Origin of the sequence: Arthrobacter sp. YD2 (assembly GCF_030410475.1) — a bacterium.
Classification (GTDB): Bacteria; Actinomycetota; Actinomycetes; order Actinomycetales; family Micrococcaceae; genus Arthrobacter_B; species Arthrobacter_B zhangbolii.
Genome location: NZ_JAUHHB010000002.1, coordinates 214,976 through 327,204 on the forward strand (window position 1 = coordinate 214,976; position 112,229 = coordinate 327,204).

The 112,229-nt window shown below is 66.3% G+C and carries 113 protein-coding genes and 1 pseudogene (2 of these 114 running past the window's edge); 77 read left to right on the forward strand and 37 right to left on the reverse strand.

Annotated elements, in window-relative coordinates; translation table 11 throughout:
* The 3 genes and pseudogenes from QWJ37_RS07585 to QWJ37_RS07595 form a co-directional block, all read left to right on the forward strand.
* A protein-coding gene (locus tag QWJ37_RS07585; RefSeq protein ID WP_290244948.1) for a hypothetical protein crosses the window boundary here: on the forward strand, positions 1-72 show its final stretch. 369 nt of this gene lie to the left of the window's left edge; 72 of the gene's 441 nt are visible here — the last part of the coding sequence; its start codon lies beyond the left edge, outside the window; its stop codon occupies positions 70-72.
* Between the two features lie 279 nt (positions 73-351).
* Positions 352-501: pseudogene (locus QWJ37_RS07590) on the forward strand (DivIVA domain-containing protein); the annotation flags it as partial.
* A 42-nt stretch (positions 502-543) separates the two neighbouring features.
* A complete protein-coding gene (locus QWJ37_RS07595; protein WP_227928074.1) occupies positions 544-714 on the forward strand; it encodes a DivIVA domain-containing protein in 171 nt (56 codons plus the stop codon).
* An 8-nt stretch (positions 715-722) separates the two neighbouring features.
* Here QWJ37_RS07595 and QWJ37_RS07600 read toward each other — a convergent pair whose 3' ends face one another.
* From QWJ37_RS07600 to QWJ37_RS07615, 4 genes are read right to left on the reverse strand one after another with little or no spacing between them, the layout of a single operon-like run.
* Positions 723-911 carry a hypothetical protein gene (locus QWJ37_RS07600; RefSeq protein ID WP_290244949.1) on the reverse strand — a complete coding sequence of 63 codons (189 nt, stop codon included), beginning with the start codon at positions 909-911 and terminating at the stop codon, positions 723-725.
* 27 nt (positions 912-938) lie between these two features.
* A complete protein-coding gene (locus QWJ37_RS07605) occupies positions 939-1,094 on the reverse strand; it encodes a hypothetical protein (protein ID WP_290244950.1) in 156 nt (51 codons plus the stop codon).
* A gap of 23 nt (positions 1,095-1,117) precedes the next feature.
* Positions 1,118-1,687, reverse strand: a complete 570-nt coding sequence (locus tag QWJ37_RS07610; protein WP_290244951.1) for a DUF1697 domain-containing protein — start codon at positions 1,685-1,687, stop codon at positions 1,118-1,120.
* Positions 1,688-1,717: 30 nt separating this feature from the next.
* On the reverse strand, positions 1,718-2,551 hold the full coding sequence (locus QWJ37_RS07615) for an SDR family oxidoreductase (RefSeq protein WP_227901630.1): 834 nt from the start codon (positions 2,549-2,551) through the stop codon (positions 1,718-1,720).
* A gap of 107 nt (positions 2,552-2,658) precedes the next feature.
* Between QWJ37_RS07615 and QWJ37_RS07620 the strand changes: the two genes are divergently transcribed.
* Entirely contained in the window at positions 2,659-4,032 is a 1,374-nt protein-coding gene (locus QWJ37_RS07620; protein ID WP_290244952.1) for a CoA transferase, read from the forward strand.
* Positions 4,033-4,034: 2 nt separating this feature from the next.
* Here the strand turns inward: QWJ37_RS07620 and arfB are convergent, their stop codons facing one another.
* From arfB to umuD, 4 genes are all read right to left on the reverse strand, one after another.
* Positions 4,035-4,457, reverse strand: coding sequence for an alternative ribosome rescue aminoacyl-tRNA hydrolase ArfB (gene arfB, locus QWJ37_RS07625; RefSeq protein ID WP_227927695.1), 423 nt, complete (start codon positions 4,455-4,457; stop codon positions 4,035-4,037).
* 71 nt (positions 4,458-4,528) lie between these two features.
* Positions 4,529-4,975 (reverse strand): hypothetical protein, encoded by a 447-nt coding sequence (locus QWJ37_RS07630; protein ID WP_290244953.1) that lies wholly within the window; start codon positions 4,973-4,975, stop codon positions 4,529-4,531.
* Between the two features lie 153 nt (positions 4,976-5,128).
* Positions 5,129-6,433, reverse strand: coding sequence for a Y-family DNA polymerase (locus QWJ37_RS07635; RefSeq protein ID WP_290244954.1), 1,305 nt, complete (start codon positions 6,431-6,433; stop codon positions 5,129-5,131).
* A complete protein-coding gene (gene umuD, locus QWJ37_RS07640) occupies positions 6,426-6,845 on the reverse strand; it encodes a translesion error-prone DNA polymerase V autoproteolytic subunit (RefSeq protein WP_227901638.1) in 420 nt (139 codons plus the stop codon). The genes QWJ37_RS07635 and umuD overlap by 8 nt, the downstream gene beginning before the upstream one ends.
* 229 nt (positions 6,846-7,074) lie before the next feature.
* Between umuD and QWJ37_RS07645 the strand changes: the two genes are divergently transcribed.
* Positions 7,075-7,221, forward strand: a complete 147-nt coding sequence (locus QWJ37_RS07645) for a hypothetical protein (protein WP_227901639.1) — start codon at positions 7,075-7,077, stop codon at positions 7,219-7,221.
* Positions 7,222-7,260: 39 nt separating this feature from the next.
* Here QWJ37_RS07645 and QWJ37_RS07650 read toward each other — a convergent pair whose 3' ends face one another.
* Positions 7,261-7,893 carry a TM2 domain-containing protein gene (locus QWJ37_RS07650; RefSeq protein WP_227901641.1) on the reverse strand — a complete coding sequence of 211 codons (633 nt, stop codon included), beginning with the start codon at positions 7,891-7,893 and terminating at the stop codon, positions 7,261-7,263.
* A 41-nt stretch (positions 7,894-7,934) separates the two neighbouring features.
* Positions 7,935-8,972, reverse strand: a complete 1,038-nt coding sequence (locus tag QWJ37_RS07655; protein WP_290244955.1) for an NAD-dependent epimerase/dehydratase family protein — start codon at positions 8,970-8,972, stop codon at positions 7,935-7,937.
* A 151-nt stretch (positions 8,973-9,123) separates the two neighbouring features.
* On the opposite strand from QWJ37_RS07655, the gene QWJ37_RS07660 reads away from it, so the two are divergent.
* Both QWJ37_RS07660 and QWJ37_RS07665 read left to right on the forward strand, forming a co-directional pair.
* Positions 9,124-9,969: an aldo/keto reductase gene (locus QWJ37_RS07660; RefSeq protein ID WP_227901644.1), complete on the forward strand. Its 846-nt coding sequence runs from the start codon at positions 9,124-9,126 to the stop codon at positions 9,967-9,969.
* A 221-nt stretch (positions 9,970-10,190) separates the two neighbouring features.
* On the forward strand, positions 10,191-10,709 hold the full coding sequence (locus QWJ37_RS07665) for a hypothetical protein (protein ID WP_290244956.1): 519 nt from the start codon (positions 10,191-10,193) through the stop codon (positions 10,707-10,709).
* 58 nt (positions 10,710-10,767) lie between these two features.
* On the opposite strand, the gene QWJ37_RS07670 is transcribed toward QWJ37_RS07665, so the two are convergent.
* Positions 10,768-11,103: a hypothetical protein gene (locus QWJ37_RS07670; protein ID WP_290244957.1), complete on the reverse strand. Its 336-nt coding sequence runs from the start codon at positions 11,101-11,103 to the stop codon at positions 10,768-10,770.
* A 103-nt stretch (positions 11,104-11,206) separates the two neighbouring features.
* Here QWJ37_RS07670 and QWJ37_RS07675 point away from each other — a divergent pair, with 103 nt between their 5' ends.
* Complete coding sequence (locus QWJ37_RS07675) at positions 11,207-11,911, forward strand: SOS response-associated peptidase (protein WP_290244958.1); 705 nt, start codon at positions 11,207-11,209, stop codon at positions 11,909-11,911.
* Between the two features lie 37 nt (positions 11,912-11,948).
* Here QWJ37_RS07675 and QWJ37_RS07680 read toward each other — a convergent pair whose 3' ends face one another.
* Entirely contained in the window at positions 11,949-12,920 is a 972-nt protein-coding gene (locus tag QWJ37_RS07680) for an aldo/keto reductase (protein ID WP_290244959.1), read from the reverse strand.
* Between the two features lie 98 nt (positions 12,921-13,018).
* On the opposite strand from QWJ37_RS07680, the gene QWJ37_RS07685 reads away from it, so the two are divergent.
* From QWJ37_RS07685 to QWJ37_RS07695, 3 genes are all read left to right on the forward strand, one after another.
* Positions 13,019-13,804: a thioesterase family protein gene (locus tag QWJ37_RS07685; protein ID WP_290244960.1), complete on the forward strand. Its 786-nt coding sequence runs from the start codon at positions 13,019-13,021 to the stop codon at positions 13,802-13,804.
* Between the two features lie 3 nt (positions 13,805-13,807).
* The gene (locus tag QWJ37_RS07690; RefSeq protein WP_290244961.1) at positions 13,808-14,539 is read left to right on the forward strand and encodes a lipoate--protein ligase family protein; all 732 of its coding nucleotides are present in this window, start codon (positions 13,808-13,810) and stop codon (positions 14,537-14,539) included.
* Between the two features lie 100 nt (positions 14,540-14,639).
* On the forward strand, positions 14,640-15,422 hold the full coding sequence (locus QWJ37_RS07695) for a winged helix-turn-helix domain-containing protein (protein ID WP_290244962.1): 783 nt from the start codon (positions 14,640-14,642) through the stop codon (positions 15,420-15,422).
* Here QWJ37_RS07695 and QWJ37_RS07700 read toward each other — a convergent pair.
* On the reverse strand, positions 15,397-16,848 hold the full coding sequence (locus QWJ37_RS07700) for a lipase maturation factor family protein (protein WP_290244963.1): 1,452 nt from the start codon (positions 16,846-16,848) through the stop codon (positions 15,397-15,399). The two genes, QWJ37_RS07695 and QWJ37_RS07700, sit on opposite strands and share 26 nt — an antisense overlap.
* Before the next feature lie 125 nt (positions 16,849-16,973).
* Here QWJ37_RS07700 and QWJ37_RS07705 point away from each other — a divergent pair, with 125 nt between their 5' ends.
* Positions 16,974-17,780 carry a PIG-L family deacetylase gene (locus QWJ37_RS07705; RefSeq protein WP_227927708.1) on the forward strand — a complete coding sequence of 269 codons (807 nt, stop codon included), beginning with the start codon at positions 16,974-16,976 and terminating at the stop codon, positions 17,778-17,780.
* 126 nt (positions 17,781-17,906) lie between these two features.
* Positions 17,907-18,296, forward strand: coding sequence for a VOC family protein (locus QWJ37_RS07710; protein ID WP_290244964.1), 390 nt, complete (start codon positions 17,907-17,909; stop codon positions 18,294-18,296).
* Positions 18,297-18,539: 243 nt separating this feature from the next.
* Here QWJ37_RS07710 and QWJ37_RS07715 read toward each other — a convergent pair whose 3' ends face one another.
* From QWJ37_RS07715 to QWJ37_RS07735, 5 genes are all read right to left on the reverse strand, one after another.
* The gene (locus QWJ37_RS07715) at positions 18,540-19,337 is read right to left on the reverse strand and encodes a hypothetical protein (RefSeq protein WP_227927710.1); all 798 of its coding nucleotides are present in this window, start codon (positions 19,335-19,337) and stop codon (positions 18,540-18,542) included.
* A gap of 1,084 nt (positions 19,338-20,421) precedes the next feature.
* Positions 20,422-21,240: a DUF427 domain-containing protein gene (locus tag QWJ37_RS07720; protein ID WP_290244965.1), complete on the reverse strand. Its 819-nt coding sequence runs from the start codon at positions 21,238-21,240 to the stop codon at positions 20,422-20,424.
* Between the two features lie 136 nt (positions 21,241-21,376).
* The gene (locus QWJ37_RS07725; RefSeq protein ID WP_290244966.1) at positions 21,377-21,550 is read right to left on the reverse strand and encodes a hypothetical protein; all 174 of its coding nucleotides are present in this window, start codon (positions 21,548-21,550) and stop codon (positions 21,377-21,379) included.
* A 107-nt stretch (positions 21,551-21,657) separates the two neighbouring features.
* On the reverse strand, positions 21,658-22,299 hold the full coding sequence (locus tag QWJ37_RS07730) for an MBL fold metallo-hydrolase (protein ID WP_290244967.1): 642 nt from the start codon (positions 22,297-22,299) through the stop codon (positions 21,658-21,660).
* The gene (locus tag QWJ37_RS07735) at positions 22,299-23,384 is read right to left on the reverse strand and encodes an S-(hydroxymethyl)mycothiol dehydrogenase (RefSeq protein WP_290244968.1); all 1,086 of its coding nucleotides are present in this window, start codon (positions 23,382-23,384) and stop codon (positions 22,299-22,301) included. Before QWJ37_RS07735 ends, QWJ37_RS07730 begins: the two co-directional genes overlap by 1 nt.
* A gap of 236 nt (positions 23,385-23,620) precedes the next feature.
* Here QWJ37_RS07735 and QWJ37_RS07740 point away from each other — a divergent pair, with 236 nt between their 5' ends.
* Complete coding sequence (locus tag QWJ37_RS07740) at positions 23,621-25,849, forward strand: efflux RND transporter permease subunit (protein WP_290244969.1); 2,229 nt, start codon at positions 23,621-23,623, stop codon at positions 25,847-25,849.
* On the opposite strand, the gene QWJ37_RS07745 is transcribed toward QWJ37_RS07740, so the two are convergent.
* The gene (locus tag QWJ37_RS07745; protein WP_146361879.1) at positions 25,846-26,070 is read right to left on the reverse strand and encodes a mycoredoxin; all 225 of its coding nucleotides are present in this window, start codon (positions 26,068-26,070) and stop codon (positions 25,846-25,848) included. The two genes, QWJ37_RS07740 and QWJ37_RS07745, sit on opposite strands and share 4 nt — an antisense overlap.
* Before the next feature lie 137 nt (positions 26,071-26,207).
* Here QWJ37_RS07745 and QWJ37_RS07750 point away from each other — a divergent pair, with 137 nt between their 5' ends.
* On the forward strand, positions 26,208-26,978 hold the full coding sequence (locus tag QWJ37_RS07750) for an SOS response-associated peptidase (RefSeq protein ID WP_290244970.1): 771 nt from the start codon (positions 26,208-26,210) through the stop codon (positions 26,976-26,978).
* On the opposite strand, the gene QWJ37_RS07755 is transcribed toward QWJ37_RS07750, so the two are convergent.
* Entirely contained in the window at positions 26,975-27,424 is a 450-nt protein-coding gene (locus QWJ37_RS07755) for a VOC family protein (RefSeq protein ID WP_227927717.1), read from the reverse strand. The two genes, QWJ37_RS07750 and QWJ37_RS07755, sit on opposite strands and share 4 nt — an antisense overlap.
* 119 nt (positions 27,425-27,543) lie before the next feature.
* Between QWJ37_RS07755 and QWJ37_RS07760 the strand changes: the two genes are divergently transcribed.
* Positions 27,544-27,882, forward strand: coding sequence for a chorismate mutase (locus QWJ37_RS07760; RefSeq protein ID WP_227901687.1), 339 nt, complete (start codon positions 27,544-27,546; stop codon positions 27,880-27,882).
* 39 nt (positions 27,883-27,921) lie between these two features.
* Complete coding sequence (locus QWJ37_RS07765) at positions 27,922-28,497, forward strand: DUF2087 domain-containing protein (protein ID WP_290244971.1); 576 nt, start codon at positions 27,922-27,924, stop codon at positions 28,495-28,497.
* A gap of 59 nt (positions 28,498-28,556) precedes the next feature.
* Here the strand turns inward: QWJ37_RS07765 and QWJ37_RS07770 are convergent, their stop codons facing one another.
* Positions 28,557-29,597, reverse strand: coding sequence for a DUF2776 family protein (locus tag QWJ37_RS07770; protein ID WP_290244972.1), 1,041 nt, complete (start codon positions 29,595-29,597; stop codon positions 28,557-28,559).
* 249 nt (positions 29,598-29,846) lie between these two features.
* Between QWJ37_RS07770 and QWJ37_RS07775 the strand changes: the two genes are divergently transcribed.
* Positions 29,847-31,565: an MDR family MFS transporter gene (locus QWJ37_RS07775; protein WP_290244973.1), complete on the forward strand. Its 1,719-nt coding sequence runs from the start codon at positions 29,847-29,849 to the stop codon at positions 31,563-31,565.
* A 31-nt stretch (positions 31,566-31,596) separates the two neighbouring features.
* Positions 31,597-33,201, forward strand: a complete 1,605-nt coding sequence (locus tag QWJ37_RS07780; protein ID WP_290244974.1) for an MDR family MFS transporter — start codon at positions 31,597-31,599, stop codon at positions 33,199-33,201.
* Here the strand turns inward: QWJ37_RS07780 and QWJ37_RS07785 are convergent.
* A complete protein-coding gene (locus QWJ37_RS07785; RefSeq protein ID WP_290244975.1) occupies positions 33,198-33,644 on the reverse strand; it encodes a hypothetical protein in 447 nt (148 codons plus the stop codon). The genes QWJ37_RS07780 and QWJ37_RS07785 overlap by 4 nt on opposite strands.
* A 276-nt stretch (positions 33,645-33,920) precedes the next feature.
* Between QWJ37_RS07785 and QWJ37_RS07790 the strand changes: the two genes are divergently transcribed.
* From QWJ37_RS07790 to pdxS, 6 genes are all read left to right on the forward strand, one after another.
* Positions 33,921-34,232: a DUF6504 family protein gene (locus QWJ37_RS07790; RefSeq protein WP_227901694.1), complete on the forward strand. Its 312-nt coding sequence runs from the start codon at positions 33,921-33,923 to the stop codon at positions 34,230-34,232.
* 72 nt (positions 34,233-34,304) lie between these two features.
* Positions 34,305-37,748 carry a DNA polymerase III subunit alpha gene (gene dnaE, locus QWJ37_RS07795; RefSeq protein ID WP_290245287.1) on the forward strand — a complete coding sequence of 1,148 codons (3,444 nt, stop codon included), beginning with the start codon at positions 34,305-34,307 and terminating at the stop codon, positions 37,746-37,748.
* A gap of 80 nt (positions 37,749-37,828) precedes the next feature.
* Entirely contained in the window at positions 37,829-39,841 is a 2,013-nt protein-coding gene (gene thrS / locus QWJ37_RS07800; RefSeq protein ID WP_227901695.1) for a threonine--tRNA ligase, read from the forward strand.
* 15 nt (positions 39,842-39,856) lie between these two features.
* Entirely contained in the window at positions 39,857-40,435 is a 579-nt protein-coding gene (locus QWJ37_RS07805) for an HIT domain-containing protein (protein ID WP_227901697.1), read from the forward strand.
* 3 nt (positions 40,436-40,438) lie between these two features.
* Positions 40,439-41,056: a phosphatidylinositol phosphate synthase gene (pgsA, locus tag QWJ37_RS07810; RefSeq protein WP_227901699.1), complete on the forward strand. Its 618-nt coding sequence runs from the start codon at positions 40,439-40,441 to the stop codon at positions 41,054-41,056.
* A gap of 226 nt (positions 41,057-41,282) precedes the next feature.
* The gene (gene pdxS, locus QWJ37_RS07815) at positions 41,283-42,197 is read left to right on the forward strand and encodes a pyridoxal 5'-phosphate synthase lyase subunit PdxS (RefSeq protein WP_290244976.1); all 915 of its coding nucleotides are present in this window, start codon (positions 41,283-41,285) and stop codon (positions 42,195-42,197) included.
* 89 nt (positions 42,198-42,286) lie between these two features.
* On the opposite strand, the gene QWJ37_RS07820 is transcribed toward pdxS, so the two are convergent.
* Entirely contained in the window at positions 42,287-44,311 is a 2,025-nt protein-coding gene (locus tag QWJ37_RS07820; RefSeq protein ID WP_290244977.1) for a M3 family metallopeptidase, read from the reverse strand.
* A gap of 167 nt (positions 44,312-44,478) precedes the next feature.
* On the opposite strand from QWJ37_RS07820, the gene QWJ37_RS07825 reads away from it, so the two are divergent.
* The 8 genes from QWJ37_RS07825 to QWJ37_RS07860 all read left to right on the forward strand — a co-directional run bounded on the left by QWJ37_RS07825 (position 44,479) and on the right by QWJ37_RS07860 (position 50,931).
* The gene (locus QWJ37_RS07825; RefSeq protein WP_290244978.1) at positions 44,479-45,684 is read left to right on the forward strand and encodes a CapA family protein; all 1,206 of its coding nucleotides are present in this window, start codon (positions 44,479-44,481) and stop codon (positions 45,682-45,684) included.
* Positions 45,685-46,149: 465 nt separating this feature from the next.
* Positions 46,150-47,547: an HNH endonuclease signature motif containing protein gene (locus QWJ37_RS07830; RefSeq protein WP_290244979.1), complete on the forward strand. Its 1,398-nt coding sequence runs from the start codon at positions 46,150-46,152 to the stop codon at positions 47,545-47,547.
* A gap of 100 nt (positions 47,548-47,647) precedes the next feature.
* Positions 47,648-48,196, forward strand: coding sequence for an NUDIX domain-containing protein (locus tag QWJ37_RS07835; RefSeq protein WP_290244980.1), 549 nt, complete (start codon positions 47,648-47,650; stop codon positions 48,194-48,196).
* A 51-nt stretch (positions 48,197-48,247) separates the two neighbouring features.
* A complete protein-coding gene (locus tag QWJ37_RS07840) occupies positions 48,248-48,997 on the forward strand; it encodes a phosphotransferase (RefSeq protein ID WP_227901709.1) in 750 nt (249 codons plus the stop codon).
* Positions 48,998-49,073: 76 nt separating this feature from the next.
* Entirely contained in the window at positions 49,074-49,361 is a 288-nt protein-coding gene (locus tag QWJ37_RS07845; RefSeq protein WP_227927727.1) for a DUF1905 domain-containing protein, read from the forward strand.
* A 41-nt stretch (positions 49,362-49,402) separates the two neighbouring features.
* Positions 49,403-50,005, forward strand: a complete 603-nt coding sequence (locus QWJ37_RS07850; protein WP_290244981.1) for a class I SAM-dependent methyltransferase — start codon at positions 49,403-49,405, stop codon at positions 50,003-50,005.
* Between the two features lie 182 nt (positions 50,006-50,187).
* On the forward strand, positions 50,188-50,586 hold the full coding sequence (locus QWJ37_RS07855; RefSeq protein ID WP_290244982.1) for a hypothetical protein: 399 nt from the start codon (positions 50,188-50,190) through the stop codon (positions 50,584-50,586).
* A gap of 135 nt (positions 50,587-50,721) precedes the next feature.
* On the forward strand, positions 50,722-50,931 hold the full coding sequence (locus QWJ37_RS07860) for a hypothetical protein (RefSeq protein WP_227927730.1): 210 nt from the start codon (positions 50,722-50,724) through the stop codon (positions 50,929-50,931).
* Positions 50,932-51,035: 104 nt separating this feature from the next.
* Here QWJ37_RS07860 and QWJ37_RS07865 read toward each other — a convergent pair whose 3' ends face one another.
* Together QWJ37_RS07865 and QWJ37_RS07870 are read right to left on the reverse strand one after the other, a co-directional pair.
* Positions 51,036-51,782: a glutamine amidotransferase gene (locus tag QWJ37_RS07865; protein WP_227901718.1), complete on the reverse strand. Its 747-nt coding sequence runs from the start codon at positions 51,780-51,782 to the stop codon at positions 51,036-51,038.
* Positions 51,779-53,050 carry a Mur ligase family protein gene (locus tag QWJ37_RS07870; protein ID WP_227927732.1) on the reverse strand — a complete coding sequence of 424 codons (1,272 nt, stop codon included), beginning with the start codon at positions 53,048-53,050 and terminating at the stop codon, positions 51,779-51,781. Before QWJ37_RS07870 ends, QWJ37_RS07865 begins: the two co-directional genes overlap by 4 nt.
* Before the next feature lie 109 nt (positions 53,051-53,159).
* On the opposite strand from QWJ37_RS07870, the gene pdxT reads away from it, so the two are divergent.
* From pdxT to QWJ37_RS07915, 9 genes are all read left to right on the forward strand, one after another.
* Positions 53,160-53,906 (forward strand): pyridoxal 5'-phosphate synthase glutaminase subunit PdxT, encoded by a 747-nt coding sequence (pdxT, locus tag QWJ37_RS07875; RefSeq protein WP_290244983.1) that lies wholly within the window; start codon positions 53,160-53,162, stop codon positions 53,904-53,906.
* A gap of 3 nt (positions 53,907-53,909) precedes the next feature.
* Positions 53,910-54,668, forward strand: coding sequence for a YebC/PmpR family DNA-binding transcriptional regulator (locus QWJ37_RS07880; RefSeq protein WP_227901724.1), 759 nt, complete (start codon positions 53,910-53,912; stop codon positions 54,666-54,668).
* Between the two features lie 12 nt (positions 54,669-54,680).
* Complete coding sequence (ruvC, locus tag QWJ37_RS07885) at positions 54,681-55,280, forward strand: crossover junction endodeoxyribonuclease RuvC (RefSeq protein ID WP_290244984.1); 600 nt, start codon at positions 54,681-54,683, stop codon at positions 55,278-55,280.
* A 73-nt stretch (positions 55,281-55,353) separates the two neighbouring features.
* Positions 55,354-55,980: a Holliday junction branch migration protein RuvA gene (ruvA, locus tag QWJ37_RS07890; RefSeq protein ID WP_227927735.1), complete on the forward strand. Its 627-nt coding sequence runs from the start codon at positions 55,354-55,356 to the stop codon at positions 55,978-55,980.
* 1 nt (position 55,981) lies between these two features.
* The gene (gene ruvB / locus QWJ37_RS07895) at positions 55,982-57,076 is read left to right on the forward strand and encodes a Holliday junction branch migration DNA helicase RuvB (RefSeq protein ID WP_227901727.1); all 1,095 of its coding nucleotides are present in this window, start codon (positions 55,982-55,984) and stop codon (positions 57,074-57,076) included.
* 103 nt (positions 57,077-57,179) lie between these two features.
* Positions 57,180-57,617: a preprotein translocase subunit YajC gene (locus QWJ37_RS07900; RefSeq protein ID WP_341482008.1), complete on the forward strand. Its 438-nt coding sequence runs from the start codon at positions 57,180-57,182 to the stop codon at positions 57,615-57,617.
* 93 nt (positions 57,618-57,710) lie between these two features.
* The gene (secD, locus tag QWJ37_RS07905) at positions 57,711-59,438 is read left to right on the forward strand and encodes a protein translocase subunit SecD (RefSeq protein ID WP_227901730.1); all 1,728 of its coding nucleotides are present in this window, start codon (positions 57,711-57,713) and stop codon (positions 59,436-59,438) included.
* Entirely contained in the window at positions 59,438-60,451 is a 1,014-nt protein-coding gene (gene secF, locus QWJ37_RS07910) for a protein translocase subunit SecF (protein WP_290244985.1), read from the forward strand. The genes secD and secF overlap by 1 nt, the downstream gene beginning before the upstream one ends.
* Positions 60,452-60,601: 150 nt before the next feature.
* The gene (locus QWJ37_RS07915; protein WP_269436284.1) at positions 60,602-62,980 is read left to right on the forward strand and encodes a bifunctional (p)ppGpp synthetase/guanosine-3',5'-bis(diphosphate) 3'-pyrophosphohydrolase; all 2,379 of its coding nucleotides are present in this window, start codon (positions 60,602-60,604) and stop codon (positions 62,978-62,980) included.
* A gap of 21 nt (positions 62,981-63,001) precedes the next feature.
* Here QWJ37_RS07915 and QWJ37_RS07920 read toward each other — a convergent pair whose 3' ends face one another.
* From QWJ37_RS07920 to QWJ37_RS07930, 3 genes are all read right to left on the reverse strand, one after another.
* Positions 63,002-63,619, reverse strand: a complete 618-nt coding sequence (locus QWJ37_RS07920; RefSeq protein ID WP_290244986.1) for a type IV toxin-antitoxin system AbiEi family antitoxin — start codon at positions 63,617-63,619, stop codon at positions 63,002-63,004.
* Between the two features lie 95 nt (positions 63,620-63,714).
* Positions 63,715-65,145: a DUF349 domain-containing protein gene (locus QWJ37_RS07925; protein WP_227927737.1), complete on the reverse strand. Its 1,431-nt coding sequence runs from the start codon at positions 65,143-65,145 to the stop codon at positions 63,715-63,717.
* 53 nt (positions 65,146-65,198) lie between these two features.
* Positions 65,199-65,957 (reverse strand): peptidylprolyl isomerase, encoded by a 759-nt coding sequence (locus QWJ37_RS07930; protein ID WP_227927738.1) that lies wholly within the window; start codon positions 65,955-65,957, stop codon positions 65,199-65,201.
* A 177-nt stretch (positions 65,958-66,134) separates the two neighbouring features.
* Here QWJ37_RS07930 and hisS point away from each other — a divergent pair, with 177 nt between their 5' ends.
* Together hisS and QWJ37_RS07940 are read left to right on the forward strand one after the other, a co-directional pair.
* Positions 66,135-67,475, forward strand: coding sequence for a histidine--tRNA ligase (gene hisS / locus QWJ37_RS07935; RefSeq protein ID WP_227927739.1), 1,341 nt, complete (start codon positions 66,135-66,137; stop codon positions 67,473-67,475).
* Positions 67,476-67,634: 159 nt separating this feature from the next.
* Positions 67,635-68,651, forward strand: coding sequence for an adenosine deaminase (locus tag QWJ37_RS07940; RefSeq protein ID WP_290244987.1), 1,017 nt, complete (start codon positions 67,635-67,637; stop codon positions 68,649-68,651).
* Here the strand turns inward: QWJ37_RS07940 and QWJ37_RS07945 are convergent.
* Positions 68,648-69,946 carry an APC family permease gene (locus QWJ37_RS07945; RefSeq protein WP_290244988.1) on the reverse strand — a complete coding sequence of 433 codons (1,299 nt, stop codon included), beginning with the start codon at positions 69,944-69,946 and terminating at the stop codon, positions 68,648-68,650. The two genes, QWJ37_RS07940 and QWJ37_RS07945, sit on opposite strands and share 4 nt — an antisense overlap.
* A gap of 124 nt (positions 69,947-70,070) precedes the next feature.
* Here QWJ37_RS07945 and aspS point away from each other — a divergent pair, with 124 nt between their 5' ends.
* The 3 genes from aspS to QWJ37_RS07960 all read left to right on the forward strand — a co-directional run bounded on the left by aspS (position 70,071) and on the right by QWJ37_RS07960 (position 74,094).
* Positions 70,071-71,882 (forward strand): aspartate--tRNA ligase, encoded by a 1,812-nt coding sequence (gene aspS / locus QWJ37_RS07950; protein WP_227927742.1) that lies wholly within the window; start codon positions 70,071-70,073, stop codon positions 71,880-71,882.
* A 156-nt stretch (positions 71,883-72,038) separates the two neighbouring features.
* Positions 72,039-72,875: a PhzF family phenazine biosynthesis protein gene (locus QWJ37_RS07955; protein ID WP_290244989.1), complete on the forward strand. Its 837-nt coding sequence runs from the start codon at positions 72,039-72,041 to the stop codon at positions 72,873-72,875.
* Positions 72,876-72,882: 7 nt separating this feature from the next.
* On the forward strand, positions 72,883-74,094 hold the full coding sequence (locus QWJ37_RS07960; RefSeq protein ID WP_290244990.1) for a nitronate monooxygenase: 1,212 nt from the start codon (positions 72,883-72,885) through the stop codon (positions 74,092-74,094).
* A gap of 16 nt (positions 74,095-74,110) precedes the next feature.
* On the opposite strand, the gene QWJ37_RS07965 is transcribed toward QWJ37_RS07960, so the two are convergent.
* Positions 74,111-74,698: a Vms1/Ankzf1 family peptidyl-tRNA hydrolase gene (locus tag QWJ37_RS07965; protein WP_290244991.1), complete on the reverse strand. Its 588-nt coding sequence runs from the start codon at positions 74,696-74,698 to the stop codon at positions 74,111-74,113.
* Between the two features lie 66 nt (positions 74,699-74,764).
* Here QWJ37_RS07965 and QWJ37_RS07970 point away from each other — a divergent pair, with 66 nt between their 5' ends.
* The 13 genes from QWJ37_RS07970 (at position 74,765) to nusB (ending at position 87,291) form a co-directional block, all read left to right on the forward strand.
* Positions 74,765-76,177 carry a replication-associated recombination protein A gene (locus tag QWJ37_RS07970; RefSeq protein WP_290244992.1) on the forward strand — a complete coding sequence of 471 codons (1,413 nt, stop codon included), beginning with the start codon at positions 74,765-74,767 and terminating at the stop codon, positions 76,175-76,177.
* Positions 76,178-76,412: 235 nt separating this feature from the next.
* Positions 76,413-77,039 carry a 30S ribosomal protein S4 gene (gene rpsD, locus QWJ37_RS07975; RefSeq protein WP_146361840.1) on the forward strand — a complete coding sequence of 209 codons (627 nt, stop codon included), beginning with the start codon at positions 76,413-76,415 and terminating at the stop codon, positions 77,037-77,039.
* Between the two features lie 188 nt (positions 77,040-77,227).
* The gene (locus QWJ37_RS07980; RefSeq protein ID WP_227901752.1) at positions 77,228-77,602 is read left to right on the forward strand and encodes a DUF948 domain-containing protein; all 375 of its coding nucleotides are present in this window, start codon (positions 77,228-77,230) and stop codon (positions 77,600-77,602) included.
* Between the two features lie 35 nt (positions 77,603-77,637).
* A complete protein-coding gene (locus QWJ37_RS07985) occupies positions 77,638-77,892 on the forward strand; it encodes a hypothetical protein (protein ID WP_290244993.1) in 255 nt (84 codons plus the stop codon).
* A 77-nt stretch (positions 77,893-77,969) separates the two neighbouring features.
* On the forward strand, positions 77,970-80,663 hold the full coding sequence (gene alaS, locus QWJ37_RS07990) for an alanine--tRNA ligase (protein WP_290244994.1): 2,694 nt from the start codon (positions 77,970-77,972) through the stop codon (positions 80,661-80,663).
* A 34-nt stretch (positions 80,664-80,697) separates the two neighbouring features.
* Entirely contained in the window at positions 80,698-81,246 is a 549-nt protein-coding gene (gene ruvX, locus QWJ37_RS07995) for a Holliday junction resolvase RuvX (protein ID WP_231709660.1), read from the forward strand.
* A complete protein-coding gene (mltG, locus tag QWJ37_RS08000; protein ID WP_290244995.1) occupies positions 81,243-82,457 on the forward strand; it encodes an endolytic transglycosylase MltG in 1,215 nt (404 codons plus the stop codon). The genes ruvX and mltG overlap by 4 nt, the downstream gene beginning before the upstream one ends.
* Positions 82,458-83,327, forward strand: coding sequence for a shikimate dehydrogenase (locus tag QWJ37_RS08005; RefSeq protein WP_290244996.1), 870 nt, complete (start codon positions 82,458-82,460; stop codon positions 83,325-83,327).
* A 32-nt stretch (positions 83,328-83,359) separates the two neighbouring features.
* Entirely contained in the window at positions 83,360-84,574 is a 1,215-nt protein-coding gene (gene aroC / locus QWJ37_RS08010; RefSeq protein ID WP_227927748.1) for a chorismate synthase, read from the forward strand.
* Entirely contained in the window at positions 84,558-85,112 is a 555-nt protein-coding gene (locus tag QWJ37_RS08015) for a shikimate kinase (RefSeq protein WP_290244997.1), read from the forward strand. Before aroC ends, QWJ37_RS08015 begins: the two co-directional genes overlap by 17 nt.
* Positions 85,113-86,234: a 3-dehydroquinate synthase gene (gene aroB, locus QWJ37_RS08020; protein ID WP_227901760.1), complete on the forward strand. Its 1,122-nt coding sequence runs from the start codon at positions 85,113-85,115 to the stop codon at positions 86,232-86,234.
* Between the two features lie 86 nt (positions 86,235-86,320).
* On the forward strand, positions 86,321-86,884 hold the full coding sequence (gene efp / locus QWJ37_RS08025) for an elongation factor P (RefSeq protein WP_227901761.1): 564 nt from the start codon (positions 86,321-86,323) through the stop codon (positions 86,882-86,884).
* Positions 86,881-87,291, forward strand: a complete 411-nt coding sequence (gene nusB, locus QWJ37_RS08030) for a transcription antitermination factor NusB (RefSeq protein WP_227901762.1) — start codon at positions 86,881-86,883, stop codon at positions 87,289-87,291. The genes efp and nusB overlap by 4 nt, the downstream gene beginning before the upstream one ends.
* Before the next feature lie 63 nt (positions 87,292-87,354).
* Here nusB and QWJ37_RS08035 read toward each other — a convergent pair whose 3' ends face one another.
* Entirely contained in the window at positions 87,355-88,608 is a 1,254-nt protein-coding gene (locus QWJ37_RS08035; RefSeq protein WP_290244998.1) for a PrsW family intramembrane metalloprotease, read from the reverse strand.
* Positions 88,609-88,738: 130 nt separating this feature from the next.
* On the opposite strand from QWJ37_RS08035, the gene pyrR reads away from it, so the two are divergent.
* From pyrR to QWJ37_RS08100, 13 genes are all read left to right on the forward strand, one after another.
* On the forward strand, positions 88,739-89,314 hold the full coding sequence (gene pyrR / locus QWJ37_RS08040) for a bifunctional pyr operon transcriptional regulator/uracil phosphoribosyltransferase PyrR (RefSeq protein ID WP_290244999.1): 576 nt from the start codon (positions 88,739-88,741) through the stop codon (positions 89,312-89,314).
* A complete protein-coding gene (locus QWJ37_RS08045) occupies positions 89,311-90,306 on the forward strand; it encodes an aspartate carbamoyltransferase catalytic subunit (protein WP_290245000.1) in 996 nt (331 codons plus the stop codon). Before pyrR ends, QWJ37_RS08045 begins: the two co-directional genes overlap by 4 nt.
* On the forward strand, positions 90,303-91,655 hold the full coding sequence (locus QWJ37_RS08050) for a dihydroorotase (RefSeq protein ID WP_290245001.1): 1,353 nt from the start codon (positions 90,303-90,305) through the stop codon (positions 91,653-91,655). The genes QWJ37_RS08045 and QWJ37_RS08050 overlap by 4 nt, the downstream gene beginning before the upstream one ends.
* Positions 91,655-92,170 (forward strand): hypothetical protein, encoded by a 516-nt coding sequence (locus QWJ37_RS08055; protein WP_227901767.1) that lies wholly within the window; start codon positions 91,655-91,657, stop codon positions 92,168-92,170. The genes QWJ37_RS08050 and QWJ37_RS08055 overlap by 1 nt, the downstream gene beginning before the upstream one ends.
* Before the next feature lie 38 nt (positions 92,171-92,208).
* A complete protein-coding gene (carA, locus tag QWJ37_RS08060; protein ID WP_290245288.1) occupies positions 92,209-93,345 on the forward strand; it encodes a glutamine-hydrolyzing carbamoyl-phosphate synthase small subunit in 1,137 nt (378 codons plus the stop codon).
* A complete protein-coding gene (gene carB / locus QWJ37_RS08065) occupies positions 93,345-96,641 on the forward strand; it encodes a carbamoyl-phosphate synthase large subunit (RefSeq protein ID WP_227901768.1) in 3,297 nt (1,098 codons plus the stop codon). Before carA ends, carB begins: the two co-directional genes overlap by 1 nt.
* Positions 96,634-97,503 (forward strand): orotidine-5'-phosphate decarboxylase, encoded by an 870-nt coding sequence (gene pyrF, locus QWJ37_RS08070; RefSeq protein ID WP_290245002.1) that lies wholly within the window; start codon positions 96,634-96,636, stop codon positions 97,501-97,503. Before carB ends, pyrF begins: the two co-directional genes overlap by 8 nt.
* A 122-nt stretch (positions 97,504-97,625) precedes the next feature.
* On the forward strand, positions 97,626-97,943 hold the full coding sequence (mihF, locus tag QWJ37_RS08075; RefSeq protein WP_227901770.1) for an integration host factor, actinobacterial type: 318 nt from the start codon (positions 97,626-97,628) through the stop codon (positions 97,941-97,943).
* 28 nt (positions 97,944-97,971) lie between these two features.
* Positions 97,972-98,556 (forward strand): guanylate kinase, encoded by a 585-nt coding sequence (gene gmk / locus QWJ37_RS08080; protein ID WP_227927755.1) that lies wholly within the window; start codon positions 97,972-97,974, stop codon positions 98,554-98,556.
* A 26-nt stretch (positions 98,557-98,582) separates the two neighbouring features.
* Entirely contained in the window at positions 98,583-98,846 is a 264-nt protein-coding gene (rpoZ, locus tag QWJ37_RS08085; protein ID WP_186764241.1) for a DNA-directed RNA polymerase subunit omega, read from the forward strand.
* Positions 98,847-98,878: 32 nt separating this feature from the next.
* Positions 98,879-100,126, forward strand: a complete 1,248-nt coding sequence (gene coaBC / locus QWJ37_RS08090) for a bifunctional phosphopantothenoylcysteine decarboxylase/phosphopantothenate--cysteine ligase CoaBC (protein ID WP_290245003.1) — start codon at positions 98,879-98,881, stop codon at positions 100,124-100,126.
* 63 nt (positions 100,127-100,189) lie between these two features.
* Entirely contained in the window at positions 100,190-101,413 is a 1,224-nt protein-coding gene (gene metK, locus QWJ37_RS08095; RefSeq protein ID WP_227901774.1) for a methionine adenosyltransferase, read from the forward strand.
* A gap of 7 nt (positions 101,414-101,420) precedes the next feature.
* Positions 101,421-103,565 (forward strand): primosomal protein N', encoded by a 2,145-nt coding sequence (locus tag QWJ37_RS08100; RefSeq protein ID WP_290245004.1) that lies wholly within the window; start codon positions 101,421-101,423, stop codon positions 103,563-103,565.
* Between the two features lie 13 nt (positions 103,566-103,578).
* Here QWJ37_RS08100 and QWJ37_RS08105 read toward each other — a convergent pair whose 3' ends face one another.
* From QWJ37_RS08105 to QWJ37_RS08115, 3 genes are all read right to left on the reverse strand, one after another.
* Positions 103,579-103,722 (reverse strand): hypothetical protein, encoded by a 144-nt coding sequence (locus tag QWJ37_RS08105; RefSeq protein ID WP_290245005.1) that lies wholly within the window; start codon positions 103,720-103,722, stop codon positions 103,579-103,581.
* 207 nt (positions 103,723-103,929) lie between these two features.
* Entirely contained in the window at positions 103,930-104,376 is a 447-nt protein-coding gene (locus QWJ37_RS08110) for an Hsp20/alpha crystallin family protein (RefSeq protein ID WP_227901777.1), read from the reverse strand.
* Between the two features lie 118 nt (positions 104,377-104,494).
* Entirely contained in the window at positions 104,495-105,475 is a 981-nt protein-coding gene (locus QWJ37_RS08115; protein ID WP_290245006.1) for an aminoglycoside phosphotransferase family protein, read from the reverse strand.
* A gap of 141 nt (positions 105,476-105,616) precedes the next feature.
* Here QWJ37_RS08115 and QWJ37_RS08120 point away from each other — a divergent pair, with 141 nt between their 5' ends.
* Together QWJ37_RS08120 and QWJ37_RS08125 are read left to right on the forward strand one after the other, a co-directional pair.
* The gene (locus QWJ37_RS08120) at positions 105,617-106,072 is read left to right on the forward strand and encodes a MarR family transcriptional regulator (protein WP_227901779.1); all 456 of its coding nucleotides are present in this window, start codon (positions 105,617-105,619) and stop codon (positions 106,070-106,072) included.
* Positions 106,073-106,112: 40 nt separating this feature from the next.
* Positions 106,113-107,129, forward strand: a complete 1,017-nt coding sequence (locus tag QWJ37_RS08125) for an NADP-dependent oxidoreductase (RefSeq protein ID WP_290245007.1) — start codon at positions 106,113-106,115, stop codon at positions 107,127-107,129.
* A 37-nt stretch (positions 107,130-107,166) separates the two neighbouring features.
* Here QWJ37_RS08125 and QWJ37_RS08130 read toward each other — a convergent pair whose 3' ends face one another.
* The 3 genes from QWJ37_RS08130 to QWJ37_RS08140 are packed head-to-tail and all read right to left on the reverse strand — an operon-like array spanning position 107,167 to position 110,041.
* Positions 107,167-108,258: a glycosyltransferase family 1 protein gene (locus tag QWJ37_RS08130; protein ID WP_290245289.1), complete on the reverse strand. Its 1,092-nt coding sequence runs from the start codon at positions 108,256-108,258 to the stop codon at positions 107,167-107,169.
* Positions 108,259-108,260: 2 nt separating this feature from the next.
* Entirely contained in the window at positions 108,261-109,205 is a 945-nt protein-coding gene (locus QWJ37_RS08135; protein ID WP_290245008.1) for an alpha/beta hydrolase, read from the reverse strand.
* Positions 109,205-110,041: an aldo/keto reductase gene (locus QWJ37_RS08140; protein ID WP_290245009.1), complete on the reverse strand. Its 837-nt coding sequence runs from the start codon at positions 110,039-110,041 to the stop codon at positions 109,205-109,207. Before QWJ37_RS08140 ends, QWJ37_RS08135 begins: the two co-directional genes overlap by 1 nt.
* Before the next feature lie 198 nt (positions 110,042-110,239).
* On the opposite strand from QWJ37_RS08140, the gene QWJ37_RS08145 reads away from it, so the two are divergent.
* Together QWJ37_RS08145 and glpK are read left to right on the forward strand one after the other, a co-directional pair.
* A complete protein-coding gene (locus tag QWJ37_RS08145; protein ID WP_290245010.1) occupies positions 110,240-110,986 on the forward strand; it encodes an MIP/aquaporin family protein in 747 nt (248 codons plus the stop codon).
* A gap of 56 nt (positions 110,987-111,042) precedes the next feature.
* Positions 111,043-112,229: the 5' portion of a glycerol kinase GlpK gene (gene glpK, locus QWJ37_RS08150; RefSeq protein ID WP_290245011.1), read on the forward strand. It continues 337 nt past the right edge of the window; only the first 1,187 of its 1,524 coding nucleotides appear in the window; its start codon is at positions 111,043-111,045; the stop codon falls past the right edge of the window.

Below are 112,229 nucleotides of genomic sequence, written 5' to 3' on the forward strand. Positions count from 1 at the left end.
GGCAGCAACGAAGTCTCCGAACTTGCTGACGCGATGGGCGGCAGGTTCGTCACTAACGGCGGCACGGAATAGCTAAAATAAAACCTGTGGGATTGCTGAAAGGAATCCGGTATTGCCGGTAGAATTCAGGGCGAATTGTTTTGGCAGACCGAGGAGAGGCAGCACATCATGTTCCTGGCGAATATTGCGGCAATGGCCCAGGAAAGCAGCGACGACGGCGGCTCCGTAATCCTTTGGTGGGCTCTGGGAATTGCCCTGCTGATTTACTTCGTGTTTTCACTGGTCAAAAAGTCCAAGACAGCGGCGGATAAGCAGCCGGGCGGGCAAAAAGCGGCGCAGGGCAACTCGGCAATGACGGCCGAGGACGTGGTGGCGCAGCGGTTCCAGCCGACCAAATTCAGGGAAGGATATGACCAGGATGAAGTGGACAGGTTCCTGGACACGATTGTCGGGGAACTGCGCCGGCTCCAGGAAGAAAATGAGCTGCTTCAACGGCACATCATCAATCCGCTCAGCCAGCCGGTGTTCACCGCGAACCCGGGCATGAGCGCAGATCAGGTCATTAACCAGAAGTTCTCGCCCACAAAATTCCGGGAGGGTTATGACCAGGACGAAGTGGACGACTTCCTGCAGAAGATTATCGCGGGGCTTCGACAGTGGGATGCGGAAAATGAGCAGCTTCGCGCCCGGATCTCCGGCAACGTGATCCCGTAAAAACGGTCCTAGCGCCCGGCCTGATGCAGCCGGTCGGTTGGGAGCAGGAGGACCGTGGCGGCAGTCATATCGACTGCCTTCGCAATGGCGCCTTCCGCTGTGGGCGCCACCGTGATCCGGTCCCGGTGGACTTCCTGGATCAGCACGGGGAGCCGTTGTCCGCCGTCGACGTCCAGCCACCAGTCCTCGGTGAACATCTGCAGCCCCAGATCATCGAGCAGGGTTTAGGCAGCATCCAGATCCCCGGGGCCGGTACGCATGCGGTGCAGGAGGTCGAAGGGCACGAACCTTCCGTCCTCGGTGACATGGATGTACCCGACGTGTTCGCCGTGCCAGCTGCGCCTGTGGTCAAAAGTATTCTCGGTCGGCATCGGATCCATGCATGGACCCTAACACTGAGCGGTTAGAACAGGTCCCTGAGCTTCATGGTGGTGTTCCAGCTGCGGATGGTCATGGACTTGTACAGCGGGGATGCAACAATCGCGCTCAGCCGGCTCTTCGTACGCTCGGCGCTGAGCCGTTGGGAGTAGATCACGCCGTCGCCGGGCCAGACCGTGTCCACGCCCTCCCGGGGGCGGAAGGCACCCATGGCGGTTCCGGCGTCGATATCCATGAGGAAAACCGCATCGGAGTGGTACAGGTCCGGACGTTCGCCGAAGTTCTCCGGCTTCCGGTCCACCACCGCCTGCAGCTGATCCCGGGTCAGGACAAGGACCCTGATCAGTTCATCGTCAAGGTCGAAGTGCCGGGTCAGCGCTGCCTCGATGCCCCGCCCCACCGTGGCAACGTCCTGATCCGAGGAGAGCAGGACGTTGCCGCTGGCAATGTAGGTGGAAACGTCCCGGTAGCCCAGGTCCTCGAGGTGTCCCTTCAGGGCCTTCATGGGCACCTTGTTGCGGCCGCCAACGTTGATGCCGCGCAGCAGGGCCAGATACGGGGTGTGCTCCGCATCCGGTCCCTGCTGCTCAGTCATGGAGCCGCCTTCCTGGCCGCCTCAGTACACCTAGCCGGCCAGCCTGCTGCGCCCGCCGGTTTCAACGGCGGCCACAACGCCGCCGTCAACCAGCAGGTCGGTGCCGGTGATGAAGCTGGAGTCGCGGCTGAGCAGGAAGGCAGCCGCATTGGCGATGTCTGCCGGGGTGCCTACCCGCTTGGTGCCGGACCCCTCGATCATGGCGCGCATCTGTGCGCCGGATTCTCCGGCAAGTTCCTGCTGGCCCATCGGGGTGGCAATGACCCCGGGGCTGATGCTGTTCACCCGTGCCCCGCGGGCACCCCAGCGCGGGCTGGCGGCCTGGACCCGGACCTGGTTGGCCCGCTTGGCCACGCTGTAGGCATATCCCGGGTTATCGATGCCGGCAACCAGCGGAAGCTGCAGGAGATCATCGGCGGGCTTGGCCGCGAGGCTGGCCAGATCCTCTGCGGAAAGCCCGCCGCCGCCCAGGTATCCGGCCATACTCGAAATCACGACGCCGGAACCTCCCGGAGCGATCACTTTCTCGAATTCCTCCAGCACCACGGCCACACCGAACAGGTCCACCTTCCAGATGGCCTCCACCGGGGCCTGGACGGGGGAGAGCCCGGCCGTGTGCACCACGCCCGTCACGGTGCCCAGCTCGCGCGCAGTGGCGGCAAGGGACGCCACCGAGTCGCGGGAGGAGACATCCACCTGGGCGGAGACGACGTCGAACCCCTCGCCGAGCGCTGCGGCATGCACCACTTCGAGCAGGTCCTCGTTGAAATCGGCCAGGAGGACCTTCCGGCCGGCCCCGGACCGGCGCAGCACGGCCAGTCCCATGCCGCCCACGCCAATGATTACCAGTACATCCGCTGCCATGATGCTCCTTTGTCCGGGAATGCCTTTTCGAGGGTCGGGAACCGCCCCGATGTGCCAAGCCTAAACCCGGTGGTTTCCGGAAGCTGCGCCGGGTGCATAATCCTTTCATGAGCCTGCCCGGGAGAGTACCGCCGCTGCTGCACAGCCTGGCCCGCCTGCTGCCGGAGCAGGCCGGGGACGCCGTGTCCTGGTCCGGGCGGCGCTGGTGGTGGGCGGGCCGGCTGGACGTTGAAGGGCTCGCGCTGGGTTCCCTGCAGATGCTGGCTGCCGCCGTCGCCGCCTACGCGTCGTCTACTGGTCGCGGGACGCGGATCAGTTTTACGTCCGACGGCGCTGCTGCCGCCTTCGCTTCCTACGCGCACGTGCGGATCAACAACAGGCAGGCCCAGGGGTTCGCTCCGCTCTCCGGGTTCCGCCCCACGGCCGACGGCTGGGTGCGGCTGCATGCGAACTATCCACACCATGAACGGGCCCTGTTCACGGCACTCGGGGCGGAGCACCCCGGGGAGGTGGACGCCGCGGTCCGGGGCCGTACCTCGGCGGAGGTGGAAGCGGTGGTAACGGCGCACGGCGGGCTGGCAGCCGAGGTGCGGACACCGCAGGCATGGGCGGACTCGGAGCAGGGGCGTGTCCTGCAGGCCGAACCCTGGCTGCGGCTGGAGCTCGACGCAGTGGATCCTGCTCTGCCGCCCCGCCCCGGAAACGCCGGGCCCCTGGACGGGCTGCGCGTGCTGGACCTGACCCGGGTCATCGCCGGCCCTTCGGGGAGCCGCCTTCTGGGCGCACTCGGCGCCGATGTGCTGCGCGTGGATCCGCCGGCCATTCCGGAACTGGAGGACCAGTACGTGGACACCGGATTCGCCAAGCGCAGCGCCGTTGCGGACCTCGCCGGTGCGGAGGCCCGCCGCCGGCTGCGTGCCCTGCTGGCGCAGGCCGACGTCGTCCTGACCGCCTACCGCGGCGGATCGATGGCCCGGCTGGGCCTGGACCCGGCCTCGCTGCGGGCAGAGTACCCGCAGCTGGCCGTGGTGTCCCTGGACGCCTGGGGCGACCGGGGGCCGTGGGCGGAGCGGCGGGGTTTTGACAGTATTGTGCAGGCTGCCACCGGTATCTCGTACCTGTACGGCGGTGCCGGGGAAGACGGCGGCTGGCGGCCCGGCGCGCTCCCCGTGCAGGCCCTGGACTACGCGACCGGGCTGGGAATGTCCGCTGCCGCGCTCGCCCTGGTGGCGGCGCGCCGGCAGGGGGTCGCGGGTTCAACGCACCTCTCGCTGGCCCGGACGGCGCAGGAACTGCTGGCGCTGCCCGGTCCGCCGCCGGGGACAGAGCCTGCGGCGCTGCCCGGTCCGGCGCTGCGCAGCGGGTTTGGAGACTATGGGTCGCTGACCTACGTACCGCCGCCGCTGCAGATCAACGGTCACCAGCTTGAGTATCCCTGGCTTCCGCCGCGCTATGGCAGCGCGGACCTGGCCTGGCGGTGATGCTAATCCCGTGGGGGACGCCGCCGTTGCTGCTTGGTCGCTGAGCGCTGTTTCTTGGCATCCAACCGCCGGTAGTTCGAGCCCCGGGTGGGTTTGGTCCTGCGCCGCTTCGGCGGTGCGGGGGCGAGCCCGTCTGCGACCAGGGCTGCGAGCCTGGCCAGGGCGGTCTCGCGGTTGCGCAGCTGCGAGCGCTGTTCCGACGCCGTCACGGTGAGTACGCCGGCAACCAGCCGGTTCTGCAGGCGCCCGAGCAGCATCCCGCGCTGTTCCTCCGTAAGCACCGCCGACCCGGCAACATTCCACAACAGCTCAACCCGGCTGTCGGAGGTGTTCACGTGCTGGCCGCCCGGACCCGAGGAGCGGGAGAAGCGCCAGGTGAGCTCCGCTGCCGGGATTGTGAGCGCAGGCGATACCACCAGATCCATGGTTACAGCCTCGCATGGAACCGGCCGTACCCGGATATCAGCCGTCCCGGGATATCAAGCGGCCGGCAGCATCATTGGCGCAGGAACAGCACCCCGGCGAGGAGGATGCAGGCCATCCCGGAGAGGACCAGTGCCCACAGCAGTGCCCTTACGGGTTTGCGTCCTTTCCGGGTCAGCACATACACCATGGCGGACGCGCCAAAGCCGATGCCCGCAGCCGCGAGAAGGAAAAAGCCCGGGGGAGGGGCCGGGGCCGCCGGACTGTCCGTCGCCAGGACTCCGGTGACCGAGAGGACAAAGAACACTGCGCCCAGCGCCATGCCGCCCAGCAGGGGAGCCGTGAGCCTGCCCGGCCGTGCCGCGGGTTCGCCCATGATGCGGTTGGCCCGCTGCGTTCCGTGGAGGGCTTCCTGCCCCGCAAAGAAACCCCGGGCCAGCGCCTCGCGTTTCCTGAAGCCGATGAAGCAGAGCAGCATAACTACCGGGCCGATGACGGCGCCGGGCCAGAATACTTCCATGTGAACCCCCGGGACGGCTGCGAGACAGGAGCCGGCGGGCGGATGGAGTCCGCCCTGCTCCTGAGTCGGCAGGCTACCCCGCCGGGCCATGGGCTGTCAGCGGCACTCAGTCAGGAAGACTACCTATGCGGCTGGGAGGGCGCAGGTATCCGCTCAGTTCGCCTTCACTACCGGCAGCTCGCTCCACTCGGTGGTGTAGCGCGGGGAGGAGTATTTGCGGGACATGGTCCATTCGGGTTTGGCGGTTGCCATCCCGGCGATGCCCAGGCCGATGCTCGCCGCCCCGTATTTGTCCGTGACCCGGCCCAGCAGCTCGCCCAGGTTCCGGCGTTCCTGGGCGGAGACGAATTCCTCGAAGAGCGGCTGCGCTCCGGCGGCCTCCAACCCGCTGAGCATCACCCCGGCCTTGGTGTACGGCACGCCTTCGACCACCTGGGCGTCCAGAGCGTTGACCGCGGCCCGGCTGAGCAGGACCGGGTCCGACGTCGGGGCGGCCAGCCGGACGGTGGCGGACGGGAAGGACGCAGCGGAGGTGCTGAAGTGCGAGGTTCCCGCATAGGCGGTCAGAACGGAGGCCTGCTGGCCTTCCCGCTCCAGCCGCGCTGCGGCCTGCTGCGCGTAGATACTCATTACCTGGCGCATATCCGCCAGGGTGGTCACGGGCGTGGAAAAGCTGCGGGAGAAGATGAGCTGCTTGCGGTCCGCGCGTTCGTCGAGCGGGATGCAGGAGATCCCGTTGAGTTCGAGCACCGTGCGCTGCAGGATCACCGAGAATTTGCGCCGGATCATTGCCGGGTCTGCCGCCCGCAGGTCCGCCACGGACTCGATTCCCAGTGCCGCGAGCCGGACCCCCAGCCGGGAGCCCACACCCCACAGGCCGGTCACCGGTACCCGGGACATGATGGTGTCCACGACGGCGGGGTCCATGGTGTCCAGGTTGCACACGCCCTGCAGGTGCCGGTTCTGTTTGGCGATCCGGTTGGCGAACTTGGCCAGGGTTTTGGTGCTGCCGATGCCCACGCAGACGGGCAGGCCGGTGTGCCGGGCGACGGCGGCGCGGATGGTCGCACCCTGGGCGTCCAGTTCGGCGGGGGTGCCGGCCAGGCCAAGGAAGGACTCGTCAATGGAGTAGACCTCCTGCCAGAGGGCATAACGGCCCAGCAGTTCCATCACCCGCGAGCTCAGGTCGCCATAGAGCTCGTAATTGCTGGAGCGCTGGATCAGGCCCGCCTGCGGGGCGGATTCGGCGAGCTGGAACCAGGGGGTCCCGGTCTTGATGCCCAGGGCCTTGGCTTCATCCGAGCGGGCCACCACGCAGCCGTCATTGTTGGAGAGCACCACCACGGGCACGCCGGCAAGCTTCGGGTCGAAGGCGCGCTCGCAGGAGACGTAGAAACTGTTCACGTCCACCAAGGCAATCCGTTCGCCGGAAGCGGCCGTCCCGGGCGCGTCAGACATGGTGCAGGCAGCGCGTCACAACGCCCCATACCGAGAGTTCGGACGGTTCCGCCACCTCGATGTCCGCATACCCCGGGCTGTCCGCCCGCAGCAGGATCCGGCCGCCGTCCAGCAGCAGCCGGCGTACCGCCAGCTCACCGTTCACCACGGCAACCACGACGGCGCCGTCCCGCGGAGTGAGTGAGCGGTCCACGATCAGTTCATCTCCGCTGCAGATACCGGTGCCCGCCATTGAATCGCCGTCCACCCGCACCACGTAGGTGGAAGTGGGGTCGCGAATGAGGTGCCGGTTGAGGTCTATCCGGCCGTCGAAATAGTCGCGGGCGGGGCTGGGGAAGCCGGCTGCCGTTGCGGCGTCGGACTCCGCCGGCGGTGTTGTCCTGCGGGAACGGTCTGCTGAAAACACCGCCATGTATCCGCCTTCCCGCCGGGCTGCACTAGAACAAACGTTCGAATGTCCAGACTAGCACCGCCGACGTCGGGGCGGGGGCAGCGGTGGCGGTCCGGCAGCCGGGCGGGTCCGTCTTCGGGTATCCGTGCCGCTGATTGGCAGGCTTACCCGGCCGGAGCACACTGCCGGGTGACGCAGCTGACGGACGTTCCGTCAGGAAGGGGCCAATGGCGGCTATACGATTTAAGCCATGATCATTGAGGTACAGATCCCGCCGAAGCTGGGACGGGAACTGGAGGAACTGGCCGAGGAACAGGGGGTGCCGGTCGAAACGCTGGTGGTCAACGGAGCCCGCCTGCTGCTGGAGCACCGCTACCGCCGTAACATGCAGGGCTGACTGTCCCGCCGTCGTCGGACGGGACAGTCCTGCGTCGCGTTATCCCTTGAGCGGGATGCCGCGTGCATCCGTGCGGAAGGGCTGGGCGTTGCAGAGGATCATGATGCCTTCCACAAATCCCCAGACGCCGGCAAAGCCGCCGGTGAACACGGTCGCCACCACCTGGGCTGCGCCGATGCCGGAGTTGCCCAGGTAAAAGCGGTGCACCCCGAAGGCGCCGAGGAATACGCCCAGCAGACCGGCAACCACCCGGGACTTCTGGGACGGGTAACCCTGTGCATAGGGTCCCTGCCCGTACGGGGCGGGACCGAACTGGTTCTGGCCGTATCCGGGCTGCGGGTGGTGCTGCCCGGGGCCGGGGTAGTTCTGGACCTGGTTCGGGTAGGCCTGCGGGGGCTGGCCGCCGGGATAGCCGGGGTATTGCGGCGGCGTCTGGTGCTGGCCGGGGTAGGCATGGCCCTGCTGCTGGCCCGGGTACTGCTGGGCCGGATACTGGCCCTGCTGCTGGTTCGGGTACTGCTGATACGGTGCCTGCTGCGGGGCCGGGGACTCCGGAGGCCGCGGTGCCGGCCGCGGTTCGTTGGACTGCGGGTAGGCGTACTGGTCGCCGTCGGGACCGGAATTGGAACGTGCTCCGTCACCCAGTCCCGCAAACGGGTTTTTATCCGACATGCTGTTGCCTTTCATTTGGCCTCTTGCAGGCACTCTAACAGTCAAACACCGGTTGCCGGCGACTTCTTCCGCCGCTTGCCGTCGGCCGCGCCGGCGCCGGCCCACGCAGCCAGGCGGTCGCTGACATCCATCCAGCCCGCGTCCGGAACCTGCGCCTGCGGATGGGCGTCATACCAGCCCAGGATTTCGCGGGCGCCGGCAGCAAAGGGAATGGCCGCACAGTACTGGGGAACCAGGGCCTTGATCTTGGTGTTGTCGAAGACGGAGGAATGGCTTTTGTCTCCCAGCAGTCCCGGGCCGCGCCCCGGATCATGGGCCGCGATGGTCTCGGACGCCACGTGCACCAGCTGCGGTTCCGGCACCCCCGCCGCTGAGGCCAGGGTGCGGTAGACGGCATCCCACGGCAGGAACTCATCGGAGGTGATGGTGAAGCTCTCCCCGACGGCGGCAGGCCGGCCCAACAGTCCGACGAACCCCGTGGCAAAGTCCCGGCTGTGCGTCAGCGTCCACAGGGACGTGCCGTCACCGTGCACCAGAACCGGCAGCCCCGCCCGCATCCGGTGGATATCGGCCCAGCCGCCGATCAGCGGCACCTTGGTCGCGTCATAGGTATGTGAAGGGCGCACGATGGTTCCCGGGAACCCCTCCGCACGGTAAGCCTCCACCAGGACATCCTCACCGGCGATCTTGTCCCGGGAGTACTGCCAGAACGGATTACGCAGCGGGGTGGACTCCCGGACAGGCAACTGCGACGGCGGCTTCTGGTACGCCGAGGCGGAACTGATGTAGACGTACTGCCCGGTACGCCCGCGGTACAGCTCCACGGCAGCGGCCACATGGCCGGCAGTGTAGGACACGAAGTCCGCCACGGCGTCGAACTCCCGGTTCCCCACGGCGGCGCGGACGGCGGCGGGATCCCGCACATCGGCGCTGAGATGCTCGACGCCGGCCGGTGCCGGGCGCGCCCCGGAGACGCCCCGGTTCAGTACGGCCACGCGGTGCCCCAGGCTGCGGGCGCGGGCGACGGCGGCGGAACTGATCACGCCGGTCCCGCCGATGAAGAGCAGATTCAATGCCACGCGATGCCTTACTCGAGAGGTCCATGACCGAAGTTCCTCCGGCCCGCTCCTTGACGGGGTCGGGAAGCCGGGCTTAGGTGGAGGTTCCCGGCACCCAACTGCACCCAGCCTAAGCCACAGGCCGGGGCGGACTCCCAGGAAGGGCGACGCAATGACCGACAGCCCAGGCATCCCTGTCCCGGATCTGACACTGGGCAATTCAGTGCCCATTCCGCAGCTTGGGTTCGGTGTCTTCCAGGTTCCGCCGGAGCGGACGCAGGAAGTGGTCGAGGACGCGCTCGCCGCCGGATACCGGCACATCGATACCGCGGCAGCCTACGGCAATGAAGCCGGAGTGGGGGCGGCCATCGCGGCGTCGGGCATTCCGCGCTCGGAGATCTTTGTGACCACCAAACTGCGCAACGGGGACCAGGGCCGGGCCCGGTCGGCGTTCCTGGAGAGCCGGCATACTCTGAACCTCGACGTCGTGGACCTCTACCTGATCCACTGGCCGGTCCCGTCGCAGGGCCGCTTCGTCCAGGCCTGGAAGGAACTTGAGGGCCTCTATCAGGACGGGTTCATGCGGGCCATCGGCGTCTCCAATTTCCTGGTGGAGCATCTTGACGCCCTGGCCGAGCAGAGCCGGATACTGCCGGCCGTGAACCAGATTGAACTTCATCCCGGTTTCCGCCAGGCAGCGCTCGCCGCCGAGACCGCGGCGCGGGGGATAGCGGTGCAGGCGTACTCGCCGCTGGGGCAGGGCACCGGCCTCGACGCGCCCGAAGTTACCGCGCTCGCGGATAAATACGCTGCCACACCGGCCCAGGTGGTGCTGGCCTGGCATCTGGGGTCGGGCAGGATCGTCATTCCCAAATCAGCGGATTCAGCGCGGATGCGGGAAAACCTGGCCGCCGCACAGCTGGACCTGGCCCAGGAGGACCTGGACGTTCTGGACGGCCTGGACGAGGGCAGCCGGCTGGGTGCGGACCCGGCGACGGCCGATTTCAGCCAATACTGAGGGGCGGCGCCCGGCATACGTGTCCGGGGTCGGGAATCTGCCACCGCTGATGAAGGAGGATCGTGGGACCAGGTGATGCCCGTGGAGCCGGGGCTTCAGGACTAGACGGGGCTTCCGCAACAGCCGGGGCCGCGGGACCAGTCGGGGTTGGGGCGGAGCCTTCGTCCAGGCTCTTCCGGGCTTCAGTTATTTTGCTCGTGCTCGCCCCACTGTGCAGTGTTATGGGCTGGGCCGGATTTCTGTTCGTCCTTGGTCAGCAGGCGGTGCCCGGGTGGGCCGTCGGCGGTGTTCTCTTCCTGACCGCCATGGTGTTGCTGAAAGTGGATTCGTCCAGACGGCGATCATCAATTACCTTCAGGGGCCGGAACCGGCGCAACCGGTGGCCTTGGTTCGTGACCCTGCCGGCGGTTGTCTCGGTCCTCTTCAGCGGGCTGGGCGCACTGGATGATGTTTCCAGCGCCAAGTATCACGTCCTCTCACCGGCCAACAGCGATGGTTGCCGTGTGGCAGTGCGCGAAGTCTCGTTCCTGTTTGCCGGCAGCGGTACGGTCTACGTCGTCAACGCCGCCGGCATCGGCTGGAAAGTCAGTTCCTGGACAGCCGATGACGGGTACGAGCCGGTTAGCAGTGGAAATTATGAGCTCAAGTGGCACTCCGACGGCGGTTCGCTCCTCCTTCACAGCAACGGCGATCCAGTCTGGCCGGGTTTGCATGAAATCAATTGCCGGGCGGCACCTTAGCGGTTTGCGTCCTTCACCGCTGGATCGTTCAGCACTGCGTTCTTCAGCCCTGCGTCCTTCAGCCCTGAGTCCGGTCCCGGACCGTCCTGTCGCCCAGCGCCTGTTTGCGGCTGTTGTTTTCCCGCCGGGTCACGGCAGAGGCCCACACCCAGGTGGCCCGCCGCAGGCCGGCGTCCTCCCACAGCACCTGCACTGCCCGGGAGGACCAGCTGCAGGCCTCACCCTTTACCCGTTCGGCCGCTCCGGGAAACCTGATCCAGGCCCAGACCGGCACGCCGGGCACCGACGTGGTGACCGGATTGTGCTCGAAGTCCAGCTCCTCCGGCGTCAGGCCGATGGGCTCTGCCCGCCGGACCAAGCGGGAAGCGAGCCGCTCGGCAGCGTTTTGGTTCATGCTTTAAAAATAGAACATATGTTCGAAAGAAAGTAACCGTTCCTGCCGTGCGGGGGAGGGTTGCCGCTCCTGGCCGGGCGGACCATGGTGCACAATGGGTGCCATGTGCGGACGCTATGTCATGGCCAGGGCGACGTCGGACCTCGTGTCAGCGTTCGCCGTCGAACAGTCGGTGGGCCCGGATGTGCTGCCGTCCTGGAATGTGGCGCCCACGGATGACGTGCGGATTGTCACTGAACGGTTCCGGCAGGAGGAGCCGGTCCGCCGGCTGGCGACGGCGAAATGGGGCCTGGTGCCGGTCTGGGCCAAGGATCCCAAAATCGGAGCACGGATGATTAACGCCCGGCGGGAAACCATCCTGGAGAAACCCGCCTTCCGCAAAGCCGCCGTTAAGCGCCGGGCCCTGGTGCCCGCGGACGGCTACTACGAGTGGGAGAAAACCGCCGACGGGAAGATCCCCACGTACCTGTACTCGGAGAAACAGGATCCGCTGGCCTTTGCCGGTCTCTACGAGTTCTGGCCCGACCCGGCACTGCCCGAAGACCACGAGCACAAGTGGCTGCTGAGCGTCACCATCATCACCACGCAGGCCACCGACGCCCTGGGCCACATCCACGACCGGACGCCGCTGATCATCCCGCCGGACCTCTACGCGGACTGGCTCGACCCGAAGCTGACCGGGGGCAGCGACGTTGCGCAGCTGCTCGACGCCGTGCCCGAACCCGTCCTGACCCCGCGGGTGGTCTCCAGCCAGGTGAACTCCGTGCGGAACAACGGCCCGGAACTGATTGAGCCTGCGAGCGCGTGAGGGTGAGCGCGTGCCCGCGAGCGCCTGAGCCGGCCGGCTACCAGGCGTAGTCCTCCGGTGCTGTGCGGTGGCCGGGGAAGATTTCGTCCAGCCGGTCCAGGGTCTTTTGGTCCAGGGTCACGTCCAGGGCCAGGAGCGCCTCATCCAGTTGTTCCTGGGTGCGCGGTCCCACCAGCGGAGCCGTGACCGCAGGCTGATGCAGCAGCCAGGCCAGGGCCAGGACCCCCGGACGGATCTCCAGTTCGGCGGCCAGGTCCTCGTACTCCCGGATCTGCCCCCGGTGCTTCTCCAGCAGGTCACGTACCCTGCCCTCGGCCCGGCGCCCGCCGGCGTCGGCCTCCTTCTGCAGGATCCCGCCCAGCAGCCCGCCCTGCAGCGGTGACCAGGGCAGCAGGCCCAGCCCGTACTGACGGGCGGCGGGAATGACTTCCAGCTCCACGGTCCGGTTGATCAGGTTGTAGATACTTTGTTCGCTGACCAGGCCGGCAAAGTTCCGCCGCCCGGCGTTCTCCTGTGCCCGGGCAATGTGCCAGCCGGCGAAATTGCTGCTGCCGTTGTAGATGATCTTGCCCTGGGTCACGGCCACTTCCATGGCCTGCCAGATCTCGTCCCAGGGAGTGTTTCGGTCGATGTGATGGAACTGGTAGAGGTCTATGTAGTCCGTCTGCAGACGCTTCAGGCTGGCGTCCAGGGCGCGGCGGATGTTCAGGGCGGACAGGAACGTGTCATTGGGGCGCTCGCTCATGGAGCCGTAGAGCTTGGTGGCAATAACGGTGTCCTCGCGGCGGCCGCCGCCCTTGGCGAACCAGCGGCCGACAATCTCCTCCGTCCAGCCCTTGCGCTCCCAGCCGTAGACGTTGGCGGTGTCGAAAAAATTGATGCCGGTGTCCCGGGCGGAATCCATGATGGCGTGCGCGTCCGCCTCGTCGGTTTTGGGGCCGAAGTTCATGGTGCCCAGGCAGAAACGGGAAACGGACAGGCCGGAGCGGCCAAGATGGGTGTATTCCATCGGGCCATTGTGACCCGCACCGCAACCCCAGGCCAGACCGGTCACTGTGCTGGGGTAGCCTGAAAGCCAATTCCGAACGGCAGGGAGAAGCAAAGCACGTGGCTGAATCGTATTACCGCTCACTGGGCAACGGCGTCTATGAAGCAACCATCCACACCCAGGGTGCCTGGAACCCGCAGGAGCAGCACATGGCGCCCATTTCGGGTCTGCTGGCGCACTGCCTGGAGCAGTTCCAGCCGCGGCCGGACCTGCGGATGGCCCGCATCAGCTATGACATCCTGGGTTTGATTCCGCGCAGCACGTTCGAGGTGAAGACCTCGCTCCTGCGCCCCGGCCGCACCATCGAACTGCTGCAGGCCGAAATGGTCGCGGACGGCCGCACCGCGGTCCGGGCCACCGCATGGCGGCTGGCCCGGGGCACGACGTCGGAGGTGGCCGCGGTGGAGGACGGGACCATGCCCGGCCCCGCCGAGGCGGGCACCCGCGAGGGCCTGACCGCATGGCCGGGCGCCTTCATCGAATCGGTGGAGATGCGTGCCCTGCCCGGGCTCCGCCCCGGCCGCGGACGGGCCTGGCTCCGGACCCCGCACGAGATGGTGGACGGTATGCCCACCTCCGACCTGGTCCGGCTGATCGGCATGGCGGACACCGCCAACGGCATCTCCACCCGTGTGCCGCCGGGCGGGGACAGTTACATGTTCCCCAACGTGGACCTGCAGCTGCACCTGCACCGCGATCCGGTGGGGGAGTGGCTGGGCCTGGACACGCAGGTTACCTTCGGCACGGACGGCATCGGGCTGACCTCGGCGATCCTGCATGACGAGCACGGCCCGTTCGGCCGCAGCGAGCAGATCCTCACCGTCCGGCCGCTCGGCGGAGCCTAGACAGTGTCCGGCGCCCTGACGGTGGTCCGCCAGCAGAAATCGCTGGGCGCCGCCGCGGATTTGGACTTCGCGCTGGCGATGCTCGATGCCGCCCGCCGTGGGGCGCTGGAACCCACCCTGCGGATCTATCGGCCCCGCCCCACGGTGGCGCTGGGGCAGCGGGACGCGAAACTTCCCGGTTTCGCCGCCGCCCAGGCTGCCTGCCGGCGGCACGGCTTTGAGCCCCTGGTCCGCAAAGCCGGAGGGCGGGCCGCCGCCTACCACTCCGACTGTCTGGTCCTGGACCATGTGGAACCCGACGCCGACGCCCTCACCGGCTCGCGCGGCCGGTTTGCGGACTTCGGCGTCCTGCTGGCCGGGGCACTGGAGAAGGCCGGGCTGAAGACCGGCGTCGGCGAAATCCCCGGTGAGTATTGTCCGGGCGAGTTCACCGTGTACGGCGAGGGCCCGGCGGGGGAGCGTATTAAGCTCGCCGGCACCGCCCAGCGGGTGGTGGCCGGCGCCTGGCTGTTCTCCACGGTGCTGGTGGTAGGCAACGGGACCCCGCTGCGCAGGGTGCTGACCGACTGCTACGCCGAACTGGGACTGGGCTGGGATCCGCGGACCGCCGGCGCCGCCCGGGACCTGGTGCCCGGCCTGTCGGTGGCGGACGTGGAAGACGCGGTCCTGCAGGCCTACGGCGGGTACGCCCGCCTGGCGGGCGGGGATTTCGAGGCGCTGCGGCAGGTGATGTGACGCAACACCGGCCCGGCGGTGCTTCCCGCCTGGAAGTGCCCGGACTAGGGTAGGAAACTGACAGCAGGCTGATCAGTACACACGTCACAAAGGATTTCCATTGGGTTCAGACACCGTTGAAAACACAGCACTGCGGCTTCGGGCGGTCCTCGAGATCCTCGCTGCAGAGGACCCGTCCGGCAAGGTCAGCCGGGGAACGGTCATCTCCGCCGCCCTGCACCGCGTCCCGCTGACCGGGCGGGAAGCCGAAGAACTGGCCAGCGGCACCACCCGCGGGGAACGCGCCCTGGTCAACGCCACCACCAAGCTCGTCAAAGCCGGCTGGATCCTCAAGGAAGGCCGGTCCGGCTGGAGCATCACCAGCGGAGGACGCCAGGCACTGGTGGACTTCCCCGAACCCACCCGGCTCGCCGCAGCCCTGCAGGGCAACGGTGCCGCCCCGTCGGCAGCACGGAAGACCCCGCCCGCAGCGGAAGTGCTGGAGGACGTGGTGCGGGACGCAGTTTCCGTTCCCACCGTGCCCGCTGAGCCAAACGGTTCACACCGGGACAGCGGCGACGGCTACGAACCGTCCTTCCCGCAGCCCGAATCCGTTGCCCTTGCCGGCAGCTTCGGCAGCGCCCTGGGTATCAGCGACTGGGATCCGGCCGGAGCAACGTTCAGCTTTGACCGTCATGACGAACTGTGGAAGCTGACCCTGGACCTGCCTGCCGGCAGCTACGAGTACAAGGTGGCGTTGAACGGTTCCTGGGCGGAAAACTACGGATTCGGAGCACACCGCGACGGCGGGAACATCCAGATTGAGCATGCCGGCGGTCCGCTGAGCTTCCTCTACGACCACGCCACGCACACGGTTCTTACCAAGCCGGAGGTCGGCGCCTGACCGGCCCCGGCCCCTCGATCGGATCCACCAGGATCCCGTCCGGTTCGCGCACCCACCAGACACCCTCGCTGCGGCGTTCAGCGGCAGTGGAGTAACGGTAGCGGTACATCTGCGCCCGGATCCAGCGGGGCGGTTCGCCGTTGAACGGGTCCCTGCGCAACAGGCGCAGGGTCCGTGCGTCCCCGGCGAGCAGCTTCCGGAGAAGTTCGGGAAACCAGGCGCCGTAGGAACCCAGGGCCAGGAACCACATCATCCAGTCCAGGCGCAGGTGATAGGGCGCGAACTGGCGGGGCAGCCGGCGCGGATCCCCGGGCTTGCCCCGGAATTCATACTCGCGCCAGCGGGCGCCGGGTCCCGGCGGGTCATTGGTGCCCTCAATGACCACCTCGTTGCGGTGCCGGGTGATGCTGCCGAAGGCACCATAGGCATTGGAAAGGTGCCAGCGGTTGAAACTGGCATTCATCAGCTGGTTGCGGCTGAAGAGATTCTTCAGCGGTGCCCAGGCCCAGTAGAGCACCGCTGCAGTGGCGGCGAGCACCACGACGACGAACACCGCCGGTGTGGCTGCGGGGTCCGGTGAACCGAACTGCGCCCACGGCAGCAGTGCCTGGACGGCGGAATCGCTGACCGCCGTACAGGCCAGCAGGATGGTCAGCACGTTCAGCCACGCGAAGTTGCCGGATGCCACCAGCCACAGCTGGGTGAGGATGATGACGGCAGCGGCAACCGAGGCCACCGGCTGCGGGAAGAACAGGAAGAAGGGCACCACCAGCTGGGCGAAGTGATTGCCGAGCACCTCGATCCGATGCAGGGGCCTGGGCAGGTGGTGGAAGAACCAGCTGGCCGGGTTCGGCATGGGCTGGGTCTCGTGGTGGTAGTACAGGGCGGTAAGGTCCCGCCAGACCCTATCGCCGCGCAGTTTGATCAGCCCGGCGCCGAATTCCAGCCGGAAGACGAGCCAGCGGAACAGCCAGAGCACCGTCACCGGTGCTGCGACGTCGTTTGACCCAAGGAACGCAGCCAGGAATCCCGCCTCCAGCAGCAGTGATTCCCAGCCGAAGCCGTAAAAGGTCTGGCCGATGTTCACAATGGACAGGTAGAGCCCCCAGATCAGCAGGAAAGCCGCCATCGGCAGCCACCACGGCCCGGACTGTGGCACTCCGGCCACCAGCAGGGTCGAGACGGCGGCACCGGTCCAGGTCACAGTGAGCAGGAGACGGTCCGAGTAGCGCCAATGGAAAAGTGTGGGAATACCGCGGCCCCTGATCCGGTCCAGGTACAGGGGAGCGGGCAGCAGGCCGCGTTCCCCCAGCAGGGCCGGAAACTGGAAGGCCGCGTTCAGGAACCCGATCAGGAAGACGGCGGCGATTCCGCGCTGCAGCACCTGCCGCGCGAATTCATAGCCTCCGGCGCTGAACCACTCCATGGCAGCCCAGCCTAGCTCCCGACGCAACGGAATACCCGAACCGGTTTCGGGAAACCCCTGCCGGACCGCAGAGGAAGTCCTAGGCTGGAACGGTGGCGGAACCGCGGACTGCAGGAGGTGCCGGCATGGGTGGTTCCCATGTTCTTGCCCTCGTCGTCGCCCATCCCGACGATGACGCGTACGGACTCGCTGGAACGGTGGCGCTGCATGAACGCGATCCGGGTTTCCGGTTTGTCCTCATCCACGCGACCGACGGCGGTGCAGGAGGAGTAGACCCTGCCTATCCTCCCCTGAATGAGCCGCTTGGCCAGGTCCGGCGCCGGGAAATGGAGGCCGCGTGGACCGCGCACGGCCGCCCTCCGGACCGCCACGAATGGCTGGATTACGACGACGGGACGCTCAGCGATGTCCCGCGCACCGAGCTGGTGGAACGCATCGGCGGGATCCTGGCGCAGGAACGGCCCGACGTCGTGGCTACCTTTGGTCCGGATGGGATCACCGGTCATCCCGATCACATTGCCGTCGGCGCTGCCACCGACGCAGCCTTCGAGCTGTTGCGTACCGACGGCGGACCGGGGCTGCGGCGGTTGCTGCACGGCGCCATGCGGCGCTCCACTTGGGAACGCTGGAACCGCGGCCGTATCCGGCACGGCCTGGAGCCCTGGAACGAGGCCCGCGTGTATGACCTGCGTCCGGTCCCGGACGAGCTGATCGGGATCGAGGTGGACGTCCGAAGCGTCGCGGGGCGGGTGGTGGCAGGGCTGATGGAACACCGCACCCAACGCTACGCGGTGTCCCCGGGTGTGCCTTCGGACGCGCAGGAGGACGCGGGGTGGTCGCGGACGTCGGGGGCAGAGCCGCTGGTCATCGCATGGCCGCCGCGGCCACCGGGGGCGCCGGTGCTCGGTGATGTTTTCGAGGGGCTGGACTAAGCTGCGCCGAACTATATTACCTGCCTTCCACCCTCCCGCCTTCGCGTGTGAAGCCGGATACTGGCCGTGCACACCCGGATCCGCCGGCCAGCCGGCCCCGAAAACCCGAACAGGCAGGGAACATACATGAGGATTGTAGTGACCAGCATTTTTGTAGACGACCAGGACAGGGCATTGGATTTTTACACCCGTGTGCTGGGCTTCGAACCGCGGCAGGACGTGCCGGCGGGCGGGGCGCGCTGGCTGACCGTGGGGGTGCCGGGGGAGGACGGCGGGGTGGAACTGCTGCTCGAGCCGGCCGGGCATCCCGCCGTCGCGCCGTTCATGGAGGCCCTCGCAGCGGACGGGATCCCGTTCACGTCGTTCGCCGTGGACAGCGTGGAGGATGAATATCAGCGGCTGTCGGACCTGGGCGTGGCTTTCACGCAGCCGCCCACCCGGATGGGACCGGTCACGACGGCGGTTTTCTCCGACACCGTGGGCAACCTTATCCAGATTGCCGGCAGCGACGGCTGACCTTCCTCCGCGGCTGATAGCGGCCATGCCGCTATGGGCCCGCGCGTGTGGAGGCAGCAAGACCCATGCGGCTGTAGGGCTGTAGCGTTTTAGCTGCCCTCAGCGGGCGCTATTGTGGGCGAGTCTTACTGGAATCCATGCGGCCGATTTGGCGAGTTTCAGGCGTTGGTGGGTGCTCTGGAACCGTAGGGGTGGTGGATCTTGTAGAGAGATGGACTGCGCGGTTGTAAAGCTGGTCCTTACTCACGAGGGCAACAGTCTCGCCTGACCGGCCCGTCGCATGTAAAGGTCGAGGGCCTCCTCGACCGCCGACGCAACGTGAAGCAAGTTTTGGAGGAAGTCACCTATTATCTCGGTGCCAGGATCTTCATCGACAACTGCAGCGAACTGGTCCTGCCAAGTAAAACCGTGCACAGTGCCGCTAAATGCATGCCACATAAGCATGTATCTACCGACTAGTTCGTCGGCATCGGGGAGATCAGACTGAAGTGAGACTTGCTCAGCAAGCGCTTTAATCATGCGGGTATCGCCCTTCGGCTTCTCACCTTCCAGCCTTGCCGACAACTTCTTTATCCGTATGTCCAAGTCCGCGATGAGTTCGCCCGGCGGCGTCTCTAACATCCGGCTTACGCTTGGCAACGTGTTGAACTCGACAAGTGCTTGACGTTCACTGGTCGCCTCCTTAAGCGCCTCCCCGAATGCTCGTTTACGACGTTCCCCAGGATCGTCCGGCAGAAGAATCCAGAGAGCCCTCGTTACGCTGACCAACGCAGTACGCATCAGCGGATAGAAAGCAGTAGGGATGTACTTACCGCGGGTCCAAATCATTTCCGTGATGGCATGCAGACTGTCCGTGGCGCTATTGATAGTCCACAGAACCAGGTGTGCCGGAGAACAATCGGGTGCACAGGCTGCTTCGTCCGCTTCCATTTCGCTGCCGGGCCATACCTCCATGGGCTGCTGTTTGTCGTCCGTCCAGCGCCGAACCTGATTAACGATAGACACCAGAAGTTGCAGGTCAGCCTGTGTGGCGTGGGGCATGTAAACCATGCTGCACATCATCTCGCATTGTGCGAACTTAGTCGGACTACCTCCTGAATGCACCCCATATATGTTCGTAGCGGCTGGTGTTCGAAGTTATATAAACCGCTGTCGTCCTTGGTCGCCTGAGTGGCGGTGAATTGGCGGTGGTCCAGCCGGTCGGCGTGGGTCCGTTGAACGATGAGCGTACGAGACTGGTCGGCCACAAACAGCTACAGGAACTATGCCGTTTACCGCTGCGGTTCACTCCACGTGGTTGATCAGCTGAAGTTAGGCTTCGGGTATGCCCGATACCGTCGAAGAGTCTATTCAAGCTGCGGAGTTGGCTATATTCCAGCGTAAATCGCTATCGCTGGCTGCAGCCGCGGCCGCAGGACTGGTGGGTAGATTCGAATCATTTTTACATGGTGGACTGCGGGCGAGCATGGCCACCGGGGACCAATATGGGTTCCTTAACACTGTCGAGGGTCTGGACGATCAGTCTGTTCTGGCTCTGCCTGACGTCCTCGGACAGTTCCCGGCCCCGCATCAACCAACCCTCATCGCGACAACGCCATCGCTAAGCCTCACCGACCGACTGCTAGAGGACGGATACACGCCGGCACCTACCCGGCCGATTGCCTACGTATGCCCGAGCTCAAACAACCGGTTGGACGGCACCGCTAGTGACGAGTGGCAAATCCACCAGGTCTCCACAAAGAGGGATACGAGCCTCTTTCTGGACCTTCTTGACGCCGGGTACGCCGCGTCAAGGGAGATCGGGGAGTTGATCCGGGCGGAGCACGCCCACCCGATGGTCCGTGGTTTCATCGCCTCCCGCAACGACGAGCCCCTCGCCGCAGCTGCCATGTCAGTGCACCCCACGGGGGCGGTATTTGGCGGTGCTTCCACCCTTTCAGCTGCTCGAGGTGCTGGTGCCCAAGCCGCCCTCCTGGCACACCGCCTTCGACAGGCAAGAGCTCTCGGTATCCCCTTGGCGACTGCTACCGCAGCTCCTGGAGCGCCAAGTATTCGAAACCTTGCCAGGCTGGGATTCACCATCGTTGAACGAACAGCCTGGCTGATACCGGAGCAGTAGCGCGGCTCAGAAGCGGAACAGGGAATTGATGTCCTGTTTGGCGTCGTCCACGTACACGTCGGTCCGTTCGTCGAAGAACGAGACCCGGTCCTTGAGCTGCGCCGAATCCGGTAACACGGTCTCATAGGACCAGGCGAGGTCGGTGCCCTTCGGCTGCCCGGCCACGGACCAGTAGGTCGCAGTTCCCTTGTAGGGACAGACCGACTGCTTGAGTGACGGTTGCAGGGCATCCCAGTCCACGTCGCTCCGTGGAAAGTAGGTGCGCACCGGCAGCATCGTTTCGTACACGAAGACCGGTTCGCGGGTTTCCGCCAGCAGCTGTCCGCCCAGGTGCACCCGCACGTTCCGCGAGGACTGCCGGGCGTCCACCCGGTGGAAGGGATCGCGGGGGTGGCCCTTGATTTCCTCGTCCTCTTCCAGCCAGCGGTCGAACGCGTCGAAGTCCAGCAGCACGTAGCCGGCAAGATCCAGGTCATCCGGACGGAAGCCTGCGCCCGGCAGGTCATGGGATCCGGCACGCAGATCCAGTCGCTTGCCGGGCGCGGTATGTGCGGCGAAGGGATAGCGCGGATCCATCAATGCCGCAGGCGGGACAGCATCCAGCGGGTCCCGGTCCGGGGGATCGGCGGCGATCAGCTCAGCGGCAATGTCCCGGGCAGGGACAGCATAGAGCGGCGTGACGCGCCGCGGCTCGTACGCCAGTACCGCACTGGTGGAATCCACTACGGTGTTGTTCCCGAGTTGTGCACGGATGCGCCGCGGCGTGGGCTCGAAACGCAGCTCGGGGAGGAAGTTCCAGAATGCGGGGCTGATCTGCAGTGCCATGAAACCAGTCTCTTGCGGGGTGAAAGCGGATACAAGGGGTTGCGGATTTGATCAAGTCCCGGACACGGCCGGGACATGCCGAAGGCCCGTGCGGTGTGCACGGGCCTTCGGTGTGCATCCACTCCGGATCCGGTATTTACGGGTCCCGGTGCTGCTTCGGTGTGATGAGGCGTGCAGCGACTGCCCAGGCGGCAAGGATGATCAGAGCGGTAAGGAGCAGCTGTGCGAGGCTGACGGGGCCGCCCAGGATCACCGCATAAATGAAAACTGCGGCAAGGAACAATACCGGCGGGCCTATCCGATTAATCACTTTGCGATCCATCGCTTTGCCTCGATTCTGCTCGCGGGTCAGGTTGTCCGGTTGCCCAAGCCTAACTCCGGGCCGTCAGCAGCGGTGCAACAGGCGCGACACCGGTCCTAGTGGCCCCGGTCGATCCATTCCTGCAGGTGCGGACCCTCGGCGGCGATCGACGTCGCGTCGCCGTGCCCGGTGAGCACCTTGGTTTCCGCCGGGAGCGTCAGCAGGCGTTCCCTGATGGACTCGATGATGGTGGGGAAGTCGCTGTAGGAGCGTCCGGTGGCGCCGGGTCCTCCGTTAAACAGCGTGTCACCGCTGAACACCACCGGCTCCGGGACATCCTCGCCTGCGGCCAGCGAGAAGCAGACCGATCCGGGGGAGTGCCCCGGGGTGTGCAGGGCGCGCAGGGTGTGCCCGGCGACCTCAAAGGTGTCGCCGTCCTCAATCACGTCATCCGGGCCCTCGTCCGGGAACACCGCGTCCCAGAGCATCCGGTCCGCGGCATGCAGGAACACCGGGGCGCTGAAGCGGTCCCGGGCCTGCTCGACGGCCCGGATGTGGTCATCGTGTCCGTGCGTGAGCAGAATGGCCATGACCTCACGGTCGCCAACGGCGTCGGCAATCGCGTCAACGTTGTGGGCGGGATCGATGACGATCACCTCGGCGTCGTCACCGACAATCCAGACGTTGTTATCCACGTCCCAGGTCCCGCCGTCGAGCGAGAAGGTCCCGGAGGTGACTACGTTGTCGATGCGGAACATTAGAGTTCCACCACCGAACGCAGGACCTTGCCGTCGTGCATCTTGGCGAAGGCTTCCTCAATGTCGCCCAGGCCGATGCGCTCGGTGACAAAGGCATCCAGGTCCAGCCGGCCGAGCTTGTACTGCTCCACCAGCATGGGGAAGTCCCGCGACGGCAGGCAGTCGCCGTACCAGGAGGACTTCAGCGAGCCGCCGCGGCCGAAGACGTCCGCCAGCGGCAGTTCGATCTTCATGTCCGGGTTCGGCACACCCACCAGCACCACGCGGCCGGCGAGGTCACGGGCATAGAAGGCCTGCTTGTAGGTTTCCGGACGGCCGACAGCGTCAATGACGACGTCGGCGCCGAAACCGCCGGTGAGCGCGCGGATGGCTTCGACCGGGTCCTCTTCCTTGGAATTGATCCCGTGCGTGGCGCCCTGCGCCTTGGCCATCTCCACCTTGGCGGGGTCGATATCCACCGCGATGATGGTGGTGGCTCCGGCCAGCTTGGCGCCGGCGACGGCGGCAATGCCCACACCGCCGCAGCCGATGACGGCCACGGATTCGCCGCGCTGTACCTGGCCGGTGTTGATGGCTGCGCCGATGCCGGCCATCACACCGCAGCCGAGCAGGCCCACGGCGGCGGGATCGACGTCGTCGTCCACCTTGGTGCACTGGCCGGCGGCCACGAGGGTCTTTTCAGCGAACGCGCCGATGCCCAGGGCCGGCGTCAGCTCGGTGCCGTCCTCCAGGGTCATCTTCTGGGTGGCATTGGCGGTGTTGAAGCAGTACTGCGGCTCGCCCTTGCGGCAGGCGCGGCACTCGCCACAGACGGCTCGCCAGTTCAGCACCACGCGGTCCCCGGGGGCCACCTCGGTGACATCGGGGCCGACGGCGGAAACCACGCCGGTGGCCTCGTGGCCAAGCAGGAAGGGGTAGTCGTCATTGATAGCGCCCTGCTTGTAGTGCAGATCGGTATGGCAGACACCGCAGGTGAGGATGTCCACGAGCGCTTCCCCGGGGCCGGGATCCGGCACCAGGATGGTCTCCAGCGAGACGGGGGCGTTCTTTTCCTTGACGACTACGGCCTGAACCTTATGGACCATGGGGTGCTGCCTCCTGCGATGTTCGGCGGGGCGCCGACGTCCGGCGTCCCGGTTTCCATCCTATGAAGCGATGCGGCCGGAGCGAAGCCGGGAATTACGCTTCCGCTTCCGGCGCAACCGTGCAGGGACTGCCGCCGTCGACGGCGCAGTCCTACGATGGAAGGCGGAAAAGGGTCTGCAGCGTGTACATGCCGCGGCTGATATTCCCGGAGTGCCACCTAGCCCTAGGACGGCCCATGAACGCCTCAGCATCCGGCAGCAGCATGCCTACAGCGTCCGGCAGCACCCGCCACTCTCCCGGAAGCAGGCCGCGCACCGGCTGGCGCGTCTTCTTGCTGCCGGTGCTGCTGGTGCTGGCCTGGCTGGCGGTCGGCGGCGTCGGAGGCCCGTACTTCGGCAAGATCAGTGAAGTGGCGGATAACAACCAGACCTCCTACCTGCCGGCCAGCTCCGAATCCACGCAGGTGGCGGAGCTGCAGGAGAAGTTCACGGACAGCAACGCCATCCCCGCCGTGGTGGTGTACGTCAACGACGGCGGCCTGAACGAAGCGGACCGGACGTTCGTCACCGGCCGGGCATCCGCCCTGGCGGAGGTTGACGGCGTCGCAGGCAAGGTCTCCCCGCCGCAGTTCTCTGAGGACGGCAAGGCAGCAGAACTCTTTGTGCCCGTGGAGGATAACGACGGCGCTGCGGCCACCGTGGAGAACCTGAACAGTGTGGTGAAGGACGGCATTCCGCCCGGCCTGGACGGCTACGTGACCGGGCCGGCCGGGCAGCTGGCGGACATCACCGAAGCCTTCGGCGGCATCGACACCTCACTGGTGCTGGTGGCAGCGCTGGCGGTGCTGGTGATCCTGGTGGTGGTCTACCGTTCCCCGCTGCTGCCGTTCCTGGTCCTGCTGACCTCGATCCTGGCCCTCTCGGCAGCCATCCTGGTGGTGTTTTACCTGGCCAAGGCCGGGGCGCTGACCCTGAACGGGCAGGTACAGGGGATTCTGTTCATCCTGGGCATCGGCGCCGCAACGGACTATTCACTGCTTTATGTCTCCCGGTACCGGGAATCCCTGCGCGACCATGAGGGGCGCTGGGATGCTACCAAGGCGGCCCTGAAGGGAACCTTTGAGCCGGTACTCGCCTCCGCCGCCACCGTAGTGGCCGGCCTGCTGTGCCTGCTGCTCAGCGACCTCAACTCCAACAAGGCGCTCGGACCGGTGGCAGCCATCGGCATCGGCTTCGCGTTCCTGGCCGCCATGACGCTGCTGCCGGCACTGCTGATGCTGACCGGCCGGGCGGCGTTCTGGCCGCGGCGGCCGGCGTTCGGTTCGGAACACCCGGACCGGGACGGCAACTCGGCCAAGGGGTTCTGGCCACGGGTGGCCCGCACGGTCAAGGGCCATCCGCGCCGGGTCTGGGTGGTGCCTACCCTGGTGCTGCTGATTGCGGCAGGCGGCCTGCTGCAGCTGCGTGCCTCCGGGGTGCCGCAGAGCGACTTTGTGTTGGGCGAGACCGCGGCCAAGGAAGGCCAGCAGGTCCTGGGTGAGCACTTTCCCTCCGGCTCCGGCAGCCCCGCGCTGATTGTCGCCCCGGAAGGTGAACTGGACGCCGTTGCCCGGACCGTCCTGTCGGTGCCCGGCGTCGATGCACTGGCGGTGAACGCCACGGGTACTCCGGCCGGAACGCTGCCGGTGACGGCCGACGGCGTGCAGGCCTCGCCCGTGCCCGGTACCTCAGGCGCGCCGAAGGTGGTGGAGGGGAAGGTCCTGCTGGAGGCGACACTGACCGAATCGGCGGAATCGGACTCCGCCGAGCAGACGGTGACCGAGATGCGGGACAAAACGGCCGGCATCGGGGATGTGCTGATCGGCGGGGTCACGGCGACCACTATCGATACCAATGCCGCGGCCGCCCATGACCGGAACCTGATCATCCCGGTGGTCCTGGTGGTGATCCTGTTCCTGCTGATGCTGCTGCTGCGGTCGCTGCTGGCACCGTTCCTGCTGATCCTGACGGTGCTGCTGTCCTTCGGGGCGACCATGGGTGTTTCCGCCGTGGTGTTCAACCACGTCTTCCACTTCCCGGGGGCGGATCCGGCGGTGCCCCTGTACGGCTTCATCTTCCTGGTGGCCCTGGGCGTTGACTACAACATCTTTCTGATGACCCGGGTGCGGGAGGAAAGCATTGGCCACGGCACCCGGGAAGGGGTGATCCGCGGGCTGATGATCACCGGCAGCGTGATTACCAGCGCCGGTATTGTGCTGGCGGCAACCTTCGCGGCGCTGGGCGTGATCCCGGTACTGTTCCTGGCGCAGCTGGCGTTTATCGTCGCCTTTGGCGTGCTGCTGGACACCTTGGTGGTGCGCTCGCTGCTGGTGCCGGCCCTGTCCTATGACATCGGGCAGCGGATCTGGTGGCCCTCGCGGCTGGCCCGGCGCGGGACCGGGCCAAACGCGGCGGCGGAGCGCTAGAGGCCCAGGCGGGACTTGACCTCGGAGGCGGAGGGGTTGGTGGCGGAGGAGCCGTCCGGGAAGATGACGGTCGGGACCGTCTGGTTGCCGCCGTTCAGTGCTTCGACCAGATCTGCGGTTCCCTCGACGTCCTCGATGTTCACCTCTGTGTAGCCGATGCCCTGGCTGTCCAGCTGGGACTTCAGGCGGCGGCAGTATCCGCACCAGGAGGTGGAGAACATGGTGATGGTTCCGGCGGCGGGGGTGAAGGCTTCGGCTGTGGCGGCCACGGGGGTGCTCCTTTTGACGGTTGAAATGATCGGGTTGCCTACTCCAACAGTATTCGGGGCGGCTCCATTCCCGGTGGCAGACTGGTGGCATGTGCGGACGATACGTGATGGCCCGGGCTTCAGCGGACCTGGTCGCCGAGGCGGAGGCCGAAGCCGATGCGAACCTTGAGCTGCGTGCCTCCTGGAACGTTGCACCGACGTCGGACGTGCCCGTGGTGCTCGAACGCTTCGTGGACGGCCGGCGGGTCCGTCAGGTGCACGTGGCGAAGTGGGGTCTGGTGCCGGGCTGGGCCAGGGACGCATCGGTGGGGGTGCGGGCCTTCAATGCGAGGACCGAGACAGTGCTGGAGAAACCGACCTTCCGCGACGCCGTCGCCGCCCGCCGCTGCGCTGTCCCGGTGGACGGATACTACGAATGGAAAACCGGGCCCGGTAAAACCCGCCGCCCGTTTTATGTCTCGCGGCCGGACGGGCGGCCCATCTTCTTTGCCGGACTCTATGAATGGTGGCGCGATCCGGCCAGGGGACAGGCCGATCCCCAGCGGTGGCTGCTCTCCACGTCCATCCTGACCGTTGCCTCGCCCCCGGCGGAGCACACCGAACCGGTGCTTCGGGACCTGGCGGACCTGCATGACCGGCTGCCGCTGCCGCTCTCGCCGGCCGCGATGGCCGCCTGGCTGGATCCCTCCCGCCGGGATGCCCCGGAGCTGGTGGGCGCGGTTGTGTCACAGGCGTATGCGGCGGCGTCGGACTGGGCCCTGCACCCGGCCCACCCCGCCGTCGGCAACGTCCGCAACGACGGGGAATACCTGCTGCACCCCGGGGAACCGGCCGGCACGGTGGAAGAGGTGCTCTTCTAGCCGCTCATATCCGGCCCGAGGACTGCCAGGGTGACCTGCCCGGAGGTGCCCACGGTCAGCCCGGGGTTACAACAGACCTCCCAGCGCACGCCGTCCGGATCGGTGAAGTAGCCGGAGTACCCGCCCCAGCTCATCTGGCTTCCCGGCGCGGTGATCTGCCCGCCGGCGCCGGCGGCCTTGGCCAGCACGGCGTCCACATCGGCCGGAGACTCCACATTGTGGCCCAGGGTGAAGGGGGCGTCGCGGATATCGCCCAACGGCCCGGCTTCCGCTGCCAGATGGTCGGCGCGGAAGAAGGACAGCACCAGGCCGTGGTTCACCTGGAAAAACAGCACTTCCTCCGGAACGTACTGCAGCGGCGTCCAACCCAGCCGGGCAGCATAGAACGCGTAAGTTACTTCGAGGTCCCGTACGCCTACGGTCACCACGGATACATGGGGGTTCACGTTTTGATCCTGCCATTGAACGCGGTGGAATGCGCATTGTGGCGCGGAAAACGGGTAAGCCCCGCCGCGGGGCGGCAATTGCGCCCAAGGTGCCGGCGGGTACTGGATACTCTTAAACCATGGAAACAGCTGAGCAGAAATCCGTTTCGGGACAGCTAGATGATGTCCGGACAGCAATTGACGAAATCGATGAGGAAATCGTTGCGCTGATCTGGCGGCGGGAACGGCTGGTCCGTCTCGCCGGGGGGCTCAAGGAAAACGACGACGCCGTACGGTCACCCAAGCGCATGGAGGAAGTGATTGCCCACGTCCGGCAGGCTGCCGAGGATCAGGACAGCGACTGCAACGTGGTTGAACGCACGTACAAGGCCATGATCGAGGCCTTCGTGGACTACGAACTCAAGGTACGCCAGCAGATGGAAACCCAGCGCAAGCTGGACGCCTTCAGCCGCAGCTAGGAGCTCCGGCCGGGGCGGCTGAGCCGCGTGCGGTATGTTGTGGCGCATGAACCAGACCACCCCGGCCGCGGAAACGCCTGGCGTCCCGTTGCCGCGGCGCTCGCGGACCCGCGCCGGCTGCACCTGTACGCCCGCGCCGTGCTGGCGGCCGACGACGGCGCCCCGCTGGACCCGGCACACCTCACCTCCGCCGAAGCCAAGTCGCTGGCGGTGCTGCAAAAAGCGGGACTGCTGACCGTGCGGGAGAACCGGGTGGAGCCCTCGCCGTCCCTCTTCCGCGACCTGCTCGCCGCCGGCGTCCAGCCGCCGGACTCTTCCGCCCGCCGGTTCCTGGTGAACGGCAGGATCGAGGCGTACCCGCGCAAACGCTCCGACCGGCTCGAACTGCTGCATCTGGTGGCCGGGGAGGTTTTTGAACACGCTGTACCGCCGGAGCCGGGCCTTCGGCCGGTGCTGTCCGAAAAGGACCTGACGGCCCGGCTGGCCGGGTACACCGCCGATCCCGCGGCCATCCGCCGCTATCTGGTGGACGAGGGCATTGTGGCCCGCGATCCGGCCGGCACCCGGTACTGGCTCACCCGCCCCCGCCCGGCGGAAGGAATGGACTTTGCCTGACCGCCTCTTCTCTGCCGGACCCGAGGCAGCGGGCCCGGCCGCCGGACGAACAGCCGCCGCTACTCCGTTCCCGCCTCGAGGATCGAGACGATGGAGAACAGCGTAAAACAGACGGCTCCGAGTCCCACCAGCACGTGCGCGGGGACAAAGAACGCCGGGTCCGTGCCGGCGGCTTCAAAAAGGAATGCCGCGAAAAACAGGCAGGTGAGCGCTGTTCCGATGGGCATCAGCGGGATGCGGTTGGCCAGGGCAAACGAGCGGCGCCAGACGAGGGCCAGCAGCAGCACTTTGGACAGGATACTGAAGCAGATCAGCCCTAGGCCGATCAGCACACATCCCGGGGCCAGCCTGGCGGGTTCACCTGAGCTGAACAGCACGAAGAATCCGAGCAGCAGGTTGACGGCTCCCGCGGCAGCCACAAGCCAGGGCCAGGCCAAACGCTCGCTGTCGTTGAAGGCATTGCGTATCTGGCGCACGATGCTCGCCACCAGGGCGATGAGTGCGGTGCAGATTACTGACAGTCCGATCATGACGTGGCCGGCCACGAATCCGGGAATGTCTCCGCGCATCAGCAGGCCGGCAGCCAGGGAAAAACCGGTGATGGCGGCGGCAGCCGGAACCGCGATCAGTGCGGCGCCGGCGGCACGGGAGTGGGCACCTTCCGGCGGTCCGCCCAGCGGATCGAGCAACTGTGCAGATTGGATCAGGGTGAATTTCGTGGATGCAGCCGCGACGGTGCTGACGCATGCGGCGACGAAGCCGACACCGATTACTACGAAGCCCGCCGTCAGGTGCGCTGCGGTGTTCTCCCGGTTGGCAAGGATGATGCCCCAGATAAGGGCGGCGGCAGCAGCCATATAGCCGGAGAGCGGCAGAATGATCCCCCACACGCGCCCGTAACGGTTGATGAGCTGCCGGATGATGGTGGCGGCCGTCGTGAACAGTGCATAGCAGATGGCGGTCAGCCCGACGTTGACGTGTCCGGCGACAAAATGGCTGGCATCGTCGGGCCCGGCCAGAATGTAGAGGCCATAGGACAGGCAGACAGCGCCCATCAGAAGCGGTATCGCGCGAAAAACAATACTGATGGTGCGGTTCATGGCGTACCCCGAAAGACATCGTGGATCGTGCGGGCTTCGGCATCATGACGGTCCGTATTGAGGCCCAGTGTGCACTTGCTGTGCGCGCGGAACAAGGCTGTCAGCGGGGAGCCGCTCCGTCTCCGTGCGGCTTCGTTTTCCGCAGCGGTGACGCCGCCGCGGACCGTTGACTTGGCGGCACCGCGGGCGTCGAATGGAAAGGGCAACCCGGACTGCCACCTTCCGGCGGAAATTTCCTAGGAGATGCGTATGGCAGAGAGGTTTACCGCCCGCGGAACAGTAGCAGCCCACCCCGCCGCAGGGATGACCGGCGCCATGGGCGCCCCGGTCAATACCGTATCGCTGGCTGCCCACTCCGGCGCGACGCTGGCACGTCCCGCCGCTGCTCCGGCGCCCCCGGGTGCTTCGACAGGCGGTCCTGCGTCCCCGGACCTGCCCTCCGGGCGGCAGGGCGCCCCTGAGCACTCCAGCCGCCGGGTCGCCCTCATTTTCACCGGACTGATCCTGGCCGTGCTGATTGCCGCCCTGGACCAGACCATCGTGTCCACAGCCCTGCCCACCATCGTGGGGGACCTGCACGGACTGGACCATCTGTCCTGGGTGATTACCGCGTATCTGCTGACCTCCACCATCGGGCTGCCCATCTACGGCAAGCTGGGTGACCTGCTGGGACGCAAGAACATCTTCATTTTCGCCATTGTGGTGTTCCTGGCCGGCTCGGCACTGTCCGGACAGTCGCACAGCATGGCCGAGCTGATCACTTACCGCGCCATCCAGGGCGTGGGTGGCGGCGGGCTCATCATCGGCGCACAGGCGATTATCGGAGACATTGTGTCCGCCCGCGAGCGCGGCAAGTACATGGGCCTGATCGGGGCGGCCTTCGGCATCGCCTCTGTCAGCGGGCCGCTGCTGGGCGGGTACCTGACGGACAACTGGTCCTGGCGCTGGGTGTTTTACATCAACCTGCCCATCGGGGTCCTTGCGCTCGCCGTTATCATCGGCGCCCTGCACCTGCCCCGGAACAGCGCGAAGGGCATTTCACTGGATTACGCCGGCGCCGCCCTGCTGGCCATCGGCAGCGCGGCGCTGGTGCTGCTGACCAGCTGGGGCGGGAACAACTACGCCTGGACCTCGCCCACCATCCTGACCCTGGCCGCAGTGTTTGTAGTCAGCGTGGCGGTGTTCATCCCCGTGGAGCTGCGGGCCCGGGAGCCCATCCTTCCGCTGCGGCTCTTCGCCATCCGCAATTTCCTGATCTGCACACTGGTAGGACTGGCTGTCGGCGTGGCGATGTTCGGCTCCATTGCCTACCTGCCGACGTTCCTGCAGATAGTCAACGGCGCGTCCCCCACTGTATCCGGGCTGATGATGCTGCCCATGACGGCCGGCCTGCTGATCACGTCCATCGGTACCGGGCAGCTGATTTCGCGCACCGGCAAGTACAAGATCTATCCGATCCTCGGGTCGGCAATCATGATCCTCGGGCTGGTTATGCTCTCGCGGATTTCCAGTACGACGCCGTATTCGTTCACTGCCGCAGGCATGCTGGTCCTTGGACTCGGCATCGGCGCGCTGATGCAGAACACCGTACTCATTGTGCAGAACAGTGTTCCGCCCAATGACATGGGCACCGGGGTGTCCACCGCCAACTACTTCCGGCAGCTGGGCGCGTCGCTGGGTATTGCGGTGTTCGGGTCGCTGTTCATCAAGCGGCTCAACGATCAGCTGGCCTCGGCGCCTCCCGGAGCCGGGGATGCGGCGTCCGGCGGGGCGAACTCAATCAGTCCGGACGCGATCAAGGCACTTCCCGCCGCTGCCCAGAACTTCGTCAAGTCCGCCTTCGGGGAAGCCCTGCCGCCCATTTTCCTGCTGGGCGTTCCCTTTCTGGCCGCAGCCTTCATCCTGACGTTTTTTATTGTGCAGCAGCCGCTGTCCAGAACCGCCCGGGTGGAAGCGGAAGTGGAATAGGACGCAAATCAGCGAGGAGCACCAACCCCCTATGTCGCATAGAGCGTTAACGCCGCGTATCGCGGCGATCCCCGACCGTCCGGTACCCGCAGTGCCCAAACACCGGGTGGAGGCAGCGGAAGAGGCCGGGCCCAAGCGCAATCTCGCCCTGGTCCTGACCGGGCTGCTGCTCTCGGTGCTGCTGGCTGCCCTGGACCAGACCATCGTGGCAACTGCGCTGCCCACCATTGTGGGAGACCTCAACGGCCTGGAGCACCTGTCCTGGGTGGTTACCGCCTACATTCTGGCTGCGACCATAGGCCTGCCGATCTACGGCAAGCTCGGTGACCTGTTTGGCCGCAAGAGCATCTTCATCTTCGCCATTGCGGTCTTCCTCACCGGATCGGTCCTCTCCGGGCTGGCGCAGAACATGGGCCAGCTGATCGGCTTCCGCGCCCTGCAGGGCATCGGCGGCGGCGGACTGATGATCGGGGCGCAGGCCATCCTGGGGGATCTGGTCTCTCCGCGCGAACGTGGGAAGTACATGGGCCTGATCGGTGCCGCCTTCGGACTGGCCTCCGTGGGCGGTCCGCTGCTGGGCGGCTGGATCACCGATGCCTGGTCCTGGCGGTGGGTGTTCTACATCAACCTGCCCATCGGAGCGGTGGCGCTCGCCGTCGTCATCACCTCACTGCACCTGCCCAAGCCCACGGGGAGGCGCCCGAAGCTGGACTACGCCGGCGCGGGGCTGCTGGCGCTCGCGAGCGCGGCCCTGATCATGCTGACCACCTGGGCCGGCACCACGTATGCCTGGTCCAGTCCGCAGATCCTCGCCCTGGCCGCCGTGACCCTGGCAGCCGCCGGAGCGTTTATCCCGGTGGAGCGGCGTGCCCCCGAACCCATCCTCCCGCCGGCCCTGTTCCGGCGCCGGAACTTCCTGCTGCCCGTGCTGGTGGGGATCGCCGTCGGAATCGCGATGTTCTCCACCATCTCCTACCTGCCCACCTTCCTGCAGATGGTCAACCGGGCCACCGCCACACAGTCCGGGCTGATGATGCTGCCGATGATGGGCGGCCTGCTGCTCACCTCCATCGGCACCGGGCAGCTGATCTCCCGGACCGGCCGGTACAAGATCTACCCCGTGCTCGGCTGCGCGGTGATCATTGCCGGGCTGATGCTGCTCTCGCGGATTTCTGACACCACCCCCTACAGCTTCACGGCGCTCGGGATGCTGGTGATGGGACTGGGCATCGGCATGCTGATGCAGAACCTGGTGCTGATAGTGCAGAACAGTGTGCCCGGGCGGGACATGGGAGCAGCGATCTCCGCGGCGAACTATTTCCGCCAGATTGGCGCGTCCTTCGGTATTGCCCTGTTCGGCTCGATCTTTATCCACCGGCTGGGCAACGAGCTGGCCGGGGCGCCGGCCGGTGCCGGAGCAGCGGTGGGCGGGGACATCAACTCGCTCAGTCCGGCGATGCTGCGCGGGCTGCCCGCACCGGCGCAGGACTTCATTGCTGCTGCTTTCGGCAACGCCCTGCCGCCGATTTTCCTGCTGAGTGTGCCCGTGGTGGCAGTCGCCCTGGTGCTGTGCCTGTTTATCCGGGAAGTACCGCTGTCCACCACGGTGCGCAGTGAGGCTGCAGAGGAGGCCTAGGTTGCGTCGTAAGTGGACAGAAGGAAAAGGACCCAGCCGATCAGCGCAGCCATGGGCAGCTGCCACAGCAGGGAGGGAATGATGTACAGCCGGGCGGCCAGCTTCTTATTGCCGGCCCGGAGCGAGGCAGTGAAGCCTGCCACTGAGGCAATCAGGGCGGTAATACCGAGGAAGCCGATGAGATTTAGAACGCCGCCCACGCCGGCGCTGACACTGCCTAAGCTGCGGATCCAAAAGTAGAAGGGCATCAGTGCCAGGATCCAGCCGAGCGTGACGATGACCATGCCGGTGATGGCCGGCTTGCTGAAGCGCTGCCGCGCCGTTTGGGTTCCGGACCGGTCCGGGGTTTCGGTTTCCGTGGGGTCGGTTTTCGGGGCCCCGGTTTCCGCGGGGGTGGCGTACGGGTTCCGGTACGGGATATCGGGATCCAAGGTGTGCTCCATCGGTGGGCGGGAATCTGGAACCAGTGTGCACCAGGATGGCGCGCTTCTGCCGGAACCTCTTCACCTGTGGCGGATGAACGGGCCGTAGGGGTGGGCCGGCCATCGGATCGGCACTACGCGGTGCCGATTGTCAGCAGCCAGCCGTACACTGAAGAGGAAGTATTCGAATATATGTTCGAATTAGTTGGCAGTTGATAACCAGTTGGTCCCCTGTGGGAGGCCACGGGCGCGGATCCGCCTGCGGTGTGCGCGGGTCCGTCGGGGAAGGGAGCTGAAATGGGTGTCTTCAGCGAAGGCATAGAGGTGGTGTGCTCGCCTGCGGGTAAGCCACTGCGGCTGGTATGGGGCGGGCGCACCTACAAGGTGGGAGCTGATCCCGTGCGCTGGTATGAACGCCGCAACTGGTGGGAAGAGGAAATGCGGGCAGAACGCGGCCGCGGCGCCGGCCTGGTGGATACCGAGATCTGGCGCGTCCAGGCGAGGGTCAGCGACCGCTCGGACCTGCGCACCCTGGACCTCTCGCACCATGTCAACACTGACCGCTGGCGCCTGATCCGGATTCACGACGCCCTGAAGGACAGCGCCTGATGAGGACAGTGCCTGATGAGGACGGTGCCTGATGAGAGCAGTACCTAATGAAGAACGGTGCCTGATGCGCCCATGAGCTTTATCCATCTGCACGCGGCTACGGCCTTCAGCGCGCATTACGGGGTCTCCTGGCCCGAGGAGATGGCAGCCGCCGCGGCAGCGGACGGCGCCGACGCCCTGGCCTGCACCGACAGGGACGGGCTGTATGGAACGGTCAAGCACCTGCGTGCCTGCATGGAGGCGGGCATAGATCCCATTGTCGGGGTGGACCTTGCCGTCCTGGACAGTGGGAACGCTGTCACGGGCAGGGTAGTGATCCTTGCCCACGGGCATAACGGGGGAGCCGGCTACAGCGCCCTGTGCCGGCTGATTTCCGCCGCGCATGCCTCCACCTCGGCGTCCCGGGCACGGACCGGCAAACCCGTGGGAGTCACTATGGAACAGCTGGCCCGGTACGTCAGCGGCAGCCCGGATACCGGAGACAGTGACTCCCGGACGGCGCCTGCAGGTTCCGGGCAGGAGGGCGAACCCCTGCTCACCGTCCTGGTGGGCCCGCAGTCCGACGTCGGCCTGGCCATGCGCAGCCGCAGCTACGCCGTCGCGCGTACCCTGTTCGGACACTGGCGTGCGGCCATTCCTGCCGGGGCGCTCGCCGTGGAAGTAGTCACCCACCTGGCTCCGCCGGGGGAGAACCTCAGCCTGGCCCACGCGGTACGGATGTTCCGTCTGGCCGATGAGATGCGGATACCGGCCATCCTCACCAACGCCGTGCGCTACGTGGATGAAGACGGCGCCGCCACCGCCGACGTGCTCGACGCCGCGCGCTCGCTGACCTCGCTGTCCCGGCTGCCGGACCGACAGCCCAACGGGCAGGGCTGGCTCAAGGGGACACGGGAGATGACGGCGCTGGCCCGGGAGATCAGCTCCGAGGCTGGCTGCGGCTCGGCGGCACGGATGCTCGCCGACACTGCGGCGCTCGCGGACCGCTGCCGGATGGACCCGGTGGGGGATATGGGCTGGAAGCAGCCCGTAGTACCCGAAGCCTCGGTCATCGGCATAGAGATAGAACCCATGCAGGAACTGCGCCAGCGGTGCGAAGCCGGGATCACCCGCCGGCTGAGGTCACGGGACTCGGTTGCCGAAGCGGAGATGCGGCACCGGCTTGACCATGAGCTGGGCATTATTGACCGCCTGGGCTTCGCCTCCTACTTCCTGACGGTTGCCGAAGTCTCGGCCATGATCACCGGCATGGGGGTGCGCGCGGCGGCACGCGGTTCGGGAGCCTCGTCGCTGGTGAACTATCTGCTGGGCGTCAGCCATGTGAATCCGCTGGACCATGACCTGATCTTTGAACGTTTCCTGTCACGGGACCGCTCCACCCTGCCGGACATCGACATTGACGTGGAGAGCGCCGAACGGCATAACGTCTACCACCGCATCTTTGAACGCTTTGGCTCCGAACGGGTAACCCTGATGAGCATGCAGAACGGGTACCGGGCACGCGGCGCCGTGCGCGACGCCGGACTGGCGCTGGGCATGCACGAAGAGGACATCGGTGCCGTGGCCAAGCAGCTGTGGCGCTTCTCGGCGCGCAACTTCCGTGAGGCGCTCGCCGAAAAGCCGGAACTGCGTGAATTCTCCGGGCAGGTGGAAAAGAACCGGCAGCTGGACCTGCTGGTGGACCTCACCGAACGCCTGGACCGCCTTCCCCGGCACATCTCCATGCATCCGTGCGGGGTGATCCTGGGGGATAAGTCGCTGCTGGACCGTACCCCCGTGCAGCCCAGCGGGCTGGGCCTGCCCATGTCCCAGTTCGACAAGCACGACATGGACCCGATGGGCATGCTCAAGCTGGACGTCCTCGGGGTGCGGATGCAAAGTGCCATGGCCTTCGCAGTCCGCGAAGTGGTCCGGGTGCATTCCTCCCGGGAGGAAGTCATTGCCGCCGGCGCACACCGTGAGGGCCCCGGCAGCCCGGATCCTGAGTTCATCGAAGCCGACGGCCGGATCAACCTGGACGCGGTGCCGTTCGACGACGAACCCACCTATGAGCTCATCCGCAGTACGCACACCCTGGGCTGCTTCCAGATTGAATCCCCTGGCCAGCGCGAACTGGTGGGCAAGATGGCACCGCGGGAATTCAACGACCTGATTATCGACATTTCCCTGTTCCGGCCCGGACCGATGAAATCCGACATGGTCCGGCCGTTCCTGGAATACCGGCACGGGTTCTCGCCCGAGGTGTACCCGCACGAGGCGCTGCGCCCGGTGCTGGCGGAAACGCACGGCGTCACCGTCTTCCACGAACAGGTGCTGCGGACCCTGAACGTTTTTACCGGTTGCGGGCTGGCCAAGGCTGATGAACTGCGCCGGCTGCTGGGCAACGAAGCAGCGGAGCCGGGGGTGGAGGAGTACTTCCGCAGCAAGGCTGCAGAGCGCGGTTACACGCCTGAGACCATCAATAAGGTGTGGGACACCCTGAAGGCTTTTGGCAGCTTCGGTTTCTGCAAGGCCCACGGGGCGGCCTTCGCGGTGCCCACCTATCAGTCGGCCTGGCTGAAGGCACACCATCCCGAAGCGTTCCTGGCCGGGATTTTCGAACACGATCCGGGGATGTATCCGCGCCGGCTGCTGGTGGCCGAGGCCCGGCGGATGGGCATTCCCATCCTGCCCCTGGACATCAACCGCAGTGGCGAGCAGTACCGGGTGGAACGCACCGAGCAGGGCAAGCTGGGTATTCGGCTGTCCCTGGCCGGGATCTACGGGCTCTCCGCCGTCGAGCTCCGGCGCATTGCCGCCGGGCAGCCCTATGACTCCCTGGCCGATCTGCGTGCCCGGGCACGGGTTTCCCGGCCCACGCTGCGCCGCCTCGCCCAGCTGGGGGCCTTCGATTCCCTGAGCCAAAAAACCGGCTCCGGGGGCAGCCGTGCGGATCTGATCCATTACCTCGACGCCGCCCCGGCCCGCTCATCATCCCGGAAGTACGAGCCGATCCCCGGGCAGCTGGCCCTGCCGCTGGGGGACACCGAACTGGCGAACCTGCACCGGGAGCTGCCCGAACCGGGGCTGCGGGAGAAGGTCCGCACCGAACTGGATTTGCTCTCCGTGGACGTGAGTGCACACCTGATGGAAAGCTACGGGCCGCTGCTGCGCAGTCTGGGGGTGACACCTGCCGAAGCGCTGATGGACCTGCGCAACGGCTCCGAAGTGCTGGTGGCCGGGATCCGGGTGGCCACCCAGACCCCGCCCATGCGCGGCGGCCGCCGGGTGGTCTTCATCAGCCTTGATGACGGCACCGGCTGCGTGGACTGCACGTTCTTCCATGAGGCGCAGGAAAAATCCGGTCCGCTGCTCTTCGGCACCGAGCTGCTGCTGGTCCGCGGGCTGACCCGCCGCACCGGGCCCCGGGGCATCAGCCTGCAGGCCCTCGAAGCCTGGAATTTGGCGGACACTGCCTCGCTTCCCCTGCCGGGCAGTCAGCGCGGCATGTTGGTGGGGCACAAGCGCAGCGGATAACATCGGTACGGGCGCAAAGAAGGAGCCGGCCGGGTTCGGCCGTGCAGAAGACGCCGTACAACGAAATCTAGGAGACAACCGTGTCAGTGCCAGAGAAGTTCACCCTCATCGTCGACGGCGAAGAGACCACGGTGGATACTGGCACCACCGGTGCGCAGCTCTTCTTCGAACGCCGCGACGTCGTCGTGATGCGTGTGAACTCGGTCCTGAAGGACCTGGACACCCCGCTGGAGCAGGGCGACGTCGTGGAATCGGTCACCATCGATTCCGAGGATGGCCTGAACGTCCTGCGCCACTCCACCGCCCACGTGATGGCCCAGGCCGTGCAGCAGCTGCGCCCCGACGCCAAGCTGGGCATTGGCCCGTACATCAAGGACGGCTTCTACTTCGACTTCGACGTCGCCGAGCCGTTCACCCCCGAGGACCTGAAGACCCTAGAGAAGATGATGCAGAAGATCGTCAACTCGAACCAGAAATTCGTCCGCCGCGTGGTGTCCGAAGACGAAGCCCGCGAAGCCATGGCCAACGAGCCGTACAAGCTCGAACTGCTGGGCACCAAGGACGGTGCCGAGGAAGCCGGCGAAGGCGCGAACATCGAGGTCGGCGCCGGGGAAATCACCATCTACGACAACGTGGACCGCAAGTCCGGCGACGTCGTCTGGTGTGATCTCTGCCGCGGCCCGCACCTGCCGAACACCAAGCTGATCTCCAACGCCTTCGCGCTGACCCGCTCCGCCGCCGCCTACTGGCTGGGCAACCAGAACAACCAGCAGCTGCAGCGCATCTACGGCACGGCCTGGCCCACCAAGGACGCGCTGAAGGCCTACCAGGAGCGCCTGGCCGAGGCCGAGCGCCGCGACCACCGCAAGCTGGGTACCGAACTGGACCTGTTCTCCTTCCCGGACGAGCTTGGCTCCGGCCTGCCGGTGTTCCACCCCAAGGGCGGCATCATCCGCAAGGCCATGGAGGACTACTCCCGCCAGCGCCACACCGAAGCCGGATACGAATTCGTCTACACCCCGCACATCACCAAGGGCCACCTGTACGAGGTTTCCGGACACCTGGACTGGTACCGCGACGGCATGTTCCCTCCCATGCACGTTGACGAGGTCACCGACCCGGAGACCGGCGAGGTCACCAAGCCCGGCCAGGACTACTACCTGAAGCCGATGAACTGCCCCATGCACAACCTGATCTTCCGCTCGCGCGGACGGTCCTACCGCGAACTGCCGCTGCGCCTGTTCGAATTCGGTTCCGTATACCGCTACGAGAAGTCCGGCGTGATCCACGGCCTGACCCGCGTACGGGGCATGACCCAGGACGACGCCCACATCTACTGCACCCGCGAGCAGATGAAGGACGAACTGACCACCACCCTGAACTTTGTGCTGGACCTGCTCAAGGACTACGGCCTGGATGACTTCTACCTGGAGCTCTCCACCAAGGACCCCGAGAAGTACGTCGGCTCGGATGAGGTCTGGGAGGAAGCCACCCGCACCCTCGCCGAGGTAGCCGAAGCCTCCGGCCTGGACCTGGTGCCGGATCCGGGCGGCGCCGCGTTCTACGGCCCGAAGATCTCCGTCCAGGCCCGCGACGCCATTGGCCGCACCTGGCAGATGTCCACCATCCAGCTGGACTTCAACCTGCCCGAACGCTTCGAACTTGAATACCAGGCCGCCGACGGCACCCGCCAGCGCCCGGTCATGATCCACCGGGCACTGTTCGGCTCCGTGGAACGGTTTATGGCAGTGCTCACCGAGCACTACGCCGGAGCGTTCCCCGCCTGGCTGGCACCGGTCCAGGTGGTGGGCATCCCCGTAGCCGAAGCGTTCAACGACTACATGTTCGACGTCGTCGACAAGCTCAAGGCGCACGGCATCCGTGCCCAGGTGGATACCGGCACCGACCGTTTCCCGAAGAAGATCCGCACCGCCTCCAAGGACAAGATCCCGTTTGTCCTCATTGCCGGAGGCGACGACGCCGAGGCGGGCGCGGTGTCCTTCCGCTTCCGTGACGGCAGCCAGGACAACGGCGTGCCCGTTGAAGAGGCCGTCAAGCGGATTGTCGAAGCCGTCCGGAACCGGGACAAGTAGGGGCAGCGGGACACCATGGCAGAAACAGACGACACGGACATAACGGACACGTTTGAACTTCCCGGTGTTCCCGACGCCTTCCAGCGTCTGTGGACGCCGCACCGCCTGGCCTACATCAAGGGCGGGCAGAAGCAGGTGTCCTCGGAAGAGACCTGCCCGTTCTGCGCTGCCCCCGGGCGGACGGACGAGGAATCGCTGATAGTCCATCGCGGCAAATACGCCTTCGTCATCCTGAATCTCTTTCCGTACAACGCCGGCCACCTGCTGGTCTGCCCGTACCGGCATGTGCCGGACTACACGGACATTGATCCGGAGGAGACAGCGGAAATCGCGGCGCTGACACAGACCGCCATGCGTGTGCTGCGGAAGGTTTCGGGTCCCTCCGGCTTCAACCTGGGCATGAACCAGGGGGAGACGGGCGGGGCCGGGATTGCCGCGCACCTGCACCAGCACATTGTGCCGCGGTGGGGTGGAGACGGGAACTTCCTGCCGATCATTGCGCAGACCAAGGCCATCACCCAGACCCTGGGTGACGTCCGCCGCCAGGTTGCCGAGGCGTGGCCGGACGGCTCCGGCCGGGACAGCGAGGACTGAGCCGTGCTCAACAAATACGCACGGGGATTCTTCACTGCCGTTTTCACCCCGCTGGCCACCTGGCTGCTCCGGCACCGGGTCACCCCGGACATGGTCACCATCGCCGGCACGCTTGGAGTGATGATCGGCGGGCTGGTCTTCTACCCGCTGGGTGAACTGTTCTGGGGCACCATCTTCATTACGGTGTTCATCTTCTCCGACGTCATTGACGGGATCATGGCCCGGCAGCAGCAGCGCAAGGGCAGCTGGGGCGGGTTCCTCGACTCAACGCTGGACCGGTTTGCCGACGGCGCACTGTTTGCCGGCGTAGCCATCTGGTTCTTCACGGGTGGCGACAACGACGCGATCGGCATCGCCGCCGTCCTGTGCCTGGTGGTCGGCATGCTGGTCTCCTACATCCGCGCGAAGGCGGAATCGCTGGGCTTCAACGCCAACGTGGGTATTGCCGAGCGGGCCGAACGGCTGGTGTCGCTGCTCGTGGCCACCGGGCTGGTGGGGCTGGGGGTGCCCGAGGTCCTGCTGCTGGTGGTCCTTGTGCTGCTGACGCTGGCCAGCTGCGTGACCATCGGCCAGCGCATGCATGCGGTGCGCAAACAGGCGCGCCTGGGAAACCCTGCTTAATCAGTTCCACAAACCTGCGGGAATCCCGCTGAGATGTGCCGCGGCCGGACCGGTCGCGGCACATTTTTTATGCCGGGCGTCAGCTGTGCCGCGGATCACGCTGTGCCACCGGCCGTCAAATCCCGCCCGGCTGCCTGTCACGGGAAGTCACGGGACACGGGGTCCCAGAGTGTGCCGCGTACTCTATCCCATAGTCCCAGAACGCCCTCTATGTGAAGAGAACCAGATGCCAAACGAAGCCAGCCAGCCCCAGTCCTCCGTCCTCACCGGCGGCACCCGCGTTAAACGCGGGATGGCCGAAATGCTGAAGGGCGGCGTCATTATGGACGTCGTCACCGCTGAACAGGCCCGGATTGCCGAAGATGCCGGTGCCGTGGCCGTGATGGCGCTGGAACGGGTTCCGGCCGATATCCGTGCCCAGGGCGGGGTATCCCGGATGAGTGATCCGGACATGATCGACAGCATTATCAGTGCCGTCAGTATCCCGGTGATGGCCAAGGCCCGGATTGGGCATTTCGTGGAAGCGCAGGTGCTGCAGTCCCTGGGCGTCGACTACATTGACGAGTCCGAGGTCCTGACCCCGGCCGACTATGCCAACCACATCGACAAGTGGAAGTTCACGGTTCCCTTTGTCTGCGGTGCCACCAACCTGGGCGAGGCGCTCCGGCGCATCAACGAGGGCGCCGCGATGATCCGGTCCAAGGGCGAAGCCGGCACCGGAGACGTTTCCAATGCCACGATGCACATGCGGGTCATCCGCTCGGAGATTGCCCGGCTCTCGTCGCTGCCGGAGGACGAACTGTATGTGGCCGCCAAGGAACTGGCAGCGCCCTACGAACTGGTGAAGGAAGTGGCCGCCGCGGGCAAACTTCCCGTGGTGCTCTTCACCGCCGGTGGAATCGCCACCCCCGCCGATGCGGCCATGATGATGCAGCTTGGTGCCGACGGGGTGTTTGTGGGCTCGGGCATCTTCAAATCCGGAAACCCGGAACAGCGGGCTGCCGCGATCGTGAAGGCCACTACCTTCTACGACGATCCGGATGAAATAGCCAAAGCCTCGCGCGGACTGGGTGAAGCCATGGTGGGCATCAACGTGGACGAGCTTCCACAGCCGCACCGCCTGGCGGAGCGCGGCTGGTAGCAGCGGTCCGGCGTCGTCCGGGTGCATAAACGTGCAGGCGGGAACCGGATGCGGTTCCCGCCTGCACGTTTTTGCGGACCTGCCGGGGACTAGGCCAGTCCGCGGCGTTCAAGCAGCGGCTGGATGTCTGCATCCCGGCCACGGAAGTTCCGGAAGGCCTGCAGCGGGTCAATGCTGTTGCCCTTCGAGAGCAGTTCGGTGCGGAACCGGTCCCCGTTCTCCCGGGCCAGGCCACCGTTCTCCTTGAACCACTCCACCGTGTCGGCGTCGAGTACTTCGCTCCAGATGTAGGCGTAGTACGCAGCCGCGTAACCGCCGGCGAAAATGTGCTTGAAGTAGCCGGTGCGGTAACGCGGCGGAACCAGCTCCAGGTCCACCCCGGCGTCCGCGAGGGCCCGGGCCTCGAACGCTTCCGGGTCCTCAACCGTCTCCCCGGGAGCCAGTTCATGCCAGGCCAGGTCCAGGAGGGTGGCACCAAGGTACTCCGTGGTGGCGAAGCCCTCGCCCCACACGGCGGCAGCCAGGACCTTGTCGATGACGTCCTGCGGCAGCGGCTCGCCGGTGACGTGGTGCCGGGCGAAGTTGGCGACGACCTCCGGCCAAAGCATCCACATTTCGTTGACCTGGGAAGGGTATTCCACAAAGTCCCGCGGTACGGCGGTGCCGGAGAACTGCGGATAGGTGACATCGGAGAAGAGTCCGTGCAGTGCGTGGCCGAACTCGTGGAATGCGGTAACCACCTCGTCGAAGGTGAGCAGGGTGGGTTCCCCGGCCGACGGTTTCGGGATGTTCAGGTTGTTGATGACCACAGGCGGCTCATCCAGCAGACGTGACTGGTGCACCAGGGAATTCATCCACGCGCCGCCGTTTTTGGTGTCGCGCGTGTAGTAGTCACCCAGGAACAGGCCCAGTCCGGTGCCGTCGGCATTTTTTACTTCCCAGACCCGCACGTCCGGGTGGTAGCCGGGCAGGTCGGTGCGCTCGGTGAAGCTCAGCCCGTACAGACGGTTGGCGGCGTAGAAAACACCATCCTGCAGCACACGCTCGAGCTCGAAATAAGGGCGCAGGGCGGCGAGGTCGACGTCGAACTTCTCCTTCCGCACCTGCCCGGAGTAGTACGCCCAGTCCCAGGCTTCCAGCTCGTGCCCGTCGCGGCGGGCAGCCTCGCGCAGCTCCTCCGCCTCGGCTTTCGCGTTGCGCACCGCGGCCGGCGCCAGCCTGCCCAGCATCTCGTGGATGGCGGCGAGGGACGGTGCGGTCTGGTCATCCGTGGCGTACTCCGCGTGGTTCGCAAACCCAAGCAGGGCTGCCTTCTCCGCCCGAAGAGCCGCCATTTCCGCGGCGATGGACAGGGTGTTGTTGCCGTTGGCCCGGAATCCGCGCTGGAGTGAAGCGGTGTGCAGACGGCGCCGGGTTTCCCGGTTGGTCAGTGCGGAAAGCGCCGGCTGCGGGGTGGGAAGCACCAGGGACAGCAGGTACTTGCCTGGGTGCCCTGCGGCGTCGGCGGCCGCCGCTGCTGCGGCGATGTCGTCATCCGGCAGGCCGTCCAGCTCAGCGGCGGACTCCACCACCAGGGCCGAATCGTTGGTGTCCCTGAGCAGCCGCTGGGAAAAGTCCGTGGAGAGCTCCGACAGCCGTGCGTTCAGTTCGCGCATACGCGCCTGCCCGGCGTCGTCGAGCTCCGCCCCGGCGCGGACGAAGCGGCGGCGGTACTCGGAGACCAGGCGTGCCTGTTCCTCGTTCAAGCCCGTCTCCTGCCCGGCAACCGCCTGTACGCGCTCGAAGAGGGCGCGGTTGAGGTAGATGGCGTCCTCGTGGGCGGCGAGCTTCGGGCTGATCTCCTGCTGGATGCGCTGCACTCCGTCGGTGGCATGGGCGGCGCACAGAGTGAAGAACACGACGGCGGTGCGTCCAAGTGCCTGCCCGGAGGACTCGAGCGCTGCGATGGTGTTGTCGAAATCAGGGGCCTGGGGGTTGCCCGCAATGGCCTGGATCTGTTCAGCGTGTTCCCGGATGCCGGCGTCGAATGCGGGCAGGAAATCATCTTCGGAGACCTGCTCAAACGGGGGAAGCTGATAGGGGAGGTTGCTGGCGGAAAGGAAAGGGTTGTCCATAAGCCCCAAGACTGGCACAGCGGGCCGGCCCAAACCAATGTGACCGTGGCGTAGGATCAGTCCGATTCCCCGCCGTCGGCAGTCGCAGGCCTGGGGCTGATTCCGTGGGGGAAGACATGAAACGCAGGTTGGGTACGGGGGCGCCGGGCCGTTCGGTCAGATCAACGGTGACAGGAACGCTCCTGCTGGCACTGGTGCTGGCCGGCTGCATGGGAGCGCCGGAGCCCGACGGTGCGGGAGAGCAATCCGGCAGGGCGCCGTCGTCGTCGGTTGCCCCGACCCCACCCTCGCCTACCGCTGACCCGTCCATTCCCGGCAAGGGACCGGCGTGCCCGGCGGCAAACTGCTTTTCGCTGATGCTGGCCGGCGATCTGCTGGTCCACCCGCAGCTGTGGGACCAGGCAGCGGCGGACGCTGCGGCCACGGGCAAGGGTCCGCTGGATTTTGAACCGCTGCTGGCCGGGCAGGAGGCCTATATCGCGGCGTCCGATGTGGCGGTGTGCCATATGGAGACCCCGGTGGCGGAACCGGACGGCCCCTACGCCGGCTACCCCATGTTCAACGTTCCGCCACAGATCCTCACCGCTGCCGCCTCTGCGGGGTACCAGGCCTGTACTACGGCAAGCAACCACACAATGGATGCCGGCACGGCGGGACTGAACCGGACGCTGGGGGTGCTTGATTCGCTGGGCCTGGAGCACACCGGGTCCTACGCGTCGGAGGCCGATGCGGGCAAACCAATGATCCTTCCGGTGGAAGGCGGCAGCGTGGCCGTCATCGAGGCGACCTATGGGTTGAACGGACTTCAGGCCGAGTATCCCTGGCAGGTGGATATGCTCGACGCCGGCATGATGATCGCCAAGGCGCGGACCGCGCGTGACCAGGGCGCCGACGTCGTTGTGGGTGCCATCCACGCCGGAGACGAATATGCCTCCGCGCCCAACACCCAGCAGGTGGAAACGGCGCATGCCCTGGCGGACAGCGGGGAGTTCGACTTTATCTACGGCCACCACACGCACTCGGTGCTGCCGATCGAGAACTACAACGGCACGTGGATTGTGTACGGGCTGGGCAACGCAGTGACGGAGCTTTCGCCCTGGTACGACGTGAACAACGAAGGCCTGATTGTGCGGGCCCAGTTTGCCCGCGACGACGACGGCGCATGGACCGTGAGCGATCTGGCCTGGGCCCCGTCGGTCATTGTGCGCGACCCGTACCGCTGGTGTTCCGTGGCCGCCGATCTGCCGCAGGGCGAGTGCGCGCCGTCGGACCAGCGGGAAGCAGTGCGGGCGCGGACCATTCCGGTGGTCGAGTCCATGGGTGCTGCCGCGGCCGGGGCACACGAATGGCTGGTGACGCAGGATCCGCAGTAGGGGCCGGTGGGTGTAGGGGCTGGGGCGCCGCTGCCGGGGGCGGTGCCGGTGCCGGGTGCCGGGCTGGCGGGGCCGGGTATCGGGTGCCGGGCTGGCGGGGCCGGGTATCGGGTGCCGGGCTGGCGGGCCGGGTGTCGGGTGCCGGGCTGGCGGAGCAGGGACCGGGTGCCCGTGCTAGGTGCCGGGGTTGTAGCGGGCGGGGGAGTAGGGGCGATCCGGGTGGCGTGGCCGCTCCAAGGTGCGGCCCGTCCTCCACAGGCGCGCGGCGGCCACGACTTACCCACAGGGGACAGTTTCGTGTTCCCAGCGTCGTGATCGAACCATAAACTCGAACACATGTTCGAATTATCGACCCACGCCGCGGAAGTTTCCCAGCCATCCCGCGCCCCGTTCCCAGCACCAAATGCCAGGCCCCTGACCGATGCTGAGGCCTCTCCGGCCACTGTTTCGGCATGGATCGGCAGATTGTCGAATCGCGCTTTCCTCACGGCTGTCGCCGAGGAGACTGATGCAGGGCTGGTGGATCGCCTTCGCCTCCTGGAAGAACTTAAGGCGGCCGCCAGCGCCGCACAGGCCCGGATCGCCGTCGCGCTTGACGCCTCCGTGCGCGGTGCGCATGCGCAGGCCGGGATTCCGCCGGAGCATCAGGGCAGGGGAGTTGCCGCCCAGCTTGCGCTGGCCCGGCGGGAATCACCGGCGCGGGGCGGGCGGATCCTGGGCTTCGCCAATGCCCTCGGGAAGGAAATGCCCTGCACGCTGCGGGCATTGTCCGAGGGGATCATCAGTGAATGGCGGGCCACCCTGATCGTGCGCGAAACCGCCTGCCTGTCGGTGGAAGACCGCAGCACCGTGGACCGGGAAGTGGCCGGGGACCCGGCCCTGCTGGAAGGACTTGGCGACCGGCGCCTGATTGCCCGGATCCGTAAACTCACCTACCGCATCGACCAGCAGGCCTTGGTGCGCCGGGCGGCCAAAGCAGCGGCGGACCGGTATGTCTCCTGCCGGCCCGCACCGGACACGATGACGTATCTGACCGGCCTGCTGCCTGTCGCCCAAGGCGTCGCCGTCTACGCCGCGCTAAGCCGTGCCGCAGATTCGCTGCGGGCGCGTGGTGATACGAGGGGCCGCGGACAGATCATGGCCGACACCATGGTGGAACGGATCACCGGGCAGGCCAGGGCTGACCGCGTTCCGATGGAAGTCCAGTTGGTGATGACCGACCGCACGCTGCTCAGCGGATCCGGCGAGCCTGCGCATCTGCAGGGATACGGGATCGTTCCTGCCGGATGGGCACGGACTGCCGCAGCCTTGGCGGCATCCAGTGGAGACAGCAATCCGGGAGTCATGCCGGGAGGCAGTTCCGCAGCGCCTCTGGGAGACAGGGGCGCAGCGTCTCTGGGAGACAGAGCCGCACCGTCACTGCCGGACAATACGGCATCTCACCCGCGGGACGTCGCCGCGGAAGTTGCCGGTCCGGCAGGTCTTTGGCTCCGGCGGCTGTACACCGCGCCCGGTTCCGGTGACCTCGTGGCAATGGATTCCAAGGCGCGTTATGCTCCGGAATCCCTTGCCCGGTTTATTGAAACACGGGATCAGTTCTGCCGGACACCGTGGTGCAGCGCACCTATCCGCCACCGCGACCACATCAGGGCACACAGGTCTGGCGGAAGTACGGATACAGCTAATCTGCAGGGTTTGTGTGAAGCCTGCAATCAGGCGAAAGAATCCCCAGGTTGGACAGCGGCGGTGATGGAGTCCGCCGCCCGTCTGCCGACCGGCCGTTTCCCGGAACGGCATACTGTGGAGATCACTACGCCAACGGGGCACAGCTACCGTTCCATGGCCCCGCCCCTCCCTGCATGACCTATCGGGTGATCGGCGATGTCGCTGTATCCGCTTCGGAGCGGTTGAGCCGAAACTCTGCTGCTCAGTGACTCATTGCCGTGTGCGGCAAAATGACAGTATGCCCCTCGAAGATCTACTTACCCATCTGCGGACCCTTCCCGATTCAAAGCAGAAAGAAGCGTATCTGCGCTTCCTGAATGCAATGGGAGACGCCGCGCTACGCAAGGATGGCGGCCCGGAACATGTCACCGGGTCCTGCTTCGTCTTTTCACCCGGATTCGAGCACGTTCTCCTGTGTTTCCACCGCAAGGGCCGCTTCTGGGTGCAGTTCGGCGGCCATATCGAGCCGGAAGACGCAACGGTGGCCGAAGCCGCCCAAAGGGAGGCCCGCGAGGAATCCGGACTTGGCGCTCTTGCCCTGCTCTCGCCGGCAATCATTGATATCGACCGGCACGAGTTGCAGGGCGGTTTCACCTGTTCAGCACATTGGGACGTGGGGTTCGCTGCGGTCATCAGCCCGGATGCCGTAACCACTGTGAGCGATGAAAGCGAGGCCGTCCGCTGGTTCCCGGTCAGCGAATTGCCGGCCCAGCTTCCGAAGGGATTCCACGAACGGCTGGATTACGTGCGGCGCGCGGCTATGGCTCTGCCGGAGGCAGGGTGCTGAACGCCGTGTGTCCAGGGCATTCCCTGGAGGAGTGACGGCTAGCATCGGGTGATGGATGGGGAGCAACTACTCGAAGGCGGCAACGTCGCGGCCGCCGTTGTGCGGATTGGGAATACGGTCCGAAAGCCGTGGACAGAATCGACGCCACACGTATTCGAACTCATGACCGCGGTCCGGAAGGCCGGCGTAGACGTCCCCGCGGTTCTGGGCAGGGATGAGCAGGGCCGGCAAATCACCGAATTCATACCCGGACGGCTTGCCCTCGAATCGCCTCGGCTCACGCAGGCGGAGCTTCGCCGGGTTGGAGCAATGGTCCGTGCCATCCATGATGCGAGCGAAACGTTCGTGCCCTCCCCTGAAGCGAAATGGGCCGGAGCAATCCCGGCCCCGGGAAACAACCTGGTCTGTCATAACGATCTGGCTCCTTGGAACCTCCTTATCGGTGACCGCTGGGTGTTCATTGACTGGGATGCTGCCGCACCCAGCACGCGACTATGGGATCTCGCCTATGCTGCCCAGGCGTTTACGCTCTCAGACACGACGTTGACACCGGAGCGGGCGGCGGGAAATCTGGTTGCGTTCGTTGACGGCTACGGGGCGGAACGAGGCCTTCGGGAGCAGTTGCCGGAAGCAATGCACCAGCGCGCTGCGGCCATGCACCACCTGCTGGAGTCTTCGCACGCCACGGGCCGTGAACCCTGGGGATCCATGTACGTTCAGGGCCACGGGGAACACTGGCGGGCAGCCACGGACTATGTTCATGTCCATCAGAAGATATGGACAGCAGCACTGTTGGGCTAGCACATCAGAAACGTCGGCCGACGCCGGGGCGCCGCCACGGCGCTTACAGGCGGCGGTTCCAACCGCAGGGGGGCTTATGAGCACTGAGACAGGACCGATGGATCTGCACTTCACGGCTCCGATCGGCATGCATATCAAGGGTGATGTCTGGTCCTGCGTCGAAATCCCGGACTCCAAGAATCTGTTCGGCACGGGCAAGGCCGTCAAGGTCGCTGCAACGGTGGACGGGGAACCGGTACGCGCGGCCCTGATGCCTACCGGCACCGGAGGCCACATGCTCTCGGTCAGCGCCAAGCTGCGGAAGAAGATCGGGAAGGACATCGGCGACGACGTCGTCGTATCGGTTTCGGAGCGGCTTTCCTGAGTTCCGGGGCGCGCCGTCAGCTGCCCGCTAGGCTCAACGGCATGGGCAGTGATGAATCCACCCGATCGGCGTATGGGGCGCGGGCGGCCGAATACACCAGTCTGCTGGGATGCATCGGGGATACGCACGAGCTGGATCGGCAGCGCATCGGCAATTGGGCAGCAGGTATTGAGGGCCGGGTAGTGGACGCCGGGTGCGGGCCCGGCCAGTGGACCGACTTCCTCCACCGGGGCGGAACGATGGTCCAGGGGATCGATTTTGTCCCCGAATTCATTCACAGTGCCCGCCTGCGTTTTCCCGGTGTGCCTTTTCGCGTCGCCTCGTTCCGACAGATGGGCGTCCCTGATGATTCATTGCACGGCGTGCTGGCCTGGTATTCGCTCATTCATGTCCCGCCTGACGAGCTCTCTTTGGTGTTCGCGGAGATGGGGCGCGCCCTGGTCCGGGGCGGACGGATTCTCATCGGATTCTTCGACGGACCTCCCGGGACACCTTTTCCGCATGCCGTGAGCACGGCTTACTACTGGTCCGTCGAAGCGATGGGACAGTTACTAGCCGAAGCGGGGTTCGAGGTGCTTGAGGTGGAAACGCGCCGGGATCCCGGCAAACGGGCCCACGCCGCCATGACTGCTTGCTTGGTCTGACGCGGTGGGGTGCTGGAATGTTGGACAGTTTTCGGAACGGCACGCATCGGGTCCCGGCTGCGTACGCGGCTAGTGTTGGCACCAGGGAAGGCGGAGATATGAGGGTGGGGAAGCTCTTAGGCCTGCTCGGCCTCGCGATGCTGTTGTGCGGAACCGTATCAGGCGGCCTGGCGGGAGCAGCGGTGAGCATAGCGTCCGAATTCCAGGCACGTTCCGACCCCGTCTTTGCGGGCTGGAGTTCCGGGACGTCGTGGCCGGGAGTGGCGGTGGTCCATGCAGTCACGGGCGCGCTTGTTGGTGCGGGCGCCGCTCTGGTCAGCTTTCTTGGCGCGGCCATAGGATTGCTGGTGCAGGACACGGTACGCCCGGGACGTTCGCGAAGGTCTCCGGCTTCGGCGGCCGGAATGGGAGCCGGTATCTTCACCGCCGCCGCAGCCGCCCTGGTACTTCCGGGCGGGGGATCGGCTCTCGCACTCCTTTTCATCGGTATCGGGCTCAGCCTCCTGAGCGGAATCACGACGGCGCTCCTGGCGGGTTATGCCGGCAGGTATCTGAAGCGCAGAACTTCCGACGGGTACTGACGCGGCGGCAGGGGCGGCTACTGACGCGGCGGCAGGGGCGGCCGCGGGCACGTGCGCCAGCACGAGCGCCCGGTGCGTGCCCGGACCGGGGGCAGAAGATTCGCCGGCTCCACCATGGGCGGATAGGCTGCGGGCATGAACACGACCCGCGAGTACCGCCCGGCTTTCTTCATTATCGGTGCAGCGTTGCTGGGGGCGCTGGCCGTGATCCTGACACCGGGGTTGTTCGAGAACTTCGGGTCCGTCCGGCTCGTCACAGTCCTGGTCCTGACTGCCGGTGCACTCTGTTTCGCGGTCGCCGCCTCGCGGAGCCGACGCATGGGCCCGGGAACCGGCACGGACTAGGAAAGCCGCGACGCCGGCTCGAGGCGCCCCGGACCCTACCGCGGTCGCTGCCCGGACGCTAGCGCGGACGCTGCCCGGACGGAGTCCCGAAGGCGCCCCGGACGCTAGCGCGGACGCTGCCCGGCGTGCTGGCGGGCCAGGTCGGAAAGCTTGGACAGGTCAGCAAGATCCTCTTCGGACCGCGGCACCGGCTCAAAGCTGCCGAACTTCCGGACCGCTGCCTGCTCGATCAGGAAATCCGCAATGGCCGGATTCTTCGGCAGCAGGGAACCGTGCAGGTAGCTGGCCACCACGTTCTTATACCGGGCGCCCTCGGTGCTGTCCTTGGTGTTGTTGCCTTCGCCCTTGCGGACTTCGGCCAACGGCTCGACGCCGGGACCGAGGAAGGTCTGGCCGCTGTGGTTCTCGTAGCCGTGGATCTCGCCGAACTCGCTGCTGACCGAGAGGACGTTGCCGATCAGCCGGACATCCCCGCCGTGGGTTTCCAGATCCAGGATCCCAATCCCCGGAATCAGCGTCCCCTCATGTGTCTTGAAGAACTTTCCGAAGAGCTGGTAGAGCCCGCAGATCACCAGCATCGGCAGGCCGTCGTCGGCCAGCTTACGGAGGGTGGGGGCAAGCTGCTGGAGGTCCTGCTGGATCACTACCTGTCCGCTGTCCTGGCCGCCGCCGCCCACAATGATGTCGACGTCGGACGGGAACTCGTCGCCGGCGTTGTATTCCTCGACGACTGGGGAGTAGCCGTACCACTTCAGCCGCTGCTTGAGCACCAGGACATTGCCCCAGTCTCCATAGATATTCATTTCCCGCGGGTACAGCTGCAGGATCCTGATCGTACGGTCCGCACTCATGAGACCACCTCCACCTTCGTGATCTTGGAGAGCTCCCGACGCACGGCCAGCATGGCGGTGTACGTGCAGAAGATCCGCATGGGGACCCCGGGGGAGTCCTTGATAAAACGTTTCAGGCCATCGGTAATGTCCGGCTCGATGGTGCGGACGGGCACGTCGTCATACTTCAGGCGCAGCGCCATGTCGTAGGCCCGCACGCCGCTCACCACGTCGACGCCGCCGTCGGCCAGCGATTCGAAGTCCACGTCCCACAGCCAGGACATGTCCCGGCCGTCGGCGTAGTTGTCATTGATGGCGATCATGGTCGAGTACCCGTGCGCCGCGAAGGACTTCAGGCCGAGGCGGAAGCCGCTGGGGTTCTTCACCAGCACCAGTTCCAGCGGCTGGCCGTTGACGGTCAGGGATTCCCCGCGCCCGAAGGCCGGCTCAACATTGGCCAGTGCCTCGAACAGGGCGTCGGAATCCAGGTCGGCGCCCTTGATGGTCCGTGCAAAGGCCAGTGCGGCTGCGGCATTAAAGATGTTGTAGACCCCGCGCAGCTTCAGTCCCGAGGACCGCACCTGGCCGTCCACCAGGAAGTCGGCGTCGGCCTCGCCCACGCGTTGGAGCACGACGTCGGCCTCCTGCGTGGCCGCGAGGGCCTCGGCCAGGCTGCCGCGCATCTCGTCGTCGTTAGGGAAGGTGCTGCGCAGTGACGCGTCCAGTCCGAAGTACACGGCGCGCTGTCCGTTCAGGGACTCTGCAATGCCGGCCACCCGGGGGTCTTCGCGGTTCAGCACCACGGTCTCGGTGGTGGCGCGGGCAATCTGCTCCAGCAGCCGGGTGGTCTTATCGATTTCGCCGAACCGGTCCAGCTGGTCCCGCAGTACGTTCAGCAGCAGGCTGTAGCGGGGCCGGATCAGCTTCACGAAGTGCACCGCATGTGCCTCATCCAGTTCCAGGACGGCAATATCGGCATCGAGCCGGCCGCGGAGGTTCACCTCTCCCAGCAGGGCGGCGGCCACACCGCGGGTGAAGTTGCTGCCGGTGCGGTTGGTAAAGACCTTCAGGCCCTGGCTTTCGAGCAGCTCCACCACCATCTTGGTGGTGGTGGTTTTACCGTTGGTTCCGGAGACGACGGCGACGCCGAGCGGCAGGTCCGCGAGGGTGCGGCGGATGAAGTCGGGATCGATTTTCTCCACCACCAGGCCCGGCAGGGCGGAACCGCCGCCGCGCAGTTTGGAGGCACTGCGGACCAGTTTTCCGACCAGGATGGAGAAAGAACTCATGGTTACTGAATATAGCGCACGGCCATATCTCCGGACGCTGCGGGCTGTTGCCCGGCCGTTGCCCGGCCGGGGTACCGTGGGCGTGCACCGGGCTGCCTAGAATAAGGCAATGACCAACTTCACAGGTTCCCCCGGCACAGGCCTGCGGGTGGGGGTCCTGGCACTGCAGGGCGGCGTGCGTGAACATGCGGCGGCCATCGCGGCGACGGGGGCAGCCGCTGTTCCCGTCCGCCGTCCCGGCGACCTGGAGGGGTTGTCCGGGCTGGTGCTGCCGGGCGGGGAATCCACCACCATGGGCAAGCTGCTGCGCACCTACGGCCTGGCGGACCCGCTCGAAGACGCCATCTCCGGAGGGTTCCCGGTATACGGATCCTGTGCCGGGCTGATTCTGCTGGCGGACCATCTGGTGGATCCGGCCACTGACCGTGACGGGCGTCCACAGGAAACCCTTGGGGGACTGGATATCCTGGTGCGCCGAAACGCCTTCGGGCGCCAGCGCGAGTCCTTTGAAACACAGCTTGTGTTCGACGGCCTGGATTCCCTTCCGTCACTGCCTCCCGGCGCAGAGCCGCCCCCGGTCCAGGCAGTGTTTATCCGGGCACCCGAAGTGGAGAAGGCAGGCGACTCGGTGCGCGTCCTGGCCCGGGTCCGGGATGCGCAGCCTGGTCCCGTTCCGCTCCCTTCCATGAACCGGTCAGCGGATCCGGGCATGGTTTCGGCGCCGGAACCGGATTCGGTCGCTAGAATTGTGGCAGTGCGTTCAGGGAATCTGCTGGCAACCTCTTTCCATCCGGAAATAACGGGGGAGCTCCGCATCCATGAACTATTTATCCAGATGATCAGAGGAGAAGCGTAGAGCATGTCGGGCCACTCTAAATGGGCAACCACCAAGCACAAGAAGGCCGTAATTGATGCCAAGCGCGCCAAGTCCTTCGCCAAGCTGATCAAGAACATCGAAGTTGCAGCACGTGCCGGCGGAGCCGACATGGCGGGCAACCCGGCCCTTGAACTGGCCGTGTCCAAGGCCAAGAAGACGTCCGTGCCGATCGACAACATCAACCGTGCCGTCAAGCGCGGCGCCGGCCTGCTCGGCGAGGCCGTCGACTACCAGACCATCATGTACGAAGGCTACGGACCCCAGGGCTCGGCCCTGCTGATCGAGTGCCTCACGGACAACAAAAACCGTGCCGCCTCAGAGGTGCGCCTGGCGGTTACCCGCAACGGCGGCAACATGGGCGATCCCGGATCCGTGGCCTACATGTTCACCCGCAAGGGTGTGGTCAACCTGCCCAAGAACGGCCTGACCGAGGATGATCTGCTGATGGCCGTCCTGGACGCCGGAGCCGATGAGGTCAAGGAATCCGGGGAGAACTTCGAGATCATTTCCGAGCCGCAGGACCTGCGCGCCGTCGTGGGTGCCCTGGAGGAAGCCGGCATCGACTACGAAACGGATGAAGCGGAGTTCGTTCCGTCCATGCACGTGTCCCTGGATGCCGATGCAGCCCGGAAGTTCCTGAAGCTGGTTGACGCGCTTGAAGACCTCGACGACGTCCAGAACGTGTACTCCAACGCAGACATCCCGGCCGAGGTTATGGCCGAGCTTGAAGAAGACGACTAAGCAGCCCGCTCAGTGTCTATACGCGTCCTGGGGGTGGACCCCGGCCTGACTCGCTGCGGCCTCGGAGTAGTAGAGGTCGAAGGGAACCGCCGGGCCACCCTTGTGGCCGTGGGAGTTGTCGGCACAGTGGCAGGAACGGCGCTGGACGCCCGCCTGCTGGTGATTTCCGAAGCGATCGAACTGTGGCTGGACACCCACCGGCCTGATGTCCTCGCCGTGGAACGGGTGTTCAGCCAGCTCAACGTCAGCACCGTCATGGGCACCGCCCAGGCCTCGGGTGTCGTTATTGCCGCCGCGGCACGGCGCGGGATCCCCGTGGCGCTGCACACCCCCACCGAGGTGAAGGCCGCGGTCACCGGGTCCGGCTCGGCGAATAAGGACGCGGTGGGCAAGATGGTCACCAAGATCCTCCGGCTGGATGAAATGCCCAAGCCGGCCGACGCCGCCGACGCCCTGGCCCTGGCCATCACCCACGCCTGGCGCCGCGGCGTCGCCGGCCCCGGGCCTACGGCAGGGTCCGCCTCCAGGGGTGCCGCGCCGGCATCGGGACAGACCCCGGCCCAGCGGCTGTGGGCCGAGGCGGAAGCCCGGGCAAAACGCGGAAGCTACTGATCAGCACGGCAATGCAGGCGCCAGCAAGTAGGGTATTCGTAGATATGTTCTATACAGCCTCTGGAGTTCCTTCATGATCAGTTCCCTCCGCGGGGTCGTTTCGCACGTCGGCCTCACCTCCGCCGTCATTGATGTGCACGGGCTCGGGATGCTGATCCAGGCCACCCCGCAGACCCTGGCAACCCTGCGCACGGGCAATGAAGCGTTCATCCACACCGCCATGATTGTCCGTGAGGACTCCATGACGCTTTACGGGTTCACCGACGCGGACCAGCGGGAGGTCTTCGAAATTCTCCTGGGCGTCAGTGGCGTCGGACCGCGGATCGCGCTGGCCGTCCTGGCCGTGCATACCCCCGAAGCCATCCGGGTGGCGGCGTCCAGCGGGGATGACAAAGCCTTCAGCAAGGTCTCCGGCATCGGGCCCAAGGGAGCCCGCCGGATTGTCCTGGAACTGGCGGACAAGCTGGTGCCGCACGGCACCGTGGAGAACCCGGCCGCCCCGCGCTGGCAGGAGCAGGTCCTTGCCGCCATGACCGGGCTGGGCTGGTCCGAGAAGGATGCCACCGCCGCCATCGAGGACACCGCCGCTGAATACCCGGACATCGCGGCCGCCGGCAACGTCGGGGAAATCCTGAAACTGACCCTGCGCAGGCTGGGTACCGACGGCGCCCGGACCGCTTCGCGCCGGAAGGCCGGCTGACGTGCCTACCGCTGATTCCCTGGTTGCCCCCGGTCCGGATCCGGACGACAAAGCCATTGAAGCGGCCCTTCGGCCCAAGAATCTTGATGATTTCGTGGGGCAGAAACGCGTCCGCGAACAGCTCTCCCTGGTCCTGGAAGCATCCCGCCTGCGCGGCCGCAGCGCAGACCACGTCCTGCTCTCCGGCCCTCCCGGCCTGGGCAAGACCACACTCTCCATGATCATTGCCGCGGAAATGAACGCACCTCTGCGGATCAGTTCCGGCCCCGCTATCCAGCATGCCGGCGACCTCGCCGCCATTCTTTCCTCCCTGACCGAGGGGGAGGTGCTGTTCCTGGATGAAATCCACCGGATGTCCCGCCCGGCGGAGGAAATGCTCTACATGGCCATGGAGGATTTTCGGGTGGACATTGTGGTGGGCAAGGGAGCAGGAGCCACTGCCATCCCGCTGGAGCTTCCCCCGTTCACCCTGGTCGGTGCCACCACGCGGGCCGGCCTGCTGCCGGGCCCGCTGCGGGACCGCTTCGGTTTCACCGGTCACCTGGAGTTCTACTCCACCGACGAGCTGGAACTGGTACTGCGCCGCTCGGCCATGCTGATGGACATGAAGGTCAACTCGGCCGGCTTTGCCGAAGTGGCCGGCCGCTCCCGCGGTACGCCCCGAATCGCGAACCGGCTCCTGCGCCGCGTCCGGGACTGGGCCCTGGTGCACGGGGTCGAACAGATTGACGCCCGTTCGGCCGGTGCCGCCCTGGATATGTATGAAGTGGATGTGCTGGGCCTGGACCGGTTGGACCGGGCTGTGCTGACGGCGCTGATCACCAAGTTCAACGGGGGACCGGTGGGGCTGTCCACGCTGGCCATTGCCGTCGGCGAGGAACCCGAGACCGTGGAAACCGTCGCCGAACCGTATCTGGTCCGCGAAGGCCTGCTGGGCAGGACCCCGCGCGGACGGATTGCCACCCGTGCCGCCTGGGAGCACCTGGGGCTGCAGATGCCTGAACACGTCGCTGCGGCAATGCCGGCAAACATGTTCTCCGGACCGGGGATAAACACGTCCTCTTCGCCCGGCGACGGACTGGTCCCGGAAACTTAACAGGAGCCTTTCACGTTTTCCCCTTAGACTGGCCCTAGGCACGGTCTCGGCCCGGATGCCCGGATCTGCCACAACCTTCCTCAAAAGAAACGGATTTCCCCACGTGAATATCGCTGATCTCTTCATTCCCCTGCTTCTGGCGGTCTTCGTCATCATGATGTTCCGCAAGCAGAAGAAGACGACGCAGTCGGTGGCCCAGCAGCGCTCCCAGATGGTTCCGGGCACCGAGGTCATGACCCAGTTCGGGCTTTTCGGACGGATCGTTTCCGTGGACCAGGAGGAAAACAAGGCAGTCCTGGAACTTTCCCCGGGCAACACCGCCACCGTGCACCTGCAGGCGCTGACCAAGGTAGTTGTGCAGCAGCCCGCTGAAGAGGCAGAGGCCGAGGAAACCCCGCAGGTTCCCGACGATGCGTCCTCCCTGACCCTGGGCAAGGGTGCGGCACGGGATGCCGACGCCAATCAGGATGCCTCCGCCCGGAATGAGACGCCTGAAGAAACACTCAAGCGCCTGAGCCGCGACGATACAAAAGAGAACTAGACTCTCCACGAGCTAAGCAGGGCATTGCCGCCCTGCTTGCCTCACCGGAGCCCGCTCGGCGCCGGTGATCTTCGCCCCAAAGGAAAATTCCCTATGCCCCGTACCGGCCCCGGCTCGGCCGCGAAAAAGACGCTCATTTGGCTGGGCGTCATTTTTGCTGCCCTGGCCCTCCTGCTTGGTGGCGGCTCCATGTGGAGCAACGCCAGCTGGACCCCAAAACTTGCCCTCGACCTCGAGGGCGGCACCCAGATGATCCTTGCTCCCAAGGTTCAGGGAGCCAGCTCCGATATCAACGCCGAACAGCTGGAGCAGGCGGTGGAGATCATCCGCCAGCGTGTGGACGGCAGCGGTGTCTCCGAAGCCGAGATCAGCACGCAGTCCAACCGCAACGTGGTGGTCTCCCTGCCGGGTGTTCCCGATGCAGAGACACGTGAGCTGATCCAGGCTTCGGCGCAGATGGAGTTCCGCCCGGTCCTGGCCGGCGGCGGCGGGCAGGGTGCGGCAGTCACCGATCCGACACCGGCGGAGCAGCTGCCCACGCCCACGGCGGAGCCCACAGACGGATCCGATCCGAACTGGATCTCCCCGGAACTGCAGACCGAGTTCGAAACCACGGACTGCCTGAACCCGGACACCCTGGCCAATGCTGAACAGGCCGCTGCCGACCAGCCCATGGTCGCCTGCGAGCCCGGCACCGCCGGCAAGTACATCCTCGGCCCGGTGGAAGTTCCCGGTGCCGAGATTTCCACGGCCAGCTTCGGCATGGCGCAGGGAAACAACGGCATCTCCACCAACCAGTGGGCCGTCAACATCGAGTTCAACCGTGAAGGTACGGACACCTTCCGTCAGGTCACCGAGCGGCTGTTCGCGTTCCCGCAGGGCGATCCGCGGAACCAGTTCGCGATTGTCCTGGACGGGCAGATCATCTCCGCCCCCACGGTCAACGCCGTCATCACCGACGGCAAGCCGCAGATCACCGGCAACTTCACGCAGGAAAGCGCCGAGGCGCTGTCCGAGCAGCTGAAGTACGGCGCACTGCCCATCAGCTTCGAAATCCAGAGCGAGCAGCAGGTCTCCGCCACCCTCGGTGCCGACCAGCTGCGGATGGGCATCATTGCCGGCCTGATCGGCCTGATCCTGGTGGCCGTCTACTCCCTGTTCCAGTACCGGGCCCTCGGGCTGGTGACCATCGCCTCGCTGGTGGTCGCCGGTGTGCTGACCTACCTGGCCATCGCCATCCTGGGCTGGAGCCAGAACTACCGGCTCTCGCTGGCCGGCGTAGCCGGTCTGATTGTCGCCATCGGCCAGACCGCTGACTCGTTCATCGTCTACTTTGAACGCATCCGTGATGAGCTCCGTGACGGACGCAGCCTGGTCTCGGCAGTGGACAACGGCTGGAAGCGCGCCAAGCGCACCGTGCTGGCGTCCAAGGCAGTAAACATTCTTGCCGCCGTCGTGCTCTACTTCGTGGCCGTCGGCAATGTCCGCGGGTTCGCGTTCACCCTGGGGCTGACGGCTATCGCCGACCTCATTGTGGTGTTTATGTTTACCCACCCGACCATGGTGCTGCTGGCCCGGACCAGGTTCTTCGGCGAAGGGCACCGGTTCTCCGGCCTGGATACCACCAAACTCGGCGCGGTGCCGCTGTACCGGGGTGCCGGACGCCTGCGTGAGCCAGGAGATTCTCCGGCACTGCGCGGCAAGAACAAGGCCGCCGCGAAGGAAGCTGAACGGCGCCTGACCATCGCAGAGCGGCGGCTTGCCGAGAAGCAGAACTCCATGGCCGGCAGCGGCCGCAGCTCCGAAAAGGACGGCGAGTAATGAGCAAGCTCCCCAGTTTCGCCGCATTCGGCAATGATCTGTACACCGGAAAGCGTTCCTACAACTTCGTTGGCAAAGCGAAGCTGTGGTTCCTGATCGCGGCTGCCGCGGTACTGCTTTCCATCCTGATCCCCGTAGCCAAGGGCGGATTCAACCTCGGTATCGAATTCCGCGGCGGTTCCGAGTTCACCGTCTCCAACGTCAGCAATACGGACGTCAGCCGCGGTGAGGAAGCCGTCGCCGAAGTGGCCGGGAGCTCCGACCCCAAGGTCACGAACATCGCTCCGGGCACCATGCGGATCCAGACCGAAAAGCTCAGCGATGACCAGACCATCCAGGTCAAGGAGTCGCTGGCGGACACCTACGATGTCAGCCAGGACGAGGTGACCTCGACCTTCATCGGCCCCACCTGGGGCAGCGATGTGAGCCGGCAGGCACTGGTGGGCCTGATTGTTTTCGTGGCCCTGGCCGCGGTGCTGATGGCGCTGTATTTCCGCACCTGGAAAATGTCCCTGGCTGCCGTTACCGGACTGCTGGTGGTGATGGTGGTGACCGCCGGGGTGTACGCGCTGATCGGCTTTGAAGTCACGCCGTCTGCCATTATCGGTTTCCTGACGGTGCTGAGCTACTCGCTCTATGACACGGTGGTGGTCTTCGACAAGGTCCGGGAAAACACCAAGGACCTGGACAAGCGAACCAAGCGCAGCTTCGCCGAGGAGGTGAACCTGGCCGTCAACCAGACCCTGGTCCGGTCCATCAACACCTCCGTGGTGGCGGTACTGCCGGTGGCATCCATCCTGTTCATCGGTGCCCTGCTGCTGGGCGCCGGCACCCTGAAGGACCTGTCCCTGGCACTGTTTGTCGGGATCATCCTGGGCACCATTGCCACCATCTACGTTGCGGCGCCCATGTATGCATGGCTGCGCCGGAACGAGCCGGATATCCGCAAGCAGGCCAAGCGGGTAGCCGAACGCCGGGCCCTGGAAGCAAAGACCGAGACGGTCAACGCCTAGCCCGGGAGCATCAATCCACCTGCCAGGTTCCGTACTCCGCCCAAGGAGTACGGAACCTGCGGTTTAAGTGCGGCACAGGCAGGCTTAGACTGGTGGACAGGGCATTTTTGTGCAGCCGTCACGTGAACGTTGAGCACCAGCTTTTAAAGCATGGAAGAAAGGTCGGCAGTGGCCAACAGTGCAACGCCTGCCAATGAGGCAGGAAACGGCCGTACCACCGGGATTGCCAGTGGCACGGAGAGCGCCGCAGGTACTGAGGCTGCGGCGGTGGAGCCTGCTCCCAGGCCGGCAGCAGGCCGGCGCCACTCCACCCGGGCGCGCCTTGCCCGCCTGGCCGGCCGCGGCAACCCCGGCTACTCGCCGATGCTGGAGCCGCTGCTGCGCACTGTCCGGGTCAATAACCCGAGGGAAGACCTGGACCTGATCCAGCGGGCGTACGTGGTGGCCGAGCGCAGCCACGAGGGCCAGAAACGCAAGAGCGGCGATCCCTACATCACCCACCCCGTTGCCGTAGCCACCATCCTCGCTGAACTGGGGATGACGGGTACAACACTGGCCGCCGCCCTGCTGCATGACACCGTGGAGGACACCAGCTACACGCTGGAAGAGCTCCGCCGCGAGTTCGGCCCCGAAGTGGCCATGCTGGTGGACGGCGTGACCAAGCTGGACAAGGTCACCTTCGGCGACGCCGCGCAGTCCGAGACCGTCCGCAAAATGGTGGTCGCCATGGCCAAGGACATCCGCGTCCTGGTTATTAAGCTCGCCGACAGACTGCACAACGCCCGGACCTGGCGTTTTGTTTCCCCGGAGTCCTCCGCCAAAAAGGCCCGCGAAACCCTCGAAATCTTCGCCCCGCTGGCACACCGCCTGGGTATGAACACCATCAAATGGGAGCTGGAGGATCTCTCCTTCGCAGCGCTGCACCCCAAGGTGTATGACGAAATTGTGCGAATGGTCGGCGACCGGACCCCCGAGCGGGAGAAGTACCTAAGCACCGTGCGGTCCCAGATTGCCGATGACCTGCACGCGGTGAAGATCAAGGCCACCATTACGGGCCGGCCCAAGCACTATTACTCCATCTACCAAAAGATGATTGTGCGGGGCAAAGACTTCGACGATATCCATGACCTGATGGGCGTGCGCGTCCTGGTGGACTCGGTGCGTGACTGCTATGCGACCCTGGGTGCCCTGCACGCGCGATGGAATCCGCTGCCCGGGCGGTTCAAGGATTACATCGCGATGCCGAAGTTCAACATGTACCAGTCGCTGCACACCACGGTGATCGGGCCCGGCGGCAAGCCGGTGGAAATCCAGATCCGTACGCATGACATGCACCGCCGTGCCGAGTACGGTGTGGCCGCGCACTGGAAGTACAAGGACGGGAACAAGGCGCCCGAAACCGCTGATGACATGGGCTGGCTGCGCAGCCTGGTGGACTGGCAGCAGGAAACTTCGGATCCGGATGAGTTCCTGGACTCCCTGCGGTTCGAAATCAATGCCCGTGAAGTGTTTGTTTTTACCCCCAAGGGCGAGGTTATGGCCCTGCCTGCCGGGTCGACGCCGGTGGACTTTGCGTACGCGGTGCACACCGAGGTGGGTCACCGGACCATTGGCGCACGGGTCAACGGGAAGCTGGTTCCGCTGAACAGCGAACTCCAGCACGGCGACTGGGTGGAGATCTTCACGTCCAAGGCTGAAGGTGCCGGTCCCAGCCAGGACTGGCAGGGCTTCGTCAAGAGCCCGCGGGCACGCAACAAGATCCGCCAGTGGTTCACCAAGGAACGCCGTGAAGAGGCGATCGAAAAGGGCAAGGACCTGCTCACCCGCGGTATGCGCAAGCAGAACCTGCCGCTGCAGCGCCTGATGACCCATGACGCGCTGGTGGCTGTGGCGGAGGAACTGCACCATCAGGACATTTCCGCGCTTTACGCAGCCGTCGGCGACGGGCACACCTCGGCCCAGAATGTCATTGAGCATCTGGTCAACCTGATGGGCGGGCACCAGGGCGCCGAAGAGGATCTGGCCGAAACGCCGGTGTCCACGGCCGCCCGGCGTCCCAAGTTCACCGACTCCGGCGTTACGGTGCGCGGTGCCGGCGATGTGTGGATCAAGCTGGCCCGCTGCTGTACCCCGGTGCCGCCGGATCCGATCATCGGGTTCGTGACCCGGGGCTCGGGCGTCTCGGTGCACCGCAGCGACTGCCGCAACGTCCAGGAACTGCGGGCCGTGCCGGACCGCATCGTGCCGGTGGAATGGGCTCCGACCCAGTCCAGTGTTTTCCTGGTCGAAATCCAGGTCGAGGCGCTGGACCGCAAGAGCCTGCTCTCGGACGTCACGCGGGTGCTGTCCGAGAACCACGTGAATATCCTCTCTGCGAGCGTGAATACCTCCAGTGACCGGGTGGCCATGTCGAAGTTCGTGTTCGAGATGGGCGATCCGAAATACCTCAGCCACATCCTCAGCGCCGTCCGGAAGATCGACGGCGTGTTCGACGTCTACCGCACCACGGGGTCCCAGCGCCGGGTCTAGCCGCCGGATGACGGTGCCGGGTTATCCGACCGGCGCCGACGCGGCGTCGATGCGTTCCAGGGCTGCGGCTTTGCCCGGCACCCGCCGGCCTGCGTCCAGCGCCCGCCGGACCAGTTCCAGCCGGCAGCCCAGCGCGGGGTGGGCGGCGAGCCGGCGCAGTGCCGGGACAGCGTCCACGGTGCGCGCATGCAGGGCTATGTCGACGGCGGTTCGCAACGGAGACGTCACCGGCACCGTTCCCACCAGGACACGGTCCGCCGGACCGAGGAGCACTTCGTGGAGGACCGCCGTGCTGAAGGGGCGCAGCGCACCCGTGCGGCTGCGCCGGTCCGCCATCACATCCAGCCGCAGCGGCCGCGGGGCGCATCCGAAGATCCATGCCGCCGTCATCCTGCCCATGGTCAGCCGCGGCCGCAGTCCGGCGGGCAGTACCCGGGAAGCGGCCAAAGCGCGAATCACCGGGTCCGGCCGGACATCCCAGCGAACGTAGGTCTCGGCGTACACATGCCGCAGCAGGCCATCCATGGCCATTGCCTGCAGTTCGGCGTGGCCGAACGGCACACCCGCGGTAAACAGGGCCCCGCCCGTGGACGTGACCTGGGGGAGTGCTCCCGGCGAAGGGAAAAGCTGGACCGGCATGGACACCAGCGTGGTCCGTGGCCCGGCAATGCGAAAGCCCCGCCTCTCCGTTGTGGATAACGGAGAGGCGGGGCCGGATGCTTCGGAGGTAGCTGCTAGGCGAAGTCCTGTGCGGACTTCTGCAGCATGGCCAGCCACTGCTGACGGGCCTCGAGGGCCTCGCGTGCGTCGGCGATCTTCTTGGCGTTGCCGGCCTTCTCGGCATCGGCAAGATCCTGTTCCAGGGACGCGATGGTCGCCTCGAGCTGGGACAGCGCAGAGTTGGTGCGTGCCTTCGTCTCGGGGTTGCTTCGCTGCCAGTGCTCGTCTTCGGCGGCCTTTACTGCCTCTTCCACCTTGCGGATTCCGGCTTCCATTCGCCCCATGTCGGCGCGGGGCACCTTACCGGCGTCCTCCCAGCGCTCACGGATGGACTGAAGAGCCTTCCGGGCGGCGGCCAGGTCAGTGACCGGCAGCAGCCCCTGGGCTTCGGCAAGCAGTTCTTCCTTGACCACCAGGTTGGCGGCGAACTCCTCATCGATGACTTCATTCGCGGCCTGGCGGGCGGCAAAGAACTTGTCCTGGGCAGCACGGAAACGAGCCCACAGGGCGTCGTCGTCCTTGCGGCTGGCCCGCTTGGAGGCCTTCCACTCGTCCATCAGCTGCCGGTACTCAGCGGCGGTGTTGCCCCAGTCCGTGGAGGTGGACAGCTCTTCCGCACGGGCAATCAGTGCTTCCTTCGCGGACTTGGCGGAGGCGTTTTCACTGTCCAGCTGGGAGAAGTAGGCGCGGCGGTGCCGGTCGAACACCGTCCGGGCGGAGCGGAAACGCTTCCAGAGGGAATCCTCGGCGCTGCGGCCCAGCCGCGGACCGTTCTTCTGCGCGGACTTCCAGGCGTCGAAGAGCTCGTTCATCCGGTTGCTGCTGGTTTTCCACTGGATGCTCGCCGGGTCCTTGGCAGCAATCTCTTCAGCTTCGGCAACAATGGCTTCGCGGGCGGCAAGCTCCCTGGCCTTGATGGCTTCGGCTTCGGCGCGCTCGGCGGCCTCGGCCTCCTTCAGGGCGGTTTCCAGCGACTCGACGCGGGCGTCCAGTGCCAGCACGTCACCCACCATCTTGCGCTCGGCGATCTGCTGGGCCAGGTGCTTGAGGGTCTTGCGGATATCGGCGGCCGGGGCCTTGACCTGGATCCGCTGTTCCAGCAGCAGCAGCTGGCTGGCGGCGTCGTCGTACTTGCGGACGAAGTAGGCCAGCGCTTCGTCCTTGGACGCATCGGGGAACTGGCCAACGGGGAATTCCTCGCCGTCAACCAGGAGGAAGACGTGGCCGTCCTCTTCGACGCGGGCAAACCGGGCTGCTTCCGCCAGCGGCGTGGAGTGGGCTGCGGGAGCCGCTACCACCGGCTGTGCGGCAGCGGCGGGCCGGGGGCCCGCGGCGGCAGGGGTGGGGCGGCGACCTGCGAGGGCTGCCGGGCTGGGAGCGGCAGGCCGGCTCGTCTCCGGGGCGGTCTGGCCTGCTGTTTCGTCGGATTTCTGACTGTCTGTCACCGCTAAAAGTCTTTCACTCGATGGATGGCAGTTTGCGAAGCCCGCGCCGCCACTTAATTCAGGGTGAACGAATTGATCGTCACCCGGTCATTCGGTTGCCCATCGTCCGCCCCGGAAGCAATGCCCCGGGATGCGATGGACTCCACTACGTCAAGACCTGACGTTACCTTACCCATTATCGTGTAGCCGCCGGTTTCCTGCGTTATCACCGAATCCTTGTAAACGATGAAGAACTGTGTGCCGTGGCTGTCGCCGTCAGCTCCGCGGGCCACGGCAATGCTGCCTGCCGGGTAGAAACCATCCTCCGGCGTGTTCTCCACCGGCCCCCAAAGGAAGTCCTGATCGGCCTTGCCGTCACCGTTCTCGGAACCGCACTGCAGCACACCCATTTGCTCGGTGGCCGTCAGGCGGTGGCAGTCCTTGCCGTCGAAGTACCCGTCATCGGCGAGGGTCTTGAACACTGCTGCAGCCTGCGGGGCTGCATTACCGTCCAGCTCCACTCCCACCTCGCCCTGGCCCAGTGCCAGTGACCCGGTGAAGGTCCTGCCCTCTGCCAGCGACTTATCCGGGATCTCCCTCGGCAGCCCCGAAGCGGCCTGTTCCTTCACCAGTGCCAGTTCCTCGGCCGTGGGGTTGGAACTGAACCAGCTGATCTGCAGGGAGACGGCCAGGGCCAGGACCACGGCCGCAGCGGCACCCGCGAACAGGTTGTCCCGTTTCCGGCGCTGGGTCCGCGACGCGTCGAACGCCCGGCGGGCCTGGATCCGGGCCACCCGGCGCCTGTCTTCGCGGTTGGTGCGGTTTGCCGCCACCGTTGCCTCCTTGAGCAGGGTCGGGCCTCCCGGGTCCGCGCCCTGGCAGAAACGCGGTCTGCATCCAAGAGGCTAAAATGAGTGCCGCACATAGTTTACGCACGTCAGCGTGTGCATTTCTGTTTCGGCCGGGAGCGCTGCTGCCCGTGCCATCGCCCAGCTAAGGAGTTCGCCACCATGGCACGCAAGGCCTCACTGTCCGGTTTCCCCGAATGGCTACCGCAGGAGCGCCTGGTTGAACTCCATGTCCTGGACGTGCTGCGCCGCACCTTTGAACTGCACGGCTTCTCCAACATTGAAACGCGTGCGGTGGAGACGGTGGGCCAGCTGCTGCGCAAGGGCGAAATCGACAAGGAAGTCTACGCACTGAGCCGCCTGCAGGCAGAAGAGGGGGAGGCCTCCGGCAAGGAGGATCCGAACCAGCTGGCCCTGCACTTTGACCTGACCGTGCCCTTTGCCCGGTACGTGGTGGAAAACGCCGGCCACCTCTCCTTCCCGTTCCGCCGCTACCAGATCCAGAAGGTCTGGCGCGGGGAGCGCCCGCAGGAAGGCCGGGCCCGCGAGTTCACCCAGGCGGATATTGACGTGGTGGGCGACGGCGCGCTGCCGTTCCGGTACGACGTCGAGCTGGCGCTGGTCATCGCTGAGGCGCTCGGTGCCCTGCCCATCCCCGAATTCAAGATCCGGGTCAACAACCGCAAGCTTGCCGAAGGCTTCTACCGCGGCATCGGGCTGGAAGACACCGCCGGGGTGCTGCGCAGCATCGACAAGCTGGAGAAAATCGGCGCCGAAAGGGTTGCCGAACTGCTGCAGGAGGAACTCGGGGCCACCCCGGAGCAGGCAGCCGCTGCCCTGAAACTGGCCTCCATCCGCGCCGAAGACGTCTCCTTCGTGGATGAGGTCCGTGCCCTCGGCGTCAGCAACGAGCTGCTCGAAGAGGGACTCGGCGAGCTGGCGGAAGTCATCAGGGAAGCATCCCGGCGGGCACCGGGCCGGGTGCTGGCAGACCTGAGTATTGCCCGAGGCCTGGATTACTACACAGGTACCGTGTACGAAACTGTCCTGGTGGGGCACGAGGCGCTGGGATCCATCTGCTCCGGCGGCCGCTATGACGCGCTGGCCAGCAAGGGCAGCAGGACCTTCCCCGGCGTGGGCCTGTCCATCGGTGTCACCCGGCTGGTTATGCGGATCCTCAGCCAGGACTTCGCGCAGGCCTCACGCAGCGTACCCACCGCAGTGCTGATGACCCTGGCCACTGACGAGTCCTGGTCCGCAGCCCAGGACACCGCTGCGCAGCTGCGCGGCAGGGGAATCTCCGTGGAGGTTGCGCCCAAGGCGGAGAAGTTCGGCAAGCAGATCAAGTACGCGGACCGCCGCGGCATCCCGTTTGTCTGGTTCACCGCCGAAGACGGAAGCCATGAGGTGAAGGACATCCGCTCCGGCGAGCAGGTGCCCGCCGATCCGGCGCTGTGGACCCCGCCGGCCGAGGACCTGACCGTGACGGTTGCCCCGGCCTAGCGTCAGCGGCCTGAAGGGCGGGCGGCCGTTCCGGTAGGTAATGGCCGCCCGCGCCTTGGCAGACGCCCCACCCTGGGAGACGCCCCGCATCCTGGGTGCAGCCGCGGAGTTTAACCGCGCGGTTTAGCCGCGGGACGGCGGGAAGCCTAGGCTTAAAGCATGCCTACCACTCCCGCACTTTCCTCCACCCCGCCCTGTGCCGAGCTGCATCTGCACATTGAGGGAACCCTTGAACCGGAACTGATTTTCGAGCTGGCCGGGCGCAACGGCATCACCCTGCCGTATGCCTCACTGGAGGAGCTGAAGGCACGCTACCGGTTCACTGATCTGCAGTCCTTCCTGGACCTCTACTACGCAAACATGGATGTGCTCCGTACAGAGGCCGACTTTGCCGATATGACCCGCGCGTACCTTCGCCGCGCGGCAGCTGCCGGTGTGCGGCACGTGGAAATGATGATGGACCCGCAGGCGCATCTGGTCCGTGGCATACCGCTGGAAACCTCCGTACGGGGCGTTTGTGCCGCCCTGGCCGCCAGTGAGGAGGAGTTCGGGATCTCGACCGCGCTCATCGCCGCGTTCCTGCGGGACCGCCCGGCAGAAGAGGCGCTGGATGTTCTGGAGGACCTGCTCGCCATGGAGGCACCCATCATCGGCATCGGGCTGGACTCCGCGGAGGTGGGCAACCCGCCCGAAGCCTTCATCGGGCTGTACCGGCGGGCCCGGGAGGCCGGCCTGCGGACCGTTGCACACGCCGGGGAGGAAGGGCCTTCGCACTACATTGAGCAGGCCCTGGACCTGTTGCTGGTGGACCGGATCGACCATGACATCCGCTGCCTTGACGATCCGGAGCTGGTGCAGCGCCTGGTGCATGAGAAGATCCCGCTGACCATCTGCCCGCTCTCGAATGTGCGGCTGCAGGCGGTGGACAGCCTTGCTGCGCATCCCCTGCCGCAGATGCTGGAACACGGGTTGAACATTTCCGTGAACTCCGATGATCCGGCGTACTTCGGCGGCTACGCGGATGACAACTTCCGGGCCGTGCAGGAAGCCTTCGGGCTGGACCGGGCGCAGCTGGGCCTGCTGGCGGCGAATTCCATCGAGGCGTCCTTCGCCCCGCCGGGACGCCGGGCGGAACTGCTGCACGAAGTGCGCCGCTGGGAGGCCGCAGGCGCCTAGAGGGTCGGGTCCGGCTTGGTGGAACGCGGCCGGCGGAAGCTGAGCCGCACCACCAGGCCGGCCACGAGGATGATCAGCATCAGCGAAATGGACAGCGGCGGAAGCGCCAGCGCCAGCAGGAGTGCCCCGGCCGTGCCCGCAACGTTCAGCGCACGGGGAGCGTACCGGCTCCGGTCCTTGAGCATAAAAGCGCACACCGTGGTGATGGCGGCATAAAACAGCAGGGCGAACGAGGCCATCCCGATCAGGCCGTCCAGGTCCCCGATCAGCACCAGCACAATCACCACGGCGGCGCCCGAAATCTCCGCAGCCCAGGGGATATCCGACCCGGCGCGGCCCGGCCGGCTCCGGCCGAACAGGGAGGGGAGGTCACGGTCCGCTGCCATGGCGGCAGCAGTCCGGCCCGCCGATTCCAGCAGTACCCAGATCCCGCCCAGCGCCGCGGCCGCAGCGGCCAGCACAATGGCCCCGGTCCCGACGTTTGCGCCAACGCTTTGCAGGGGCTCCAGCAGCGGGGCGGGTTCCGCTGCCAGCGCCGCCGGCCCGTAGTAGGCCAGCAGAGACTGCCCCATCAGCAGATACAGGACAAACGAGACGGCAATGGCAGCCGGGATGGCCAGTGGGAGGTTGCGGGAGGGATTGCGCACACCCTTGCCCAGGGTGGCGAGCTTGGTGTAGCCGGAGAAGAGGAAGAACAGCAGGCCGGCGCCCTGCAGCATCCCTGCCGCGGACGGCTCAATTTCCGCACCGACCCGGACCGGCTGGTTGGGCGCCTCGTTGAAGAGAACCACCACCGTAAAGGCAAGGATGGCGAAAACGAACGCCAGGATAAAACGGGTGGCCCAGTTCCCCCGGTTCACGCCTGCCAGGTTCACCGCGGACATCAGGACGACGGCGCCCACAGCCCCGGCAACCGGATGCTCGGGGACAATATAGGCGCCGAACGCCAGGGCAAGGACGGCGGTGGAAAGCAGCAGCCCCCATAGCAGGGTGAAGCCGGAGAAGAAACCGCTGTAAGGGCCCAGCAGAATCCTCGCGGCCGTGCGGGCCGTTGCGTCCCCGCCCCGGTCTTCGGGGAGCCGGCGGGACACCGCCCGGCTGAGCTGGAACGTGGACATGGCGCATAGCAGCGCCACGAAAGCGGCGATGCCTAGCGAGAGCGCGAGGGCCGGCCCCGCGGCGGCTGCGGCGGGGGAGAAGGCGACAAATGCACCTGCACCTACGATGGATCCAATGCCGGCAGTGGTGGCATCAAAGCCGCCGAGGGGAACGCGCGGCTGGGTGTTGCCGGACAAATGACCTTCCAATCGGTAGGGACTTGGCAGGGTGGGGGGTGGTTCACCGGTAAACTCTGAAGGAGACAGTGTATTCACAATGGGCGGAAACAATGGTTTCCGCAAGTTTTTCGAAAGGACAGCTGTGCTGCGCACTCATGCCCTTGGTTCCCTGAGGGCCGAGCATATTGGACAGACCGTTACTCTTGCAGGCTGGGTCGCCCGACGGCGCGACCACGGCGGTGTTGCCTTCCTTGACCTGCGCGACGCCTCCGGCGTGGCCCAGGTAGTGGTGCGTGAAGAGGATGTCTTCCACGGACTGCGCAACGAGTACGTCCTGCAGATCACCGGCACCGTGCAGAAGCGGCCCGAGGGCAACGAGAACCCGGCGCTGGCCACCGGAGAGATTGAAGTCATTGCGGACAAGACCGTCATCCTGAATACCTCGGATCCGCTGCCCTTCCAGATCGATGAGCACGTGGAAGTTGGCGAAGAGGCGCGCCTGCGCCACCGCTACCTCGACCTGCGCCGCCCGGCACCCGCCGCAGCCATGCGCCTGCGCTCCGAAGCCAACCGGGTTGCCCGCGAACTGCTGCATGATGAAGGTTTCGTGGAAATCGAAACCCCCACGCTGACGCGTTCCACCCCGGAAGGCGCCCGTGACTTTGTGGTCCCGGCACGCCTGGCCCCGGGTTCCTGGTACGCCCTGCCGCAGTCCCCGCAGCTGTTCAAGCAGCTGCTGCAGGTGGGCGGTTTCGAAAAGTATTACCAGATTGCCCGCTGCTACCGGGATGAGGACTTCCGCGCGGACCGCCAGCCGGAGTTCACGCAGCTGGACATCGAGGCCAGTTTCGTTGAGGAAGACGACATCATTGCCCTCGGCGAGCAGATCGTGAAGTCGCTGTGGAAGCTGATCGGCGTCGAGATCACAACGCCCATCCCGCGCATGACCTACGCCGATGCCATGGCCCGCTACGGCTCGGATAAGCCGGACCTGCGCTTCGGCCTGGAGCTGACCGAACTCACCGAGTTCTTCAAGGACACCACCTTCCGCGTCTTCCAGGCCCCGTACGTGGGTGCCGTGGTGATGCCGGGCGGCGCCTCCCAGGCCCGCCGCACGCTGGATGCCTGGCAGGAATGGGCCAAGCAGCGCGGCGCGAAGGGCCTGGCCTACGTGCTGGTCCAGGAAGACGGTACGCTGACCGGCCCCGTCGCCAAGAACCTCACCGACTTCGAGCGGGAGAACCTGGCGGAAAAGGTGGGCGCCAACCCGGGCGACTGCATCTTCTTCGCTGCCGGCGACAAGAGCGAGGCACGTGCCCTGCTGGGCGCCGCCCGCGTGGAGATCGGCCACCGCACCGGTCTGATCGATCCCAAGGACTGGGCGTTTGTTTGGGTGGTTGACGCCCCCATGTTCGAGCCTGCCTCGGCAGCAGTAGCTGCCGGCGACGTAGCCGTGGGCGGCGGGGCCTGGACGGCCGTGCACCACGCCTTCACCTCGCCCAAGCCCGAGTTCATGGATACCTTCGACACGGATCCTGAGTCAGCCCTGGCCTACGCCTACGACATTGTCTGCAACGGCAACGAGATTGGCGGCGGTTCCATCCGTATCCACCAGCGGGACGTGCAGGAGCGTGTCTTCAAGGTGATGGGCCTGAGCCAGGAAGATGCCCAGGAGAAGTTCGGCTTCCTGCTCGAGGGCTTCAAGTACGGTGCCCCGCCGCACGGCGGCATCGCCTTCGGATGGGACCGCGTGGTGGCCCTGCTGGCCGGTACCGACTCCATCCGCGACGTGATCGCGTTCCCGAAGTCCGGCGGCGGCTACGATCCGCTGACCGCCGCTCCGGCACCGATCACCGCCCAGCAGCGCAAGGAAGCCGGTGTGGACTTCAAGCCGGAGGCCAAGAAGGCCGAGGAGAAGAAGGCTGACGAAAAGAAGGCCGACGAAAAGAAGTAGGACGCAGCACTGCGTACGTGCCCGGCCCGCCATTGGCGGGCCGGGCACTTCTTTTTTGTACGCGTTCTCCCGTGCACTGCACCGCCGGCACTGCACTGCCGGCCGCCAGCGGGTCCTTGCCCGGTGCCGGACCGGGGTAACCGCTAGAGTTTGCACATGAGAGATCGCTGGTTCAAGCAGGTGGATGTATTTGGCACCCGGCCCTATCTGGGCAACCCGGTGGCCGTGGTGCTGGACGCGGACGGGCTCTCCGAGTCCGCCATGGCCGCGTTCGCTCGGTGGACCAATCTGTCCGAGACAACGTTCCTGCTGCCGCCCACCCAGAGTGAGGCGGACTACCGGGTGCGGATCTTCACCCCGGGCGGAGAGATTCCCTTCGCCGGCCACCCCACCCTGGGCAGCTGCCACGCATGGCTGGAAGCCGGCAACACCCCGCACTACCCGGGCGTGGTTATCCAGGAGTGCGGCGTGGGACTGGTGACGCTGCACGCCTCGGCGGGGATGGCAGCCTTCGGTGCACCTCCGCTGATCCGCTCCGGAGACCTGGAGGACTCCGTGCTGGCCCAGGCCACAAAGGCGCTCGGGCTCAAGCCGGAACAGGTGAAGGCTTCGAACTGGATAGATAACGGTCCCGGCTGGCTCGGCCTGCTGCTGTCCGACGCCGAGACTGTCCTGTCCCTCAAACCGGACGCCGCAGCCTTGGGCTCCCTCGCGGTGGGAGTGATCGGTCCGCAGCGCGACGGCGGTGACACGGACTTCGAAGTCCGTGCCTTTGCCCCCGGCCACGGAGTTCCCGAAGACCCGGTCACTGGAAGCCTCAATGCCGGGCTGGCGCAGTGGCTTATTGGCGCGGGCCTGGCCCCGGACCGGTACACCGTTACACAGGGAACCGTGCTGGGACGCGACGGGCTGATCCGAATCTTCTCGAGGGACCAGAAAATCTGGATTGGCGGGGAAACCGCAACCTGCATCGACGGTACCGTCCGGATCTAGCCGCCATATGTTCACTCTTGGTTCACTGCAGCACGCCGTCGTCGGTGCCCCCATGGCGGGCGGACCGTCCACGCCCGCGCTGGCCGCCGCCGTCAGCAACGCGGGCGGCCTGGGTTTCCTTGCCGCCGGGTATAAAAGCGCGGAGGCGACGGCTGCTGAAATCAACGCCGTACGGGAGCTCATCGGAGGCGGCGGCGCCTACGGCGTCAATTTGTTTGTGCCGGATACGGCTAACACGGCAGCCGCCGGCACCGCCGGAAACCTGGCCGCAGCGCTGGCTTACCGGACGGAGCTGGCCGGCAGGTACTCTGCGGACCTGCTGCCGATGCCGGACCCCGCGGATACCGACGGCTGGGAGGCCAAGCTGGACCTGGTCCGCAGGCTGCAGGTCCCGGTGGTCTCCTTCACGTTCGGGCTGCCGGGCCGGGACATCATCGCGTCACTGGCCGACGCCGGCACGGCCGTGGCGGTCACTGTGACCACAGCCGCCGAAGCCGAGCTTGCCGTCGCGTCCGGAGCACGCATCCTCTGCCTGCAGGGCCCGGACGCCGGCGGCCACCGCGGGAGCTTCGACGCTGCTGCGGAGCCCGGGGACCAGCCGTTGCTCGAGCTGGTCCGGACTGTCCGCGGACTGTTGGACAGTGGACAACGGGGGAGTGCGCAGCTGGACGGTGCGCAGCTGGACGGTGCACAGCGGGACAGTGGACATCTGGACGGTGCACAGCGGGACGGTGCACAGCGGGAAGGTGCACAGCTGGACGGTGCACAACGGGGGAGTGCGCAGCTGGACAGCGGACATACGGACGCCCGGACGGAACTGATCGCTGCCGGAGGCATCAGCACGGCCCTGGATGCCCGGATGCTGCGCAATGCCGGAGCGGACGCCGTCCAGGTTGGCACCGCCCTGTTGCTTAGCCCCGAAGCGGGCACCGCTGCCGTGCACCGGGCGGCCCTGCAGGACCCGCAGTTTGCCGCCACGGCGCTGACCCGGTCCTTTTCCGGCCGCACTGCCCGCGGGCTGGCGAATAACTTCATGGCCGCGTATCCCCACGCCCCGGCCGCCTACCCGCTGGTCAACCAGATCACCAGGACCATCCGGGCCCGCTCGGCCGCCGCCGGGGATCCGCACGGGACCAGCCTTTGGGCCGGAACCGGCTGGCGGAACGCGGCCGCCGAACCCGCGGCAGCAGTGGTGAAACGGCTCGGCGGGAACTCCTGACGTAAGGGGAGCCCGGCTAGGGCAGGGTGATCCGGACCAGTACCGAGCAGGCGTCCCGGGCAGCCCGGGCCAGGACGGCGGCCTTCGGGTCGGGAACGTCCAGGGGGCGCAGCCGGGGGAGTCCGGCCCAGCGGGAAAACGCCCGTTGCCTGGCCACCAGATCGGCCAGCGTCCGGTCCCCGCCGGTCACCACGTACTCAGGCTGTGTGCCTGCAAAAATGAGCCCCGCCTGCTCCGCCGCAGTGCCGGCCAGGGCTTCAGCGGCATTGGCGCGGCGGGCATTGGGGGAACCTGTTTTCGAAGCTGTCAGCCTGCCCTCGCGGGCCACGCCCACGGCATAACCGCCGCGGCGCACCAGCACCAGGCCCACGGTCCGTGCCTGTGCAGCCAGGGAGGCCAGGCGTTCGACGTCGTCGGCTCCCCGCCCCGGACGTCCGTCCGCGGGCCACGGCGCGTACAACCGGGCCCGCGCGCCGGAGGCAGCCTGCAGGGAGAAACCGTCGTGTTCCGGCACGAGGCCGATCCCGCCCTGGGCCGCCCCGAACCGCTCCACCCAGCCGGCCAGCCGTTCGGCGGTGACATAAACGGTGCGCGAGCCAGGCATGGCGGAGTCTGCTTTCAGCCGGCGGGGGTGGACCAGCTCAGGTTACGGCACGAGTAGCCTTGAAGCGTGAATGGTTTGCCGGGGAATGATTTGTTTAGCGCTGACGGGGACGACGAAGAGTACGACGACGCCGGGTCCCCGGGAGCTGCCCGGCTGCGGCCGCGCAGCCCGCTGGCCGTGCGGATGCGCCCGCGCACGGTGGACGAGGTGGTGGGACAGCAGCACCTGCTCGGACCAGGCTCGCCGCTGCGGACGCTGGCGCAGTCCGCAGACGAACGCAACCCGGCCGGCCCGTCTTCGGTGATGCTCTGGGGCCCGCCGGGGACCGGAAAGACCACGCTGGCCCATGTGGTTGCACGCGGCACGGGACGCAAATTCGTGGAACTCTCTGCCATTACGGCCGGAGTCAAGGACGTGCGCCGGGTGATGGACCAGGCCCTGACAGACCGGGACCTGCACGGTGTCACCACCATCCTCTTCCTGGACGAGATTCACCGCTTCAACAAGGCCCAGCAGGACGCACTGCTGCCGGCCGTGGAAAACCGCTGGGTGGTCCTGATGGCGGCCACTACGGAAAACCCGTCCTTCTCCGTGGTGTCACCGCTTCTCTCCCGTTCCCTGCTGCTGACCCTGAAGCCGCTGACCGAGGCGGATATTTCCGCCCTGCTTCTGCGTGCCGTGGAGGATGAACGCGGACTCGCCGGGCGGGTGACCCTCAGCGGAGAGGCACTGGAGCACCTGGTCCGGCTGGCAGCGGGCGACGCCCGGCGCGGGCTGACCGCACTGGAGGCCGCGGCAGGTGTCGCCTACTCGGAGCGCGACCAGGACACAGAGGTTCCCGAAGTTACGCTCAAGCACGCGGAAGAGGCCCTGGACGTCGCGGCACTGCGCTATGACCGTGCCGGTGACCAGCACTATGACATCACCAGCGCGTTCATCAAGTCCCTGCGGGGCTCGGACGTCGATGCCGCGCTGCACTATCTGGCCCGGATGCTGGAATCGGGGGAGGACCCCCGATTCATTTCCCGGCGCCTGATCATCTCAGCCTCCGAGGATGTTGGCATGGCGGATCCAACGGCGCTGCAGACCGCCGTCGCCGCGGCACAGGCGGTTCAGCTGATCGGCATGCCCGAAGGCCGGATCATCCTGGCGGAGGCCGTGGTACACATTGCCACCGCCCCCAAATCCAACGCCGCCTACAACGGCATCAACGCGGCAATCGCCGATGTGCGGGCCGGGCGCGGCCAGGGGGTCCCGTCTCACTTGCGGGACGCCCACTATCCCGGCGCCAAGCAGCTGGGCCACGGCAAGGGCTACAAATACTCCCACGACGCCCCGCACGGTGTGGCCCGGCAGCAGTACGCGCCGGATGACCTGGTGGGACGGAACTACTACGAGCCCACCGGCAACGGCGTGGAACGCGACATCTCGGCACGGCTGGAACGGCTGCGCGGAATCATCCGGGGCGAAAAGCCCTGACCGGGACGGCGGTACGGCCGTGTTAGCATTGATGGTTGACTGGCAAGCCCAAACACCGGCCCCCTCTTCCCCGTAGTGAAAATTATGGCGGCAGCGGTGCGTCCGGAGTCCGGGTCTGTAGCAGACGGCAGCGGTTGGCCGGAGCTCTCCCACATGGAGGCCAGCATATTTCGCAGCAGTCACAGCAGGGATTTATTTCTGCCGTGGCCAAACCGCCAAACAGTGAAAGGTGAACGTGGCTAACAACACACGTGCACGCCGTCAGGCCCGCGCTTCGCGCGCCCTCGGCATTGCTTTGACCCCCAAGGCAGCAAAGTACTTCGAGCGTCGGCCTTACCCCCCGGGTGAGCACGGCCGCGCCCGTCGCAAGCAGGACAGCGACTACGCCGTACGTCTGCGCGAAAAGCAGCGTCTGCGCGCCCAGTACGGCATCCGCGAAGCACAGATGACCCGTGTCTTCGAAGAAGCCCGCCGCACCGCAGGCCTGACCGGTGAAAACCTGATCGAACTGCTCGAAATGCGTCTCGACGCACTCGTGCTGCGTGCAGGCTTCGCCCGCACGATCGCCCAGGCCCGCCAGCTGGTTGTGCACCGCCACATCCTGGTTGACGGTGCCCGCGTGGACCGCCCGTCCTTCCGCGTTTCCGAAGGCCAGCTCATCCACGTGCACCAGCGCAGCGAGACCATGACGCCGTTCCAGGTTGCCGCAGCCGGCGCCCACCGCGACGTCCTGCCCGCCGTTCCGGGTTACCTCGATGTTTCCCTGGACAAGCTGCAGGCACGCCTCGTGCGTCGCCCGAAGCGTTCGGAAGTCCCCGTGACCTGCGAAGAGCAGCTCGTGGTGGAATACTACGCACGCTAATAACGGGACTATCCCCGTTTACTGAACAGCCCGCGGCCCCGTGCCGCGGGCTGTTCCGTTATCCGGACCCCTTGCACGCCGTGGCGCATGCGGCAAAAGTAAGTGCCGCAGCGCTGCAGTAGGTAAGGTACTTATGGCGGAACCAGCCGAGTTCTGTAAATCATGAAAGTTTTTTCCGAAGGAGTCCCATGTCGGGTGGAGATATAGCCGGTCTGATTGCAGCGGGCGTGTTTGCCGTGCTGGTTGCGTTGCTGGCCGTGCCCGTCTGGAAACTCGGGAAGGTTTTCGATGAGATGCGCGGTGCCATCCGAACCCTCAGCGAGGAGACCACCCCGCTGATTGACGAGGTCACCACCACTGTGTCCACCACCAACCTGCAGCTGCAGAAGGTGGACGGCATTTCCTCGAATGTCTCCGATGCCTCGGCCAACCTCTCCGCCCTGTCCTCCCTGGTGGCAGCCACCGTAGGATCGCCGCTGATCAAGGTCTCGGCGTTCAGCTACGGCGTGCGTTCCGCCATCGCCTCCCGCCGGAGCAGCGGCCGCGGCCGCCGCAGCCGCTAGCACGCAAGCACATCCCCACAGATCAGGAGCCAGCCATGATTAAGCGCGTATTTTGGATGTCCATCGGCGTCGCTATCGGTGTGATCGCCGTCCGCCGGGTTTCGGAAACCAAGACCCACCTGAAGCAGGCCGGGATCAACCGTGCCGTGGACACTGCCGCGGATGCGGTGCAGAGCTTTGCGGAGGCCCTGCGCGAAGGCATGAGCCAGCGCGAGGGAGACCTGCGCGCCGCCCTGGGCCTGGACACCCCCGACTCGGCCGTTGACACCATGCGGACCGTCCGCCGCTAAGCCGCGGCACCAGCAGTACCGCACGACGCCCCATCTGCCGTGCGAAACCAGAATTACCGGAAGGGTATAGAAGCACCATGAAGTCCCACGAGATTGCACGCCGCTGGCTGGATTACTTCAGCTCCAAGGGGCATACGGTGGTGCCCTCGGCGTCACTAGTCTCCAACGATCCCTCGCTGCTGTTCACCGTGGCAGGCATGGTGCCCTTCATCCCTTACCTCACGGCCCGGGAAAAGGCGCCCTACAGCCGCGCTACCAGCGTGCAGAAATGCATCCGCACCGCGGATATCGAGGAAGTGGGCAAGACCGCCCGCCACGGCACGTTCTTCCAGATGGCCGGCAACTTCTCCTTTGGCGACTACTTCAAGGAAGAAGCCATCACCTACGCGTGGGAGCTGCTGACCTCCGACGTCGAAAAGGGCGGTTTCGGCCTGGACCCCGAGCGTCTCTGGGTCACTGTCTACGAAGACGGCGAGGAGCGCGACGACGAGGCGCGTTCGATCTGGCGCGACAAGATCGGTGTCCCGAACGAACGCATCATCGGCACCGGCAAGGCGGACAACTATTGGAACACCGGCCAGGCTGGCCCCGGCGGCCCCTGCTCGGAGATCTACTACGACCGCGGACCGGCGTACGGGCAGGAAGGCGGCCCCGCCGTCGATGAGACCCGCTACATCGAAATCTGGAACCTGGTCTTTATGCAGTACCAGCTCTCCGCCGTCCGGTCCAAGACCGACTTCGACGTGGCCGGCGAACTGCCGCAGAAGAACATCGACACCGGCCTCGGCCTCGAGCGCCTCGCCATGATCCTCCAGGGCGTGGAGAACATGTACGAGACGGATCAGGTCCGTCCGGTCCTGGACAAGGCCGCCGAGCTTTCCGGCAGGACCTACACCAGCGCCGAAGACCCCTCGGATCCGCACCACACCGACGACGTGCGCATGCGCGTGGTGGCGGACCACATCCGTTCGGCCCTGATGCTCATCTCCGACGGTGTCAGCCCGTCCAACGAAGGCCGCGGCTATGTGCTGCGCCGCCTGATCCGCCGTGCGGTGCGCGCCATGCGCCTGCTGGGCGTGGAAACGGCCGTCCTGCCTGAACTGCTGCCCGTCTCCCGGGACGCCATGAAGGGTGTCTACCCCGAGGTGGAAGCCGACTTCGCCCGGATCAGCCGCATTGCCTATGCCGAGGAAAAAGCGTTCCTGCGCACCATTGCCTCCGGCACCGAACGCCTGGAGGAAGCCGTAAAGGTCTCCAAGGCCGCCGGCACCCCGCTCAGCGGCGAAGAGGCCTTCGCCCTGCACGACACCTACGGATTCCCGATCGACCTCACCCTTGAAATGGCGGAGGAAGCCGGGCTGAAGGTTGACGAGGCCGGCTTCCGGTCGCTGATGTCCGAGCAGCGCAAGCGCGCCCAGGCCGATGCCCGCGGCAAAAAGCACGGCCACGCGGACCTCTCCGTCTTCAACGAAATGCTCGCGGCCGGAAACACCGTCTTCACCGGGTACGACGAGCTGAGCACCGAGTCCAAGGTGCGCGGCATCATCTCCGGCGGTTCCCGCGTGGAATACGCCGGCCAGGGATCGGAAATCTCCCTGGTCCTGGACGAAACCCCGTTCTACGCCGAAGCCGGCGGCCAGGCGGCTGACACGGGCCTGATCACCGGTGACGGTTTTGTGCTGGAAGTGCAGGACGTCCAGCGTCCGGTCAAGGGTTTGAGCGTGCACAAGGCGATTGTCCGTGAAGGCGAAATCGCCGCCGGCGCCAACGTGCTGGCCGCCGTCGACGCCCAGCGCCGCCACGAGGCGGAGCAGGCACACTCCGGCACGCACATTGTGCACGCCGCCCTGCACCAGATCCTCGGCCCGGAGGCGCTGCAGCGCGGTTCCTTCAACAAGGCCGGCTACCTGCGCTTTGACTTCTCCTGGGGCGAGGGACTCTCCGACGCCGCGAAGTCCGAGATCGAAGAGGTCTCCAACCTCGCGATCCGCAGCAACTACCAGGTCGAGACCAAGATCATGTCGCTCGACGAAGCCAAGGCACTGGGCGCCACCGCACTGTTCGGGGAAGCCTACGGCGACACCGTGCGTGTGGTGGAGATGAACGGCGACTGGTCCCGGGAACTCTGCGGCGGCACGCACGTGGCGTCCACCTCCCGCATCGGCAGCCTGACACTCCTGGGCGAACAGTCCGTGGGATCAGGCAACCGCCGGGTCGAGGCCTTCGTGGGCATGGACGCGTTCCGCCACCTGGCCGCCGAGCGGGCACTGGTGAACGAACTCTCCGAAATGCTCAAGGTTCCCTCCGTGCAGCTGCCGGACCGCCTGGCCGCCACCCTGGCCAAGCTGAAGGCGACGGAGAAGGAGCTCGAGAAGCTGCGCCGTGAGCAGCTGGCCGCCTCCGCAGCGGCGCTGGTCGGCACCGCGGCAGACGTGGACGGGGTCCGCCTGCTGGCCCACAACGCCGGCGAAGTTGGCGGCGCCGATGACCTGCGCACCCTGGCCCTGGATCTTCGTTCCCGGCTCGGCAGCGACCCCGCTGCCGTTGCCGTGGCCGGGGTGTCCAACAACCGGCCGGTGGTCATTGTGGCCACCAACGAAGGCGCACGCGCTGCCGGCGTGAAGGCCGGAGCCCTCGTCAAGACCGCTGCCGGCGTGCTTGGCGGCGGCGGCGGGGGCAAGGATGACGTCGCCCAGGGCGGCGGCTCCGATGCAGGCAAGATCGCGGAGGCCCTCACGGCGATCCGCGGGGCCGTGGCCGGGCGAAGCTGACTTGTCCGGTGCTGCGCCCCCCGCAGGGGTCAAATTGGGTGTTGATGTCGGCCTGGTACGGGTCGGCCTGGCAGCCAGTGATCCCGACAGCGTCCTGGCCATGCCGGTCAGGACGCTGAAGCGGGACGCAAAGAAAAACAGCGACATCCGCGTGGTGGTCCGTGAGGCCGCCGAGCGGAATGCAGTGGAGGTATTTGTGGGCCTCCCGCGCAGTATGCGCGGGGGAGAAACCGCCTCCACGCAAATGGCCCGGGACTACGCGCAGGCCCTGGCACAGGCCCTGGCAGATGCCGGGCAGACCCAGCAGGTACGGCTTGTGGACGAGCGTCTCACAACGGTTTCCGCACACCGTTCACTGCACGAAGCTGGAATGAACAGCCGAAACCACCGTACAGTGGTTGATCAAGCGGCAGCTGTAGCTATTCTGCAGCAGTCTATTGACACACAACGATCCCTGAACAGGGACGTGGGGGAGCTGGTTACACCGCGCCGGCCGCACCGCACCTGCGGAACGCTGCCGGCCCCGAATGAGGAGTTCACAATTTCGCAGGACATCGAGCGCGACGGCGGTAACACGCCATGAGCCACAGGTATCCCGAGTACCCTGCCATGGCCGAGCCGGAATATGAACCGGGGCAGCGCCAGGCAGAGGAGCTTCCCGTAGGACAGTTCTTCACCGAACCCGCTGAGGCTCCCACCCGCCGGAGCCAGCGGCCTTCGCGGGAAAAGCAGCGCCGCCGCCGGCGCCGCACCATTGTGATGGTGGTGGTGCTGGCACTCTTCGCCGGCGTCGTTTTCGGATTGACCATGTTCCTGCGGGACCTGTTGGGCATGAACGAAATCAAGGACTACGAAGGCGCCGGTAACGGTTCCGTGGCCTTCACGGTGGCCGAGGGCGACGGCCCGCTGCTGATCGGCGGCAAACTTGAGGCCGAAGACATCGTGGCCACCTCGAAGGAATTCGTGAACGCGTTCACCGCGCAGTCCGACGGCCGGGAGATCCAGCCCGGCACCTACGAAATGAAGTACCAGATGTCCTCCTCCGCAGCGGTGGATGCCCTGCTGGGTGACGGCAGCGGCCAGGTGCACTATGCCGCCGTTGCACGCGACCTCCGACAGGGCGAGGTCTTCGAAATCCTTAACACCTCCACGCGGATCCCGCTCTCCGAATTCCAGGCGCTGGCCGCGAACCCGCAGCAGTTCGGACTGCCGGAGCAGGCCGTATCCCTGGAGGGTTACCTGCACCCGGGCGAATACCGGTTCGACGTCGAAATGACGGCCGAGGAGATCGTGAAGGAGATGACCGCCAACACCTTCGCGCAGCTCGAGGAGGCAGGCATCACCGATCCGGCGGAGCAGTACCGGATCCTGACCAAGGCCAGCATCGTCCAGGCCGAGGCAGGGGAGGCGGACTACGCCACGGTTGCCGGTTCCATCGAAAACCGGCTGGGCCCGAACAACACCGAAACCAACGGCCTGATCCAGTCCGATGCAACGGTAACCTACGGCCTGGACCGGAAGAGCTATGACCTGACGCCGGAGGAGAAGGCGGACAAGTCCAACCCGTACAACACGTACGCCAACCCGGGCCTGCCGGTAGGCCCGATCGGCTCGCCCAGCCGCGAGGCCATTGATGCAGCTGCCAACCCGGCGGATGTCCCGTACTTCTACTGGGTCACGGTGAACCTGGACAGCGGCGAGACCAAGTTCTCCTCCACCCTGGCTGAACACGCCAAGTACGTGCAGGAATACCAGGACTGGTGCGGCACCCAGAAGCCGGGGCGGTGCGGATAGGTGGACCGGACCCGGCTGCGCGCAGCCGTCCTGGGGCACCCGATCAGCCACTCCAAGTCGCCGCTGCTCCACCAGGCAGCGTATGACCACCTGGGCTACCCCTGCGACTATGCGGCGATCGACCTCACCGCCGCCGAAGCCCCCGCCTTCGCAGCCTCGCTGCACGACGGCGGGGGCTGGGCCGGCCTGTCGGTGACGATGCCGCTGAAGGCAGTAATGGTCGGCGAAATGGACCGGTTGGACCGTCGCGTCCAGGCCCTGGGCGTACTCAACACCGTGACGTTTTCGCGTGCGGGCTCCGGCACCGTCCTGACCGGTCACAACACCGACGTGGACGGGATTGTCCGGGCCCTGCGCCATGCCGGGGTCCGCGAACGTCCGCGCGCCGTAGTGCTTGGCGCCGGCGGTACCGCCTGCGCCGCGGTGGCGGCCCTGGCCGAGCTTGGTGCCGCCGGCGTGGAGGTCTGCGCCCGCCGGTTCCCCGATCCTGCGCCCGGCACCGCGGGCGTACATGCGGCCGGGGAGCGCACGGGCATCCGGGTTCAGTCACGGCACTGGGAGGATGCTGCGCAGGCCTGCTCGAAGGCCGACGTCGTGATATCCACCCTGCCGCCCCGCGCGGCGGACGGGCTGGCCGGGGAGCTCGACGGCGTGGTGCCGGGCGGCGTCCTGCTGGACGTTGCCTACGACCCCTGGCCCAGCCGTATCGCCGCAGCCTGGTCCGGCGCCGGAGGCACCGTCGTGGCCGGCGTCGAAATGCTCCTGTACCAGGCGGTGGAACAGGTTCGGCTGTTCACCGGGGACGCCTTCCATGACGAAGCAGGCGTCACAAATGCGATGTGTGACGCTGTGGGTATCCCGCGGCGCTGAACGGCCGCGCCGGTCATGGCAGTATTGAAACCATGTTGCGTTGGTTGACCGCCGGTGAGTCCCATGGACCTGCACTGGTTGGAATTGTTGAAGGTGTCCCTGCAGGAATCGAAGTGGACAGCGCCGCCATTCAGGCTGCCCTGGCCCGCCGCCGGCTTGGTTATGGCCGCGGCGCCCGGATGAAGTTCGAACAGGATGCCGTCCGCATCCTCGGCGGGGTCCGCCACGGCCTCACCCAGGGCGGGCCGGTGGCCATCGAGATCGGCAACACGGAATGGCCCAAATGGGAACAGGTCATGGCCGCCGATCCCGTGGACCCGGCCACGCTGGCCGACTCCGCCCGCAACGCGCCGCTCACCCGGCCGCGGCCCGGCCACGCCGACTTCACCGGTATGCAGAAGTACGGGTTCGATGAGGCCCGGCCCGTCCTGGAACGTGCCAGCGCCCGGGAAACCGCCACCCGGGTAGCCCTCGGCGCGGTTGCCTCCGCCTTCCTGAACCAGCTCGGTATTGAACTTGTCAGCCACACCGTCGGAATTGCCGGCGTGATGGCCCCGGAGACCGCAGCGCTGCCTCTGCCTGCCGACGTCGACGCGCTGGACGCCGATCCGATGCGCTGCTTCGATCCGGAGGTTTCCGCGGCCATGGTGGCCGAAGTCGACGCCGCCCACAAGGAGGGCGAAACCCTCGGCGGAGTGGTCGAGGTATTGGCCTACGGCCTTCCGCCGGGACTGGGCAGCTACGTGCACTGGGACCGCCGCCTCGATGCACGGATTGCCGGTGCCCTGATGGGTATCCAGGCGATCAAGGGCGTGGAAGTGGGGGACGGCTTCCTCACCGCCACCCGCCGCGGATCTGCAGCGCATGACGAAATCCTGCAGGACGCCTCCGGACGCGTGATCCGTTCGGGCAACCGTGCCGGAGGCATCGAGGGCGGTATGAGCATTGGCGAACTGCTGCGCGTGCGTGCGGCCATGAAGCCGATCGCCACGGTGCCCCGCGCCCTGCGCACCGTGGACGTCAGCACGTCCCAGCCTGCCCGCGCCCATCACCAGCGCTCCGACGTCTGTGCCGTGCCCGCCGCCGGTGTGGTCGCAGAGGCAATGGTGGCCCTGGTTTTGGCCGAAGCCGTGATCGAGAAGTTCGGCGGCGATTCGGTGCCCGAAACGGCCCGGAACCTCCGTGCCTACCTGGAGGCAATCCCGCAGTCGCTGGAATCCGCTGGTACCGATGTCCCGCAGTCCTGAGCCGCACCTTCCCGAACCACACAGCATCCGCCGGCACCTGGTCCTGATCGGGTTTATGGCCGCCGGCAAATCCGTGGTCGGCCGCAGCTATGCCGCCCGGGCAGGACTGCCGTTTGTGGACACTGACGAACTGGTGGTGGAACGCCATGGGCCCATCGCGGACCTGTTCACCGCGAGGGGCGAACGGTATTTCCGGGAAGTGGAAGCGCGGACCGTCGCGGCAGCACTGGAATCACCGGTTCCGGCAGTCATTTCCCTGGGCGGGGGAGCGGTGCTGGACTCCGGCACACAGCAACTCCTGGCCGGGACCACTGTAGTGTTTCTGGATACGGACCTTGCCACAGTGCTTCCACGCATCAGCCGTTCCGGACACCGTCCAATGCTCGCCCCGGACCCCGTCCGGCGCTGGCAGGAGCTGGCCACGGCACGCCGTCCCGTTTACGAATCCCTGGCCGACATCACCATTGACACCAGGGGACTCACTGTTCCGGCCATTATTGACCGGCTGACTTCCGTCCTCACCAAAGGAGAAGACTAGATGCCCTCCGAACCGACGATCATCCCGGTGACCGGCTCCAACCCTGCAGAAAACTACGACGTCGTGGTGGGCCACGGCCTGCTGGGCCGGCTGCCGGCAATGCTCGGGGAACGCGTTCGGCGCGTGCTGGTGATCCATCCCCGCGCACTGCGCACCACCGGTGACACGGTGCGGGACGAACTCGCCGCGACCGGGCTCACTGCTGTCACCGCGGAAATCCCGGATGCCGAAGAAGGCAAGCACATCCAGGTGGCCTCCTTCTGCTGGCAGGTGCTGGGACAGAATGACTTCACCCGTTCCGATGCCATTGTGGCCGTGGGCGGCGGCGCCGTCACCGACGTTGCGGGCTTTGTTGCCGCAACCTGGCTGCGCGGCATCAAGGTGGTGCACATCCCCACGTCCCTGCTGGGCATGGTGGATGCAGCGGTCGGCGGGAAAACCGGCATCAACACCGCGGAGGGCAAGAACCTGGTGGGCGCCTTCCACCCGCCGGCCGGAGTGCTGGCGGACCTGGACGCACTGGGCACCCTGCCGAAGAACGAACTGCTCAGCGGTATGGCCGAAGTCATCAAGTGCGGTTTCATTGCCGATCCGGCGATCCTGGACCTGGTGGAAGCCAATCCCGAGGCAGTGGCGGACGGCGGTTCCGCCGTCGTCCGCGAACTCGTGGAACGCTCCATCGGCGTCAAGGCCGAAATAGTCTCCACCGACCTGCGGGAAGCCGGACGCCGGGAGTTCCTGAACTACGGCCACACACTGGGCCACTCCATTGAACTGGCAGAGCGCTACCAGTGGCGCCACGGCGCTGCCGTATCCGTGGGGCTGGTATTCGCTGCCGAACTGGCCCGTATGGTTGGCCGGCTTGATGATGCAACAGCGGACCGGCACAAGGAGATTCTCACCTCACTGGGCCTGCCCGTGAGCTACCGCAAGGACCGCTGGTCCGCCCTGCTGGACGGCATGCGCCGGGACAAAAAATCCCGCGGTGACCTGCTGCGTTTCGTGGTGCTGGACGGGCTGGCGAAGCCGTCCATGCTGGAGGTCCCGGACACCTCGCTGCTGTTCGCCGCGTACCAGGAAATCGCCTCCGAGCCGCAGGGCGGGATCCGGCTCAGCCTGTAGTTCTCCGAAGCGGGTAGAATAGTCGACGGACTTGAATTAAACGTACTTTGACGAACAACATATAGACGGACAACGGAAGAGAAACTGTGGCGACGACCAACGACATCAAGAACGGCACCGTGCTGAAGCTTGAAGGCAACCTCTGGAGCATCATTGAGTTCCAGCACGTGAAGCCGGGCAAGGGTGGTGCGTTCGTCCGTACCAAGATGCGCAACGTGACCTCGGGCAAGGTTGTGGACAAGACGTTCAACGCCGGCATCAAGGTCGAGACCGCCACGGTGGACCGCCGCGACTACCAGTACCTGTACCAGGACGGCGAAGACTACGTCTTCATGGATACCTCCGATTTCGACCAGCTCACGGTTCCGGGCAAGATCGTTGGCGACAACGCCAACTTCATGCTCGAATCCATGATGGTCACCATCGCCATCCACGAAGGCTCCCCGCTCTACATCGAGCTGCCGCCGTCCGTGACCATGGAAATCACCTACACCGAGCCCGGCCTGCAGGGTGACCGGTCCACCGGTGGCACCAAGCCCGCCACCATCGAGACCGGCTACGAGATCCAGGTGCCGCTGTTCCTGGAACAGGGCACCAAGGTCAAGGTTGACACCCGCACCGGCGACTACCTGGGACGCGTTAACGAGTGAGTGCACGCAGTAAAGCACGGACCCGCGCACTGGAGGTCCTTTTCGAAGCCGAACAGCGTTCGGCTTCAGCCTTCGATGTGATCCGGGCCCGCCGCGAACGGACCGACCAGACCATCAACCCCTACACCATGGACCTGGTGGAAGGCGTGGTTGCGATGCAGGAACAGATCGACGAGTTCCTGAGCACGTATTCGCAGGGCTGGACGCTTGAACGCATGCCTTCGGTGGACCGCATCATCCTCCGCCTGGGCGCCTGGGAACTGCTCTACAACGACGACGTTCCGGACAAGGTTGCCATCAGCGAAGCCGTGGAAATGGCCAAGACCCTGTCCACGGACGAGTCCCCGGCCTTTATCAACGGACTGCTTGGACGGCTGCAGGAACTGAAGCCGTCGCTGCTCGCCTGATCCGTACGCATCAATGTTGAAAGGACCGGCCCCTCGGGGCCGGTCCTTTCGTGCGTCCTGCCGCTAGGCGGTTCCAGCCAGCAGGGCGGAACGGATGGCGGAGACTTCATCCAGCAGGGTCCGCTCGTATTCCCGGTTGGCTTCCACCTCCCGTCCTGCGACAATCTGCTGGCGGGTCAGGGCCAGGCGCGTGGAACGCCGGATCAGCTCCTTCATGGGCGCCGACGTGTGATGTGCCCGCGCCCAGGCCATGGCCCTGCGCCGGCCCGCGCCGGTGGCCAGCATCTGCACCTCGGCGTCGCTGAACCAGCCTGCCCCGGCGTATTCACCCAGCCGGCGCTGCGTCAGGCGCTGCTCACTGCGGCGGAGGAACCAGACGCCGGTGACCGCCAGGACAAAAAAGGGCACCTGGAGCAGGAAATAGAAAACGAAGAAATCCCCGAACAGAAGCGCCGGCCCGCCGTTCCACAGCATGTGTCCCAGGATGGCCGGAACCAGTCCCAGCACAAACGCCGGGGCAATCCAGGCGTTGCCCGCCCGCCGGGCGGCCAGGCCCAGGGCCAGGCCGGTGCAGGCAGTGAACAGCACATGTGCAAAGGGGGAGAGCAGACCGCGCAGGATGAAGGTGAAGCCCAGCTGATAGACCGTGGTCCCGCCCGCGGTCAGGAGCGCTGATCCGAAGTAGAGGATGTTTTCGGTAAAGGCGAATCCCGCAGCCACCGCGGCTGCGAAGACAATGCCGTCCACCGGCCCGTCGAAGATTCGCCGGCGCACCAGCAGGAGCAGCAGGATACCCATGCCCTTGGCAATCTCCTCCACCACCGGCGCCTGGATCACCATGCCCAGCAGATCCGCCGAACCGGAGGGCACCAGCTCCAGCAGTGCCAGGGTGAAATAGGGCCCCACCAGCAGGGCGATGCCCACGGATACTCCGGCGCCCCACAGGAAGCAGAACACCAAAGTGCTGCGCGGCTCCGGCTCCCACCGGTCCACCCACCAGATGCCCAGGACACAAATGCCCAGCGGAACCAGGGCGAGGATTCCGCAGATAATAAAAGCCGGCGGGCCAAGCCGGTCGAGCAGGAACATGCCGACCCACGCCAGCACGGCCGAGGATGCCACAATCATCACCACCGTGGCCGTCAGGCCCCTGTCCCGGCGCGGTGCCGGGCGGGCCCAGTCCGGTGCAACCGCAGTACCGTGGCTCCGGGCCCCGTGGGGCGGGCCGGCAGCACTGCCGCCCGGCCCGTGGCCAAGGGGCGCAGGGGCCGGCTGAACGGGGTGCTGTTGGCCGGTCGGCGAAGGAGGGCTGTCCATAGCAGCCAGAATAGTCACACAAGGTCGCACACGGCCGCCGGCAGGGGACCGCCGCGCGTCCTGTGATAGCGTCTTGCACGCATTCAACCTTTAAATTCCGTCCTGTGAGGCGGGGAAGGAGGAAGCGGAAATGACTGGCACAGATGCCGTCCAGGTACCCAGCCGTACCGTTCTGTCTTCAGCTGACATTGACCGCGCGCTGACGCGCATTGCCCACGAGATCCTCGAGGCCAACAAGGGCCCGGAAGATCTGGTCCTGATGGGCATTCCCCGCCGCGGATATCCGCTGGCACAACGCCTGGCAGCGAAAATCGCTGCGGCGGCACCGGGCGTTGACCCCGCAGCCATTACCGGCCAGCTTGATGTCACGATGTTTCGTGACGACCTCTCGCGCCGCCCTACCCGGCCGCCGTATGCCACCCGTGAACCGGTCTCCGGGATTGACGACAAAGTCGTGGTGCTGGTGGACGATGTCCTGTTCTCCGGCCGCACCATCCGCGCCGCCCTGGATGCCTTGGTGGACCTCGGCCGCCCCCGCATCGTCCGGCTGGCCGTTCTGGTGGACCGGGGCCACCGTGAGCTGCCCATCCGCGCCGACCATGTAGGCAAGAACCTGCCCACAGCCTCCCGCGAACAGGTACGCGTCCGCCTGGTCGAAAGCGACCATCCCGCCGTCGACGAAGTGGTTATCGAGGGCACTGCATGAGGCATCTGCTTTCCACACTGGACCTGAGCCGGGCCGACGCCCTGGCGATTCTGGACACAGCGGAGCAGATGGCGGCGGTGGGGGAGCGGGAGGTCAAAAAGCTCCCCGCCCTGCGCGGACGCACCGTGGTGAACCTGTTCTTCGAAGACTCCACCCGCACCCGGATCTCCTTCGAGGCCGCCGCCAAACGGCTGTCCGCAGACGTCATCAACTTCTCCGCCAAGGGGTCCTCGGTCTCCAAGGGCGAATCGCTGAAGGACACCGCCCAGACCCTCGCCGCCATCGGCGCCGACGCCGTGGTGATCCGGCACGGTTCCTCCGGGGCACCGGCGCGCCTGGCAACCTCGGGCTGGATTGATGCCGCCGTCCTGAACGCCGGAGACGGTACGCACGAACACCCCACCCAGGCCCTGCTGGACGCCTTCACCATGCGCCGGCACTGGGCCAGGCTGCACGGCACCGACTCGGCGGGCACCGACCTGGCCGGCATGAAGGTGGTGATTGTCGGGGACGTGCTGCATTCCCGGGTAGCCCGTTCGGACCTCTGGCTGCTGCGCACCCTCGGTGCGGAAGTCACCCTGGTGGCCCCGCCCACGCTGCTGCCGTTCGGCGTCGAGTCCTGGCCGTGCACGGTCAGCTATGACCTGGATGAAGCGCTGGCCGCCCGGCCGGATGCCGTGATGATGCTGCGGGTGCAGGGCGAACGCATGCACTCCGCCTTTTTCCCGTCCGTCCGCGAATACTCCCGCCGCTGGGGCCTGGACGACGTCCGCCTGGACCGTCTCGACGCCCTGGGCTTGGAGGACACGATCATCATGCACCCGGGGCCGATGAACCGCGGGCTGGAAATTTCCGCCCGTGCCGCCGATTCCCCGCGGTCCACCATCCTGGACCAGGTCAGCAACGGCGTTTCCGTCCGTATGGCCGCCCTCTACCTGCTGCTCTCCGGCGAGAGCAGCTCCGAACGTACACTGCAGGAGCAGAAGCGATGAGCAACCCCGGAAACCCGTCCCCGACCGGTTCCTACCTGATCCGCGGCGCGACCATCCTCGGGCTCGAAACGGCGGACATCCTGCTGGAAAACGGCACCATCACCGCCGTCGGCCCGGAAGCTGAGACAAAGGCACCGGACGGCGCCGAGGTGATCGACGCCAGCGGCCTGATCGCCCTGCCCGGCATGGTGGACCTGCACACCCACCTGCGTGAACCCGGCAGGGAAGACGCTGAAACCGTGGAAACCGGCAGCCGCGCCGCAGCCCTGGGCGGTTTCACCGCCGTCCACGCCATGGCCAACAGCATGCCGGTGGCGGACACCGCCGGCGTGGTGGAACAGGTCCTGAGCCTCGGCGAACGCGCCGGCTGGGTGGATGTCCGCCCCGTAGGCGCCGTCACGGTCGGGCTGGCCGGCGAACGCCTGGCTGAACTCGGCGCGATGGCGGATTCCCGGGCCCGGGTCCGGGTCTTCTCCGATGACGGCATGTGCGTCTCGGATCCGGTGCTGATGCGCCGGGCCCTTGAATACGTCAAGGCCTTCGGCGGCGTCATCGCCCAGCATGCGCAGGAGCCCCGGCTGACCGAAGGCGCCCAGATGAACGAGGGTGACGTCAGCGCGGTCCTCGGCCTGGCCGGCTGGCCCGCCGTCGCCGAAGAAGCCATCATTGCCCGCGACGTACTGCTGGCCCGCCACACCGGCTCGCGCCTGCACGTCTGCCACGTCTCCACCGCAGGATCCGTGGACATCCTCCGCTGGGCCAAGGCACAGGGCATTCGCGTTACGGCCGAAGTCACCCCGCACCACCTGCTCCTGACCGACGAGATGGTGCGCAGCTACGACCCGGTCTACAAGGTGAACCCGCCGCTGCGCACCGCGGCCGACGTCGACGCCGTCCGGCGCGGACTGGCGGACGGGACCATCGACATTGTCGGCACCGACCACGCCCCGCATCCGAGCGAGCACAAGGAATGCGAATGGGCGCAGGCCGCCATGGGCATGACCGGACTGGAAACCGCCCTGTCCGTAGTGCAGCACACCATGATCGACACCGGACTGATGAGCTGGGCGGACTTCGCCCGGATCACGTCCTTTACGCCCGCGCTGATCGGTGACGTCCCCGGCCAGGGACGGCCGGTCGCAGCGGGCGAACCGGCCAACGTCATATTGGTGGACCCGACTGCGTCGCGGACGGTGGACCCTTCTAAGATGGCTACCAAGGGGCGCAACAGTCCGTTCGCCGGGCTGGAACTGCCCGGAGTGGTGCAGACCGTCTTCTATAACGGACACCCCACGGTCCGCGACGGCAGACTCAATACGCCCCACCCTGTTGCCGCAAAGGAATCCTGATGGAACTGCTGTACTTCTTCCTGGGCCTGGCCGCCCTCCTCATCCTTGTCCTGGGCCTGTTCGCCCTGGGCTGGAGGGGCCGACGACGCCGGCAGCAGGACATTCCCCGGCCCAGGGCCCTGCCCGCGGAACTGGAGGAGCCGACGTTCCAGGCCCTGGGCCAGTACGTGGTGACCACCAGTGCGGGGGACTGGCTGGACCGCGTGGCCCTCTACGGGCTCGGCGTAAAGTCCAACGCCACCGCCGCCGTCTTCCCCGAAGGCGTGCTCTTCGCCCGCTCCGGCGCGGAGGATCTGTGGATCCCGCGCGGGGACCTGATCGGCGTCCGCCTGGAACGCGGCATGGCCGGCAAGTTCGTTGAAAAGGACGGACTCGTCACCGTGACATGGCAGCTGGGCCCCAAACGCGTGGACACCGGTTTCCGCACCCGCGCCGCCGATGAGAAGACACCCCTGGTAAACGCAATCACGAAACTTCTGCCGGCATCGGCGACCCCTAGCGAGGAACAACTGTGACAGTGCACGAGATCATCAACCCCACGCCCGCCGTCCTGATGCTGGAGGACGGGCGCACCTTCCGCGGCCGTGCCTACGGCGCGCAGGGGACAGCCCTGGGTGAAGCGGTCTTCGCCACCGGCATGACCGGCTACCAGGAAACCATCACGGATCCTTCCTACGCCCGTCAGCTGGTGGTGCAGACGGCACCGCACATCGGCAACACCGGCGTCAACGCCGACGACGCCGAGTCCCGGCGCATCTGGGTGGCCGGCTACATTGTGCGCGACGCCGCCCGGCGCCCCTCCAACTGGCGGTCCGAATCCACCCTGGACGAACAGCTGGCGGAACAGGGCGTGGTTGGAATCTCCGGCGTCGACACCCGCGCCGTCACCCGCCACCTGCGTGAACGCGGCGCCATGAAGGCCGGCATTTTCTCCGGTGCCGACGCCGGGCGTCCGGACGCCGAGCTGCTTGCCGAGGTCCGCGCGCAGCAGGGCATGGCAGGGGCGCGGCTGGCCGAAGAGGTCAGCGTGGACGAAGCCTATGTGATTGACCCCGCCGACCACGGCTGGGCCGGCGAACCGCTGGGCACCGTCGCCGCCATTGACCTGGGCATCAAGTCCATGACCCCGGTACGCCTCGCCGAGCGGGGCATCCGCACCCATGTGCTGCCCGCCGCCACCACCTTCGAGGACCTGCAGGCCCTGGACCCGGACGGAGTGTTTATGTCCAACGGACCCGGCGACCCGGCGACCGCGGACGTGCAGGTCGCCATGCTGCGCGAGGTGCTGGACCACCGGATCCCGTTCTTTGGCATCTGCTTCGGCAACCAGATCCTCGGCCGTGCCCTGGGCTTCGGCACCTACAAGCTGCGCTACGGACACCGCGGCATCAACCAGCCGGTGCTGGACCGCCGGACCGGCAAGGTGGAGATCACCAGCCAGAACCACGGCTTCGCCGTTGACGCGCCGCTGGACGGACCCGTCACCGCACCGGAAGAGCGCTACGGGCGGGTGGAGGTGAGCCACGTGTCCCTGAACGACAACGTGGTGGAAGGCCTCGCCTGCCTGGATATCCCGGCCTTCTCCGTGCAGTACCACCCCGAAGCCGCTGCCGGACCGCACGACTCCGCCTACCTCTTTGACCGTTTCGTGGAGCTTATGGCCTCCAGCAAGAACAAGGAGAGCATCTAATGCCCCGCAGAACCGACCTTCAGTCCGTCCTGGTCATCGGCTCCGGCCCCATCGTGATCGGCCAGGCCGCGGAATTCGACTACTCCGGCACGCAGGCCCTGCGGGTCCTGAAGGAGGAGGGCCTGCGGGTCATCCTCGTGAACTCCAACCCGGCCACCATCATGACCGACCCCGAGTTCGCCGACGCCACCTACGTGGAACCCATCACCCCCGAGGTGGTCGAAAAGATCATCGCCAAGGAACGCCCCGACGCCGTCCTGCCCACCCTGGGCGGGCAGACCGCGCTGAACACCGCCATCGCACTGGATAAAAACGGCGTGCTGGAGAAGTACAACGTGGAGCTGATCGGCGCAAACATCGCTGCCATCGAACTCGGCGAGGACCGCGAGAAGTTCAAGGGCGTCGTCGAGCGCTGCGGTGCCGAATCCGCCAAGTCCATCATTGTGCACAGCATGGACGAGGCCTTCGCCGCCGCGGAGCAGCTTGGCTACCCGATGGTGGTCCGCCCCTCCTTCACCATGGGCGGGCTGGGTTCCGGCCTGGCCTACAACGCCGAGGACCTGCGCCGCATCGCCGGGGCCGGCATCCAGTACAGCCCCACCTCCGAGGTGCTGCTCGAAGAGAGCATCCTCGGCTGGAAGGAATACGAGCTGGAAATGATGCGGGACAAAAACGACAACGTCGTGGTGGTCTGCTCCATCGAGAACTTCGACCCGGTAGGTGTGCACACCGGCGACTCCATCACCGTGGCACCGGCCATGACGCTGACCGACCGCGAGTACCAGAAGCTGCGCAACATCGCGATCGCCGTCATCCGGGAAGTGGGCGTGGACACCGGCGGCTGCAACATCCAGTTCGCCATCGAACCGGACACCGGACGCGTTGTCGTCATCGAAATGAACCCGCGCGTCTCCCGGTCCTCGGCGCTGGCGTCCAAGGCCACCGGCTTCGCCATCGCCAAGATCGCCACCAAGCTCTCGCTGGGCTACACGCTGGACGAAATTCCCAACGACATCACCAAAAAGACCCCGGCGTCCTTCGAGCCGACGCTGGACTACGTTGTGGTCAAGGTGCCGCGCTTCGCGTTCGAGAAGTTCCCGGCGGCGGACCCGACCCTGACCACCACCATGAAGTCGGTGGGCGAGGCCATGGCCATTGGGCGCAACTTCACCGAGGCCCTGCAAAAGGCGCTGCGCTCCCTGGAGCAGAAGGGCGCCACGCTCTCCTTCGATCCGGTGGATCCGGCAGCGGTGCCCGCGCTCGTGGAAGCCGCAAAACGGCCCACCACCGACCGGCTGAAGCAGGTCCAGCAGGCACTGCTCGGCGGGGCCTCCGTGGAACAGCTCTACGAAGCCACCGGCATCGACCCCTGGTACCTGGACCAGCTGGCCCTGATCAATGAAACCGCAGAACAGATCCGTGCCACGCCCTCGGTCAACGAGGACATCCTGCGCCTGGCCAAGCGGCACGGTTTCTCCGACGAGCAGATCGGCAAGCTGACCAACACCCCCGAAGCGGTGATCCGCGGTGTCCGGCATGCGCTGAATGTCCGCCCGGTGTACAAAACCGTGGACACCTGCGCCGCCGAATTCGCCGCCTACACCCCGTACCACTACTCCTCCTACGACGAGGAGGACGAGGTGGCCGAACACGCCAAGCCGTCCATCATCATCCTGGGCTCGGGGCCGAACCGGATCGGGCAGGGCATCGAGTTCGATTACTCCTGCGTGCACGCCACCATGGCCCTGCGCGAAGCCGGGCACGAAACCGTGATGATCAACTGCAACCCGGAAACGGTCTCCACCGACTACGACATCTCCGACCGGCTCTACTTTGAACCGCTGACCCTGGAGGACGTCCTCGAGGTGATCGCTGCCGAGCAGCGCACCGGCGGCGTGCTGGGAGTTTTCGTGCAGCTCGGCGGGCAGACCCCGCTGAAGCTGGCGCAGGCCCTGGCGGACGCCGGCGTGCCGATCCTGGGCACCTCCCCGGAGGCCATCGACCTGGCCGAACACCGCGGCGCCTTCCAGCGGGTGCTGGACCAGGGCGGGCTGACCGCCCCGAAGAACGGCACCGCAGTGTCCTTCGAAGACGCCAAGAAGGTGGCAGACGAGATCGGCTACCCGGTGCTGGTCCGCCCCTCCTACGTGCTCGGCGGCCGCGGCATGGAAATTGTCTATGACGAGGAGAACCTTTCCCGGTACATCACCAACGCCACCGAGATCACCCCTGACCACCCCGTGCTGGTGGACCGGTTCCTGGAAGACGCGATCGAGATCGACGTCGACGCGCTCTATGACGGCACCGACCTGTACGTGGGCGGGATCATGGAACACATCGAGGAGGCCGGCATCCACTCCGGCGACTCCGCCTGCGTGCTGCCGCCCATCACCCTGGGCACCGACGTGATCGACCGGGTACGGAAGGCCACGCAGGTAATTGCCGCCGGCGTCGGCGTCCGCGGCCTGATCAACATCCAGTTCGCCCTCGCCTCGGACATCCTCTACGTCATCGAAGCCAATCCGCGGGCCTCCCGCACCGTGCCCTTCGTGTCCAAGGCCACGGGTGTCCAGCTGGCCAAGGCAGCGGCCCTGATCGGTACCGGCGTCACCATCGCCGAGCTGCGCGCGGCCGGCCGGCTGTCCGAAACCGGCGACGGATCCACCCTGCCGCTGGACGCACCGGTAGCCGTGAAGGAAGCCGTGCTGCCGTTCAGCCGGTTCCGGACCCCCGAAGGCACCGTGGTGGATTCCCTCCTCGGCCCCGAAATGCGCTCCACCGGCGAAGTCATGGGCATCGACAAGTACTTCGACACGGCCTTCGCCAAGTCCCAGGCAGCGGCCAACAGTGCGCTTCCCACCGCGGGCAAGGTCTTTGTCTCCGTAGCCAACCGGGACAAGCGCTCCATCATCATGCCCGTGAAGCTGATGAGCGATCTCGGGTTCGAGATCCTGTCCACCGGCGGCACGGCGGATGTCCTGCGCCGCAACGGCATCACGGCCACCGTGGTCCGCAAGGTGGGTGAGGGTGTCGGGCCGAACGGGGAAGGCACCGTGGCGGACCTGATTACTGCCGGGGAAATCAACCTGGTGGTCAATACGCCCTCGGGCGGCCAGGCCCGCGGGGACGGCTACGAGATCCGTGCCGCAGCCACCTCCATCGGCTGCCCGGTAGTGACCACCGTGTCCGAGTTCGGGGCCGCCGTGCAGGCCATCGAGGCCATGCGCTCCTACGAATGGGATGTCACGTCGCTGCAGGAACACGCCGCCAAACTCAAGGCTGCTGCCAGTGCCTGAGCCGGTACAGCCCTTCGGGGCGCGCCTGCGGGCGGCCATGGACAGCCGCGGAGCGCTGTGTGTCGGGATCGATCCGCACCCGGCGCTGCTGGCTGGCTGGGGAGTGAACGACGACGCCGCCGGGCTGGAGCGCTTCTCCCTCACCGTGTTGGACGCGGTGGGGGAGCACGCTGCAGCACTGAAACCGCAGGTGGCCCTGTACGAACGGCATGGCTCCGCCGGGCTGGCAGTGCTGGAGAAACTCCTGGCCGCCTGCGCGGATGCCGGCGTGCTGAGCATTGCCGACGCCAAGCGCGGGGACATCGGATCCACCATGGCCGCATATGCCGATGCCTGGCTGCGGGACGGTTCGGCGCTGGCCGCCGATGCCGTGACACTCAGCCCCTACCTGGGCTTTGAATCCCTGCGCCCGGCCCTGGACCTTGCCGCCGGGACGGGGCGGGGAGTGTTCGTCCTCGCCCTGACCTCCAACCCCGAAGGCGCCTCCGTGCAGCATGCCGGCGGCGGCGCGGGGCGCTCCGTGGCCGCCGCGATTGCGGCCGCCGCAGCGGCAGAGAACGGCACTGGCACTGAGGGCAACGCGGACGGCGGCCTGGGCTCCGTGGGCCTGGTGGTGGGGGCTACCGTGGGTACCGCGCTCACGGATCTGGGAATTGACCTCGCTGCCACGCGCGCGCCGTTGCTGGCACCCGGCCTGGGTGCGCAGGGGGCCACGGCAGCAGATCTGGCCGTGACCTTCGGGGCCGCCTATCCCAATGTGCTTGCCACCTCCAGCCGTGGAATCCTGCGGGCCGGACCCGATCCGCAGAAGCTGCGGGAAGCCGCCCTGCAGACCGGACGGGAGCTGGCGGCCGCAGGGTAACGGCGGACGGAGCGGCACGGACCGCTGAGGCGGCTCCATTGCAATTGGGCTTCCAATGCGGATAGGTTCGGAGCTACCAGCAGAGCCGCTGACAGCGGTACGTCTTCGTTCGGGAGTGTCTTTTGAACCTCAAGCCACTGACAGAAGCCGAGCGCACCCGGGCCCGGGAAAAAGCCACAGCGGCCCGGGCCGTCCGCGCCGACATCAAGTCACGTATTAAATCCGGCGACCTCTCCATTGAAGAAGTCATTCTTTCCCGTTCCGGAGAGGAAGCAGTGGGCAGGCTGAAAGTGATGGATCTGCTCCGCGCACTGCCTGGTGTCGGGGAACGCCGCGCAGCTGGAATAATGGCTACGGTAGGTATAGCGCCTACCCGCCGGGTCCGGGGGCTGGGAGTGCATCAGCGCAAGGCGCTGATCGACCTGCTGGATCACCACTGAGGTCCCGGCACCACCAAAGAAACACCGAGTGAATGAGGTTTACGTGTCGCAACCGCGGCTGACAGTTCTGGCAGGTCCAACCGCAGTTGGCAAGGGCACTGTATCCACCTACATCCGGGACAACTATCCCGAGGTCTGGCTTTCCGTATCCGCCACCACCAGGGCCCCGCGCCCCGGCGAAGAAGACGGTGTGCACTACTTCTTCGTCAGCGCCGAAGAGTTCGATTCCATGATCGAGCAGGACCAGATGCTGGAATGGGCCGTAGTCCACGGCCGCAACCGCTATGGAACCCTTCGCCGCACCGTTGAGGCCGCCATGGCCGAAGGCCGCAGCGTGCTCCTGGAGATTGACCTGCAGGGTGCCCGGCAGGTCAAGAAGTCCATGCCGGAGGCAAATTTCGTCTTCCTGGCCCCGCCCACCTGGGACGAAATGGTACGCCGTCTGGTCGGGCGCGGCACGGAAACGCCCGAAGAGCAGCAGCAACGGCTGGAAACAGCTAAACTGGAACTTGCTGCCGAGTCCGAGTTCGATCACACCGTCATTAATGATGACGTCCAGCGGGCTGCAGCTGAGCTTGTATCACTCATGGGAATCAGTCCGCGCCAGCGCTGACAAACCGCGAATCCCGTTCAAGAATTTTGGAGAACCCTGTGTCTGAAGGCATCATCAACCCGCCGATCGACGACCTGCTCGAAGCAGCCGATTCCAAGTACGCGCTGGTCATCTACGGTGCCAAGCGTGCCCGCCAGATCAACGCCTACTACTCCCAGCTGCACGAGGGTCTGTTCGAGTATGTCGGCCCGCTCGTGGAAACCAAGCTGAACGAAAAGCCGCTGTCCATCGCCCTGCGCGAGATCAATGACGGCATGCTGGTGGTCCGCCCGAACGAGACCGCCGAATAAGCAGCGGCAGTTCACCGGGGGAAGGCAGCAGCGTGCGCATAGTTCTGGGTGTGGGCGGCGGAATCGCCGCCTACAAGGCTGCGTCGCTGCTGCGGCTTTTTACCGAGGCCGGGCACACCGTCACCGTTGTCCCCACCGAATCCTCCACCCGGTTTGTCGGGGTTGCCACCTGGGAAGCACTTTCCGGGAACCCCGTGTCCACGTCGGTGTTCGACGAGGTGGACAAAGTCAACCATGTGCGCCTGGGCCATGAGGCGGACCTGATTGTGGTGGCTCCGGCCACCGCGGATCTGCTGGCCCGGGCTGCAACGGGGCAGGCCAATGACCTGCTGACCAACACCCTGCTGATGGCCCGCGGCCCGGTGGTGTTTGCCCCGGCCATGCACACTGAGATGTGGGCGCATCCCGCCACCGTGGCCAACGTGGCCACCCTGCGCAGCCGCGGCGCCGTCGTGATCGATCCCGCAGTGGGCCGGCTGACCGGCCGGGATTCCGGCCCGGGCCGCCTGCCCGAACCTGAAACCATCTTCACCGCCGCCCTTGCCGCTGTGGAAGAGGCCCCCGGTTCGGCCGGAGAGCTTTCCGGCCTGCTGTCCGGCATTACCGTCACGGTCACGGCCGGCGGAACCCGTGAGCCCCTGGATCCGGTCCGGTTCCTGGGCAACCGTTCGTCAGGGAAACAGGGCACCGCACTGGCCGAAGCAGCCCTCGCCGCCGGTGCCCGGGTACGGCTGATCGCCGCGCACATGGAGGTTCCGGCGCCCGGCGGCGTCGAACTGGTGCGGGTGGAAACCGCCCTTGAACTGCGCGAGGCGGTACACAAGGCTGCCGCCGACTCCGACGTCGTGGTGATGGCTGCTGCCGTCGCCGACTTCCGCCCGGACAAGGTGGTGGAGACCAAGATCAAAAAGAGCGACGACACTGCCGACCCGGTGATCACGCTGGTGCGCAACCCGGACATTCTCCAGGAGATCGTGCAGGCCCGGGGCACCGGTGCCACGCCGGCACTTATCGTGGGGTTCGCTGCGGAAACCGGCGACGCGACCACTGATGTCCTGGAATACGGCCGCCGGAAGCTGGCCCGCAAGGGCTGCGACCTGCTGGTCCTGAACCAGGTTGGCAAGTCGCTGGTCTTCGGCCAGGACCAGACCGAGGTGAGGATTCTCTCACCGGCAGAGCCCGCCGGGTCCGCCGGGGAAAGCGCGGCCGGCAGCAAAACCGAGGTTTCGGCACGCATCATTGCAAGGATTGCCGCCGAACTGGCTGCCCGCCGCCCCTGACAGACCTGAGCACGCATGCGGGCGGTTCGGGGAGTGTCCGGGCCGCCCGGTAGAGTAAATGCTGTGACTTCTACTTCCGCCTCTCCCAAGACGCAGTCCAACCTGCGCCTTTTCACCTCGGAATCCGTCACTGAAGGCCACCCGGACAAAATCTGTGACCAGATCAGTGACGCAATCCTCGACGGCCTGCTCAAGGTTGATCCCGAATCCCGGGTAGCCGTCGAAACACTCGTAACCACCGGCCTGGTCCATGTAGCCGGCGAGGTGACCACCGAGGGATACGTTGAGATCCCGCAGCTGGTCCGCGACACCATCCTGGACATCGGTTATGACTCCTCGGCCAACGGCTTTGACGGCGCCCGTTGCGGCGTTTCCGTTTCCATCGGCCAGCAGTCCCCGGAAATTGCCTCCGGCGTGTTCAACTCACTGGAGAACCGCACCGGCAAGGTTGAGGACCCCTACGACGCCCAGGGCGCCGGGGACCAGGGCATCATGTTCGGCTACGCCAGCGACGAAACCTCCGTCCTGATGCCCACCCCCATCTGGCTGGCCCACCGTCTCTCGGAGCGGCTCACCACAGTCCGCAAGGACGGAACGCTCCCGTACCTGCGCCCGGACGGAAAAACCCAGGTCACCATCGGCTACGACGGAGACCGCCCCGTATCCGTGGACTCCGTGGTGGTCTCCACCCAGCACGCCGCCGATCTTGATCTTGAGCAGCTGCGCGCCGACATGGCGGCCCACGTCATCAACCCGGTGCTGGCAGGCACCGACCTGGACATTTCCGAGGTCCAGCACATCATCAACCCCGGCGGTCCCTTTGTTATCGGCGGGCCGGTGGGGGACGCCGGACTGACCGGACGCAAGATCATTGTGGACACCTACGGCGGATTCGCCCGCCACGGCGGGGGAGCGTTCAGCGGCAAGGATCCGAGCAAGGTGGACCGCTCCGCGGCCTACGCCATGCGCTGGGTGGCCAAAAACGTGGTGGCCGCCGGCCTGGCCCGGCGCGCGGAGATCCAGATTGCCTACGCCATCGGCATGGCCCGCCCCGTGGGTATCTACGTGGAGACCTTCGGCACCGAAACGGTGGACCCGGCCCGTATTGCCGACGCCGTGCAGGAAGTCTTTGACCTGCGCCCGCTGGGCATCATCAACGGACTGGACCTGAAGCGTCCCATCTACCAGCGCACAGCCGCCCACGGCCACTTCGGCCGCGAGGATGAAGGCTTCACCTGGGAGCGCAAGGACAAGGTCGAGGACCTCCGCAGCTACTTCAACGTGTAGTACCGCCATGGCCGCGGATCGCTCCGATGAAGCCGTGCAGCTTTCCCTGCTGCACGGCTTCGCGCCGTCGGCCAAGCCCGTAGGCAAGGCCCGGCCTGCATCGGTGCTCCCGATTGCCCGCGTGCTGCTGGACTCGCCGCTGCCGCACCTGGACCGGCCGTTCGACTATCTGGTTCCTGACGAACTCGACCGGGATGCCGTGCCGGGAGCACGCGTGAAGGTTCGGTTCGGAGGCCAGGAACTGCCGGGCTTCATCACCGAACGTGCCGCCGAAGCGGATACCACCGCGCGGCTGATGCCGCTGGGAAAGGTTATTTCCCCCCAGCCTGTACTGACCCCCCGGATCCTGCGCCTGGCCGAAGCAGTTGCCGCCCGCTATGCCGGCACCGTGCATGACGTACTGCGAGTGGCCATCCCGCCGCGGGCCGCCAGGGTGGATAAGGAGTTCACCCCCGAGGCCCGGCTGCAGACCCGGGCGGGGGAGCCTCCGGCCGGGGTTCCGGGCGGAACGGAAGATGTCCCGCCCGGCCCGGAGGGCGCCGGAGTCAACCCGTTTGCGCGGTATCCGCACGGTCCCCGCTTCCTGACCCATCTTGCCGCCGGGCACAGTCCGCGCGCCGTACTCTCCTCGCTGGGCGGCTACGGCCCGCGCGACTGGCCCGCTGAAGTGGCCGAAGCGGTCCGGTCCACGCTGATCTCCGGCCGGGGCGCCGTGGTGGTGGTGCCCGACAACAAGGATCTTGCCCGGCTGCAAACGGCGCTCACCGCCCGGATAGGCGCCGACGCCTTCGTCCGGCTCACCGCCGAAGACGGCCCCACCCCGCGCTACCGCAGTTTCCTGCAGCTGCTGCACGGGGATGTCCGGGTGGCTATCGGCACCCGTTCCGCCGCGTATGCTCCGGTGGCGGATCTGGGACTGGCCGTGATCTGGGACGACGCCGATGATCTGCATGCCGAACAGCGGGCACCCTATCAGCATGCCCGTGATGTGCTGCTGCTGCGGGCCGAGCTGGAGGGGGCAGCATTGCTCCTGGCATCGCATTCGCGCAGCACGGAGGCCCAGCGGCTGGTGGCCAGCGGCTGGGCCGCAGGGATTGCTGCGGAGCGCTCCACGGTGCGTGCCTCGGCGCCCCGGGTGGTCAGCACCGCCGATTCCTTCACCATGGAGCGGGACCCGCTGGCTGCCAGGGCACGGATACCGCACACCGCCTGGAAAGCGGCACAGGACGGGCTGACCCGCGGTCCGGTGCTGGTCCAGGTGGCACGCACCGGCTTTTCGCCGGCACTGTCCTGCCAGGACTGCCGGGAACCGGCGCGGTGCCGGAACTGCTCGGGCCCGTTGGGGCTGGCCAGCCGCAACGGTACTCCGGCCTGCCGCTGGTGTGGCCGGCCGGAGCCTATGTGGCACTGCAGCAACTGCGGGGGAGTGCACCTGCGCGGCTCCACTGCGGGGGCAGGACGCACAGCCGAAGAGCTGGGCCGCGCGTTTCCCTCCACCACGGTGATCTCATCGGCCGGAGACCACGTCCGTGCCGAGATTCCCGACGCCCCGGCACTGGTGGTTGCCACGCCCGGCGCGGAGCCGGTGGCGCCGGGCGGCTACGCTGCAGCCATCCTGCTGGACGGCAACGCGATGCTTTCCCGCGAATCGCTGCGGGCCGGCGAGGATACGCTGCGCCGCTGGTTCAGTGCTGCGGCACTGGTGCGGCCGGCTGGCGAAAAGGGGCTGGTGGTGGTCACCGCCGATGACAGCACCACCGTGGGACACCTGCTGCGCTGGGACCCGGCCGGCGCAGCCGAACGGGAGCTGGAACTGCGGCGCGAACTCGGGCTGCCCCCTGCTGTCCGCTATGCGGAACTGACCGGGTCCAGGGAAGGCCTCGATGCCTTCATTGCACGGCTGGGGCTGCCGGACGGCACGCGAACCGTGGGACCGGCGCCGCTGGCGGATGTGGGTACGGGTACGGAGGTGCGGGAGGTCCGGGACGGCCAGCTCGGCGGGGCAGGCGGCCGCTTCCGCACACTGCTTTTCTTCCCCTATGCGGCGGCACCGGCCGTTACGGCTGCCCTGCGCTCCACCAAGGCCGCAGCATCTGCCAGGCGTACCGGAGATCCTGTTTACGTACGGGTTGACGGGATAGACGTTCTCTAACCCGGGCCCACGCCTACAACAGTTCCAGCAGCACCGCTGCCGCACCCAGCAGGGACAGCAGCGAGAGCTGGGCTGCGGTACCCAGCCGGGAGAGCCGGCCCAGGAGCCCGCGGGGCACGCCGTGGATCATCCAGCCTGGACGGTTGATGGTGGGCATTCGCAACGTCATCCCTCTTTCCCGTGGAGAAAAAGCCGATTAACACCCAGTATCCCGCCATCCGGAGACCGTGCCCGAATCCGCTGCCGGTGACATTGGCCACCGCCTGCGGCAGGCAAAAAAGGGGCCCGGGAGATATTCCCGGGCCCCTTGGCGCCTATCCGTGTCCCGCCCGCCGGACGGGCGTTCCCTTTTGCGTCCGTGCCGCTAGGCGGATACCGCCTCACGCTGTTCGTCCTGCTGAATTACCGCGCCATCCGCCGGCGCCTGGACGGCAATCTTGCGCGGCTTGGCCTTCTCGCTCACCGGAATGGTCACGCTCAGGACGCCGTTCTCGTAGCTGGCGGCAATCCTTTCGGTGTCGATGCCCTGTCCCAGGTTCAGCTGGCGCAGGAAGGATCCGCTTTCACGTTCCCGGGTCAGCCACTTCACCCCGTCAGCGCCGTGCAGCGTGCGCTGGGCACGGATGGTCAGGAGCTGGCCGTCAACGTCGACGTCGATGGATCCGGGGTCGATGCCCGGAAGATCGGCCGCAAGAATGTAGTGGTCGCCCTGCCGGTAGAGGTCCATGGGCATGCCGCGCAGGGAACCTTCCCCGCGCAGGGCCTGTGCCATCCGGTCGAGTTCCTGGAACGGATCAAACTTCATAGCCATAGGAAATCAACTCCTCCATTCGATCGCTTGAGACAAGCGGTATCCGGTTTCAAAGTTGAGTCAGTGTCACTCAACTTGCGAAAAGAGATTAGCACTCTCAGGGCTAGAGTGCCAAGTGTTATTTCTGTGCCCACCGGCTTACGGTCCAGGCGTGGATCAGCTGTGCAGTGTGCCGCCCGTGGCTGCGCAGTTGCGGGCTCGACTCGACGTCCGGCTGGCATCCGGAATGGACCATGTAGGCCAGCAGTGCCGCCAGGAATGCATCGATATGCTCGGGCGGAACCCCGCGGGTGAGCGCGGACCGCGTTAGCCAGGAATCGACGTCGAGCCCGCCGCCGCGCGCGTAGGGCAGCACCCCCACCCAGTCGATCCACGCCGCACCGGTGCCCAGGAAGTTCCAGTCACAGAACAGGGCCTTGCCCGAGCGCAGCAGGATATTGTCCGGACGAAGGTCACCGTGCAGCACGGAGTCCCCGGCCAGGGCTTCCGGGCTGAGCTCCCACAGCTCCTGCAGGCGGCGGGCGTCACCGGCGGTGAGGGACGGCAGGAACCAGGGCGCCGCCCCGCCGTCGGCCACAGCCTGGAACGGGGACGGCACCGCGGTGATGTCCTGTGAAACCGGGCTGCCGGAGAGGTGCCCCGGCAGGTTCGACAGAAGACGGATTGATGCGGTGCAGGACGCCTCTATCGCGGCGAGGTCCGCCCCGGTCCACGGGTGCCCGGGCATTGTTCCGTTCACGGCTTCGTAGGCCAGGAGAAGCCAGTCCGTGTCCCCGGCGGTGACGGTGCGGGTACCCAGCAGGCGGGGCGCCGGCATGTCCGGAGGCAGGAGCGGGGCCACCTGGGCCTCCCGTGCGTAGGCGGGGTAGACAAACGCGTCCGACGCCGGTGCGGCCTTCACGAAAATGCTGCGCGCTTCGCCGTGGGAGAGCACTGCGGCGAAGCCCGGGGTAAATCCTCCGCCGGCCGGCCGTACGGACGTGACGCTGCCGCCCAGCAGGTCCGTCAGTTCCTGCCGGACGGGCGCGGGCAGGCCGGCCCAGGGCCGGCGGCTGGCGGTGCGGCGGTAATCGGTGACCGGAACTGTAGGGGAGTGCATCCGCACAGCCTATGCGCCGGAGCCTGCTGTAGCCGGGAACCAACGGCCGGTCCCGGAAGTATGTCCGGCACAGCTGTGGTGCACCCACGGTAGGTGCACCACTTGGTTGTGCACAATTGAATCGTGTCCTAGGGTGGGCGGATGAACGAATCACTGCAGCGTCAGGTGTGCTTTTCGCTGTACTCCGCCTCCCGTGCGGCCACGTCCCTGTACCGGCCCATGCTCGAGGAACTGAACCTCACCTACCCGCAGTTCCTCGTGATGACCCTGCTCTGGGAACAGGACGGGCAAAGCGTCCGGGACCTGGGGCAGGCGTTGGAACTGGACTCGGGCACACTCTCGCCGCTGATTAAACGCCTGGAAGCGGCAGCGCTGGTGCAGCGCCACCGCGCCGTCGAGGACGAACGCCGGGTCCGGGTCCACCTCACAGATGCCGGCCGCGCCCTGGAACAGAAGTCCCGGGACCTTCCTGACCGCGTTGCGGCGGCTGCCGGCCTCGACCCGGAGGAACTGCGCAGCCTGCAGGACACGCTGGCGAAGGTGAATTCGGCACTGCGGCAGGCCGTGGTGAAGGACCATGAGGCACCGTCACGGTAAGACCATCCGCACCATCCATCCCAACAGTTAGGTTCAATTGATGAGCACGTACCCCGAAACCGGCCGCGAAATCCACCTTGCTTCCCGCCCCACGGGGTGGCCGTCGGAAGAGAACTTCCGCCTCACCGAGGTGCCGGTCCCGGAACTGCAGGACGGGCAGGTGCTTGTGCGCAACCTGCACATGTCCGTGGACCCCTACATGCGCGGGCGCATGAACGACGTGAAATCCTACGTCCCGCCCTTTAAGCTCGACGCCCCGCTGGAAGGCGGAGCCATCGGTGAAGTGGTGGAATCCCGCTCGGACGCGCACAAGCCCGGCGACAAGGTGGTTCACTGGCTCGGCTGGCGCGACTACGCAGTCCTGGACGGGGCCCGTGCACGTGTCATCGATACCGATCTGGCCCCGGCCAGTGCGTATCTGGGTGTGCTCGGCATGCCGGGTGAAACCGCCTACATCGGCCTGACCAAGGTGGCCGAGTTTCGGGAAGGGGACGTGGTGTTCGTCTCCGGGGCAGCCGGCGCCGTTGGCTCACTGGTCGGCCAGATCGCGAAGGTCATGGGAGCAAAGAAGGTCATTGGCAGCGCCGGTTCGGCGGAAAAAGTCCAGCGCCTGCTTGACCTCGGCTTCGACGAGGCCTTCAACTACCACGACGGTCCCGTGAAGGACTCGCTGAAGCAGGCCGCCGGTGCGGACGGCATTGACGTCTACTTCGACAACGTGGGAGGCGAGCACCTTGAAGCCGCACTCTCGGTGATGAACAAGGGCGGCCGGGTGGCCATGTGCGGTGCGATTTCCCAGTACAACGACAAGGGCGCCGCCTCCGGCCCCCGCAACCTGGCCCTCGCCATCGGCAAGGAAATCACCCTGCGCGGATTCATTGTGGGCAGCTACAGCCGGTATGTGGACGAGTTCAACACCCAAATGGCCACGTGGCTGCAGGAAGGCGCGGTCAGCTATGACGAAACCTTCGTGGACGGCCTCGAAAATGCGCCCCAGGCCTTCATTGACCTGATGAAGGGCGCCAACAAGGGCAAGATGATCGTCAACCTGGGCTGAGCAGCAGGACAGCTGGCGAGGGACTACGGACGAGGGACTACGGACGACGGCGGCGGCCGGGGAACAGGCGGACAGCCTCCCCGGCCGCTGCCATGAGCTGGCGGGCAGAGACGTCCCAGCCGTAATCGTTCGCCCGCCGGACACCGGCGTCGGACGCCTTTCGCCACCGGTCCGGCTCGGCCAGGGCACGTACCGCGTCCGCGAATCCGGCAGGGGAGTCCGGGTCCACCAGCAGTGCCGCGCCGCCCGTAACCTCCCGGAAAATCGGAATGTCGCTCGCCACCACGGGAGTGCCTACCGCCATCGCCTCGATGACCGGCAGACCGTAGCCCTCGGCCCTGGACAGCGTGACCAGGGCCGTTGCCCGGCGCAGCAGCCGGTCATAGTCCTCATCGCTGACGCCGTTGTGGAACCGGACCCGGGCGCCGGCCGGTACCAGCGCCTCCAGTTCGGCACGCCGTTCGTCACTGATCCGGCTCAGCAGATGCAGCGTGAAGCCCGGCAGGTGCTCCATGCCCCGGATGACGGTTTCCACGTTTTTGTACGGCATAAACGAGCCCATATACAGCAGGGACTTCTCCACCGGGGCATCCGGGTTCCTCGGCGTCGAACCCTCCTGCGGCGCGTTGGCCACCATCCTGACCGGACGGCGCGTGAGCCGGTGCCGGGCAATCAGGCCGCGGGTGGTTTCGCTGATGGTGGCCACAACATCGGCGCGGTTCAGCAGCAGCCGTTGCGGCCAGTACGCCAGGTGGTACAGGCGCCACAGTCCGCGCACGGGCAGCGGCAGGAACCCCGGGGGCGTGGGGTTCTGGTAATAGATCAGATCATGCAGGGTGAGAATCAGCGGATACCTGCGCCCCCAGCTGCCCATGGTCTGCATCGGCGAGAAAACGGCGTCAGCCCCCAGCCGGTTAACCCGGAGCGCTACGAAGAGCTCGGCAGGGGAGATCGGGCTGTTGATCTTCACCCACGGCAGATCCGGCAGCAGCGCCAGCTGGCGCTCGTCCGAAATCAGCATCAGCACGTCGGCATGCTCGCTGACCGCCCGGATCAGGCTGGCGCCGTACCGGCTGATGCCGTCATGGTGGTCGGTGCGGGTGAACCGGGCGTCCACCGCCAGCCGCATCCTCATGAATGCCTCCGGGCCAGGAAATCCTCGATGGCTGCCGCCGCTTCGTTCGGCTTTTCGTAGTGAACCAGGTGCCCCACGCCGGGCAGCATCACCAGTTCGGCATCCGGGATGGTCCGGGCCAGATGCTGCTGCCCGCGAACCGAACCGATGTCATCCAGTTCAGCGGCCACCAGCAGCACAGGCATGGAAAGCCGGGCCGCCACATCCCGCACCGTTTCGGAGATGGACGCCCGGAACGCGTCAAGGACCACGGTACGGTTGGCGAAGGCGCTGAAGTAGGCATCGTGCTGGCCGTGGATCCACCGGCGCAGCCCCGGTTCCCTGGTCTTGGCCATCAGCATGCTCATGCCGCGGACAATCAGCGAACTGCGCAGCAGCGCCATGCCTGGTTTCTCCGGCAGCGCCGCTGCCGCCCGGTAATACAGCTCCGCAGCCTTGCTGGTTATGGCCTTCGGTCCTTCGAGGGCAGGCTCGCAGATGGGGTTTACCAGCACCAGCTCGCTGATCAGCTCGGGGGACTCGGCGGCAACGCGGGAGGCGATGATGGATCCGAATGAGTGCCCGAGCAGAACCGTTTCCGCGCCCAGGCCCAGTTCCGCCAGGGCCGTGCGGACAAATCCGGCGTAGGCCGGCACGTCATGCCGGCCGGGCAGCGGGCTGCCTTCGCCGAAGCCGGGCAGATCGGGTACGAGTACGCGGTGGCGGGGGAGGGCCTCCACAATACGGAGCAGGCCGTGGTGGTCGCCGCGAAAGCCGTGGACCATAAAAACCGGCGGGAAGCCGGCGTCGTCCCCGGCACTGCCTGCGGCGCCGGTATCCGCGGGGGCGAAGTCCCAGCACCGCTGCGCCGTTCCGGCAACTGTGATGGGGCGGGCCTCAGCTGTCCGGGAGAGCTGCACGGGGACGGCATGCGACGCCGGGTCCGCCGTGGTGCCCGGCATCAGTTGACCTCGTCCGGGTGGGATCCCGAGCGCTGCCCACGGTCCAGGCCGTCAATGGCGGCTCGCTGTTCATCGGAGAGTTCGAAGGAGAAAACATCCAGATTGCCCGCGATCCGCTCCGGCGTGCTGGCCTTGGGGATCACCACATTTCCCGAATCCAGGTGCCAGCGCAGGATCACCTGGGCAGGGGTCCGGTTCAGCTCCGCCGCAATCCGCAGAACCACCGGATCCGCCAGGACGGCGCCGCGGCCGAGCGGGCTCCATGCCACGGTCTGAATACCCAGCCGCTCATGCAGGCTGCGCAGTTGGTCCTGCTGCAGCCAGGGATGCAGTTCAATCTGGTTGACCGCAGGAACAATACCTGTTGCCTCCAGCAGCTGCTCGAGGTGGGCGGGCTGGAAGTTGGAGACCCCGATGGCGCGGACCCGGCCGGAAGCGTAGAGCTCCTCGAGCGCCCGGTACGTGTTCACATACTCGCCGCGCTGAGGGCATGGCCAGTGGATGAGGTAGAGATCCAAGTAGTCCAGGCCCAGCCGGGACATCGAAGCATCGAAGGCCTGCAGAGTGGTGTCGTAGCCCTGATCGCTGTTCCAGACCTTCGACGTGACAAACACATCGCTGCGCTTGGCACCGCCGTCCGCCACGAAGCCACGGACAGCCTCACCCACGCCCGCTTCGTTGCCGTACAGGGCCGCGGTGTCCACATGGCGGTACCCGGCGGTGAGGGCCTCACGGCACAGTCCGGCCGCATCCTGGGACGGCACCTTGTAGGTGCCGAAGCCAACCTGGTCCATAAGGACGCCGTTATTGAGCGGGATTTTCGGTGCCGGCTGCATAGGACGACTTTACCGAGGCAGGGGCACAGCGCTGAAATCCTGCCCTGACTACCTGTTTCATTCCCCTAAGATTGGCGCGCCGACAAACAGGTCGGCTAAGGTAATGGCGCTTCTTGCAAAAGATTGGTTGCATAGAACCCAAGAGTCCGCACACCCGCTTGGGTTGTGGACAGATACGAATGATCGGAGGAGTCGATGGTGACTCTGGGTGAAGTTTTCATCAGTGAGCTGGCGGGTACCGCCATTCTCATTATTCTCGGCTGCGGCGTTGTTGCCAACGTGGCCCTGGCCAAGACGAAGGGAGCCGGCGGCGGCTTCCTGATGGTCAACTTTGGTTGGGCAATCGGTGTATTTGCCGGTGTCTACGCTGCCGCAATTTCCGGCGCGCACATCAACCCCGCCGTCACCGTGGGCCTGTGGGCAAGCGGCGCCGACGAGTATGCCCCCGGTGTCGAAGTTTCCTTTGCCTCAACGCTGGTGTACTTCGCCGGACAGATGGTCGGCGCGATGATCGGCGCCTTTGTCGCCTGGCTCGCGTACAAAAAGCAGTTCGACGACGAACCCGACGCCGCCAACATCCTGGGCGTTTTCTCGACCGGCCCGGCCATCCGCTCCTACGGATGGAACGTTGTCACCGAGGTCGTGGGCACGTTTATCCTCGTCTTTACCATCGTCGCCTTTGCAGGTACCCCGTCGGGCCTCGGCCCGCTGGCCGTCGCGCTGGTCGTTCTCGGTATCGGTGCCTCCCTCGGCGGCCCCACCGGCTACGCCATCAACCCTGCACGTGACCTCGGACCCCGCATCGTCCACGCCCTGCTGCCCATCCGCAACAAGGGCAACAGCGACTGGTCCTACTCCTGGGTTCCGGTTGTCGGTCCGCTCATCGGCGGCGCACTGGGCGGTCTGCTGGGGGCCCAGATCCCCCTTCCCGTCCTTCCGCTGTAACCCACACGGCCGCAGCCCGGCCATACGTCTAAACCCCCACTCAAGGAGCAGAACCAATGCCTGACAATCCCAGGTACATCATCGCCATCGACCAGGGCACCACCAGCAGCCGGGCTATCGTGTTCGACCATGACGGAAGCATTGTTTCCACCGGGCAGAAGGAACACGAGCAGATCTTCCCGCACGCCGGATGGGTTGAGCACGATCCGCAGGAAATCTGGACCAATGTGCGCGAGGTTGTCGGCACCGCGCTGTCCAAGGCCAACCTGACCCGGCACGACATTGCCGCCGTCGGCATCACCAACCAGCGTGAGACCGCCGTCGTCTGGGACCGGAAGACGGGCGAGCCGGTGTACAACGCCATTGTCTGGCAGGACACCCGGACCCAGCCGATCGTCAACGAATTGGCCAAGGACGGCGGCCTGGACCGCTTCAAGGACACCGTTGGCCTGCCGCTGGCAACGTACTTCTCCGGCACGAAGATCAAGTGGATCCTGGACAATGTCGAAGGGGCCCGGGAGCGGGCCGAGGCGGGGGACCTCATCTTCGGCAACACCGATTCCTGGATCGTCTGGAACCTGACCGGCGGACCCGACGGCGGTGTCCACATCACCGATGTGACCAACGCGTCCCGCACGCTGTTCATGAACCTGGAAACCCTGACCTGGGATGAGGACATCCTTCGGGAATTCGGCGTTCCGAAGTCCATGATGCCGGAAATCCGTTCCTCCTCCGAGGTGTACGGCCAGGTGGCCGGTTCGCAGCTGCTGCGCGAAACCCCGGTGGCCGGCATCCTGGGTGACCAGCAGGCCGCGACCTTCGGACAGGCAGCCTTCACCAAGGGTGCTGCCAAGAACACCTACGGCACGGGCTGCTTCCTGATCTTCAACACGGGCGAGGAAATTGTCCGTTCGGAGAACGGCCTGATCACCACGGTTGCCTACCAGCTGGGTGACGCCAAGCCGGTCTACGCACTGGAAGGCTCCATTGCCGTTACCGGGTCCCTGATCCAGTGGCTGCGGGACAACCTGGGCATGATCAACAGCGCTCCGGAAATCGAAGAACTGGCCCGCAAGGTGGAGGATAACGGCGGCGTGTACATCGTCCCGGCATTCTCCGGCCTCTTTGCACCGTACTGGCGCTCCGACGCCCGCGGCGCCATCGTTGGCCTGACCCGTTACGTGAACAAGAACCACATTGCACGCGCCGCTCTGGAGGCCACCGCCTTCCAGACCCGCGAGGT

Bases quoted from the DNA above. Each gene is read 5' to 3' on its own strand.
- QWJ37_RS07595 (WP_227928074.1), top strand. From the start codon at position 544: ATGAGCGCAGATCAGGTCATTAACCAGAAGTTCTCGCCCACAAAATTC.
- QWJ37_RS07600 (WP_290244949.1), bottom strand. From the start codon at position 911: ATGTTCACCGAGGACTGGTGGCTGGACGTCGACGGCGGACAACGGCTC.
- QWJ37_RS07605 (WP_290244950.1), bottom strand. From the start codon at position 1,094: ATGGATCCGATGCCGACCGAGAATACTTTTGACCACAGGCGCAGCTGG.
- QWJ37_RS07610 (WP_290244951.1), bottom strand. From the start codon at position 1,687: ATGACTGAGCAGCAGGGACCGGATGCGGAGCACACCCCGTATCTGGCC.
- QWJ37_RS07615 (WP_227901630.1), bottom strand. From the start codon at position 2,551: ATGGCAGCGGATGTACTGGTAATCATTGGCGTGGGCGGCATGGGACTG.
- QWJ37_RS07620 (WP_290244952.1), top strand. From the start codon at position 2,659: ATGAGCCTGCCCGGGAGAGTACCGCCGCTGCTGCACAGCCTGGCCCGC.
- arfB (WP_227927695.1), bottom strand. From the start codon at position 4,457: ATGGATCTGGTGGTATCGCCTGCGCTCACAATCCCGGCAGCGGAGCTC.
- QWJ37_RS07630 (WP_290244953.1), bottom strand. From the start codon at position 4,975: ATGGAAGTATTCTGGCCCGGCGCCGTCATCGGCCCGGTAGTTATGCTG.
- QWJ37_RS07635 (WP_290244954.1), bottom strand. From the start codon at position 6,433: ATGTCTGACGCGCCCGGGACGGCCGCTTCCGGCGAACGGATTGCCTTG.
- umuD (WP_227901638.1), bottom strand. From the start codon at position 6,845: ATGGCGGTGTTTTCAGCAGACCGTTCCCGCAGGACAACACCGCCGGCG.
- QWJ37_RS07645 (WP_227901639.1), top strand. From the start codon at position 7,075: ATGATCATTGAGGTACAGATCCCGCCGAAGCTGGGACGGGAACTGGAG.
- QWJ37_RS07650 (WP_227901641.1), bottom strand. From the start codon at position 7,893: ATGTCGGATAAAAACCCGTTTGCGGGACTGGGTGACGGAGCACGTTCC.
- QWJ37_RS07660 (WP_227901644.1), top strand. From the start codon at position 9,124: ATGACCGACAGCCCAGGCATCCCTGTCCCGGATCTGACACTGGGCAAT.
- QWJ37_RS07665 (WP_290244956.1), top strand. From the start codon at position 10,191: ATGGGCTGGGCCGGATTTCTGTTCGTCCTTGGTCAGCAGGCGGTGCCC.
- QWJ37_RS07670 (WP_290244957.1), bottom strand. From the start codon at position 11,103: ATGAACCAAAACGCTGCCGAGCGGCTCGCTTCCCGCTTGGTCCGGCGG.
- QWJ37_RS07675 (WP_290244958.1), top strand. From the start codon at position 11,207: ATGTGCGGACGCTATGTCATGGCCAGGGCGACGTCGGACCTCGTGTCA.
- QWJ37_RS07680 (WP_290244959.1), bottom strand. From the start codon at position 12,920: ATGGAATACACCCATCTTGGCCGCTCCGGCCTGTCCGTTTCCCGTTTC.
- QWJ37_RS07700 (WP_290244963.1), bottom strand. From the start codon at position 16,848: ATGGAGTGGTTCAGCGCCGGAGGCTATGAATTCGCGCGGCAGGTGCTG.
- QWJ37_RS07705 (WP_227927708.1), top strand. From the start codon at position 16,974: ATGGGTGGTTCCCATGTTCTTGCCCTCGTCGTCGCCCATCCCGACGAT.
- QWJ37_RS07710 (WP_290244964.1), top strand. From the start codon at position 17,907: ATGAGGATTGTAGTGACCAGCATTTTTGTAGACGACCAGGACAGGGCA.
- QWJ37_RS07715 (WP_227927710.1), bottom strand. From the start codon at position 19,337: ATGCCCCACGCCACACAGGCTGACCTGCAACTTCTGGTGTCTATCGTT.
- QWJ37_RS07720 (WP_290244965.1), bottom strand. From the start codon at position 21,240: ATGGCACTGCAGATCAGCCCCGCATTCTGGAACTTCCTCCCCGAGCTG.
- QWJ37_RS07730 (WP_290244967.1), bottom strand. From the start codon at position 22,299: ATGTTCCGCATCGACAACGTAGTCACCTCCGGGACCTTCTCGCTCGAC.
- QWJ37_RS07735 (WP_290244968.1), bottom strand. From the start codon at position 23,384: ATGGTCCATAAGGTTCAGGCCGTAGTCGTCAAGGAAAAGAACGCCCCC.
- QWJ37_RS07740 (WP_290244969.1), top strand. From the start codon at position 23,621: ATGAACGCCTCAGCATCCGGCAGCAGCATGCCTACAGCGTCCGGCAGC.
- QWJ37_RS07745 (WP_146361879.1), bottom strand. From the start codon at position 26,070: ATGTTCTCCACCTCCTGGTGCGGATACTGCCGCCGCCTGAAGTCCCAG.
- QWJ37_RS07750 (WP_290244970.1), top strand. From the start codon at position 26,208: ATGTGCGGACGATACGTGATGGCCCGGGCTTCAGCGGACCTGGTCGCC.
- QWJ37_RS07760 (WP_227901687.1), top strand. From the start codon at position 27,544: ATGGAAACAGCTGAGCAGAAATCCGTTTCGGGACAGCTAGATGATGTC.
- QWJ37_RS07770 (WP_290244972.1), bottom strand. From the start codon at position 29,597: ATGAACCGCACCATCAGTATTGTTTTTCGCGCGATACCGCTTCTGATG.
- QWJ37_RS07775 (WP_290244973.1), top strand. From the start codon at position 29,847: ATGGCAGAGAGGTTTACCGCCCGCGGAACAGTAGCAGCCCACCCCGCC.
- QWJ37_RS07780 (WP_290244974.1), top strand. From the start codon at position 31,597: ATGTCGCATAGAGCGTTAACGCCGCGTATCGCGGCGATCCCCGACCGT.
- QWJ37_RS07785 (WP_290244975.1), bottom strand. From the start codon at position 33,644: ATGGAGCACACCTTGGATCCCGATATCCCGTACCGGAACCCGTACGCC.
- QWJ37_RS07790 (WP_227901694.1), top strand. From the start codon at position 33,921: ATGGGTGTCTTCAGCGAAGGCATAGAGGTGGTGTGCTCGCCTGCGGGT.
- dnaE (WP_290245287.1), top strand. From the start codon at position 34,305: ATGAGCTTTATCCATCTGCACGCGGCTACGGCCTTCAGCGCGCATTAC.
- QWJ37_RS07805 (WP_227901697.1), top strand. From the start codon at position 39,857: ATGGCAGAAACAGACGACACGGACATAACGGACACGTTTGAACTTCCC.
- pdxS (WP_290244976.1), top strand. From the start codon at position 41,283: ATGCCAAACGAAGCCAGCCAGCCCCAGTCCTCCGTCCTCACCGGCGGC.
- QWJ37_RS07820 (WP_290244977.1), bottom strand. From the start codon at position 44,311: ATGGACAACCCTTTCCTTTCCGCCAGCAACCTCCCCTATCAGCTTCCC.
- QWJ37_RS07835 (WP_290244980.1), top strand. From the start codon at position 47,648: ATGCCCCTCGAAGATCTACTTACCCATCTGCGGACCCTTCCCGATTCA.
- QWJ37_RS07840 (WP_227901709.1), top strand. From the start codon at position 48,248: ATGGATGGGGAGCAACTACTCGAAGGCGGCAACGTCGCGGCCGCCGTT.
- QWJ37_RS07845 (WP_227927727.1), top strand. From the start codon at position 49,074: ATGAGCACTGAGACAGGACCGATGGATCTGCACTTCACGGCTCCGATC.
- QWJ37_RS07850 (WP_290244981.1), top strand. From the start codon at position 49,403: ATGGGCAGTGATGAATCCACCCGATCGGCGTATGGGGCGCGGGCGGCC.
- QWJ37_RS07860 (WP_227927730.1), top strand. From the start codon at position 50,722: ATGAACACGACCCGCGAGTACCGCCCGGCTTTCTTCATTATCGGTGCA.
- QWJ37_RS07865 (WP_227901718.1), bottom strand. From the start codon at position 51,782: ATGAGTGCGGACCGTACGATCAGGATCCTGCAGCTGTACCCGCGGGAA.
- QWJ37_RS07870 (WP_227927732.1), bottom strand. From the start codon at position 53,050: ATGAGTTCTTTCTCCATCCTGGTCGGAAAACTGGTCCGCAGTGCCTCC.
- pdxT (WP_290244983.1), top strand. From the start codon at position 53,160: ATGACCAACTTCACAGGTTCCCCCGGCACAGGCCTGCGGGTGGGGGTC.
- QWJ37_RS07880 (WP_227901724.1), top strand. From the start codon at position 53,910: ATGTCGGGCCACTCTAAATGGGCAACCACCAAGCACAAGAAGGCCGTA.
- ruvA (WP_227927735.1), top strand. From the start codon at position 55,354: ATGATCAGTTCCCTCCGCGGGGTCGTTTCGCACGTCGGCCTCACCTCC.
- secD (WP_227901730.1), top strand. From the start codon at position 57,711: ATGCCCCGTACCGGCCCCGGCTCGGCCGCGAAAAAGACGCTCATTTGG.
- secF (WP_290244985.1), top strand. From the start codon at position 59,438: ATGAGCAAGCTCCCCAGTTTCGCCGCATTCGGCAATGATCTGTACACC.
- QWJ37_RS07915 (WP_269436284.1), top strand. From the start codon at position 60,602: ATGGAAGAAAGGTCGGCAGTGGCCAACAGTGCAACGCCTGCCAATGAG.
- QWJ37_RS07920 (WP_290244986.1), bottom strand. From the start codon at position 63,619: ATGCCGGTCCAGCTTTTCCCTTCGCCGGGAGCACTCCCCCAGGTCACG.
- hisS (WP_227927739.1), top strand. From the start codon at position 66,135: ATGGCACGCAAGGCCTCACTGTCCGGTTTCCCCGAATGGCTACCGCAG.
- QWJ37_RS07940 (WP_290244987.1), top strand. From the start codon at position 67,635: ATGCCTACCACTCCCGCACTTTCCTCCACCCCGCCCTGTGCCGAGCTG.
- QWJ37_RS07955 (WP_290244989.1), top strand. From the start codon at position 72,039: ATGAGAGATCGCTGGTTCAAGCAGGTGGATGTATTTGGCACCCGGCCC.
- QWJ37_RS07960 (WP_290244990.1), top strand. From the start codon at position 72,883: ATGTTCACTCTTGGTTCACTGCAGCACGCCGTCGTCGGTGCCCCCATG.
- QWJ37_RS07965 (WP_290244991.1), bottom strand. From the start codon at position 74,698: ATGCCTGGCTCGCGCACCGTTTATGTCACCGCCGAACGGCTGGCCGGC.
- QWJ37_RS07980 (WP_227901752.1), top strand. From the start codon at position 77,228: ATGTCGGGTGGAGATATAGCCGGTCTGATTGCAGCGGGCGTGTTTGCC.
- QWJ37_RS07985 (WP_290244993.1), top strand. From the start codon at position 77,638: ATGATTAAGCGCGTATTTTGGATGTCCATCGGCGTCGCTATCGGTGTG.
- alaS (WP_290244994.1), top strand. From the start codon at position 77,970: ATGAAGTCCCACGAGATTGCACGCCGCTGGCTGGATTACTTCAGCTCC.
- mltG (WP_290244995.1), top strand. From the start codon at position 81,243: ATGAGCCACAGGTATCCCGAGTACCCTGCCATGGCCGAGCCGGAATAT.
- aroC (WP_227927748.1), top strand. From the start codon at position 83,360: ATGTTGCGTTGGTTGACCGCCGGTGAGTCCCATGGACCTGCACTGGTT.
- QWJ37_RS08015 (WP_290244997.1), top strand. From the start codon at position 84,558: ATGTCCCGCAGTCCTGAGCCGCACCTTCCCGAACCACACAGCATCCGC.
- aroB (WP_227901760.1), top strand. From the start codon at position 85,113: ATGCCCTCCGAACCGACGATCATCCCGGTGACCGGCTCCAACCCTGCA.
- QWJ37_RS08035 (WP_290244998.1), bottom strand. From the start codon at position 88,608: ATGGACAGCCCTCCTTCGCCGACCGGCCAACAGCACCCCGTTCAGCCG.
- pyrR (WP_290244999.1), top strand. From the start codon at position 88,739: ATGACTGGCACAGATGCCGTCCAGGTACCCAGCCGTACCGTTCTGTCT.
- QWJ37_RS08045 (WP_290245000.1), top strand. From the start codon at position 89,311: ATGAGGCATCTGCTTTCCACACTGGACCTGAGCCGGGCCGACGCCCTG.
- QWJ37_RS08050 (WP_290245001.1), top strand. From the start codon at position 90,303: ATGAGCAACCCCGGAAACCCGTCCCCGACCGGTTCCTACCTGATCCGC.
- QWJ37_RS08055 (WP_227901767.1), top strand. From the start codon at position 91,655: ATGGAACTGCTGTACTTCTTCCTGGGCCTGGCCGCCCTCCTCATCCTT.
- carA (WP_290245288.1), top strand. From the start codon at position 92,209: ATGCTGGAGGACGGGCGCACCTTCCGCGGCCGTGCCTACGGCGCGCAG.
- carB (WP_227901768.1), top strand. From the start codon at position 93,345: ATGCCCCGCAGAACCGACCTTCAGTCCGTCCTGGTCATCGGCTCCGGC.
- QWJ37_RS08100 (WP_290245004.1), top strand. From the start codon at position 101,421: ATGGCCGCGGATCGCTCCGATGAAGCCGTGCAGCTTTCCCTGCTGCAC.
- QWJ37_RS08105 (WP_290245005.1), bottom strand. From the start codon at position 103,722: ATGCCCACCATCAACCGTCCAGGCTGGATGATCCACGGCGTGCCCCGC.
- QWJ37_RS08110 (WP_227901777.1), bottom strand. From the start codon at position 104,376: ATGGCTATGAAGTTTGATCCGTTCCAGGAACTCGACCGGATGGCACAG.
- QWJ37_RS08115 (WP_290245006.1), bottom strand. From the start codon at position 105,475: ATGCACTCCCCTACAGTTCCGGTCACCGATTACCGCCGCACCGCCAGC.
- QWJ37_RS08120 (WP_227901779.1), top strand. From the start codon at position 105,617: ATGAACGAATCACTGCAGCGTCAGGTGTGCTTTTCGCTGTACTCCGCC.
- QWJ37_RS08125 (WP_290245007.1), top strand. From the start codon at position 106,113: ATGAGCACGTACCCCGAAACCGGCCGCGAAATCCACCTTGCTTCCCGC.
- QWJ37_RS08130 (WP_290245289.1), bottom strand. From the start codon at position 108,258: ATGCGGCTGGCGGTGGACGCCCGGTTCACCCGCACCGACCACCATGAC.
- QWJ37_RS08135 (WP_290245008.1), bottom strand. From the start codon at position 109,205: ATGCCGGGCACCACGGCGGACCCGGCGTCGCATGCCGTCCCCGTGCAG.
- QWJ37_RS08140 (WP_290245009.1), bottom strand. From the start codon at position 110,041: ATGCAGCCGGCACCGAAAATCCCGCTCAATAACGGCGTCCTTATGGAC.